Below are 111,064 nucleotides of genomic sequence, written 5' to 3' on the forward strand. Positions count from 1 at the left end.
CACCCGGCGATTGCCGCCTATGCGCTCTCACGCCTGCGCCTGGCCAGCGGCGACGGCGACCAGTTCGCCTGTCCGCTGGCCGTCAGCGCCCAGCTGCTCGACGACCACAGCGACGGCGCCTACGCCGTGCTGCAGCTCGCGGCCACCTGCCCGGCTGCGGTGACAACGCTGAACGTCGATTACCGGCTGCTGTTCGATATCGACCCCCAGCACAAAGGCTTGCTGCGCCTGGAACACCGCGCCGATGGCGCCGCCTCCACCACAAACAGCAGCACCAGCAGCACCAGCAGCACCAGCACCAGCACCGCCATCTTTACCCCCGACGCCAGCCGCCAGCGGCTTGCCGTCGCCGGGGCCTCGCGCTGGACCCAGTTCATCGATTACGTCCGCCATGGCATCTGGCACATCTGGATCGGCTTCGATCACATCCTGTTCCTGCTGTCGCTGCTGCTGCCGGCTGTGCTGCTGTTCGGTGTCAGCGGCAACATCCGCCGCGCGCGATGGCAGGGCGGCGCCAACTTTCGGGCCGCCTGTATCGATGTGCTGAAAATCGTCACCGCCTTCACGCTGGCCCATTCGATCACACTGAGCCTGGCCGTCCTGGGGGTGCTGTCGCTGCCTTCGCGCGTGGTGGAGTCGGCCATTGCGCTGTCGGTGGTGCTGGCCGCGCTCAATAACATCTGGCCCTTGTTCCCGCGCCGGCGCGCGCTCGCCGCGTTCGCGTTCGGCCTGATTCACGGCTTCGGCTTTGCCAGCGTGCTGCTCGACCTCGGCCTGCCGGCGGCCAGCCTGCTGCTGTCGCTGGTGGGCTTTAATGTGGGCGTCGAGCTGGGCCAGCTGACCATCGTGGCGATCTTCCTGCCGCTCGCTTACCTGGCCCGCGACAGCGCGTTCTATCGCAAGATTGTGCTGGTCGGCGGCTCGGCAGTGATTGCCGCCATTGCCCTGGTGTGGCTGATCGAGCGCGTGCTCGATTTGAAGATCATCACGCCATGATCAAGATCAGGCGCATGATTTGCCTCATGGGCGGCGAACGCGCCGGACGGTGTTTGCTGGCCGCCTTTTTTATGGCCGGCGGCGTCCTCCATTTTTTGCTGCCGGCCACCTATGCGAAGGTGATGCCGCCGTGGCTGCCGTGGCACGGCGCGCTGGTGGCAGTGAGCGGCGTGGCCGAAATCGCCGGTGGCGCTGGCGTGCTGCTGCCCGCCGTGCGGCGCGCCGCCGGCCGGGGCTTGATCGCCTTATCGGTCGCCGTTTTGCCGGCCAATGTGCAGATGCTGCAGGATGGCCTGGCGGCCGGCCGCCCTGACTGGCAGCTGGCCTTGCTGGTGCTGCGCCTGCCCCTGCAGGCGGCGCTGATCTGGTGGATCTGGCTGGTGGCGGCGCGCGTACATGCAACGCCCGAGGCCTGACGTTCTGACGTTCTGACGTTTATACTGAGCCGTTACCACCATCCGCGGGAGCAGCCCTTGTCTCACGAATCGAACCCGTCTGACGAATCGAAGCTGTCGCGCGAATCGAAGCCGTCGCCGCCATCGGTCCTGGCATCGATGTTCAAGCTGCGCCAACACGGCACCGACACCCGCACCGAGCTGGCGGCGGGTTTGACCACCTTCCTGACAATGGCTTACATCATTTTTGTCAACCCCGCCATCCTGCACGATGCCGGTATGCCGCGCGAGGCGGTGTTCGTCGCCACCTGCCTGGCGGCCGCAATCGGCAGCGCCATCATGGGGTTGTACGCCAATTACCCGATCGGCATGGCACCCGGCATGGGCCTGAACGCCTATTTCGCCTACACGGTGGTGCTCGGCACGGGCGTGGCGTGGCAGGCGGCGCTCGGTGCCGTGTTCCTGTCCGGCTGCCTGTTCGTGCTGGTGAGCGTGCTCGGTCTGCGCGGCATGATCGTGCGCGGCATCCCGCTCTCGCTGCGCACTGCCATTGGCGTTGGCATCGGCCTGTTCCTCGGCCTGATCGCCCTCAAAAGCGCGGGGCTGGTGGTGGCCCATCCTGCCACGCTGCTCAGCGCCGGTGACCTGCACAAGGCGCCAGCGCTGATGGCGGTGTTTGGCTTCCTATTGATCGTCACCTTGGACCACCTGCGCGTGCGCGGGGCCATCCTGATCGGCATCGCTGCCGTCACCGCGCTCAGCTTTGTTTTCGGCGATAACCAGTTCAAGGGAGTGTTCGCCGCCCCGCCTTCGCTGGCGCCCACCTTCATGCAGATGGACCTGCGCGGCGCCCTGTCGATGGGCGTGGTCAATGTGGTGCTGGTGTTTTTCCTGGTCGAGCTATTCGACGCCACCGGCACCCTGATGGGGGTGGCGGCACGCGCCGGCCTGCTGGCCGATGGCAAACTGACACGCCTGAACCGCGCCCTGCTGGCCGACAGCGCCGCCATCGTCGCCGGCGCCATGCTGGGCACCTCGAGCACCACCGCCTTCGTCGAGAGCGCGGCCGGCGTCCAGGCGGGCGGGCGCACCGGGCTGACCGCAGTGACGGTCGCCCTGCTGTTCCTGGCCTGCCTGTTCATTGCCCCGCTGGCCGCCGTGGTGCCGCCATACGCCACCGCGCCGGCGCTGCTGTTCGTCGCCTGCCTGATGCTGCGCGAACTGGACGACATCGAATGGGACGACAGCACCGAAGCGGTGCCGGCGGCGATCACCGCGCTCGCCATCCCGTTCACCTATTCGATCGCCGAAGGGATCGGCTTTGGCTTCATCACTTACGCTGTGCTCAAGCTGTGCAGCGGCCGCGCGCGCGCCGTGGCGCCGGTGGTGTGGATCATTGCGCTACTGTTTGCCGGCCGCTTTGCCTGGCTGGCCTGACCCGGTCAGGCGGCCGCTGCCAGTGCAGCCGCCACTGCACTGGTGTCAAGGGGCCGCACCACGCGCGCGACTTCGACGCCGTCATTGAGTACCACCACCGTCGGCCACAGCTTGACCTTGAAAGAGCGCCCCAGCTTGCGGCCGCTGCCATCTTCCACCTTGATATGGCGGGCGCCCGCCGCTGCCACTGCCGCCGCGATATGCGGCGCCGCCGCCTGGCAATGGCCGCACCAGTCGGTGCCAAAATCGAGCGCGACCAGCGCCGCCAGGGCGTCGATCTGACTGCGTTCGGGTTGCTCTGCCTGATAGTTGTTCAAGATATATACCTCTCCATGTGGCGTCCGATGAACCGGCCGATGTATCAACTGGTGTATCAACTGATGTAGCGACCGATGTATCGACGACGTTGACGATCATGTGTCGCCGGGCTTGCAATATGCCACACCACTGCATGTCTCGCGCCGGTGTCAGCGATCGCCATGGTGCACGCCGGTGCGCTCGGAAGTGACTTGCTGAAACTTCCCCACTTTACGGTGAAAGCGCTATTTTGCCATGCGGCATGTCAGGCGAGCGCATCGCCACGCTACCCCGCACACCATCGCCGTCGCCAGATGTACTTTGAAAGCACGATTAAATATATACTCGATCGCAGTTGACTCATTGGTGATCGAACCATGCGCGCACAAGCGGAAACTGCAGTGGGAACAGAGCTGGCAACGCCGCCGGGAACTGCGCACGCCGTCGTGGTGGCAGACGCGCAGGCACGCTTTTCTGCCGCCCTGCACAATACCAGCCGCGCCTGGCGGCAAGCCATCGATCACCGCCTCAAGGATTTGGGCGTGAGCCAGGCCGCATGGATGACCATCGCCATGGTGGCCAAGGCGGCCACGCCGCTGTCGCAAAAGCAGCTGGCCATGTTGTTGGGTGTAGAGGGGCCAACGATCGTCGCCATGGTCGACCGGCTGGTGGCGTCCAGCCTGGTGCAACGGCGGGCGTCGCCCCACGACCGCCGGGTCAAGTTGATCGAACTGACCGCCGATGGCCACACCATGTATGCCAAGGTCAAGCAGCGCGCCGACTTGTACCGTGCCGAGCTGCTGGCGCACAGCGATCCGGCCGCCCTGCTGGCCGCTACCAGCCTGCTGGAACAGCTGCAGCAATCGATTGCCGACGGCGCGACACTGCCCTGACCAACCCTCGCTGACGGCGTTTTCGGCTTACCCTGGCGGTGTGCTCAGGCGCTCATCCGATTCTCCGCCCGGATCGGCCGCACCACCGGCATCGCGCGCGAAACCGTAGTCGCGCTCAACCCGGCAAATACGCACGCGGTAAGCGCTGTACCAGCTGGAACGTCCGAGCTGTTGGGCCAGCTGATGTTCGCTGTCGCGCTTCCAGTTGCTGATTGCTTGCAGGCTGTCCCAGTAGGACACCGTGATACCGATCTCCTCGCGGGCTGACTCGACGCCCAGGAACCCTGGCTGGCGCGCGGCGCTGTCGAGCATCAGCGCTGCCATGGCGCCATAGCCGTCATCGCTGCCGCTCCGGGTGGCAGCGCGCGTCCCTGCATCGGCAACGGCATCGCTGCTGTCGGCAGCGCCAGTCTGCAGGTGCCGCAATGAAGTGAAGATGACGGCGTAATACGGCGGCACCGGCGTAGCGGCAATCGACATGCAGGCTCTCCATCATCAAAGGATGGCCATTCTTACTCATCTGTAAGAAGAAGGCAACGCCGCCAGCGTGCGTATGTCGACCAGCATGGTCTGCGCCTGCAAAAAAGCGGGGCTGTAAATTTCACGGACGTCGCCGTTCCTGTCGATCAGGTACATTTTGAGCAGGTGACTCAAGGACACCTGCGCCGGCGCGCCGTCGTCTGCATCTGCCTGCATGCCTGCCACATCGTTGACATCCTGACCAAAGCCAGCGAGCACGGCTGCCAGCTGGCCTGGCGACTGCGTGGTCAGAAAATACCAGCGCGGATGGGCATCGGCACGGGCGTCCATCCCGCCATAGCTGCGCATGACGTTGAAAGTATCGTGGCTGGGGTCGAAACTCATGCTGACGAAGCGTACCTGCCCGCGCAGCTGGCGGTCCTGCTCGATGGCCGCTTTGAGCTCATGCATGGTGGCCAGCGCCAGCGGACAGCCACGCTCGCCGCTGCAGGCTGTGTAGATCAACGCAAACAGCGTGACCTTGGCAGTGGTGAAGTCGGCCAGCGGATGGACGCTGCCGTCGCTGTCTTGCACCTGCGCTACAGGGGTGTGCATGATATGGTCGAGCACATAGCTGCCCGCAGCTGGCAGCAGCAGCGGTCGGATGACCGTGCTGGCAGCCGTGTGGCTCGATGGCGCAGTCCGTACCGGCAGCGACAGCGGCAGCGACAGCGGCAGCTCAGGGTCCGGCCGGTTTGCTGGCAAGCTGCTTGCTGCCAGCTGCGTCAGCGCCAGCAGTACGAGCGGCGCCAGCACCGGCACCAGCGCCGCCAACAGCACGGAAAGCCGCCCGGAACGCAGCGCGGGAAGCAGCCCGTGCGCCAGCGCTAAGGGACGCAGGCGCTGGAGTCGCATATCGGCCGCCTATTGCGCCTTCGTCAGCGCCGCGCTCGCTGCGCGAGTGGACGGCGCCTGTTTCGATGGCGCCCCGTGCAGCGCGGCTGCGCCCAGCTTCATGTGATGTGCCCGGCCCAGCCGCAACTGGTAGAAATCGACCTTCCAGGTTTGCGTGAGCTGTTTGCCATCCCAGGCGAACAGCTTGACGAACTGCTCGTCATCGGCGCCCTTCTTGTCCCATTTCGACAGCAAGGACGAGCTGATGTAGACGCGGCTGCCATCCCAGCTTTGCGACACCATATTCACTTGCGATCCCGTGTGCTTGACGTAGGTTTGTACGGGCGCTTCCGGTCGCGACAAATCGAAGCGCCGCGTATTGCCATCCATAAAAGTGTTGACCCATAGCGCCTTGCCATCGGCACTGATGGAAATATCGACTGGCAAAGGGGTCTGCGCCGGGTCGCCAATCACCCCCACCGATGTGGCTTGCCACAGGCCCTGGTCGTCTTTCTTGATCAGCCACAGGGTGGCAGTGAGGGCGCTGGCGGTGATGGCCCAGTCGTCACCGGCTTGCAGCGACCAGCGAATTTCCAGCGGTGCCCCGGGTACCTCGAAAATCTGCGCCGGCGCCATCGATTTCAGATTCCACAGCACCATGGTGGCGCCGAAGCGCTTGATGGCGGCGCCGTCTTTGATCACCTCGCCAAGATCGCGCATATAGTTTTGGTAACCGGTAAAACTGGAGGTGAGCATGGCGTTGCGCGCTGGGTTGATGGCGATATCGTAGCCATAACCATCGCCGCCATGGGCAGTGGGCATGGCGATGGTGCGCAGGAAGGTGCCATCGTTGCGGTACAGCGCCATGCCGGTGCGGCCGCCGTGATCGCGGCTGTTCGACAGCGCACCGATCAGCATGCGTCCCGGCAGCGCATAGAAGGTATGCGGCCCCACCAGGCCGGCGCGGCTGCTGAAGTCGGTGATGGTGCGCAGCAGACGCGGCCTGGCGGGGTCACTCTGCAGGTCGAACACATAGATGCGGCTGTCTTCGAGTCCGCCCGCCCACAGGAAGCGGCGGTCATCGGTAAAGCCCACGTGATGGGCTTCGCCGCGGCGCCCGACCGAGACCGAGGCAATTACCTGGCCGTAACGGCGCGAGGCCGGATTGACGTCAAGCGTAACGAGCTTGTCCCAACCGTCTCCCAGCCCGGCCACCCCCAGCGTCCACACATACAGATAATCTTCCTGCCCCTTGATCAGGTTCGACAGATACGGCGAATTGCAGGTTTCATCGGCGCGCACCGATGCCGCGCTGGCCAGCAAGGCCAGCAAGGCCAGCACCGGTGCGCAGGCATGCAGCCACCATTCCCACCCCCATCTCCATCTCCATATGACGCGCATCGGCAGCTCCATAAAGCGGTAAAAGACAGCGCCATCTCCCTGCTGTCCACTTTATCGCCGAACAAGCCACCGTCCGCTTGCCGCTTTCACTAAACCGCCAACATCTGACGCAAATCAAAGCATTTAGAGGTACCGCTTGCGCTTGCGTAAATGATAGGCACAGTCGGCCATGGCGGCGCCTAGCCGTGATCGATCTCGATCCAGGTCGGTACGTGATCGCTCGGCTTTTCCCGGCCGCGTACCTCATGATCGGTGCCCGCCGCCCGCAGCGCCGGCGCCAGCACCGGGCTGAGCAATAGATGGTCGATCCGCAGGCCGGCGTTGCGCCCGTAGGCGTTGCGAAAATAATCGTAAAACGTGTAGATGGTGGCGTCCGGGTGCATGGTGCGCACCGCATCGGTCCAGCCCTGCCCCATCAGGCGCTCGAAAGCGGCCCGTGTTTCCACCCGGAACAGGGCATCGTCGACCCAGCGCTCCGGTTTATAGACGTCGTGGCCGGTGGGAATGACATTAAAATCACCCGCCAGCAGCACCGGCTCGCCGCTTGCCAGCAGGCCGGCGGCGTGAATGATCAGGCGCTCCATCCAGGCCAGCTTGTAATCGTACTTGGGGCCAGGTGTGGGATTGCCGTTGGGCAGATACAGGCAGCACACGCGGATGCCATTCACGCGCGCTTCGAGGTAGCGACTTTGCTCGTCCGTGTCGTCGCCGGGCAGACCACGCATCAATTCCAGCGGCAACTGGCCGCGCGCCAGAATCGCCACGCCGTTCCACGCTTTCTGGCCCAGCCATACGGCCTGGTAGCCGGCCGCTGCCAGTTCGACGACCGGAAAGCGCTCGCCCGGGGCCTTCAGTTCTTGCAGGCAGGCGACGTCCGGTTGGGTGTCCTCGAGCCACTGCAGCAAGGCGGGCAAACGGCTGCCAATGCCGTTGACGTTGAAGGTGGCGATGCGCATGATGACTCCGGAAATCATTGTTCAAGCCGCCATTGTCGCCCGAATCGGCGCCCCCGTCACCCGCGCACGCCTCGCTCAGCGGCGAATCAGGCCGGTGAGGTGCGCCGCCATCAATGCCGCGCAGGCCGCGCCGTCGATGGGGCGGCTCAAATAATAGCCCTGGATTTCATCGACGCCGTTGGCCGCCAGCAGGTCGAGCTGGGCCGCCGTCTCGACCCCTTCGGCGATCACCGTCAAGCCCAGGCCGTGACCGACGGCAATGACGGCACGGGCGATCGATAGATCGTGCTGGTCGCTGGTGATATCGCGCACGAAAGACTGGTCCAGCTTGAGCTTGTCGAGCGGGAAGCGTTTCAGATAACTGAGATTCGAGTAACCGGTGCCGAAGTCGTCGATGGCCACTTTGACCCCCATGGCCTTGAGCTGGCGCAGGATATCGATGGTCTTTTCGGGATCTTCCATCGACGCGCTTTCGGTCAACTCGAGTTCGAGCAGGCGCCCCGCCAGTCCGGTCTCGGCGAGAATACGCTCGACCATCGCCACCACGTGTTCAGAAAACTGGCGGGCCGACAGGTTGACCGACACCGGCACCGGCGCCAGTCCCTGGCGCTGCCACGCCACCGCCTGCTCGCAGGCGCTGCGCAATACCCATTCGCCGATGCCGAGGATCATGCCATTTTCTTCGGCCAGCGGGATGAACAGGCCCGGCCCCAGCAAGCCCTGCTCCGGATGCTGCCAGCGCACCAGCGCCTCGGCGCCGATGATGGCGCCGCTGTGCACGCTTGCCTGCACCTGGTAGTGCAACACCAGTTCATGCCGTTCGACGGCGCCACGCAGGGCGTTTTCGAACTGGAAGCGCACCTGCACATCCTGGTTGAGCGACGGCCGGTAAAACTCGTAGCGCTCGTTCTTGCTGCTCATTGCACGCCGCATGGCGGCATCGGCGCCCTGGTAGATGGCGTCGTAATCGTCGCCATCGTTGGGATAGAGGGCGATACCGATGGCCGCGTCGAGGTGCAGTTCCTGACCGCCCAGCAAAAATGGCAGGCTCAGTTCGGCCAGCACCTGGCGCGCCATGCCGGCCACGTCATCGACCTGCCCCGTCATGGCAATGGCGAAGGTGCGTTCGCTGACGCGGCCGACGCAGACCTCATTGCGCTGGCGGTGGCCAAGCCGGGCCGCGGCCTGGCGCAGCATGGTTTGTTCGGCATCGAGGCCCAGGCTTTCGGCGATCACGCGCAGGCGCTCCGGCTTGATCAGCAGCAGTCCGACTTGCTGCTGGCCGGCCACCACCGCTTCGTGCTGCTGCAGCTGGCGCACGCGGTCGCGCATTTCAAGCCGGTTCGGCAAGCCGGTGAGGGCATCGAAGCGGCTCATGTAGCGCAGTTTTTCCTCGGCGCCGCGCAAGGCGGTGACGTCGACACCGGTGCAGACAAAATATTCGACGCTGCCATCGGGCCGGCACAGCCAGGTGGCCGACCAGATGATGGCGCGTACGGCGCCATCGCGGGCATGCCAGTGGCCGCTGAACTGGGTCGGCCCGCCATGCGCGGGCGGACTGTCGCACAGCCCCACCAGGCCGCCGTCCTTGGCGTCGTCATTGCGCAGCACCTCGCCGCAGTGGCGGCCGATGGCTTCGTGCGCGGTCCAGCCCAGCGCCGCCTCGCAGGCCGGATTGAACAGGCGGATGATGCCGTCGCCGTCGAGCATGCACACCAGCGCGCCGCTGGTATTGACCACCGCCGAGAGCAGCTTGCGTTCGCCCTGCCAGGCGGCGGTGCGTTCCTTGACCTGGGTTTCCATGCAGTCGTACAGGCGGGCCCGCTCAATTGCCACGGCAATCTGACTGCCCACCGTCGACAGCAGCTGCCACTGTTCGTCGCCCAGCCGGCTGTCGACCGTCATCAGGCACAGCACGCCGCGCGTCCCGGCACCGGACGACAGCGCGATGCAGGCATGCGGCCACGGCGTATGGGTGCAGGCCGCCATCAGGGCCGGACCGGTCACCGTGCCCGCCATCAGCAGCCGTTCGCAGTGCGCGCACGAGGCGGCGGCCGGCGGCGGCGCACTGCTGCGTCCCTCGACGCAGCGGGTGGCCAGATTGCGCAGCTGTCCGTCCAGATCGCACACCCGGATCGATGCCCCCAGCACACCGGGGAAATCGAGCAGGCGGTCGAGCGCCAGTTCACCCACCGCCGGCTCGGTCAGCACCGGATTGAGTGCCTCGGCGATGCGGTACAGTCCTTCGAGCGAGCGGTAACTGGTGCTGATGCGCAGCTGCTGGACCTTGAGCTGCTCGGTCATCTGGATCGCTTCTTCATAGGTGGCGATCAGCATGTCGAAAATCTGCTGGCGCTCAGCGGTGATGAAGTGGGTCTGACCGCCAAGATTGATGCTCATGCCCGACTGCACGCGCTCGCTGGCGCGCTGGGCGCGGTTGGCAAGAATATAGCGGATGCGGCCGATCAGGTAATGGCTGTCAAAAGGCTTGCGTAAAAAATTGGCGGCGCCGCAGTCGAGGCCGCGGATCACGTCGTACAGACTCGACAGGGAGGTCAGCAGGATCACCGGCACTTCGTGCAACTGCGGGTCTTGCTTGACTTCCTGGCACAGGGTGAAGCCGTCCATCTCCGGCATCGATATATCGCTGACGATCAGGGTCGGCGTGCTGGCGCGGGCAGCGGCCAGCCCTTCGCGGCCGTTGCCGGCAACGCGGACCCGAAAGCCCGCCTGTTGCAGGATTTGCGCCAGATAGCGGGCCTGGGTGGCGCTGTCTTCGACCACCAGGATGTCGGTCTCGTGCGGCGCGGCCAGCGCGGCGACCGTTGCACTGGCCGAGTATGCGGCGGTGGCGGCGGTGACCATCGGTGGCAGTGGTGCGCTCATGGCGCGCCGCCAGTGGCGGGCGCGGCCGCACCAAGGCGGTAGCGGCCGGCGGTAATCAGTTCAGCAAGTCTGTGAATATTTGCATGTGCCATGTATTCCCCGTGGCGACCGTGCGCTGGTATAAAAAGACGATGACGACTGCGCGACGACTACGCGATCACAGCGACCCCGCGGCGCCGCGACGACAAGTCCCCGCCGCTGTGAACCCAACTGTTAATTTATGCAGCTCGATTGATTGTTGGTAGGCACAATCCTACTCTACTTTGTACGCGCACGGTAACACGGCAGAACTAGCCCGACGGCATTGGCCGGCGCACTCCATGCGGGCAATATTTTCTGCTTACATTTGCGCCGACGACGCAGCACCCTTATGACGATCAAACTAGTTGACAAGCCCTGGCGTGCATGGCCACTATCAACGACATGAATCGTTGGTGGAGCGGGCATGGATACACTTTTTACCGATCGGCAAGCGGACCTGATGCAGGTGTTGTGGGACCGCGGGCCCTGCAGGGTGGCGCAGGTGCAGCAGTTATTGGACGACCGGCTGGCCTACAACGCCGTGCCGACGGCCCTGCGCACGCTCGAGGCCAGGCACGACGCCGGTGACCAGGCCGTTGGCCGCGGTCACCACGATCACGCGCTGATCGAACCGCAGCAGGCGCGCATGAGCGCGCTTCGCCACCTGACCGACAAGCTGTTCAAAGGCTCGACCGGGCTGTTGATGACGGACCTGGTCAGCGGGCAGGCACGAAGCGCGGCGCAAGCTGAGCGCCTGTGCGCGCTGCTGGACCAGCCTGACAAGGCGGCCGCCGCCGACAGTGTGCAGCAGCAGTATCAGCAACCGCCCCCAAAGGCGCAGCCATGAGCGCCGGATCGACCGCTTACGCTATCCTGGCGTGCCGACGGTGGCGGCACTGATCGCCGAACTGGGGACCCGGCTGGCACGGGCGCCCGCCCGGGTGCTGGCGCCGCTGCCGCTGCTGCTGCTGCCGCTGCTGCTGCTGGCGGCCGACATCAGCGCGGCCGCCGCCCGCATCACGGCGCCCGCAGGCGCGCCCGCCTCCAGCACACCCTCCGCCATGACGCTGCCAGCGGCCACGCGCGCCGCCATGGCCGGCTATTATCAGCTGGGCGCCAACCGCGTCGCCGTCGTTGCCGTTACCGCCACCGGTTTGTCCATGAAAATCAATATGGAGCCGGCACTGGCGCTGCTGGCCGAGTCCGATACGCGCTTTTTCGTCCCGGCCACCGATCTGCGCGTGCAGTTCGACCGGGCCAACGGCAGCATGACCCTCAGCCTGGCCGGCGCCGCCGCCGGACCGGCGCCGCGCACCGACGCCGCCGCAGTCGAACGGGCCGACGCCTATGTCGCCGCGCGCGTGGCCAGCGGCCAGCCACTGGCCGGCGGCGCCGCCATTGTGCAGCGCAACGTCGGCGCCCGCGAGCAATGGCAACTGCACGCGGCCGATTTCAGCCCGGCCCTGCTGCGCCAGGCGCAACAGCTGATGCCGCTACAGCGCCAGCGCAACGCCGCCTGGGGCGCAGTGCAGGCGGTCCGTTTCGACGGCGTCAATCGCTGGGGCTGGGACTGTTACCAGGTGCGTTACGCCAGCCGCACGGTGCGCTGGGGCATCTGGCTGGACGCCGACGGCCGGCTGGCCGCCGCCACCATCTTGCCGCCACCACGCTGATCACCCACCTGGTACCGACTGCCAGCGGCGTTGCAGCCGGGCCGGCGACGGCCCGGTTTGTCATTTTTTTGCGCCGAACACGAAAAGTGGTGACATCGGCACTGCGGTTTGGCTCAGACTTTGCTATCCTTCGGGCGCGCATCACCTTACAAAGGGGAAGTAATTATGAGCCAGAGCAATCCTCTGACACTGCACGTACCAGAGCCCACCGGCCGACCTGGTTGTCAAACTGATTTTTCGTACCTGCGTCTGAACCCTGCCGGTTCCGTGCGCAAGCCGCCGATCGATGTCGCCTATGGTGACACCGCCGATCTGGCCAACACCCTCATTCGCGTGCTCGACGACGATGGCAATGCTGTCGGCCCGTGGGCAGCGGACGCCGAGAGCGACACCGAGCTGCTGCGCTTCGGCCTGCGCACCATGATGAAAACGCGGATCTTCGACGCCCGCATGGTCATCGCCCAGCGCCAGAAGAAAATGTCGTTCTATATGACCTCGCTGGGCGAAGAAGCAATCGGCACCGCCCACGCGCTGGCCCTGCGCGCCGGCGACATGAATTTTCCGACCTATCGCCAGCAAAGCCTGTTGATGGCCAATGAAGTGTCGATGGTCGACATGATTTGCCAGCTGCTGTCGAACGAACGCGATCCCATGAAGGGGCGCCAGCTGCCGGTGATGTACTCGGTGCGCCAGGCGGGCTTCTTCACCATTTCCGGCAACCTGGCGACCCAGTTCGTCCAAGCCGTCGGCTGGGCCATGGCCTCGGCCATCAAGGGCGACACCAAAATCGCTTCGGCCTGGATCGGCGACGGCGCCACCGCCGAATCGGATTTCAATACCGCGCTGACCTTCGCCAACGTCTACAAGGCGCCGGTGATTCTCAACGTCGTCAACAACCAGTGGGCCATCTCCAGCTTTCAGGCCATCGCCGGCGGCGAGAGCGTCACCTTCGCCGCGCGCGGCGTCGGCAGCGGCATCGCTTCGCTGCGGGTCGACGGCAACGATTTCCTGGCCGTGTATGCCGCCTCGAAATGGGCCGCCGAACGGGCCCGCAGCAATCTGGGGCCGACCCTGATCGAATGGGTGACCTACCGCGCCGGCCCCCACTCGACCTCGGACGACCCTTCCAAGTACCGGCCGGCCGACGACTGGAGCCACTTCCCGCTGGGCGACCCGATCGTGCGCCTGCGTCGCCATTTGACCAAGCGTGGTCTGTGGTCGGACGACGAACACATTGACCTCGAAGCGAGCCTGGAAACGGACATCATCGCCGCCCAAAAAGAAGCCGAAACTTTCGGCACGCTGGCCAACGGCCGGGTGCCGAGCGCCGCATCGATGTTCGAGGACGTCTATAAAGAGATGCCCGAGCACCTGCGCCGTCAACGCCAAGAACTGGGAGTGTGAGCGTGAAGCGCAATAACGATACCGATAGCAACGATAGCAACACCGCGCCGATGACCATGATCCAGGCGCTGCGCTCGGCCATGGACGTCATGCTCGAACGCGACCCGAATGTGGTCATCTACGGCCAGGACGTCGGCTACTTCGGCGGCGTGTTCCGCTGCACCGATGGCTTGCAAGTAAAGTACGGCAAATCGCGCGTGTTCGACGCCCCCATTTCCGAAGGCGGCATCGTCGGCACCGCGGTCGGCATGGCCGCCTACGGCCTGCGCCCCGTGGTCGAAATCCAGTTTGCCGATTATTTTTATCCAGCCTCCGACCAGATCGTCTCCGAAGCGGCGCGCCTGCGCTACCGCTCGGCCGGCGAATTTACCGCCTCGATGGTCATCCGCATGCCCTGCGGCGGCGGCATCTACGGCGGCCAGACCCACAGCCAGAGCCCGGAAGCGATGTTCACCCACGTCTGCGGCCTGCGCACGGTGATGCCATCGAATCCCTACGATGCCAAGGGTCTGCTGATCGCCTCGATCGAAAACGACGACCCCGTCATTTTCCTCGAGCCCAAGCGTTTATATAACGGCCCGTTCGACGGCCACCACGACCAGCCGGTGGTGCCGTGGTCGAAGCACCCGATGGGTGAAGTGCCGCAAGGTTATTACACGGTGCCGCTGGATAAAGCCTCGATCTTCCGCGAAGGCAGTGCGCTCACCGTCATCACCTACGGCACCATGGTATTTGTCGCCGAAGCGGCCGCCAACGAAACTGGCATCGATGCCGAGATCATCGACCTGCGCTCGATCTGGCCGCTCGACCTCGACACCATCGTCAATTCAGTCAAGAAGACCGGCCGCTGCGTCGTCGTCCACGAAGCGACGCGCACCTCGGGCTTTGGCGCCGAACTGACGGCGCTCGTTCAGGAGCACTGCTTCTATGAACTCGAAGCACCCATCGAACGTGTCGCCGGTTGGGACACGCCCTATCCGCATGCCCAGGAATGGGCATATTTTCCTGGACCCGACCGGGTCGGGGCGGCATTTAAACGCGCGATGGGAGCATAACGATGGGCGTACATATTATTAAAATGCCCGACCTGGGCGAAGGCATCGCCGAAGTCGAAGTGGTGGCCTGGCGTGTCAAGGTGGGCGACACCATCGTCGAAGACCAGGTGCTGGCCGACGTCATGACGGACAAGGCGACCGTCGAAATTCCCTCGCCCGTGCATGGCACCGTCACCGCCCTCGGCGGCGCGCTGGGCCAGGCGCTGGCCGTGGGCGCAGAACTGATCCGCCTGGAAGTTGAAGGCGAAGGCAATGCGCACCTGTCGGCCAAGGCGCCGGCGCGTGCAGCTGCCGTCGCTGCTGCTGCCGTCCCTGCTGCCGCCACGCCGGTTCCCGCTGCTGCCGCAGCAGCCGTCGCCAAAGCGGCCGCGCCGGTGCAAGTGGCGGCAGCGACACCGGTCGTCAGGCAGCCATCGGCTGCCAGTGCGCCGCTGCGCGCCCACGGTGAAAAACCGCTGGCGCCGCCCGCCGTGCGCCAGCGCGCCTGGGACCTCGGTATCGAACTGCAGTTCGTCCATGGCAGCGGCCCGGCCGGGCGCATCACCCACGCTGACCTCGACGCCTATGCCGCCCAGCGCGGCAATGGTAGTGGCGGCGGCAGCGACCAGCGCTACGCCCAGCGTCATGGCGAACACGCAGTGCCGGTGATCGGCCTGCGCCGCAAAATCGCCGAGAAAATGCAGGACGCCAAGCGGCGCATCCCGCACTTTAGCTATGTCGAAGAAATCGACGTCACCGAAGTGGAAGCCCTGCGCGCCCAGCTCAACGCCAGACATGGCAAGGAGCGCGGCAAATTAACCCTGCTGCCGCTGCTGATGCGCGCGGTGGTGCTGGCGGCGCGCCGCTACCCCACCGTCAATGCCAGGTACGACGACGACGCCGGCATCGTCACCCGCTTCGATGCCATCCACATCGGCATCGCCACCCAGACCGAGCCCGGCCTGATGGTGCCGGTGGTGAAAAACGCCGAGGCGCGCGACCCGTGGTCGAACGCCGCCGAAGTGGCGCGGCTGGCCGACGCTGCGCGCAGCGGCAAGGCGCTGCGTGAAGAGCTCTCGGGCTCGACGATTACCATCACCAGCCTCGGTGCGTTGGGCGGCATCGTCACCACCCCCGTCATCAATGCGCCCGAAGTGGCCATCGTCGGCGTCAACAAGATGGTCGAGCGGCCGATGGTGCGCGATGGCCAGATTGCGATTCGCAAGATGATGAATCTGTCGTCTTCCTTCGATCACCGGGTCGTCGACGGCATGGTGGCGGCCCAGTTCATCCAGGCGATCCGCGGCTATCTCGAATGCCCGGCCACCCTGTTCGTGGAGTAAAGCATGCGCAATCAATCAACCACCCTGCTCATCATCGGCGGCGGTCCTGGCGGCTACGTCGCTGCCATCCGTGCCGGTCAACTGGGCATCCCCACCATCGTCGTCGAGGCTGAACGACTGGGCGGCACCTGCCTGAACGTTGGCTGCATTCCCTCCAAGGCGCTGATTCACGCCGCCGAGGAATTCGACAAGGTGCGCCAGTACGCCGGCGGTTCGGCCCTCGGCATCAGCGCCGAAGCACCCGCCATCGATATCGCCCGCACCGTCGCCTGGAAGGATGGCATCGTCAAGCGCTTGACTGGCGGCGTCGGCGCCTTGCTCAAGAAGCACGGCGTGCAAGTGATCAAAGGCTGGGCCACCATCATCGATGGCAAAACCGTCGACGTGATCGAAGATGGCGACGACGGCGACGACACGCCACTGCGGATCAGCTGCGAGCACCTGCTGCTGGCGACCGGTTCGAAAGCGCTCGAGCTGCCCTTCATGCCGTTTGGCGGTTCGGTGGTGTCGGCCACCGAAGCGCTCTCGCCGGCCACGCTGCCGCGCCGCATGGTAGTGGTCGGCGCAGGTTACATCGGCCTGGAACTGGGCACTGCCTACCGCAAGCTGGGGGTGGAGGTGACCGTGGTCGAGGCGCAGGACCGCGTACTGCCGGCCTACGACGCGGAACTGGTGCGGCCGGTGGCCACTGCGCTGGCCCATCTGGGTATCGAACTGCGCTTGAACACCAGCGTGCTGGGCCTGTCGCACGACGGCCAGGCCGTGCGGGTGCGCGACGCCGAGGGCGAAGAATCGGCGATCGACGCCGACCGCGTGCTGGTGGCGGTGGGGCGCAAGCCCAACACGGCCGGCTGGGGCCTGGCGTCGCTGCTGCTCGACATGAACGGCGGCGCGATCAAGATCGACGACCAGTGTCGCACCTCGATGCGCAATGTGTGGGCGATTGGCGACCTGGCGGGCGAGCCGATGCTGGCGCACCGCGCCATGGCGCAGGGCGAAATGGTGGCCGACATCATCGCCGGCAAAAAGCGCCACTTCATGCCGGCCGCGATGCCAGCGGTGTGCTTTACCGACCCCGAAGTGGTGGTGGTGGGCTTGACGCCGCCGCAAGCGCAGGCGGCCGGCCTCGATTGCATCGTCGCCAGCTTCCCGTTCGCCGCCAATGGCCGCGCCATGACCATCGAGAGTACCGATGGCTTTGTGCGGGTGGTGGCCAGAAAAGACAATCACCTGATTGTCGGCTGGCAAGCAGTGGGTCGCGGCGTATCGGAACTGTCGACGGCGTTTTCGCAATCGATCGAACTGGGCGCCCTGCTCGAAGACGTCGGCGGCACCATCCACGCCCATCCGACCCTCGGTGAAGCGGTGCAGGAAGCGGCGCTGCGCGCGCTGGGTCACGCGCTGCATATTTAAAAATGCGCCGGGGACTGGCATTGCAAGTGCCTGGCCCCGTTGCGATGCCTGGGCCCTTGCCTACTTCACCGGCTTTGCCGGCGCCTTGGTCTCGCCACTGTCGGCCCGCTGCTTGTTAACAATCCGCGCCGCCACCTCCTCTTCGCGTCCCGGATAGCGCCCTTCGCGCTTTAACTTCGCCTCGATCTCCTTGAACTCGCGTTCGCGCTTCTGGCTTGCTCCTGCTGGCATGGTGTGCTCCCTTCGGTGATGCATACGATCAAGGCACCAGCTTAACGCCGGTGGCGGCCATTTTGGGTGTGGCAACGCACACAGCTTCACGACCGGTCGATGTGCCCATTACGTATAATATTTACAAGAACTGTTGTACTCTGCAGTGGCCAGGAGTACCTTTAAGCTTTCTGCGGAGGCAACATGGATCAGGACATCAGCTTCACCTTACCGGCAGACTATGACCCCAACCATTTTATCGACCAGCTGGCCATGCGCCTGCGCGCCAAGAATGATGCTGCCCTGTGCCGCATGCTGGGCGTCGAGCCACCCCTGCTGAGCAAAATCCGCCACCGCCGGCTGGCAGTCGGCGCGCCGTTGCTGATCCGCGTGCATGAAGTGACCGGACTTGGCATCGGCGACCTGCGCCAGCTGCTGGGCGACCGCCGCCGCAAGTACCGCATCGGCGAAGCGCTGGCCGACCGCCCGCTCAAGCGCAGCAGCCCCGTCTGAGCCATTAGCTGGCAGGTGCGTCCAGCCAGCCGCCGCGAAAACCCGCCTGGCGCAGCCCGGCCTGCACGTACGGGCAGGCTCGCATCAATGTCCAGATCAAGCCGTTGCGGTGGTTGTCGATCATGACCACCGTGGGCCCCTCGTTGATGCCGAAGTGGTAGGGCGATACCCAGCCAATATCATCGCCGGCAGCATCGTGCCTGAAGGTAGCGGAAAACGAGGCCTTGAAGCCGTAAGGGTTCACTTCACGCAGGTGCAACTTGCAAAACGCTGCGATGGTCGGCATGACGATTTCCGGCGCGAACGGTAGCGAGGCCACCACCGCCCACGGCGCCAGCGTGCCATCGTCCGGCCCCCAGGGCACGCCGCGGGCGATGTAATCATAGAAGACCCGGCGCACGCCGGCGTGCGTCTGGCGCGCGGGGCCGGGGCCATCGCTGGCGGTGATGCCCCAGCAAAATTGGCCATAGCGGCCGAATTTGCGCGGGTTGTCGATGGCGTAGCGCTGCTGCACATGGGTGGCGCGGCGGCTGTTTTCAAAATAATCGATGCCGCGCGCAGCCATGTAGCGGTCCTGGATGCCGCGGAAATCGATCCACACGTGCGGCAACTGGTGAATGAACAGGGGCCCCGCATACAGGTAGTCGATGCCATACGCGCTTTCCCAGCGGTAGCCGTCCAGCCAGGCGCTGTAGCTGGCGGGAGCAATCGGATGCGTGGGCGAACCGAGCGCGAGGATATACAGGATCAACGCCTCGTCGTAACCCTTCCAGTGGTACTTCAAAAAGCCGCTGCGGGGCTTCCAGCCGTGACAGAGCAAGGCGCCGTCGTCGCTGTTTTGCGCCAGCATCCAGTGCCAGTCGACGCGCCGGTACAGCTGGTCGGCCAGCTGGCGGATTTCCCGTTCGGCCCCATCGTCGCCCGTAAAATAGGCCGCGGCGGTGAGCATGCCCGCCATCAGCAGCGCCGTATCGACGCTCGACAGTTCGCTGTCAAAGGCGCGCTCTCCCGTTTCCATGTCGAGGAAATGGTAATAGAAGCCCTGATAGCCCGTGTCTTTCAGTCCCCTGCCTTGGCAGCTGCCGGCAAAAAAACGCAGGGTGGTCAGGGTGCGCGCACGCGCATGCTCGCGCGCCATCATGCCGCGCTCAACGCCGATGGGGTAAATGGTCAGCGCCAGGCCGACGGCGGCAATGCTGGCCGGCCAGTCGGGCGCCGTTTTGTCACGCACCAGGCCGTTGGCCTCATTCGCCTCTACCAGGAAGTAGGCGAATGATTCCTGCTGCAGGCTGGTGAGCAATTCGTCGTGGCAGGTGTCAAAAGGCATGGCGTCCCCAGGGCAGCAGATGGCAGGTGGGCATCGCGGCGTTTATCTATGTTTGGTATATCAATGCTCCAACATAGCAAAGGCCGGTGGCCTCCACCGTTCGCCAGCGAACGGTGGAGGCCACCGGCCCCGGTGAAGATCGCGATCGCGATCAACCATTTAATCGCGAATGTCGAGCGCCCGATTCAGACTCAGTGCGCCCAGCGAACAGGCCGCGCCCGACAGCAGGTACAGGCCCACGTACACCAGTCCGAAGTGCGACGCCAGCCCCAGTGCCACCAGCGGTGCGAAACCGGCACCGACCAGCCACGACAGATCGGAGGTATAGGCAGCGCCCGAATAACGGAAGCGCGTGGGGAAATTCGAGGTGACCGCGCCGGCGGCCTGGCCATACGACAGACCGAGCAGCAAAAAGCCGATCAGCACGAAGGTGTTTTCACCGGAGTCGCCACCGCTCATCATCGATGGCACGAAGAAGCTGAAGACGGCGATCAGGACCGCCAGCGAACCGAGCGTGGTGCGCCGGCCGACCTTGTCGGCAATCAGTCCGGAGACCACGATACCCGCCGCGGCCAGGCCCGCACCCATCATCTGCACTTCGAGAAAGTCGGTGACCGAGCGGGGCGAAAACAGCCGGATCCACGACAGCGGGAACACCGTGACAACGTGGAACAGCGCATAGCTGGCCAGCGCGGCCAGGGCGCCAATGACGACGTTGCGACCCTGCGAGCGCGACAACTCGCCAAACTCGGTGGGCTGCAGCTCGCGCTCTTCCAGCAAGTGTGAATACTCATTGGTTGCAACCAGACGCAGGCGGGCAAACAGCGCCACCACGTTGATGGCAAACGCCGTGTAGAACGGATAACGCCAGCCCCAGTCGAGGAAGTCTTTCATGGCGATGTTGGACAACAGGTACCAGAACACGCCAGCGGCGATGACGAAGCCCACGGGCGCACCGAGCTGACCGAGCATGGCGTACCAGCCGCGCCGTTCAGGCGGCGCGTTCAACGCCAACAGCGACGGCAGGCCGTCCCACGAACCGCCCAGCGCCAGACCCTGGCCGACGCGCAACACGGCGAGCAGGAAAATGGCGGTGCTGCCCTGCTGCGCATAGGTTGGCAGCAGCGCGATACCGCAGGTGGACACGCCCAGCAGCAGCAGGGCGCCGGTCAGTTTGGCTTCGCGCCCCATGCGGCGCTGCACGGCCATCGAAATGGCGGTGCCGATCGGACGGGCAATAAATGCCAGCGCGAACACGGCAAACGCGTACAGGGTACCCTGGAGGGGATCGACGAACGGGAAAAACACGGCGGGAAACACCAGCACCGAGGCAATGGCGTAGACGAAAAAGTCAAAATACTCGGAGGCGCGGCCAATTACCACGCCGACGGCGATTTCGCCGGGGGAAATCAGGGAATGGTCATCGTGATCGTTGCGCTCGATCTGGTGCGGCACCGGATGGAGGGCAGTCACGGCACCCTGCGGGGTATTGATTGTGGACATCTTTTTGTCTCCTGAGGGCGTGTTTGGTTTGATTACTATACTTGTTAGGTTAAATACAGGATAGCGGATTCGGTGCGCGCGCAAGAAAATTAGGACAATTTGTCCTATCGCAAGGACAACCCAAAAAGGGTACAGTGGCAACTTCCGCTCACTCCCTTTAGCAACCACTCGCATGATTACAAGCTCGATACCACGCTCGATACCAAGACTCGCACGTCGCGCACTGTTGCTGCTGCCCGCCTTTTCGCTGGCCGCCTGCAACACCATCGTCATGAATCCGGCGGGTGACATCGCCAATCAACAGGCCAATTTGATTGTCGTGTCAGTCGCCCTGATGTTGCTGATCATCGTACCGGTGATTGCACTCATTGTTATTTTTGCATGGCGCTATCGCCAGGGCAACACCAGTGCACCGTACAAGCCGGAGTGGGACCATTCGACCCGGCTCGAGCTGGTGATCTGGGGCGCGCCGCTGCTAATCATCATCGCGCTCGGCTTGATCACCTGGATCAGTACCCACGTGCTCGACCCCTACCGGCCGCTGAGCCGGCTCGACGCCGCCCGCCCGATCACCGCCACTACCAAGGTGCTCGAAGTGGAAGTCGTCGCGCTCGACTGGAAATGGCTGTTCATCTACCCGGAGCTGGGCATCGCGACGGTCAATGAACTGGCCTTGCCAATCGACGTACCGGTGCGCTTCAAGATCTCGGCGTCGACCGTCATGAACTCGTTCTACATCCCCGCCATGGCCGGCCAGATCTATGCCATGCCGTCGATGCAGACCACCCTGCATGCGGTGATGAACAAGACCGGCGTCTACGACGGCTTCTCGGCCAACTACAGCGGCGCCGGTTTCTCCGACATGCGTTTCAAGCTGCACTCGCTGGACCAAGCCGGCTTTAACGCCTGGGCCGCCAAGGTCAAGGCAGGCGCCGGCACGCTCGACCGCACGGCCTACCTGGCGCTGGAGAAACCCACCACCAAGGCAGCCGTGCAGTATTACAACAGTGTAGAAACACATTTATTCGACGCAGTCGTCAACCGTTGTGTGGAGCCGGGCAGCATTTGCATGACCCAGCAAATGCACGCTGACGCCCACCGTCACCCTGGCGCCACCGCGGAACACCAGCTGGCCGTTGCCAGCAAAGCAGAAATTTGCACCACGCCAACTAACCCAGTGAAGACAAACTAATGCAACAACCTACCTCTCTGCTGCTGGGACGGCTTTCTTGGGATTCCATTCCCTTACACGAGCCGATCCTACTCGCCACCTTCGCCATGGTCGGCATCGGCGGCTTCGCCTTCCTTGCCCTGATGACCAAATTCCGTCTGTGGGGTCCCTTCTGGCGCGACTGGGTCACCAGTATCGACCACAAGAAAATCGGCATCATGTACATGGTGCTGGGCTTTATCATGCTGCTGCGCGGCTTTGCCGACGCCCTGATGATGCGTGCCCAACAAGCGATGTCGTTCGGCGACAACCCCGGCTTTTTGCCGCCGCACCACTACGACCAGGTCTTCACGGCCCACGGCGTGATCATGATTTTCTTCGTCGCCATGCCCTTCGTGACTGGCCTGATGAACTACATGGTGCCACTGCAAATCGGTGCCCGTGACGTCGCCTTCCCATTCCTGAACAATTTCTCGTTCTGGATGACCACGTTCGGTGGCGGCCTGACCATGGCCTCGCTGTTCATCGGTGAATTCGCCAAGACCGGCTGGCTCGCCTATCCGCCGCTGTCGGGCATCATCTCGAGTCCGGATGTGGGGGTCGACTATTACATATGGTCCCTGCAGATTGCCGGGGTCGGCACGCTGCTATCCGGGGTCAACCTGGTGGCCACCATCGTCAAGATGCGCGCGCCCGGCATGACCATGATGAAAATGCCGATCTTTACCTGGACCGCGCTGTGCACCAACGTGCTGATCATCTGCGCCTTCCCGGTGCTGACCGCCGTGCTGGCCATGCTGTCGATGGACCGCACCGTCGGTACCCACTTCTTCACCAACGACATGGGCGGCAATGCCATGATGTATGTGAACCTGATCTGGATCTGGGGCCACCCCGAGGTGTACATCCTGGTGCTGCCGGTGTTCGGCATTTTCTCGGAGATCGTCGCCACCTTCTCCAGCAAGCGCCTGTTCGGTTACACCTCGATGGTGTACGCCACCGTCGTCATCACCATCCTGTCGTACCTGGTATGGCTGCACCACTTCTTCACCATGGGCTCGGGAGCGTCGGTCAACTCGTTCTTCGGCATCACCACGATGATCATCTCGATCCCGACCGGGGCGAAGATTTTCAACTGGTTGTTCACCATGTACCACGGCCGTATTCGCTACGAGCTGCCGATGATGTGGACCATCGCCTTCATGATCACCTTCGTCATCGGTGGCATGACCGGCGTGATGCTGGCAGTGCCGGCGGCTGACTTCGTGCTGCACAATTCGCTGTTCCTGATCGCCCACTTCCACAACGTGATCATTGGCGGCGTGGTGTTCGGCGTGTTTGCCGGGGTCCAGTTCTGGTTCCCGAAAGCGTTTGGCTACAAGCTCGATGTGTTCTGGGGCAAGATGGCATTCTGGTTCTGGACCATCGGCTTCTACCTCGCCTTCATGCCGCTGTACGTGCTGGGCCTGATGGGTGTGACCCGCCGCATGAGCCACTTCGATGACAAATCGCTGCAAATCTGGTTCATCATCGCTGCCATCGGCGCCGTCTTTGTCGCCATCGGTGTCGCTTCGATGATCATGCAGTTCATTGTCAGCTACCTGCGCCGCGAGCAAAACCGTGACGTCACTGGCGACCCATGGAATGGCCGTACGCTGGAATGGTCGACGTCGTCGCCACCGCCAGACTACAACTTTGCGTTCACCCCGCGTGTCTACGACAATGACACTTGGGCTGACATGAAGGCGCTCGGCTACCAGCGTCCACGCGACGGTTTCGTCGACATCCACATGCCAAAGAACACCGGCGCCGGCTTTGTCATCGCCGCCCTGTCCTTCCTGGTCGGCTTTGCCATCGTCTGGCAAATCTGGTGGCTGGCGGCGGTTGGCCTGGTCGCGACCGTGCTGGCCATCATCATCCATACGTTCAACTACAAGCGTGATTACTACATCCCTGCTGCTGAAGTTTTGCGCACGGAAAACGCCCGTTCCCTTTTGATCGATAGCCATGCCTGATCTGACTACTTCCCCTGCCGCCGCTGGCGGCGACCAAAGCGCACGCTTTTACGTCACGCACCACCATCCGGAGAACAGCACGCTGCTGGGCTTCTGGATGTACCTGATGAGCGATTGCCTGATCTTCGCCTGTCTGTTCGCCGCCTACGCGGTGCTGGGCCGCAGCTATGCGGGCGGCCCCACTGGCGCCGAGCTGTTCGACCTGCCACTGGTGGCAGTGAACACCTCGCTGCTGCTGCTGTCGTCGATCACCTATGGCTTTGCCATGCTCGCCATGCAAAAGAGCAAGATCAAAGCGGTGATGGGCTGGCTCGCCATCACCGGCCTGCTCGGCGCCGGCTTCATCGGCCTCGAACTGTATGAGTTCATCCACCTGTTCCATGAAGGCGCCGGTCCCCAGCGCAGCGGTTTCCTGACTGCCTTCTTCTCGCTGGTCGCCACCCACGGTCTGCACGTGACCTTCGGTATCGTCTGGCTGATCACCCTGGTGCTGCAGTTGAACAAGCACGGCCTGACCCCGGAAAATATCCGCCGCCTGATGTGCCTGTCGATGTTCTGGCACTTCCTGGACGTCGTCTGGATCGGCGTCTTCACCTTTGTCTACCTGATGGGAGTGCTGCCATGAGCGCGCATAAAGACAACCACGACCATGGCCATGGCCATGGCCATGACGACCACGGCAGTGCCGTTCCGCACTCGACCCTGAACGGCTACATCACCGGCTTCGTGCTGGCGGTCATCCTCACTGCCATCCCGTTTTACCTGGTGATGGCCGGGGTCATCAAGAATTCCAGCACGCTGGGGCTGGTACTGCTCGGTCTGGCAGCGGTGCAGATCGTCGTTCACATGATTTACTTCCTGCACATGAACTCGAAGGTCGAACAGGGCTGGTCGATGCTGGCCATGCTGTTTACCGTGATGCTGGTTGGAATCATGCTGTCCGGCTCCATCTGGGTCATGCACAATATGAACCAGAACATGATGCCTGGCATGATGATGGCCGAGCCGACGTCTGACATGATGCAGACTGCGCCGATGAACGACATGAGCAAACACACTCCATGATGCACCCCGCGGGCGCCGTCAGCGCGCCCCGTTCCACCGTGCGTTCTCCGATGGTAAGGTGGCTCGCCGCCACCTTTGCCATCATCGTCTGCCTCGGCTTTTGCGCCCTCGGTACCTGGCAATTTTTGCGGCTGCAATGGAAACTCGATCTGATCGAACGGGTGGGACAGCGCGTGCACGCCCCTGCGGTGGCGGCGCCGCCGCCATCGGCGTGGGCGCAGGTGTCAAAGGCTGCCGATGAATACCGCCACGTGTCGGTACAGGGCCATTACCTGGTTGGCGCCGATGCGCTGGTGCAAGCCAATACCGATTACGGTAGCGGCTTCTGGCTGATGACACCATTTTGCACGACCGAGGGCGCCATTGTGCTGGTCAACCAGGGCTTTGTGGCGCCGTCGCGGCCACGGCCGCTGCGTGCGCCGGTGCCGGCGAGCCCCTGTTTGCCGGGCGCAACCCCGGTCACCACCGTGGTCGGCCTGCTGCGCCTGCCCGAAGTGGGTGGCGGGTATCTGCGCCACAACGACCCGGCCGGTGAACGCTGGTACTCGCGCGATGTTGCTGCAATTGCCAGCGCGCGCCAGTTGCCGCCCGTGGCACCGTATTTTATCGACCGTGAAGCGAGCCCGGCTGAACTGGCCGAGATTGCCGACGCTGTGCGTGTTGCGCAAATGACGGAATCGGGCACGCGCGCCACCGACCACCCGGTCGGTGGCCTGACCGTGCTGGCCTTTAATAACAACCACCTGGTCTACGCCTTGACCTGGTTTGCCCTGGCGCTGATGTCGGCCGGCGGCATCTGGTTGTTGCTGCGGCGCCCGCGGCCACAACCCCAGCCAGAGCGGCAGGATCACCCGTGAACGCCGGCGCGGCCGTTAGCGCGCCGGCACCGGAAACGGCGGCCGGCTACCGCAACATGCAACAGCTGATCCAGTTGCGCTGGATCGCGGTGATCGGCCAGATCACCACCATTGCCACGGCCACCCTGCTGCTCGGCATTAATTTGCCGGTGGCCGACATGCTGCGCGTGCTGGCCTGCCTGATCGGCTTTAATATTTTCAGTCACCTGCGCTGGCACGAACAGCGGGTGGTCGACAACAACCAGCTGTTCCTGGCCCTGCTGGTCGACGTCTTTAGCCTGACTGCCCAGTTGTACCTGTCGGGCGGCATGGCCAACCCTTTCGTCTTTCTGTACATGCTGCAGGTGATCCTGGCAGCGGTGCTGCTGCAACCGTGGTCGAGCTGGACCATCGTCGCCATCACCGGCGTCTGCGCGGTGATCCTGGCGGCCTTCGCCCAGCCGTTGACGCTACCGTTCGATTACGCCCAGGGCATGTCGAGCCTGTATGTCGAAGGCATCTTCATCAGCTTTATTGTCAACGCCGCCCTGCTGGTGGTGTTCATTACCCGCATCACCCAAAACGTCCGCACCGGTGACGCCGCTCTCGCCGACCTGCGCCAGCGCGCCGCCGAAGAAGAACATATCGTGCGCATGGGCCTGCTCGCCTCGGGCGCCGCCCATGAACTGGGCACGCCGCTGGCGACCCTGGCGGTGATCCTGGGCGACTGGCGGCGCATGCCGGAGTTTCGCGACAATCCCGAACTGTTTGCCGAAATCAGCGAAATGCAAGTGCAGATCCAGCGCTGCAAGACGATAGTCTCCGGCATCCTGATGTCGGCCGGCGAAGCGCGCGGCGAGTCGTCGGTGAAGACCACCATCAAGGTGTTTCTCGACGATATGGTGGCCGAATGGCGCGCCAGCCGCACCCTGCTCCATTTCGAGTACGATAACCAGATCGACGAAGATATAGCCGTGGTGTCGGACTCCACGCTCAAACAGATGATCGCCAACGTGCTCGACAATGCGCTCGAAGCCTCACCGCGCTGGCTGCGGCTGGTGGCCAGCCGCAGCGCGCAGGGAGACGCCGGCGACGAGCTGGTGCTCGAAGTGCTCGACGCCGGTCCCGGCTTCGCGCCCGCCATGCTGGTACAGTTTGGCAAACCGTACCAATCGACCAAGGGCCAGCCGGGCCGCGGCCTTGGCCTGTTTTTGGTCGTCAACGTGGCACGCACCCTGGGCGGCAGCGTGGCCGCCAGCAACCGCCCGACCGGCGGCGCCGCCGTCAAGCTGACCCTGCCCATGTCGGCCATTGCCCTGGAAGATCGCCATGCAAGTTGATCGCAGCCTGATCATTGTTGAAGATGACGCCGCCTTTGCCCGCACCCTCGGCAAATCGTTCGAGCGGCGCGGCTATTCGGTGGTGCACGCGGCCAGCTATGACGAGGCGAAAGAACGCCTGCTGCACTACCAGCCGCGCTTTGCCGTCGTCGATTTAAAGCTGGCCAGCCACTCGTCCGGCCTGGCGTGCGTACAGATGCTGCACGAACACGACCCCGACATGCTGATCGTCGTGCTGACCGGCTTTGCCAGCATCGGCACTGCCGTCGAGGCGATCAAGCTCGGTGCCTGCCAGTACCTGGCCAAGCCCTCCAACACCGATGACATCGAGGCCGCCTTCGGCCACCTGGCCGGCAATGTCGACCACCAGCTGGGCGAGCGCGCCACCTCGATCAAGACGCTCGAATGGGAAACCATTCACGGCGTGCTGGCGGAAACCGATTTTAATATTTCGGAAGCGGCCCGGCGGCTCGGCATGCACCGCCGCACGCTGGCGCGCAAGCTGGAGAAGCAGCGCGTCAAATAGGGCCAGGCTCAGGCGTGCGAATGGTGGGTGGCAGTGAGCCGCCGCATCAGCGGCAAGGCCGCCAGTGCAATACAGGTGCAGGCGATGGCGCCGAAACCCAGCTTGTTAAACAGGCTGGTATAAATCGGCAGCGTCAGCAGCGGGTCGACCATGTCGCGCGGCACGCTGGCATAGTTGGCCACCACCCCACCCAAGTACTGCGAAATGCCGACGGCGACAAAATACGCGCCCATCATGAAGCCACCCATGCGCGCCGGCACGTAGCGGGCGATCATCGCCAGTCCCAGTCCCGATACCAGCAATTCCCCCAGCGAATAGCAGCCGTAGCCGATGATCATCACCCACGACGAGGTCTTGCCGCCGATGGCAAACTGGCCGGCGATGCTATAGACAAAAAAGCCGACCGCGACCATTGCAAAGCCGAGTGCGAACTTGGCGGCGATCGACAGGTCGCTGCCGCTGCGGCCAGCGACGCTGTAGGCGGCCGCCAGGATGGGACTGAGCAGCATGATCCAGATCGCATTGAGGGCCTGGAACTGGCCCGGCGACCAGGTCCACAGGGCACTGCCGAGGACGACGAATTCAAGGTCGACATTGCGCAGGGCGAACAGCGACAGCGAGGTCGACATCTGCTGGTAGAAAATAAAGAAAAATACCGTTTGCAAGGTCAGCACCAGGGCGGCGATCAGGCCGGCGCGTTCGCTGGGCACGCTTTTGCGGATCAGGTGCATAAAAATGCCCAGCACCACCATGCCGGCAAGATACACAAAGGCCCGCGCCACGCTCTGGTATTGCAGAATGCCGGCGGCGGCCCCCACTGCCAGCACGCCACCGGCCAGCACCATCAGCAGCTTGTCCACGCGCACCGGCAACTGGTCGGGCACCGAACCGATATGGCCGATGGTGCGCCGAAACAGCGCCACATTGAGCAGGCCGATGACCAGGCCGACCGCGCAGACGGCGAATGCCGCATTCCAGCCGAGGCCGTCGCCATAACGGCCATTGACGGCATCCTTGATCATCGGCGTGGCCAGCATCGACACGGTCGAGCCCACATTGACGGCCATGTAATAGAGGGTAAAGGCGCTGTCGATCTTCGAGTCGTCGCCTTCATAGATCTTGCGCACCATGTTGGCGGTGTTCGGCTTGAACAGGCCATTGCCCACCACCACCACGCCGAGCGCCGAGAAAATGCACCAGGTGTTTTGCGTCGGCACCGCCATCAGCGCGTAGCCCAGCGCCAGGATGATGGCGCCGATGAACATGGTGCGGCGCGTGCCCAGCACCTTGTCGCCGATCCAGCCACCGATGGCGGGCGAGACATAAATCAGGGCGGCGCAGGCGCTCCACACCAGGTTGGCGCGGCTGTCGTCAAAGCCCAGCCGCTGCACCAGGAAATAGACGATCAGCGCCTGCATGCCGTAGTAGCCGAAGCGCTCCCACAGTTCGATCAGGGCGATGGTAGAAAATGCCCGCCGCTGGGTGACGGCGGCCGCCGCGGGGATGGTTGTGACGCTCTGGTGCATGAGGGACAGCCTTAAAAGTAAATTCCGCTAAGTACGGTTTTTACCATTATCCAGCATGCATAGCCGTGGCCGCAATCAACTCTCGACGATGATCTCTTCGATGACTTCGATCGAGGTTGGCTTGGTCAGGTGCCGATCGAAACCGGCGCTCCTGGCGCGCGCGCGGGTGGCGTCGTCGCGCCAGGCGGTCAGGGCGACGATGCGCACCGTTTCCAGGCCAGCGATCAGGCGCATGGCGCGCGCCACCTCGAAGCCATCCATGCCCGGCATGCCGAGGTCGAGGAACACCACATCGGGCTGCTGCCGTTCGGCGGCGCGCAGGCCGTCAGCGCCGTTATGGGCAGCGACGGCATCGTGACCGAGCAGGGAAAGGATCGCCACCAGGGTGTCGGCGGCATCGGCATTGTCGTCGATCACCAGCACGCGGCGGTTGGAAAGGCGGTTAGCAGGTGAGGAAACGGGCATATAAACTCTGCATCAGGTCGGCCAGGGGTTCGGCCAGGCGGGTCGATCGTCGAACGAAGGGCAGAGTTTTGGCCTGGACAGCAAGGTCCCGGAGGGGGCCTCGGCATTACCTACTCTACCATGAATTGCATCCAGGATATATTCTGGCCATCGCCACGCTGTTGCACCGCATCCATTGCACCGCTTTATGGACGGCACCCTCGCATGGCGATGTGTCGACCGTTCGAACTGGCTCTTGCACAAGTGACTATCGGCGATCGCAGGGGCGCCGTCTGTGCGTTGCCAAACCGATCAGATGGGATAGCCAGCAAAAACTGCATGCTCAGGGAAGCGGGCGCCAGGGCGCATAGTCGGGCCACTTGAGGGCCACCGGCCGCACATCGAGCCGCAGCCGGTACACCGAAAGCGCTTCCGAACTGGCCGAGACATAGCCACTGCTGGCGGCCGTGCGGCTGAAGCGAAATTCGAAGCCGGGGCCCGCCTCGCTGCCTGGCCCGGCGAAGGCCAGGCCGATCGCCACCGGCTGGTCGCTATCGATCAGGCGCGCCATCAGGTCGACCACGCTGGTGTTGCCGAGAATATCGGTCGAGAGCAGCGCACCGCGGTAGTCGGGAGCGGCAGGGTCGACCTTGCCGCCCGCCTTGTCGGCCGACGGCGTCAGCGCGCCCGAGGCCAGGTTGACGCGGTCGCCATGGTCGAGGTAGCTGATGGTGGCATTGCGGACATTCAAGGCGGGCGCCGTGCGATCGACTTCGGCGCCGTCCAGTTCGAGCATGATCACCCCCTTGTAGCCAATCACTTCGGCGTCGCGCCCGGGACCGACCACCAGCGCAGTGTTTTCGTCGACGCCAATGCCGCGCCGGTAGCCGCGCTCCAGCATCAGCGGCAACATGCGGGCAAAGCGGCCGCGCACCAGCAGATGCTGGTCGACAAACACCTGGTCGCCAATAAAACCCAGGCCGGGCGCCATCACGCCGCCGGCGACAACGCCGCGCTGCAGCACCGACAGCACCGAACCGGCATTATCGAACATGGTCGAACTCATGATGGCGGCGCCGGCGCTGGTGCCGGCGATGACGCCGCCGCGCCGGTACAGGCGCCAGATGGCATCGAGCACCGCCGAATTGGCGCCGTCGGCGTTGCGCAAGGTGGCGACGATGCGGGCCTGGTCGCCACCGAGAAAATACACGCCGCCCGCGCCATCGATCTGCGCCACCAGCGCTGCGTCGTTGGCCGCCTGACGTACGTCGCCCGGCAACTTGGGCGAGAGCGGCAGCAGGAAGCCAGCCGCACCATAACTGCCCAGGGTGCGCAGCAGGCGCGCGCCAGAACCGTTCGGATTGCCGGCCGCTGCGGGGATCACGGCAATGCGGGCGTCCGGCCCGCCGGCCAGGGTGACGATGCGCTGCCACACTTCGGCATTATCGGCGCGCAAGGCGCCACCGATGATAACCAGGCTGCCATCGGCCAGCGCCAGTGCGGCGCAGCTCCACAGGAGCACGGCCAGCGCCAGCCGGACCGGCCAGAAAAGTCGACGTTGCAGCGGCTGTTGAGGTGTCATGCGATCTGCCTTAGGTTTACTTAGATACATTCAATGAGGTGGAGGTGAAGGTGGCCGCCGCCTGCATGGCCGCCAGTTCGCCTTCGCTAAAGCCGGCGCGGCGGCGCGCTTCGAGATTAAATGGCCCGCGCAGCACCGGCGCAGCATATTGCACGGCGAGCGCCGCATAAGTCGCTGCCGGCTCCAGGCCGCGCTGCCCGCACAGATAGCCATACCAGCGGTTGCCGATTTCGACGTGGCCCACTTCATCGCGCAAAATCACGTCGAGAATGGCGGCGGCGGCCAGGTCGCCCGCCTGTGCCAGCTTGGCGCGCAGCGGCGGAATCGCATCGAGGCCGCGCGCTTCGAGGGTGCGCGGCACCAGCGCCATGCGCGCCATGACATCGCCACGGGTTTTATCGACCATTTCCCACAGGCTGTCGTGGGCGGCAAAGTCGCCATAGGCGTAGCCCTGCACCTGTAAATGGGCGACCAGCATCGCATAGTGAGCCGATTCTTCCAGCGCCACTGCCAGCCAGTCGTGGTAGTAGCGCAGCGGCATGCCGGCGAAGCGGGCGACGGCGTCGAGCGCCAGGTTCATGGCATTAAATTCGATATGGGCCAGCGCGTGCACCAGCATGGCACGGCCCTCGACAGTGACCATCGAGCGCCGTCCCACCAGACGCGGCGCCACCAGTTGCGGCCGGCGCGGCCGGCCGGGAATGGCGGCGGCCAGCGCACCGTCCATATCGATCACCGCATCGCTGTCGACCGCGGCGGCGGCGGCGGCCAGCCGGGCAACGGCGGCGACCTTGGCGGCGGGATCGGCTTCGAGCAGGCATTCCAGCGCGGCGCGGCGCAGCTCGAGGACATCGTTCATGGCGGGGCTTTCAGGTTGGATCGGCAGGCAAAGGCGGCAGTGTAACCCACGCCAGCGGCAACTGAAAACAGGGTGGACGCAGCGCTCGCCGACATCATAAGATAGAAGCATGAAGCATCTGCCATCCCAGCCTGCCCTGCCGATCCGCCTCCTGGTGGCCGACGACGGCGCCACCATCGCCGCCGTCGCCGCGTTGCTGCGCACGCTGGCGCTCGAATTCATCGTCGCCAACGTCGGCGCCGAACAAGCCTCCACTTTCCTGCGCGAAAACGACGCCGACGCCCTCGGCCGCCGTCTGGCCGACGGCTTTGTGTACCACGTCGCCGAGGACGATGGCGCCATTGCCGGCTTCATCGGCATGCGCGCGCAGCAGCATGTGTTTCACCTGTTTGTTGGCAGACCCTGGCAGCGGCGCGGCGTAGCGCGGCGCCTGTGGGAAGTGGCGCGCGCGCACGCCATCGCCGCCGGTGGCGCCGCCCCGTTCACCGTCAACGCGTCGAACTACGCGGTCGATGCCTATACGCGGCTGGGCTTTGTCAGGAGCGCGCCGATGAGGGAAAAAAACGGCATCGAATTTCATCCCATGCAGTGGTCAGAGCAAGCCAATTGATCGTTCGCGCGCCTCGAACGCCGCGCGCGCGCGCTCGACGGCAGCGCGGTTGGCCTCGGCCCACTGCCAGACGCCGCAAAACGCCTCACCGAGACTGGCGCCCAGCGGCGTGAGCGCATATTCGACGCGCGGCGGCACCACCGCGTAGACGGTGCGTTCAACCAGGCCGTCGGCTTGCATCTGGCGCAGCGTCTTGGTGAGCATTTTCTGGCTGATGCCGCCGATCAGTTCGCCCAAGCGGGTGAAGCGCACGCGGCCCTCCGCTTCGAGCACTTCGAGCGCCACCATCGTCCATTTGTCGGCAATGCGGGCAATCAGTTCGCGCACCAGTTGCTCGAGCGCGGGGTCGGGCCCGCCAGCGGGCAGGTTTGTGCCATGTTTCATGGTATCTCCGTGGTAAGTACCGCACTTTCAGGTGCCTGCTTCCCTTTGGTGCGTGTGCAGTCTACCATTGGCACATCGCTCCATCAACCACGGGAATCTTCATGAAACTGCAAGCAAACACCATTCTCATCACCGGCGGCGGCTCGGGCATCGGCCGCGCACTGGCGGTCGCTTTCCAGCAGGCGGGCAATCAAGTGATCATCGCCGGCCGCCGCCAGGACGCGCTCGACGCCGTCGTCGCCGACCATCCGGGCATGTACACGGCCGTGCTCGACATCGAAGACGGCGCCGCCATGGCGCCGTTCGCCGCCAGCCTGATCGCCCGCTTCCCGCACCTCAATGCGGTCATCCACAACGCCGGCATCATGCGGCCGGAAAACCTGCTGGCAGGCGGCCTCGACACGGCTGAGCACACCATCGCCACCAATCTGCTCGGACCGATCCGCCTGAACGACGCTTTACTCGGCCATTTCCTGGCGCAGCCGCACGCTACCATCATGACAGTGTCGTCGGGCCTGGCCTTCCTGCCGCTGGCGGCCACCCCCACCTATTCGGCCACCAAGGCGGCCATCCACGGCTACACCATGGCGCTGCGCGCGCAGCTCAAAGACACCCGGGTCGAGGTGCTGGAACTGGCGCCGCCGTATGTGCAGACCGGCTTGATGGGCGAGCAGCAGGCCAGCGACCCGCGCGCCATGCCGCTGGCCGACTTCATCAGCGAAGTGATGACCATCATCGGCACCGGCGCGCCACACGGCGAAATCCTGGTCGAGCGTGTCAAGCCGCTGCGCCACGCCGAAGCGAGCGGCGATTACCACGGCACCTTCGCCCGCTTCAATGCGGCGATGGCGCACTGAGCGGTTTTGAGGGCGCGCCATACACCAGCTTGCCGCCGACCACCGTCTGCACCACCCTGATGGCGGCAATGTCGTCCTCGGGGATCGTAAAATAATTGCGGTCGAGGACGATGAAGTCAGCCAGCTTGCCCACTTCGAGCGATCCGGTAGTCGCTTCCTGGCGCAGTGTGTAGGCGGCGCCCATGGTCGCTGCACGCAGCGCCGCCGCCCGCGACAGGCCCGGCTGATCGGTCAGGCGGCCGCCATAGCCGGGACCGGCATCCGGCGCCGCGCGGCGGGTCACCGCCACCTTCAGGGCGAACCACAGGTCGAGCGGATCGACCGGCCAGTCGCTGCCATAAGCGAGGCGGGCGCCGGCGGCCGCCAGCAGTGCCTGCGGCTCGACCACGGCGTAGCGCTGCGGGCCCAGATAATCGCGCAGTGCACCGACCGTGTCGGCAGCCGGCTTGGCCCACTGGAACGACAGCACCGCCGTCACCTCGAGCTGGGCGAAGCGGCCATAGTCGGCCGCGTCAACCATTTCGGCATGCGCCAGGGCCGGCCGCAGCGCCCGTCCGGTGCTGCTCTGGCGCACGCGGGCGATGGCGTCGAGCGAATCGCGCACGGCGCGGTCGCCATCGGCGTGCATGTGCGGGTCGATGCGGGCGGCGGCCAGCGCGGCCAGGGTGGCGTCAAGCGCCGCCGCCGGCAGGTAGCTGTCCGGTCCGCGGTTGCTGCCGGCCTGCCAGCGCGGCTGGCCGGGCGTTCCCGCGTCCACCAGATAGGGTGCCAGCATGGCCCCCGTAAAAGCGGGGGCGGCAATGACGCCATCCATGAACAGCTTGGCGTGGCGCAGCTGCATGGTGGGTGCCACCCGCGTCGGCCCCTGGTCGAAGCGGCGTTGCTGGCGCAGGATGTCGGCCACCGCAGCGTCGGCTGTGGCGCCCTTGTCGAGATCGATCAAGCCAGCGAAGTGGGCGCGTGCCGTCAGCTTGCCCTGGCGCTGCAGGGTGGCGAACGCGGTCAGGGTTTCCGGGTCGGTCCAGGCGTCAAGAAAGCTGGTGATGCCCTGCTCGCGCATGGCGGCCAGCGCCAGCTTCGACGCTGCCAGATTCTGCGCCACCGTCAGCGGCGGCAGCTGGTTCATCACCAGGTCCTGGGCGGCATCTTCGAGCAGGCCGCTGGCCTGGCCAGCGTGCTCACCGTCGATCTCGCGCACGATCTTGCCGCCAGCCGGATCGGGCGTCGCCGAGTCGATGCCGGCCAGGGCGATTGCCGCCGAATTGAGCAGCACCGAGTGGCCGAACGACGAGCGCACGATCACCGCGCGCGAGCTTGTCAGGGCATCGAGGGTGGCGCGGCTGGTGGCCACCCCGTCCGGCAGCATGCCTTGCTGGAACCAGTTAACCACCAGCAGCGGCCGCTTGCGATCGACCTGTTTGGCCTGGTCGCGGTCAAGACACTGCTGGATGCGCGCCTGCAGCTGCGCCACCGTCAAGCTCAGGTAGTCGAGGCTGCAGCTGAGCAGGCGGCTGCCGCCCGATTGCGGGTGCATATGGCCATCGATCAGACCAGGCATGAGCATGCGCCCGTGCAGGTCGATCACGCGGGTGCGCTTGCCGGTCAGGCGGGCGGCGCCGGCGTCATCGCCCACATAGACGATGCGCCCGCCCCGCACGGCCAGTGCCTGCACCACACGGTCGGCAGCGTCGACGGTGACCACGCTGCCATTGCGGTAGACCAGTTCGGCCACCGGTGCAGCCACTGCCGCCACGCTGGTACACCATGCCAGGGCCCACACGATGGCCTTGATCATGGCTGCCTCGCGCTGCTGGTGCCCGCCATTGCAGGCGCCGGCATGACCAGCGCGGCAGCGGCCAGCCGGCGCCACTGCCACCAGGCGACCAGCGCATGGACCCAGTAACAGGCATACAGCAGCGCCGTCAGGTAAAGGCCGCGGCTGGCGTACAGCGGCACTGCCAGCGAATTGACCAGTAACCAGAAGGCCCAGTTCTCGATGCGCCGCTTCATCAACAGCAGTTGCGCCAGCACGCTCAGCGCCAGCACCGCCGAATCGATGAAAGGAGCATAAGCGTCCGTAAAATGCAGCAGCAGGCCCGCATAGGCGGCCGCGACCAGCAGCGCCGCCGCCGTCGGCCATGCCAGGCTGGCAAAATCGGCCGCTGCGATGGGCCGCTCGACGCCACTCGAACGGCGCCGCCAGTACCACCAGCCGAGTGCGCTCGAACCGATAAAAAACAGCTGCAGCAGCACATCGGCGTACAGCCGGGACTGGTAAAACAGCAGGGCGAACAGGGCGCAACCGAGCATGCCGGTCCACCAGGTGTGGATGCTGTTGCGACCGGCGAGCCAGATGGCCAGGGTGGCGCCGACGTTGGCGCAAATTTCCAGTGCGCCCGTCATCGGGCTGCCACGGCCAGTAGTGAAACGGATTGCATGCGCTCGTCTTTCGCGGTCAGTGAACAGCCATTGTACGGGGGTGGCCGGCGGCCGGCAAAGCTGGCCCCCCCCTTCCCAGCAGTATGACAGCGCTTACCAGCAGGCAGTCGGTGGCCAGGCTCAGCCAATCTCCTCGATATCGAAGCGCGCCACTTTGCCCCCCTCAAAATGGAAGCGGTGGCCGACCAGCTTGTCATGCAAGCCATGGGTCTGGCCCTGCAAGGGGTGGCCCGTGAGGTCGCGCACGATCTGCCGCACCTGGACCAGCACGGCGCCATCGGCAGCCTCTTCGAAATGCAGCGGCGTCACCTGCGGACTGACCACGGCCCACTGCGCCGTCCAGTACTGCCGCACTGCCGCCAGGCCGTGCTCGTGGCCGCCGTCCATGCCATTGGCCCAGCTGACGTCGTCGGCAAGGGCGGCCAGCACAGCGCCGATCGCGCGCGCGTTAAAGCCGGCGTACATGTCCTTCAAGGTGGCGATGTTGGCGTTGCTGTCGTTGTGCCTGTGATTCATTGTTTTTATCCTGTGACTATGACCACGGTGGTGGGACGGCTTCCCATGGCGGCCAGCCGCTGCTAGACTGGCGCAACTATAAAACCAGATAGGCACCTATGCAAGTACCCGATTCGATACGCGACGTTTTATCAACGCCGGGACATTTGATCAGCCTGGTAGCGCGGGGCTTTGCGCGGCTGGCCGAAGCGCGCCTCAAGCCACTCGGCTTCGGCGTCGGCCATTTGCCGGTGCTGGTGGCGCTGCAGGACGGCCTGGCTGATTCGCAGCGCGACCTGGCGCGCTTTGCCCGCATCGAACAGTCGTCGATGGCGCAAATGCTTGCGCGCATGGAGCGCGACGGCCTGATCATCCGCACCCCCGCCCCGCTCGACCGTCGCAGCAGCCGGATCGCCCTGAGCGATAGCGCCAGCGCACGCCTGCCAGAAGCCTGCGCCGTGCTTTTTAAGGGCAACGACGACGCCCTGGCCGGCTTTACGGACGCCGAGGCGGCCCAGCTGACCAGCTTGCTTCAACGCCTGATCGTCAATCTCGACCACATCACTGGGGCCACAGCAGCCTGACGGCGAAGCGAGCCGATGTCGAAGGGAGATTTATCGTACAAAATAATATACTGTGCTAAGATAGTTTATATTTCATGAATATGTGATGCATCCCATGAGCCTGCCCATCCCCTTCGATCTGGCCGCCATGCGCGAGAGCGCGGCGAGCGCGTGCGCCCTGCTCAGGGTGCTGGGCAACCAAGATCGCCTGTTATTGTTGTGCCAGCTCACCACCGGTCCCTTGTGCGTCAGTGAGCTGCAAAGCGCGCTCGGCATCGCCCAGCCCACCCTGTCGCAACAGCTCGGCGTGCTGCGCGAAGAAGGCCTGGTCAGCACGCGCCGCAATGGCAAACAGATTTATTACAGCATCGCCAGCGCAGAAGCACTGGCCGTCATGGCAGTGCTCTACCAACATTATTGTCAACCGAAGGAGCAGGCAGCATGAACATCGATTGGGCGCATTTCACCCCATGGTCGGCGCTGGCCGGGGGCGTGCTGGTCGGCCTGGCGGCGGCGCTGCTGGTGCTGCTCAATGGCCGCATCGCCGGCATCAGCGGCATTCTCGGCGGCCTGCTGTCGTGGCCACGCACGCCCGGTGACCGCGCCTGGCGCCTGGCGTTTCTGGCCGGCCTCATCAGTGCGCCGCTGGTCTATTCGCTGCGCGCACCCTTGCCCATCGTCACCATCGAGGCGGGCCCGCTGACGCTGGTGGTGGCCGGCTTGCTGGTCGGCGTCGGCACGCGCTACGGCGCCGGCTGCACCAGCGGTCACGGCGTCTGCGGCCTGTCGCGCCTGTCACCGCGTTCACTGGTGGCCACCGTCGCCTTCATGGCCGCCGGCTTTGCCACCGTGTTCGTCGGCCGTCATCTTTTATAAGCGGGAATTGCCATGCCTGTCGTTACCGCGTTGCTGACCGGCCTGCTATTTGGCATCGGCTTGATCGTCGCCGGCATGACCGATCCTGCCAAGGTCCAGGGCTTTCTCGACCTGGCTGGCCGCTGGGATCCTTCGCTGGGGCTGGTGATGGCTGGCGCCATTGCGGTCGGCCTGGTCGCCTTCCGCATCGCCGCCGGCCACCGCCGCTCGTGGCTGGGACTGCCCATGCGGCTGCCCACCGCCACCGTCATCGACCGCCGCCTGGTGCTGGGCAGTGTCGCCTTCGGTGCCGGCTGGGGCCTGGCTGGCTATTGTCCCGGGCCCGCGCTGGCGGCACTGCTGTTTGGCGGCAAGCCCCTGCTGTTCGCTGGTGCCATGCTGGCCGGCATGCTGCTGTTTGATCGGCTGGAGCGCCGCGCGGCGCCGCCAAGCGCTGCTGACACTATCGTACAATGACGGCACCATGCCCATGCCAATGTTCCCGATCCAGCTGTTCGACGTCGAATCGTCCACCTTTACCTATTTGCTGGTGGCCGAGGATGGCCGCGCGGCGGCACTGATCGATGCGGTCGAACGCCACCTGCAGCGCGACCTGCTGCATCTTGAGCGCCTCGGCCTGCAACTGGCCTACGTGCTGGAAACCCATGCGCATGCCGACCATGTGACCTCGGCCGGCCAGTTGCGCAAGCTGACCGGTGCCAGGGCGGCAGTGCCGGCCGGTTGCGGCATCGCCGCGGCCGAACTGCAACTCGAAGATGGCGACATGATTCGCTTTGGCAGCGGCGAACAGATCGCCGTGCTGCACACGCCCGGCCACACGGCTGGCAGCGTCAGTTACCTGTGGCGCGGTAACCTGTTTAGCGGCGACACCCTGCTCATCAATGGTTGTGGCCGCACCGACTTCCAGGGCGGCAGCGCCGCCGCGCTCTACCACAGCGTGGTCGACAAACTGTTTACCCTGCCCGCCGCCACCCGCGTCTGGCCCGCCCATGATTACCATGGGCAGTCGGTGTCGACCATCGGCTGGGAGCGGGCGCACAATGCCCGCCTGGCCGCGCACAGCGAGGGTGATTTTGTCGCCCTGATGGCAGCGCTCGACTTGCCGAAGCCACGCTTGATCGATATCGCCGTGCCGGCCAACCGTTTGCTCGGTCTGCGACACGGGGTGTGATCGGCACTGTGATCGGGGGCGCGATCGCCACCGCCTTCACCATGCCAGCGCAGCGCCGCGATTGTTCTGTCTTACTGCGGGCCGACGGGCGTTTGTTGAATGGCAAGGCACCCCCGCTGCTGACGCTCACCCCAGCACCAGGCTGACCGCCTCGCGCAGCGCCTGCCGTGTAAACGGTTTGGTGAGCACCGCCTGCACCCCCATCAAACTGGCCGAGGCCAGATTAAATTCCGCCGAAATCGAGCGCCGTCCACCGGACATGGCGATGATCGGCGCCGCATTGCCCTGCTGTGACAGGGCAAGAATGGTTTCCACCCCATCCATATTGGGCATCAGGATATCGGTGATGATCAATTCGGGCGGCGCCTTGCCGATTTGCTGCAGGGCCAACACGCCGTCAGCGGCGGTGGCGACCCGGTGGCCATCTGCCGTCAGCATGGTCACCAGCAATTGCAGGAACTGGGTGTCGTCCTCGACGACCAGGATGTGCGCCATGAAAAGCCTACCTTTCTGTAATGGTCTCTGCCTGCTGCTGCGGCACATGCGCTTCTTTGAGCGGCAGGAAAATATGAAAACTGGTGCCGACGCCCACTTCGCTGTGGATCTGCATGTCGCCGCCCAGATCGGCGACGATGCCATACACCACCGACAAACCGAGGCCACTGCCCTTGCCCGGCTCCTTGGTGGTAAAAAACGGATCGAGCGCGCGCTGCTGGACCGCCGCCGTCATGCCACTGCCATCATCGGTGACGATGATGCAAATACGCCGCAGCACGGCGCCGTGCAGACCGATCTCCGGCGGCGCCGGCAGCACCTCAACCACCAGCGTGCCGTTGCCAGCCATCGCATCGGCCGCGTTCAGGCACAGGTTGATGATGATCTGCTCGATCTGCAGGGGATCGGCGAGGGTGTCGGCACGCGCAAACTGCGCGCGGAACACCACATCGATGCCAGCGCCCAGGCTGACCCGCATCATCGCGATGGCATCGTGGACGGCCTTGACGGCGTCGACCAGCACCGGCGCAATCGGGGTCTGGCGGGCGAACGCCAGCATGCGCACGATCAGGTCGCGCGCGCGCATGCTGGCGGCCAGGATTTCATGGGCATAGGCGTCGCTGATGGCGGCTTCCTCCAACTCTTCCTGCAACAGTTCGGCGTAGCCATTGATGACGCTGAGGATGGTGTTGAAATCATGGGCAATGCCAGCGGCCATGGTGCCGATCGCTTCGAGCCGGCCCGCCTGGGCGGCGCGCACGCGGAATGCTTCGCTCTGCTCGCGCTTGCGGCGCAGCGCCAGGCTGTAGACCATCAACAGTTCCATCAGCGGTGCCGTCAGGCTGCCAGCCACCTGCGCCAACGGCAGCGCCGGGTACTCGCGCGCCAGCCGGCGCACGGCGCCGTGGTGAACATCGATACAGTCTTCCGGCAGCATGCCCTGCCTGAAGAACTCGCGTCCGAGGTCGGCGGTGCCGGCCAGCGCCAATTCGGTGTCGCTGGCAAACAGGGTGTCGCACAGCAGCCGGTAATAGCGCGCCGCCTGCGTGCAGGATGCGGCCGGCCTCATCGCTGCGCCTTCGGTGCCGACAGGCTGATGGTCACCCGCGTCAGCCCCGGTTGCGATTCGATGACGAAGCTGTCGGTCAGCCGCCGCACCCCGGGCAAGCCGGCGCCCAGGCTGCCGCCGGTACTGAAATCGTCCTGCATGGCGCGTTCGATGCGGGCGATGCCGGGCCCCTGGTCTTCGACTACCACGCGCACGCAGCGGTAGGAGGCATCGGAGACGTCGTCGATCCAGCAGGCACCCACGCCGGCGAAATCGACGACGTTGCGCGCCAGTTCGGCGACGGCGGTGACCAGCCGGGTCTGATCGGCATTGCCAAAGCCCAGCGCAGCGCCCAGCTGGCGGGCCAGGCGGCGCGCCTGCACGATGTCGGCCGGGCCGGTGATCAGGACGCTGGCCGGGGTGGCGGGGGCGACGGGATGGTGGCGGTGCATGGGCGCTCCTGGCAGGCGGGGTGGGTAGGTGCGAAGGTGACGATCGATGTATCGATGGGTCGATGGCGCGCTCTAAAACAGTTCGAAGGCGGGCGGATCATCGGCGCCGGCCGCCGACGGCATGCAGTGGCGCTGCTCTTCATCGAGATAGTCGCGCGTGAGCAGCGCCAGCCGCGCCGGCAGGGTGGCGCCGTCGCCGTCGAGCTCGCGCTGCAGGGCGCGGCGCCGGGCCAGGGCGCGCTGGATGCGCTCGATGGTCTGGCGCACCACGTCCTGGTGCTGGATCTGGCCGAGGGCGGCGGAAATATCGCCGGCCAGGCCTTCGTTGTGCTTGCTGACGACGGCAAAGCGGGTCTTGTAGTACTGGCTCATGTCTTCGAAATTGTCTTTCAGTTTTTCGATCGAGGCGACCGCCCGGGTGACCTGCCCCATCTGCGCCGACGACTCGGCCAGACCGACCGCCATGCCGCCCTCGACGACCAGGCGGGCACGCGCCAGGCCGTCGTGGATGCGACTGGCCACCGCCTCCGAGTCGGCAGCGAGCGTGCGCATCTGCCGCGCCACCACGGCAAAGGTGACGCCGGCCGGACCGGCGCGGCTGGCCTCGATCGCCGCATTGATCGACAGCATGTGCGACTGCCGGCTGATCGCGTGCACGCCTTCGACCAGCGCACTCATGGCGCCGATCTCTTCGATCACCGAGGCGACGTTGCGCAAGTCGCGCTCGAGCTTGGGCGGCATGGCGCCAATAAAACCACCGATCTCGACCAGATAGCGCACGCTGTCATTGATTTCGCGCCCCAGTTGATCAGCCTGCATGCCCGAGCTGTCCAGGTAGCGCACCACTTTTTCGGCCGAGTCGTACAGCTGGCGGATGTTGCTGACGATGGCCAGCGCCGCGCGCTCGGTGTCGACATTGATGCCGTCGAGGCGCTCGCCGATGGCCAGGTCGAGCGCATCGTGGCCGGCCAGGATGGCGACCAGCGGCGCCGCGGCCGCGGCTGCTGGCGCCACGGCCAATGGCGCCGGCGCCGCCAGCACCAGCGCCCGCACGGCGCGCACGGCCGCCAGCACCAGCAGCAGCAGCGCCATCAACAGCAGGGTGCCACCAGGCCGACCGAGCAGCCGGTCGATGCCGCCCAGCCAGGCCGGTGGCAACAACAGACCGGCAATGAGCAGCAAGGGAGCGGCGATGGTGGCGATGGTAGCAGCGGTGGCAAAAGGCGCAATGGCAGCAGCGCCGGTGCGCATGGCGCGCAGACGCGCCAGCGGGCGTCGCAGCAGAGGTCGCAGCAAATCAATCGCCCTGCCCGTGCCCCCCTGGCGGCGCAGGCGCACGAGTACGGACATCAGCAGGGGCAGCGGCAGCGGCACGCTCATGCACCCGGCAAAACCTGCTTGATGATGCGCACCAGGTCGGCGCTGGCGACCGGCTTGACCAGCCAGCCGCTGGCGCCGAGCGCCTTGGCCTCATCGCGGCGCGCCTGCTGGCTCTCGGTGGTCAGCGCCAGGATGGGAATAAAGCGAAAGCCCGTCAGCGCCCGCACCTTGCCGATCAGCTCGATACCACCCATGTTCGGCATATTGATGTCGGTGATGATCAGGTCGGGCTTGGGTCCCGCGCCCAGTTGCGCCAGCGCCAGTGCGCCATCGGCGGCCGACAGCACCTGGAAGCCGGCAATTTCCAGGCTATTTCTTAAACTCATAAGCATGGTGACGGAATCGTCGACGATCATGATGGTCTTGGCCATATCAGCTTTCCACGGTGGGAGTAGGGGCGAGTGCGCAGCACAGCCAGCTGCGCAGGATGGCGTCACGGGGCCAGGCGAGGACAGCGACGGCGCCGGCCATCAATACCTGCAGGTCGGCCGCGTGCAGATGGGTGCATGCCGACAGGTCGGCGCGTCCGTGCGGATGCTCTTGCAGCCACTGCAGCAAGCCTTCGGCTTCTTCGACGCTGACGACGTCGTCGAATCGGGCCAGATCGTCGGTGTAGGTAATCGCCATCAGATCAACTCCTTCAAATTGAGCACCATCAGCACGGCGCCATCGCCCAGCAGGGCCGAACCGCTGTAACCGGGCAGGCTGCCCAGCACGCCGCCCAGCGGTTTGAGGATGATGCCGGCCACTTCGCGGAAGTCATCGATCACCAGGCCGACCGGCTCGCCATTGATGCGGACCACCAAGGTTGCCAGTTCGTCGTGGTCATTGGCGCGCGGCGGCGCCCCCAGCACCAGCAATTGGTCGAGGGTGCGCAGCGGCACGATGCGCTCGCGCAGCACGGCGGTGCTGGCATTTTTCAGGGTGTGGACGGCGCTGCGCGGCAGCCGCACGGTTTCCACCACGATGTCCATCGGCACGCCAAAAATCTGCCCGCCCGCTTCGATGATCATCACGTGCGACAGCGCCATCGACAGCGGCAGCGACAGCCGCAGGCGGGTGCCCTGCCCCACCGTGCTGTCGAGTTCGACGGTGCCATGGACCTGTTCGACGGCGCTGCGCACCACATCCATGCCAACCCCGCGACCGGACAGATCGGACACCACCTCGGCAGTCGAAAAGCCGGCGGCGAACACCAGGTTGAGCGCGTCACGCTCGCTCATGCGGGCGCACTGGGCGGCATCGATCAAGCCCCGTTCAAGCGCGCGCGCCTTGACGACCTCGGGGTCGATGCCCTTGCCATCGTCGCTGATATCGATGATCACGCGGCCCCCCTCCTGGGCGGCGCGGATCAGCAGGCGGCCGCTGGCATGCTTGCCGGCCGCCAGCCGCACGGCGGGCAGCTCGAGGCCGTGATCGAGGCTATTGCGCACGATGTGGATGAGCGGATCGGCCAGCGCTTCGATGATGTTCTTGTCGGCTTCGGTGTGTTCGCCTTCGAGCACCAGGTTCACTTCCTTGCCCAGCTTGCGCGACAGGTCGCGCACCAGCCGGGGAAAGCGCTGGAAGACGAAAGACACCGGCATCATGCGCACCTGCATGATGGCGTCCTGCATCTCTTCGGCAATGCGGTTGATGACCGCGTATTGGGACTTGATCTCGCGCGCCAGTTCGCGCACGCCAAAGACGTTTTCGGCGCGCGCCGCCAGGTAGGGCAGGCTGTTCTTGGCCACCACCATTTCGCCGATCAGGTTCATCAAGTGGTCGACCTTGGTCTGGTCGACCTTGAGCGTCTTGACGCCGTCATCCTGGCGCCGCTGGTGCGCGGGGGCGGCGTCGGTGTCGGGCTCGGCAGCGGGGGCCGCAGCAGCAGCAGCAGCAGCCTCAGTGGCAGCGGCCACTGGAACCACGGCAGCCACGGCAACCACGGCTGCGCCGGCCGCCGTCAATTCCTCCAGCAACCAGTCGTGCAGCGGTGCGCCGCTGTCGGCGGCCAGCGCGCTGGCGAGGGCGGCGTCGAGCGCTGGCAGGCGCGCGCGCCGCTCCATGCTGCGCAGGCAGCCGGCGATGGTGACGGCAGCCGCGCGCAGGCGCCCCGCCAGTCCGGCGCCAGTGTCGGGCGCGGCCAGCACCCCCAGCTGGGCGGCGCAGATGGCAGCGCCAATGGCGGCGCGGCTGGGCAGCGCGTCGGCGCCGTCGCCGGACGCAGCCGCTGCCGCCGGGGCCAGCGCAGGCAGCAGCAGTGCCAGCACGCTGACCTGCTCGGGCACGTACCTAAAATGCTCATCGAGGGCGGCGCGCGGGGCGTCGCTGACCACATCGAAACTTAGCGCGCACCGGTAAGCGTCGAGCTGGGCCAGCGGCGGCCAGGCGGCGGCGGCCCGCACCTGCTGCCACAGGATCTGCGGGCTTTGCAGGACGTGATAAAACGGGTCTTCACCCTTGAAAAAACATTCGGGCTCAGGGGTGTAGCTGAGCCACCAGAGGGGGGCGGCATCGGCCGGGCGCGCGCGCCAGGCCGCCAGCACGGACGGCGGCAGCGCCGCCAGCACGCTGTCAGCCAGCGTGTCTTGCGGCGGCGCGGCAGCGTCGGCGGCGGCGGCAGCGCTCGCGCCGAGCAGCGCGCGCAGCGATTGCGCCAGCGCTGCGGAAGTCGCTGCGTGGCGCGCACCGCCGCCTTCACCGCCCTCGCCCAATTCATCGAGCAGCAGGCTGACAAAATCCATCGCCGCCAGCAGGCGGTCGGCCAGCGCGACGTCAAAGCCGCGCGCGCCTTCGCGCACCGCCACCATCAAGTCTTCGGCCGCGTGCAGCACGCGCGAGACTTCCGGCAGCTCGAACAGGCCGGCATTGCCCTTCAGGGTGTGCACCAGCCGAAACAGTTCGTCCATCAGGGCGCTGTCAGCCGGCGCCGACTCGAGCTCGATGAGGCGCTCGCCGATGCCCTGCAGGCCATCGCGCGCTTCGCTCAAAAACTGTTGCAGCAGCGCTGTCACAAGTCGTCCCCGATCAGGCAGTTGACGTGACCGAGCAGCACATGCGGTTTGGTCGGCTTGACCAGGTACAGGTTGGCGCCGGCCTGGTAGGCCTTGTCGCGGTCGGATGTCTTCGACTCGGTCGACACCATCACCGCCGGCACCTGGGCGATCGACGGTTCGGCGCGCAGCGCCCGTACCAGGGCGTAGCCGTCCATCTTCGGCATGTTGACATCGACCAGGTAGAGGTCGTAGGCCACGCCGAGCGCCTTTTCCAGCGCCTCGAAGCCGTTGATCGCTTCATCGACCTGGTAACCGGCCGCTTCCAGTATGCCACGGTGATACATGCGCACGGTGGCGGCGTCGTCGACGATCAAGATATGCTTCATGGGGTCCCCCGGGGTTTCTGATAGACGATCGCGGCAGGAAACTTGCGAATCTTGTATAGCGATGAAATACGGCTCATCGACTCCGAATGGCCCAGGCAAATGAAGCCGCCTGGCACCAGAGCGTCATAAAAAGTCTCGGCCGCCTGCTTTCTCGACAGGTCGTCAAAATAAATCAGCAGGTTGCGGCAAAACACCACGTCGAAATTGCGGTAGGGCCGGGTATCGGCCGCATCCATCAGGTTGACGCGGGTAAATTCGACGGCGCTGCGCAAGTCTTCGCTCAGCTGGTAGCCGTCGGCGGTGCTCTTGAAGTGGCGCTGCAGATAGGCGCGCGGCACGTGCTTGATCGAGCGCTCGCTGTAGCAGCCGGCGCGCGCCTGCGACAGGATGCGCGTATCGATGTCGGACGAAATGATTTCGACGTCCCATTCTTCGATGCCGGGCCAGCGCTCGAGCAGGCACATGGCAATCGAATAGGCTTCTTCGCCGGACGACGACGGCAGCACCCAGATGCGGATCGGCGCGCGGTCGGTCTTGCGCGCCACCAGTTCGGGCAGGATGGAATTGATGAGGCAATCAAACTGGTATTCTTCGCGAAAAAAATAGGTCTCGTTGATGGTCATCAGGTTCACCAGCGCCTGCAACTCGGCGCCCGAGGCCTGGAAGCGCAGCATCGTAAAGTAACTGCGAAAGCCGTCGCAGCCATTCGCTTCGATGCGTTCGACCAGGCGCTTGTCGACAAAATAGCGCTTGGCGTTGTCGAACTGGATGCCGGTCTTGCGATAAAAATATTCCTGAAATTTCTGGAAATCGTCTTCGCTGATGGTCACTTTCGCCATGGCTACTCCTTGCCGATACGCTGTTGTGCCAGCCCGGCGGCGAACACGATATATGGCTCGTCGGCAAAGCGCGCCAGCAGCCGTTCGAGGGGCGCGCGGGACGCTTGCGTGCCCACCTCGCCCAGCAGGTCGACGGCGGCGCCGCAGACGTTGACCACGGCGTCGTGTTCGATCACGCCGATCAGCCATGCTTCTACCTGCGGGTGGCGCAGCGACTCGAGCACGTTGACAGCCATGATGCGCACGTCCGAATCGGCGTCGGCCAGCAGCGCGCCCATCACCGGCGCGACTTCCTCGGGCAGCGCCTTCATCGCTTCGATCGCCTCGTTGCGGCGCGCCGCTTCTTCGCTGCGCAGCGCCGCCACCAGCGCGGCGACGGCGTCACTGTCGCCGCGCCGGGTCAGACTGGTGAGGATGACGTCGCGCACGGCGACCTCCTCCTCGCAGGCCAGCCGCGCTGCCAGCACGGCCGAGGCGCCGGCGTGAAACTGCAGGTCGCGCGCGGCCCAGCGCCGCACACTGGCGTCAGCGTCGTCGAGTTGGCGCGCCAGCGCGGCGGTATCGTCGCCGACCTCGGGCGCTGCAGCAGGGGCGACCGGGGCTTGCCCGGCGGCGCTGCGCGTGGATGAAATAAAAGCCATGGGATTCCTTTGCTTAGCAGCCGAGCCAGGCGTTGACCTGGGCGGCGATTTTGTCTGCGGGCAAGATGACGGTGGCGCCGTCACGCTTGATCAATTCGGCCGGCATGCCGAACACCACCGCCGACGCTTCCGATTCGGCGATGGTGCGTCCGCCACGGCGGCGGATCTCCGTGAAGGCGGCCGCGCCATCCGATCCCATGCCAGTGAGCATGACGCCGATCAGATTGGCGGGCTCGAGCTGTTCGAGGGCGCTGCGGCCGAGCAGCTCGGCCGAGGGATGCCACATGTGCTCAGTGTTTTCCGGCTTGGCGATCAGGGTCAGGCGGCTGGCGCGACGCACGAGCACCATGTCGGCGCCGCCCTTGCCGATGTAGACAGTGCCCGCTTCGAGCGGCATCGGGCGGTTCGCTTCGACCACCCTGAGGGGACACAGGCCGTCGAGGCGCTGGGCGAACGAGGCGGTGAAACTGGCTGGCATGTGCTGCGCCACCAGCACCGGCCATGGCAGGCGGGCCGGCAGCAAGGGCAGAATCTGTTCGAGCGTGCTCGGCCCGCCGGTCGATACCCCTACCACCACCACCCCTTCGCGCGCCACCATGGCCGGCTTGAGCGTCGCCGGTGCACGCGCGGTGCTCACCTGCGGCAGCGCCGACAGCGTCGCCACGCCGGCGCGCGGCGCGCGCAGCCTGGCGCGCGCGGCGGTGCGGACTTTTTCGATGATGGTGGCGCGCACGCTGTCAATCGACAGCGAAATGGTGCCGCCCGGTTTGGCGACGAAATCGACGGCGCCCAGGTTGAGCGCCTCGAAGGTGATCAGGGCGCCCTTTTCCGTCAGCGACGAAATCATCACCACCGCCACCTGGCGCTCGGCCATGATCATCGCCAGCGCAGTCAGGCCGTCGAGCTCGGGCATATTGATGTCGAGCGTGATGACGTCCGGCTCGAAGCGACGGTTTTCCGCCACCGCTTCGACCCCGTTGCGCGCCAGCCGCACCACAAAATCAGGCAAGTCTTCGAACAGTGACGCCAGCTGGCGTCGCATCAGCGCCGAATCGTCGACGATGAGCAGCTTGATCTTGGCACCGGCACGCATGCGCTCTCCTAGGCCGCCATGCTGGCCAGCGCGGCGCGGCCGCCGGCGTCGACCAGGTATTCGGGATCAATCAGCTGCAGCAAGCGTTGCGCCTGTTCCAGGTTGGCCATGCGCGAGAGCAGCGCCGGTGGCGCCGCCGACAGCCGCGGCGCTGCCACGATGGCGCTCTTTGGCAGCATCAAGACTTCAACGACCGAGTCGACGATAAAACCGGTGCGGGCGCCATCGACCAGAAATACCATGATGCGCTGGCGGTCGCTGCGATCGATCGCCGCCAGCCCCAGCCGGCGACGCAAATCCATCACCGGCAACACCGCGCCGCGCAGGTTGATCACGCCTTCGACTTCGGGCGGCGCCTTCGGCACCCGCGTCAAGGTGTCGGCCACGCGCACGATCTCTTGCACGCTATCGATGGGCGCGGCAAATTCTTCCTCGCCCAGCAGGAACACCACCACCTGTTCTTCATCGTCGGCGCCAGCCTCGCCGGCGCCGGCGGCCTGCGCGTCGTCGCCGCCTGTCATGGCGTCGGCGCCGGCCAGCGCCGCGCGCACCGCCTGGTGGCGAAACAGATTGTCGACCGAGAGGATGGCAACGAGCCGCTTGCCGCCATCGAGGCGGCAAATTTGCGTGATGTCGGACATGGCATCATCAGCGGCCAGCAGGGCTGGCATGGCATCGACCTCGGCGCGCGCCACCCGCAGCACGGCGTTGACGCTGTCCATGACAATGCCAACGGCGGCGCCGCCCAGGGTGACGACGACGATGCGGCTGTGCTCATCGACGGCGCGCTCGGGCAAGCCAAACATGCAGCGCAGCGAAATGAGCGGCAGCAGACGCTGGCGCAGGGTGATCACGCCGAGCACATGGGCGCCGGCATTGGGCACCTTGACGATTTGCGCCGGCACCTGGACGATTTCCTGGACGTCATCGATGGCGATTGCATATTCCTGGCCGGCCACCTCGAAATTGACCAGGTGCAGCTCGTCGTTGCTGTGCTCCAGTTCGGCCGCTGCCACCGGCGCGCCGGCGCCCGCGCCAGCGCTGCTGCTGACGACGCCCTTGACGGCGGCGCTGCCGGCAAACTGGGCGGCGATGATGCGCTCGACATCGAGCACCATCACCATCGGGTAGCCGCTGACATTCTTGAGCAGGCCGGCGACCAGTTCGGTGTCGACGGCGGCGCGGATGGCGCCGGTATCCTCGATCTGCGCCACATCGACGCCGACCACGCTGACCACGCGGTCGACGACGAAGCCGAGCGGCTGGCCGAGATCGATCACCACGGCGCGGGTGGCGTCGTCATGGGCCCGATCGGCGAAACCAAACAGGCGGCGCAGGCTGACGATGGGCAGCACGCGGCCGCGCAGATTGGCCAGGCCATCGAGGGTGGGCGGCGCCAGCGGCACCCGCACCACGGCTGGCGCGCGGATGATTTCCTGCACCGGCGCCATGTCGACAGCGAACACTTCGTCGCCGACGATGAAGGTGACGAACTGGCGCTGGGTCGCACCGCTGACGGCGGTGGCGGCGGTGGCGGCACTATCGTGGACGCTGGTGCTCATGGCGTGCTCCTTTGACTGATGCGCGGGTGGGCGGCGGCGTCCATCAGGCGCTTTGCAATTCGTCGGCCAGCGAAGCGATCTCCTCGACCGCTGCCGACAGTTGCTCGGCCGCCTGCGACTGCTGGGCGGCAACGGTGGCCGCTTCGCTGGCGGCCTTGTCGGCCTGCTGGGCGGCCGACGAAATCTGGTCGACGCCGGTCTTGACCTGGGTGATGGCGACGGCGATTTCGTTGGCCGCATTCATGATTTCACTGGTGCCCTGGTCGACCGCGGCGATATCGGACTCGATCGTCACCAGGCTGCTGGTGATGGTCTTGGCCTTTTCGGCCGCACCGGACGCGGTGGCCATGATTTCTTCGAGGTCGCGGCCGACGATGCCGATCTGGTCTTGCACGGCGCGCACCAGGTCCTTGATGCGGTCAGCGTTTTCGGCCGAGTCGTGCGCCAGGTTGCGGATGTCGGTGGCGACCACCACGAAGCCCTTGCCAAATTCACCAGCGCGGGCCGCTTCGATCGAACCGTTGACGGCCAGCATATTGGTCTGAATCGACACGGTGGTGATGGCGTCGACGATCTTGTCGATGCGGCGCGACACCAGTTCGAGTTCCTTGATCTGCTTGAGGCTGCCCCGTGACGACTGCACCGACGACGAAATGCCGTCAATCAAACCGTCGATGCTGGTCTTGTTGGTGTCAAGCAGGGTCTTGATCGCCACCACCTTGGCGCCACTCGAACGGCCCCGTTGCTGGGCGATTTCGACCCCTTTTTCGATTTCGGAGACGGCGGCGGCGACCTGCTCGGTGCCGGACGACTGCACCTGGGCGCCCTTCTGGATCTGGTCGAGGGCGGCGGTAATTTGCGCGCCCGAGCGGTTAATCTGCTGCACTGCCGACGACAGTTGCTCGGCCGCCAGCGCCACTTCTTCGGCACTCTTGGCGACATCGGTCGAGTTTTTCAAGTCTTCGGCCAGCTCGGCCAAGGTCTGCGCCGTCTGTTCGCATTCGCCCAGCGCATCGGTCTGCTGCTGGACCGTCTTGGCCGATTCCTCGGCAGCGGCCGACTGCTGCTCGGCGGCGGCGGCGATTTCTTGCGAGCCCTTCAGCGACTGGCGCGCCGCATTGCTCGATTGCAGGGCGCCAGTGGCGATGTCGCGGACGCCGCCGACGATCTCGATGGCATCGATGCGGATCTGTTCGAGCTGGCTGGTGATGCGCTTGCCATTGTCGACCTCGGTGAGCACCCGTTCGACCGACACGCCCATGCCTTCGGCAATCAGTTTGACTTCCTGCTGGATCTGGCCGACCAGGTCCTGGATCTGCTTGGCGCTTTTTTCGCTGGTTTCGGCCAGCGTGCGCACCTCGTCGGCGACGACGGCAAAACCCTTGCCGTGCTGGCCCGCCCGGGCCGCTTCGATTGCCGCGTTCAGCGCCAGCAAATTGGTCTGGTCGGCGATGCGCGCCACCGCCTTGACGATGTCGCCGATGTTGGCCGCCTGCTTTTCCAGTTCGGCCACCATGGTCACCGAGGCGCCCTGGCGTTCGGCAGCCACGCCCACATTGGCGATCAGCGCGGTAACTTCACCGTTGATCTGCGCCACCAGCGTCTGCACCGCCTCGGCCTTGAGCTGGCTGATGTCGGCATTTTGCAATTGCCGGGCAATTGCCATTTCCACCTGCTGCAGCGCCGCCAGCGCCTCTTGCGCGGCGCCGGCGGCCTGCTCGGCGCCACTGGCGATCTGGTCGGATGAACGGCGCAGCAATTGCGCCGCTGACGATGCCTCGTTGATGCCCGACGACAGTTCCCCGGTGGCGGCGGCAACCCGCTCGGCCGCCTGCTGCTGCTTGGCCAGCGTGCGCGCTTTTTTGCGCTGCACTTCGGCGTCACGGGTGGTGACGGCAGAGACCCTGGCGCCGTCGCTGGAACGGACTGGCGCAGTGGAGGAAAACTTTTTAACTAGCGCCATGGAGCGCTCCTTTCGGGTCAAGTCGGTACCGGCAGCCAGGATTGGCAAGGCGGTGATGCGCGTCGTGTTGTCGAGCCGGGGAAGACACTGCAACATCACCACGACCGAACTGATCGTACTTCTAATTTCTCAAATGCAACATCTATTTGTGAATTTTGTGGAATTTATTACGCCACAGTTCACATATTTGTGAGATAGTCGGGCGGCGCCGTTGCGAGCCCAAAAATGGCGCAGGGTGTGGTAAAACGCAACAGCGAGCGACAGCCAGCGACAGCCGGATGGGCTGCCTGGGTGACAAATCATTAAATTCGTTTAAAAATCATGACGAGAATGTCCACAGCAGTCAGTCCCGGCGGGTGCGCTGTCCCGCGCAGGGTGCGGGCGACAGCGCGCGCCGCGGTCGAGCTCCGGGCGGCCGGGTGAGGTCGTACCGGCTGATCGATCCGGTCTATCTGCTGCGCGAACTCAATGGCGACGTGGCCGCCTTTCGCAACTTGTCGAGAATGTATTTGCGGATCACCCCGGCGATGCTGGCCAGTGTGCAATGTGCCGTCAGCGCGGCGGCCGACGCCGGCGCGCTGGCCCGTGCCAGCCACGCCCTGCGCGGCGCCACCAGCTTGATGGGCGCCACCGCGCTGACCGCGCTGCTGCTCGAGTTCGAACAACACGCCAGACACAACAGCGCCTGGCCTGACACGGCGGCAATGGACCAGCTGGCATGGCTGTTCACGGCGGTGGCCATCGAAATCGGCGAAAGCATTCTCCATTTCCACGGAGAACGAACGCCCGAATGTTCAACCGACCTAAACCAACTTAAATCAACGTAAATCAACTTCACCAGCAACGGTCCAACACGCCGCGCGCAGTACAGCGCCGGGTAGCGCCGGCGCGGACGGCGGGATCGGCTTTGGACTTTAATGCGGACTTTGCTGCGCACGTTGCTGCGTACTCTACTGCGCACGTTGCTGCGTACTCTGCTGCGTACTCTGCTGCGTACTCTGCTGCGGACTTTGCTGCGGACTTTACCGCGGACTTTACCGCGTACTCGAGTGCAGACTTTACTGCGGACTCTACCGAGTACCGTAGTGCGGACTTTACTGCGACCTTATAAATCGAAGCCAATACATGCACCGCAAACGCCCCACGCTTCTTTGCGCTCAATGGGGCTGGCGCTGCCAGGATTGAAGCCGCAGCTCCACACTGCCTGGCAGAGTTCAACGACGCCAATGCACTTCATGTCATGTCGGTGCGGAAAAACGCACAGCCGGGGAAACGGGGACTTCGGCTACCCGGACTCGCCGCCGTCCGGTGGCGCACATTGGTGTTGGTCGCCCACAAGGAGCGGCCGCTGACGGCATCACCGGGCCGGTAGATGACGACATTACCGTCCGTTTGTGCCAGCAGCCAGGCGCCCGGGTGCTTGTCCGTGTGCGAGGACCACAAGACCCTGCCATTGCCGGTGGTCAGTACCAGGTTACCATCGCCCTGCATGATGGCGGCGCAAGCCGAACCCTTGTTGTTGGTGTTGGTGGCCCACACCGCCTGGCGGCCATGATAGACCACCAGATTGCAGTCATGTTGCATCACAAAGCGCGTCTCACCGGCCACCAGTTCCTGGTCCGAACTTCCCACCAGGATCTGACCCGGCCTGAGAAAGCCCCGCAGCGGCGCTTGCGCGCTGGCGGATGAAGCCCACAGGGTGGCCATCAAAGCACAGCATACACAAAAGTATTTCATGGGATCGCCACCTCGTCTGCGAACAGGACATGTAAGGAAACGGCAACGCGCTACGACATCAACTATGCGTCCATGGTAGCGGAGCGCAGCGCGGATTCCTGTGGCGTTTTTGCCAATGTGGCATTAACAGCACGGCATGTTTGATCTGGCGCATGGAAAGCGCTTGAGTGGAGCGCGGGGGGGGGCTGGCGCGCATGCCTGTCGCATGTGTGAACCGAACGACAGGCGCATCCGGCCGAACGCCAGTTCAGACCCGCCCGCCATAACTGGTCACCAGCAGGCATAGCGCCGCCACCACTGTCAGCCGCAAACGCATCGGCACATACCACGGTGGCAACGCCACCTGCCGGGCCAGACGCCAGTCCTGCACAAAGTGAAAAGCAAAGCCGCACGCCATCAGGGCGCTGCCGGCGATGGGATCGAGCAGCAGGGCCAGCCAGGCCAGCAAGGCGGGCATCACGCTCCACGCAAAACTGAGCAGGCGCAGGCGCTCGCTCATGGCCAGCGTGCTCATGGCAAAACCCCAGTGCAGGGCGCCGACAAAACTCAGGATCACTGCCCCATAGTTGAGCGACAACTGTTGCCAGACCCCGCTGCGCGCCGTGTCCAGCAGGCTCGCTGCCATCAGCGCCAGAAATGGCAGCAGGCCGCCATAGGCCAGCGCGCTGACCAGCCGCGGTGGCGCCTTACTCATGCTCGCCAGCGGCCATGCACATCCTGTCCATCGTCAAGCAACTGCGTTTCATACTGTCTCCCTGTGCCTGGCGCCCGCCGCCATAATCGGGGAGTCGCCCTCATTAAAAACCGATCTTAGCTATACTGAACCTGTTCTGTCCAATCCTGCAACGGTTCATTCACGGTTCATTCGTGCCGTGACTTTGCCCGCAGCGCACTGCGCGCTTTTAAAAGAGACTCTCTGATGTCCAACTTCCCCCCTCCCGCTCGCTGTACCACCGTGTTTTTCGATGGTTCCTGTCCTTTGTGCCGACGGGAAATCGGCCTCTACCGGCGCCTGGTGCCCACCACCCCGATCGCCTGGGTCGACGTCAGCACTGGCGACGCCGCGCCGGTGGCGGGACGCAGCTGCGGGGAACTGATGGCACGCTTCCATGTGCGCACGGCCGATGGCAGGATGCTCAGCGGCGCCGCCGCCTTCGTCGCACTGTGGCTGCTGTTTCCCGGCTGGCGCTGGCTGGGCAAGCTCGGTTCGCTGCCCGCCATGCCGTTTTTGCTCGAACGCCTGTACCGCGGCTTTTTGTATGTGCGTCCAGTAATTCAGTGGCTGTTCAAAAAATTCACCAACGATAAACAATAGCGGCCCCACGATCACGGCACCAACTGCACATCAGCCTCGCTTCGCTATTGAGCCCAGGCAAGCCGCCAATCACCACGGTGAGCGCGCCCGTCACCGCCCGTCACCCGCGGTCCGTCAGGTGGCGCCGCACACGGCGTCGGGGTGAGCAGCCCGACAGCAGCCGGTCGACATTTTCACTGGCATCGACAAGCGAGACAGTGACAGTGACAGTGACAGTGAGGATGGTTTTCGTTGAAGCTGGCCGTCGCCCGCCTGTCGCTGTTTCGCGGAAATACAACAGCAAGTGGCCGCGCATGGACAACGCACACACAGGCCTCGTAAATAACGTTTGGTTACAATCAGATGATCGCGCGCGGCTGCACAAGCGCGCCACCTCGCGATATAAAAAAATCAATAGAGTTAATCTAAATAGCAATAAATACAGCGTACTTTCTGATTAACTCAGTTGGTAAAAAATGCTAAAAAAATAGAGGTTGGTGAATCGCGCCCCAGTTTTGGAAATGGTCAACGTTGCCAAATAGTATAATTTTTATAACTGCACCGATCGGCCTGGCCTCCGCTGCCGCAATCACATCTGCTCCCTGGCGGCGACAACTTCTCTGCGATCATTAGCACGGCTACATTGCTATCCATGCAGCATTGCAAGTAAGGCAGCAATGCATAGAGTTGCGCGCAGCGCCCCACTCTATGCAATCCGCATCGCCCTAAAAATTTCTCTCCAATATTCTTAATTTCTTTTATTCGACACAGAATATAATCGCAGTGTCATTGATTGTGCACACGGATTCACGCCGTATTGAGTAACCAATAGTATCGATTATCTTTTTTAAATTTCCGAATAACTTGATGGCGCTTGGCGGTGATGCGATGGCCTCGACCAGTGGCAACCGGCCCTTGCTGCATCATTGTTTACAAAATGGCTTTTAAAGACATGAACCAGTGCTCCATAAAACTGACGACTCTTAAACTGCTGGCAGCGGCGTGCATGACGCTGAGCGTGTGCGCCTGCGGCGGTGGCAGCACGGTGACGCCAGCCATGGCACCGACCACGACGCCGACCACACCAGGCACCACACCAGGCAAAACCCCGAGCACGCCCCCGACTGTCCCAAGTTCGACGCCGACCACCACGGCGCCGGTCACCGTGCCCGTGACAGTGCCGGTCAGCAACGCGGCATGGCGCCCGGCCGTGAGCGATACCTGGCAGTGGGAATTGACCGGCACCATCAATACCTCCTACTCCGCCAGCGTCTACGACATCGATTTGTTCGACGCCAGCGCCAGCACCATCGCCGAACTGCAAAAAGCTGGCCGGAAAGTGATCTGTTATTTTTCCGCCGGCAGTTCGGAAAACTGGCGGCCCGATTTTTCTGCCCTGCAGGCCGCGGACATGGGCAATCTACTCGACGGCTGGGAAGGTGAGCGCTGGCTCGACACCCGCTCGGCCAGTGTGCGCGCGCTGATGCGCCAGCGGCTCGACATGGCCAGCAGCAAAGGCTGCGACGGCGTCGAACCGGACAACGTCGACGGCTACAACAACAGCAGCGGCTTCGCCCTGAGCGCGACCAGCCAGCTCGACTTCAACCGCTTCCTGGCCAGCCAGGCCCATGCACGCGGCTTATTGATTGCCCTGAAAAACGATGTCGGCCAGTTGACCGAGCTGGCGGGAGATTTTGATTTCGCCGTCAACGAGCAATGCCACCAGTACGACGAATGCGGCGGGTACGCCGTCTTTGTCAGTGCCGGCAAACCGGTCTTCAACGCCGAATATGCGGCCATCTACCGCAGCGCCGGCAGCGCGCGCGACGCCCTGTGCGCTGACGCCAAAAAGCTCGGCCTGCGCACGCTGGTGTTATCGGTCAAGCTCGATGACAGTTACCGCTACAGCTGCGACCAATAACACCAAGATCGCCTGGCAATACCAACAGCACCAGGCGTGCCGGCGCAGACAGTACGACTGCGCGACAAGCGGGAAACGCAGTCGTGGCGCCGGTTCAGGCGCTGTGGGGCGGGCCGTCGAGCAGCTCGACGGTGATGCGCATGTCATGCGCCTCGAGCGCCGGGCCGAACTGGTTGAAGATCGCCACCTGGGCGGCGTCGTGGCCGTAGCCGAGCGTCACCCGGCCGCCGCGCGGGGCATCCTGGGTGGCATCGAAGCTGTACCAGCGGCCACCCACGTAGGCTTCAAACCAGGCGTGCAAGTCCATCGGCGTCAAGCCATGCAGATAACCGACCACCATGCGCGCCGGGATGCACAGGCTGCGGCACAAGGCAATGCCCAGGTGCGCCAAGTCGCGGCACACCCCTTCGCGGCGTTGATTGACTTCGCTGGCCGCCATGTGACTGTACACCGATGCGGGATTGAGACGGACCTCGCGGCCTATCCACTGGCAGATCGCCGCGACCTGGTCGTAACCGGGCGTGGCGCCGGCGGCGACGCTCCTGGCCATGTCGATAAACCGCTCGGAATCGCAGTAGCGGCTGGGTAACAGGTAAGTGAGCACGGCGTCGGGCAGATTCTGAACGTCGACGAAAGCAGCGCCGGGGGCGACATCGATGCCGTCGGCGGTGAGCACATCGGCCGCCGTGTGGATGGAAAATTCGCCGGGCGGCGCCACAAAGCGCTGGCACAGATTGCCATAGGCATCGGTAAATTCCTGCACCGGCACGCTGGGCGTGAGCGTATAGGTCTCGCGTGCCACCCACTGGTGGGCGCCGCTGCGCGGACGCAGCATCAGGATGAAGGGGGTGGGTTCAAGAACGGTAAAGCCGAGCTTGCAACCAGTACGCAGCCACATGGGTGCTCGCTTTCAAGGTCGGGATGGGCGCAGCAGGACGGCGCGCGGAAGGCGATCTTAGCATGCGCGCACAGGGCAGCATGCGCCTGTTAGACTGCACAGGGTGAATACTGCCCGGCTGGCATTGACCAGCGGTCACCGGCCGCAGTGCGACTGCCTTTTTGCTTGCGCCGGCAGGCCGATTACCCTATCGTTCGGGGCCCACAAGAAAGCAGGCGCACGCCCATGCCGAATTCTCTCCTGGCCCACGTTCCACTAGCCGATGGCCTGCTCGCCCACTACAGGGCGGCGCCGGACAGCTACGACGAAATGCTGGCCGACGGCCAGCCGCGGGCGCACTGGCGCGCCCTGCTGGCCAATCTGGCGGCCGAAACGCCCGACGCCATGCGCCAGCGCTTCGAGATGGTGCAGCGCCAGGTGCGCGAAAACGGCGTCACCTACAACGTCGCCGCCGATTCCGATGCGCGCCAGCGGCCGTGGGACTTGAACGTGCTGCCGCTGATCCTGCCCCATGACGAGTGGCACGCCATCGAGCAGGCGGTGATCCAGCGCGCCGGCCTGCTCAATACAATTCTCGGCGACGTCTATGGCCGCCAGCAGATGCTCGCCGATGGCCTGCTGCCGCCGGCGCTCATCGATGGCCACAGCCGCTTCCTGCGCCCCTGCCACAATCTGCGCCACCACGACGGGATTGGCCTGCACTTCTACGCGGTCGACCTGGCGCGCGCGGCGGACGGCCGCTGGTGGGTGATGGCCGACCGCAGCCAGGCGCCGGCCGGCGCCGGCTATGCACTGGAAAACCGCGCCATCATCTCGCCCACCTTTCCCGACCTGCTGCGCGCGCTGCAGGTGCAGCCCATCAGCCCGTTCTTCCGCACCATGCACGACAGCCTGATGCACTGGGGTCGCCGCTGCGCCGCCGGTGGCGACGCCCCGGCGCCCCTGCGCATGGGTGCCATGCCGCTGGCGGTGCTGCTGACGGCCGGCCCGCGCAGCGAAAGTTATTACGAGCAAGCTTACCTGGCGCGCAGCCTGGGCTTGCCGCTGGTCGAAGGCGGCGATCTGACAGTGCGCGACGGCGTCGTCTATCTGAAAACCCTGGCCGGCCTGCAGCGCGTCCACGTCATCATGCGCCGCGTCGACGACGACGCCTGCGATCCCCTCGAACTGAGCAGCTCGAAACTGGGGGTGGCCGGCCTGGTCCAGGCCGCGCGTCGCGGTAATGTGCTCATTGCCAACAGCCTGGGCGCCGGTCTGCTCGAATCGGGTGCCCTGCTGGGCTTTTTGCCGGCGCTGGCGCAACGCCTGCTGGGCGAGCCACTGAAGATGCCGTCGGTGGCCACCTGGTGGTGCGGCGAGCCGGCCGCGCTCGAAACCGTCATCGCCAACCTCGACCGGCTGGTCATCAAGCCCGCCTATGCCTTGCCACAGCAGCAGCAGGCCGTGTTCGGCCAGGACTTGCAGGGAGAAGCACGCAGCAGCTTGATCGCCAGCCTGCGCGCCCAGCCGCACCAGTACATCGCCCAGGAATTGCTGCCACTGTCGCAGGCGCCGGTCTGGCGCGACGGCGCCGGTCTGCAGGCGCGCGCGGTCGGCTTGCGGGTGTTCGCCTGCGCCACGCCAAACGGTTACGTGGTCATGCCAGGTGGCCTGACCCGGGTGGCCACCGGACCTGATGCGCGCGTGCTGACCATGCAGCTCGGTGGCGCCAGCAAGGATACCTGGGTGCAATCGCGCGGCCGGGTGGCCCTGCAGCCGCCGCCCACGCCGCGCATGCGCAGCGACGACCTGGTGCGCCAGGACACCAATTTGTCGAGCCGGGTGGCGGAAAACCTGCTGTGGTTCGGACGCCATGCCGAACGCTGCGACAATCTGGCACGCCTGCTGCGGGTCGCCCTGACGTTTCTGTTCAATGCCCGTTTTGACGATAGCGGCGCCGAATGGCCGGCCGTCAAGGCGCTGTGCGTCCGCTACCATGTGATTGCTGCACCCGCCGCCGAATCCAACGCCGTCATCGAGGCGGCGCTGCTGCTGGCGGTGGTGTCGCCGGCGGTGCCGGGGCTGGCGCGCCAGCAGCAGCAGTTGCACCGGGTCGCGGGCCAGCTGCACGAACGCTTCTCGGTGGACAACTGGCGCGCTCTGAACCGCATGGTGCGCTCGCCTTCCCACACCGGCGAGGCGCCCACGCAGTCGGAAGTGATGACCATCCTCGACGACGCCGCCGCCAGCCTGATGATGCTGTCCGGCTTTGCCCTCGATGGCATGACGCGCGACCTCGGCTGGCGTTTCATGTCGATAGGCCGCCGCCTTGAGCGCCTGCAATTTCAGAGCGTTGCGCTGCAGCTGGCACTGGCCATGGATGGCGACCTCGACTGGCTGCTCGAACTGTCCGACAGCATCATCACCTACCGCGCGCGCTACCGCACCCAGCCAGAGTGGCTGCCGGTGCTGGACCTGCTGCTGCGCGACGAGAGCAACCCCCGCTCGATCCTGTTCCAGATCGATGGCATCCTCGGCGCGCTCGGCAGAATCGCGCTGGTCCACGGCGCCTGCGGCGAAGCACTGCTCACGCCGCTGCGCGCACAACTGCTGGCGCTCGACCCCGCGCTCGACTTCAATTGCGCCAATGCCAGCGTATTGGCCCTGCTCAAGCGAATCGAACTGGCCAGCAGCGCCCTGTCGGAACAGATCAGCGTGCAATTTTTCAGTTACAGCGGCGGGGCCGGCCAGCAGCGGCGCCACCTGCCATGAGCGCGCCGTCGATCGCATCCATCGATGCCGCCGTATGCGCCCGCTACAGTGTGGTGCATGACACCCGCTACCGCTATCAAAGCAAGGTGACGCTGTCGCAGCAGCACCTGCACATGCGGCCGCGCTCGTTTGCTTTCCAGGACACCTGCTCGCACGCGCTGTGGCTCGACCCCGCCACCGACGAAGGCAGCGATGGCGTCGATTACTTTGGCAACCACACCCGCCACGTCGCCTTGACGGTACCGCACGATCATTTGCTGGTGCATGCCGAGTCGACCGTGGCGCTGCGCGCACGGCGCAACCTGGCGCAGATCGGCGGCTCGATGGCGTGGGACAGCGTGCGCGACCTGCTCGCCGTTGATCGCAGCGCCGCCTGCCTGGAAGCCTGCCGCTATTTGTATCCGTCGCCGCATGTGCGGCCGTTCGCCGCGCTCGAAGCGTATGCGCGGCGCAGTTTTGCGCCGGGCCGCCCGCAGCTGCAAGCGGCGCTCGAACTGACCCAGCGCATTTTCGACGACTTCGAATTCGACAGCCGCGCCACCGACATTTCAACGCCCCTGGAACAGGTGCTGCAGGGCCGGCGCGGGGTCTGCCAGGATTTTGCCCAGCTGATGATCGGCTGCCTGCGCTCGCTGGGCTTGCCCGCACGCTACCTGAGCGGCTATATCTTGACGCACCCGCGCGCCGGCCAGCCGCGCCTGATCGGCGCCGACGCCTCGCACGCCTGGGTGTCGGTGTTTTGTCCGCTGCTGGGCTGGGTCGACTTCGACCCCACCAACCGCGCCCTGGTCCAGCACGAACACATCACGCTGGGCTGGGGGCGCGACTTCAGCGACGTCACCCCGATGCGCGGCATCGTCCTCGGCGGCGGCCAGCAAACCCTTGACGTGCAGGTGACGGTGACGCCGCTGCCGCTGACGCAGCTCAGCTAGACTAATTCATTGAATAAACAGGCCAACAAGCGAAGGGGGCACTGGCGCCGCAGGTGCCTGAGCCAATTATTCACATAGAAACATTCTGGCAATCGAGCTTCAGCAATAAACTAGCCACGCGCAAACCGCACTTCCACCACCAGCCCGACAGCGCCCTCGCCGTCCCCCAGCGTCACGCTGGCGCCATGCACGTCAGCAATCCGCCGCACAATCGACAAGCCCAGTCCGCTGCCCGGACGGTTGGCATCGGCCAGCCGGAAAAACCGTTCAAACACTCGCTCGCGCAGCTCTGGCGCAATGCCAGGACCGCAATCGCTCACGCGCAGCCAGGCGCTGCCGCCGTCGTCACCGCAGGCCAGCGTCACCCTGCCGCCGTCCGGCGTGTAGCGCAAGGCATTGTCGAGCAGGTTGCGCACCAAAATGAGCAGCAGCTCGCCATCGATGGCGCACGGCGCCGGCGACAGCGCGCTCACCAAGGCATGCCGGCTGTGGCGTGCGCTGGCGTGCCAGCTTGCCAGCTGGGGGCTGAGCAAGGTCGCCAGATCGCCGCCCGCCAGCGGCACGCTGTGTTGCTGCGGATCGAGCTTGGCCAGCGTCATCAACTGGTCGACCAGCCGGCTGGCACGCTCGACGCTCACCCCCAGGCTGGCGATGCATTCAGCGCGCTCAGCATCATTTCGAGCACGCCCGATCACCTGCACATTGGTCTTGATGGCCGCCAGCGGGGTGCGCAACTCGTGCGCGGCGTCGGCCGTAAAGCGCTGCTCGTGCTCCATCGTGTGGCGCACGCGGCCAAACAGGCGGTTGATCGCCAGCAGCAGTGGCAGCAGCTCGTCGGGCGCGCCGTCGAGGCTGACGTCGGCCAGGTCGTTGGGGGTGCGCCGCGCCACTTCGTCGGCCGAGGCTTGCATCACCCGGAACACCTGGTTGACGCTCCACCAGATGGCGATGGCGGCAACGCTGACGGCCAGCAGGGCGTAGCCGAAAAATTTCCAGGCAAACCTGGTACTGATTTCCTTGCGGTGGGTGACCGGCTCGGCCAGCTGGATTTGCAGCCGGTGGCTGCTATTCCAGCTGGCGTACACGCGCCACTGCCGGCCCTCGCGCACCACCCAGGAAAAGCCGCTCACGCCGGGCGCGACGAAGGCCGATGCGGGCGCACCCGTGTGGCGGTACAGCAGGCGCTGGTCGCCACTCCAGATCTGAAACAGCAAATATTGCTGGTGGTCGCGGTTTTCCTGGGTCGCCATCACCAGTTGCGAACCGGCCGCGTGTTCCATCACTTCATGGTCAGCCAGCGACAGCAGCAAATGGGCCGTCTCGCTGAGCGATTGATCGAACAGTGCCTGGCTTTCGGTTTCCGCATCGAGGTAGACGATCAGCGCGCTGCTGCCCCACAGCAGCAGCGTCAAGCCCATCAACAGCGCCAGCAGGGTGCGCCGCAACGACCAGCGCCGGCCAGCGCTGATGAACAGCGGCGGTCTCATACGGCCCCCGGTTGACCGGTCCGGTCGATGCTATAGCCGACCGCGTGAATGGTGCGGATCAGCGATTTGCCCAACTTGCGGCGCAAATGGTGGATGTGCACCTGCACCGCATTGCTATCGATTTCTTCGCCCCAGCTATACACGCTTTCTTCCAGCCGCTGGCGGCTGATCACCTGGCCGCAATGTTCGACCAGCATCAGCAAAATGCTAAATTCCTTGCTGGTCAAGGCCACCGGGCGGCCGTGCTGCTGCACCTGGCGGGCGGCCACATCGATGGTGATGTCGCCATGCTGGAGCACGCTGCGCACGCGCCCATGGGCGCGCCGGCAGGCGCTGCGGATGCGCGCGGCCAGCTCGTCGATATCGAAGGGCTTGATCAAAAAATCGTCGGCGCCGCCATCGAGGCCGGCAATGCGGGCGGCAATCTGGTCGCGCGCCGTCACGATCAGTACGGCGCCGTCGTAGCCGCCGCGGCGCAAAGCGCTCAAGGCGGCCATGCCATCCTGCTGCGGCAGGCCGAGGTCGAGCAGCACGCAGGCGTAATGGTGCAGGCGCACCGCCGTGTGCGCACTTTCGGCCGATTGCACCCAGTCGACCGCATAGCCGGCCTGCTCCAGGCCGATCTGGGTGGCGCGGCCCAGTTGCGGGTCATCCTCGGTCAACAAGATACGCATGCGGTGTCCTCGGTACGGGTGAGCTGGCAATTCATGGCTGGCAATTCATGGTCGCCCATGATAGGCGCAGCTTGTTAAGAACTTCTTAATATCTTCGCAGCACCATGCGAGCCATCCTCCATCCAACAGAAATGACCCCATGCCGATCCACCGATCCAGGACAGCAACGCCGACGCGGCTGCGGTGTACTTTTGCCATCGCCCTCCTGCTGCCGGGCCAGGTCGCCCTGGCCCAGCCTGCCGCGTCGCTGGTGCGGATCAGCGACGCCGACATCGTCCGCGCCGGCATCAGCGTCACAGCCGCTGTGGCCAGCCTCGATGGTGAAGCCGCCAGCGGCGGGCCGCGCTATGCCGGCACCGTGGTGACGCCGCCGGCCTCGCTGGTGATGCTCAGCAGCGAACTCGGCGGGGTGGTGCAAACGCTGCACGTGGCCAGTCTGCAAGCGGTGCGCGCCGGTGCGCCGGTGGTGACCCTGTTCAGCCAGCCCTGGCTGATGCTGCAGGGCGCGTACGTGCAAGCGGCCACCCAGGCCAAGCTGGCGGCCGACAAGCTGGCCCGCGACGACGCCCTGTTTAATGACGGCATCATCGCGCGCGCCCGCCTCGACGACAGCCGCGCCGCCCTGCGGCTGGCATCGGTGGCCGCCGCCACCGAGCGCCAGGCCTTGCGCCGGGCCGGCCTGAGTGCAGCGCAGATCGGCGCCCTGGCCCGTGGTGGCAATCTGTCACCGCTGCTGGTGGTCAGGGCTGCAGTAGCCGGCAACATCCTCGAGCTGCCGGTGCAAGCCGGTCAGCTCCTTGAAGCGGGCGCCGCCATCGCCAAGATCGCCCGCCCCGCGCCGCTGTGGGTCGAACTGCAGGTTGCGCGCCAGCAGCCAATGTTACGCATCGGCGACCGCCTGCAGATTGCCAACTGCAGCGTGGTGCGGGTGATCGCCGTCTCGCCGCTGGTCAACAGCAGCAATCAAACGCTGCAAGTGCGCGCCCAGCAAGTCGATCAACACCCCTGTCTGAAGGTGAATGCCTACGTCGAGGCGCAGCTGGCCGCCGGCGCCGCCAACAAGGGCGGCGTGGCGGTGCCAGCGGCAGCGCTGGTACGGCGCGGTAAGGACGAGATTGTGTTCGTGCGCACGGCCGGCGGCTTTCGCGCCGTTGCCGTGCACAGCGAGGATGCCGGCGCCGCCATGCAATGGGTGCGCGGGGCGATTGCTGCCGGCGATCAGGTCGCCGTGCGCGGTACCGTCGCCCTCAAGGGGGCGTTGTCGGGTCTCGGCAACGAGGCCACCCCAGCCCCGGCGCCCGCAGGAGCCAACTAATGCTGGCACGACTGATCGCGCTGTCGCTGTCGCAGCGCCTGCTGGTACTGGTGCTGACACTGTTGCTGACGGCGGCGGGCATCGACGCCTTTCGGCAATTGCCGATCGACGCCTTTCCCGACGTCTCCAGCACCCAGGTCAAGCTGATCTTGAAGGCGCCCGGCATGACGCCGGAAGAAGTCGAGGCCCGCATCGTCGCCCCCATCGAACAGGAATTACTGGGCATTCCCCGCCAGGCGGTGTTGCGCTCGCAATCGAAGTATGCGATTGCCGACATCACCCTCGATTTCGTCGATGGCACCGATGTGTTCTGGGCCCGCCAGCAGGTCAGCGAGCGGCTGGCGGGCGTGATGAAAGAGTTACCGGCGTCGGTCTCCGGCGGCCTCGCGCCCGTCACCACACCGCTCGGCGAAATTTATATGTTCACCATCGAGGGTCCCCTCTCGCTGATGGACAAGCGCACCCTGCTCGAGTGGACCATCCGCCCGCAGCTGCGCAATATCGCTGGTGTGGCTGACGTCAATTCGCTGGGCGGCCAGGTGCGCAGCTATGAAGTGGTGCCCGATCTGGCGGCGCTGGCCGCGCGCGGCCTGTCGCTGGCGCAGTTGCAGGCCGCGCTGGAAGCGAATAACCGCAGCGATGGCGCCGGGCGGCTGGGCAGTGGCGAAGAATCACTGCTCATCCGCAGCGATGGCAGCATCAGCGATGCCGACGATGTGCGGGCAATCGCCGTCGGCACCGTGGCGGGCGTCGCCAGCACCGTCGGCCAGGTGGCCGAGGTGCGCTTTGGCGCGCTCACCCGCTATGGCGCCGTCACCCAGGATGGCAAAGGCGAAGCGGTCGAAGCGCTGGTGCTGGCGATGCGCGGCGCCAATGCCCAGCAGGTGCTGGGCCAGGTGCGCGAACGGCTGCGCGAAATCGCTAAAACCTTACCAAGCGGCACTACCATCAGCCCCTTCTATGACCGCGGCAACCTGGTCGAGCGCGCCGTCGCCACCGTCACCCGTGCACTGGGCGAAGCGACCGTGCTGGTGATCGTGCTGCTGCTGGTGTTTCTCGGTAATCTGCGCTCGGCCCTGGTGGTCGCCTGCATCCTGCCGCTGGCGGCGCTGGGGACATTTTTGCTGATGAACATCTTTGGGCTGTCCGCCAACCTGATGTCGCTCGGTGGCCTGGCCATTGCGATTGGCATGCTGGTCGATGCCGCCGTGGTGGTCGTCGAAAACATCGAAGCGCACGGCGCCGGGCGCCAGCCTGGCGTGTCGCGCCTGCACCTGATCTACCGGGCGGTGCTCGAGGTGGCAGTGCCGGTGAGCGCCGGCGTGCTGGTGATCATGATCGTGTTCCTGCCCCTGCTGACGCTGCAGGGGCTCGAAGGCAAGCTGTTCGCGCCGGTGGCGCTGACCATCATCTTTGCGCTGGCCGCGTCGCTGCTGCTCTCGCTCACCGTGATCCCGGTGCTCGCTTCCCTGCTGCTCAAGGACAGCCATGGCCCGGCGCCGCTTCTGGTGCAGCGCATGGAAGGGCTGTATGCGCGGCTGCTGGCGCGCGCGCTGAAGCGGCCGCGCCTGGTGGGCGCGCTGGCCGCCGCCGCCCTGCTGCTGGCGCTGGGCGTGTTCTTCGCGGTCGGCAAATCGTTCATGCCCACCCTCGACGAGGGCGACATCATCATGCAGATCGAAAAGCTGCCCTCGGTTAGCCTGCAGGAATCGGCGCGCCTCGATCTGGCCATCGAGCGCAGCATCATGGGCGCCGTGCCCGATGTCGAACGGATCGTCGCCCGCCTCGGGTCCGATGAGCTGGGGCTCGATCCGATGGGCCTCAATGAAACCGATGCCTTCCTGGTGCTCAAGGCGCCACAACAGCGCCACTACCGCGACAAGGAAGCGCTGCTGGGCGCCCTGCACAAAGCCAGCGCTGGCTTTCCAGGCGTGAACATCAGCTTTACGCAACCGATTGAAATGCGCACCGCCGAGATGCTCTCTGGCGTGCGCGGCGATCTGGCCATCAAGATCTACGGTCCCGACCAGCAGCAACTGGCAGCCCTGGCGACGCAGATCGCCGGCGTGCTGCAGGCAATCGCCGGCAGCGAAGACGTCATGACGGTCAAAAACGCCGGCGTGCAATATCTGCAGGTCGAGGTCGACCGGGTCGCCGCCGGCCGCCTGGGCCTGAGCATCGAGCAGGTGCAAAACGATTTGCGCATTCTGATCGAGGGGCGCGTGGCGGGGGTGGTGATCGAGGGCGGCAAGCGGCTGCCCCTGCTCATTCGCGGCACTGAAGCACTGCGCCTGTCGGCCCCGCTGTTCGCACAGTTGCAGCTGCCGCTGGCCGATGGCCGCACCATTGCCCTGGGCCAGATCGCCCGCCTGCGCAGCACCGATGGCCCGGTCAAGGTCGAGCGCGAAAATGGCACCCGCATGGTGGTGGTGCGCGCCAATGTGCGCGGGCGCGACCTGGTCGGCTTTGTCGATGAAGCCAAGGCTGCGGTGGCCCGTCAGACCACGCTGGCGCCCGGCTACCGCCTGTCGTGGGGTGGCCAGTTCGAAAACCAGCAGCGCGCCTCGAAGCGGCTGGCGCTGGTGGTGCCGGTGGCGCTGGCGGCGATCTTCCTGCTGCTGTTTGCCACCCTGGGCAGCATGCGCCAGGCGCTGCTGGTGCTGGTGAATATTCCCTTTGCCCTGATCGGCGGCGTGCTGGCGCTGGCGCTCACTGGCGAGTATCTGTCGGTACCGGCCTCGGTGGGTTTTATCGCGCTGATGGGGATCGCCGTCCTCAACGCCCTGGTGATGATCACCTGCTTTAACCAGCTGGTGGCGCGCGGCCTGCCGCTCGATCAAGTGGTGCTGCAGGGTGCACTGCGGCGCCTGCGCCCCGTCATGATGACAGCGGCGATCACCGGCCTGGGGCTGGTGCCGCTGCTGCTGGCGAGCGGACCGGGTGCCGAAATTCAAAAACCGCTGGCCATCGTCGTCATTGGCGGCCTGCTCAGCGCCACCTCGCTGACCCTGATCCTGCTGCCGATCCTGTTCCGCCGCTTTGGCGTTGCCCCCGCGCCTGCTGCCGCACGTCCCCCACCACCCGGAATCTCCCATGACTGAGCTGCCCCACTACAACGCCCTGCTGACCCTGGCCATCCCCACCGCACTCGAAGACGAGGTCCTCGACTTTTTGCAAAGCAACAGCGGCTGGGCCAGCGGCTTTAGCATCCTCAACGCGCAAGGCATGGGACAGGGTGCGCCCCTGCACTCCAGCATGGAGCGGGTACAGGGGCGCAGCAGCCGCCGACTGGTCATGGTTGCCGGTGTCGAAGCCGACTTGCGCGAACTGTTGCAGGCGCTGGCGCGCGCAGTGCGCAGCGCCGATGTGGCTTACTGGATCAGCCCCCTCGCCGGCTGTGGGAGACTGGCATGAAGCCGCGCCGGATCAGCGCTGCGCGCGCCGGTGTACCGGCCTGCACTCTCGCCTGGCTGTTGACGACCGCGCTGGCGCCCGCCAGCGCCGCCGCAGCCGAACAGCCGACCACGGGCAGCGCCCTGAGCGTGCTGCCGCCCGAAGCGAGCGTGCGGCGCGTGCTGGAGAATCTGCCGCAGTTCAGAATCGGCACGGCGATGATGGCATTGGCGAGCGCCGAACAGGCCAAATTGCAGGCCGGACCGTATGAGTGGACGCTGCGCAGCAGCCTCAATGCGCGCAGCGTGGCTGGCGGCGAGCGCTACGCCGAGCAGGATCTGGCGCTCGAACGGACACTGCGCTGGTTTGGTAAAGCCGAGCAGGACCGCGCGCTCGGCGACCAGGGCCGTGCAGTGGCGCGCGCGCGCCACGAAGACCTGTGGCACGAAGCCGGCCGCACCCTGATGAAAGACTGGTTCGATGCATTGCGCGATCTGGTGGCGCTCGAACGCTTGCGCGAGCAGATCACCGTGGCGCGGCAGCTGCGCTCTATCGCCGAGCGCCGCGTGCACGCCGGCGACGGCGCCGCCCTCGAACAGCAGCAGGCGGCCACCGAAGTGCTGCGCACCGAGACCCTGTTACTGCAGGCGCAGCAGCGCCAAGAACAGTCACTGGGCCTGCTGACGCAAAGCTATCCCGGCTTGCCGGCACCGCTGGCAAGCGACGGCCCGCTGGTTCTGCCCTTGCCGCAAGCCGACCTGCAGGGCGCCGAGTACTGGTACGCCAAAATCCTCAGCGATAATCATGAACTCGAGCTGGCGCAGGGCGAAGCCGACCTGCTGGCATTGCGCGCCAAACGGCTGGCGGCGGACCGCATGCCCGATCCCACCATCGCCTTGCGCGCCGCGCGCGAGCGGGCCGGCGAAGAACGGCTGATCGGCGTGACCGTGTCGATCCCGATCCCGGGTGCCGGCCGCAGCGCCGACGCCAGCGCGGCAGCAATCCGCGCGCGCGCCGCCGGCGAACAGTTGCTGCAGGCACGCACGCGGGTGCAATCGATGGCACGGCGCGCCGTCCTCGATTGCACCCGCAGCTATCAAATCTGGCACAGCCTGGCGCAGATCGACAGCCAGAGCGCACAACAGGCGCAACTGCTGCTGCGCGCCTATCAGGCCGGTGAAGGCACGCTGGCCGAGGCGCTGGCAGCGCGCCGCCGCGCGCTCGACGCCGCCATGCAAACGGAAAGCGCGCAGATCGATGCGCTGGCCGCGTTTGCCCGCGTGCGCCTCGATGCGCATGCGATCTGGTCGATCGACTGATAATAGCGTGCTCAGCTGATGCAGCCGTCCAGCAGCAACACTTCGCGCAGCGCAGCGCCCTCGCGCACCACAAACAACGCATCGATGGCGTAGCGGCGCGCCAGCGCCAGGCCGTTCTCTTCACCGGCAACTAACAGCGCCGTCGCCCAGGCATCGGCCAGCATGCACGCTGACGCCAGCACGCTGACGGCGGCCAGCGTATTGGCCAGCGGCTGTTGCAAGGCAGGGGCGATGGTGTGGGCGTACTGCCGGCCGCCGATGGTCACCGTGTGGCGATAGTCGCCCGAGGTGGCAATGGCGACGTCGCGCAAGGCCATCACACCGGCGACGCTGCGCACGCCCGCACGCGCTCGCTCGAGCGCCATTACCCAGGCGGCGCCATCGGGTTTGCCGCCGCCGCCGCGCATCTCGCCATCGATGCCAACGAGGTAGTTGTGCAAGCCGGGCCGCTCGAGGCAGGTCGCCAGCTGGTCGACGCCATAGCCCTTGGCGATCCCTGACAGGTCAATCGCAATCGGCGCGCGCTTGCGCAAGCGCGCGCCGGCCTGGTCGAAGTCGAGCCGCTCGGCGGCCGGCAGGTAGGGTGCGTCGAACGGCGCCGGCACACTGCGCAGATTGCGGGCGCCGGCGCCAAAGCCGCAGGCGTCGACCTGCGCACCGACGCCAATATCGAATGCGCCAGCCGATTGCACGCCGACCTGCAAGGCGGCCGCAAGCACTGCCGCCAGCTGGGCCGGGATGGCGATCCAGGCGTGCAGCGGGGCGTCATTGACCCGGCTCAGATCGGAAGCGCGATCCCAGCGCGACATCTGGCGGTCCACCTGCTCCACCGCGCACAACAAATCGGTGTTCAATGCCGCCACGTCCATTGCCGCTGGCGCGTAAAACACGGCGCGGTAGCGCGTGCCCATGGTGGCGCCATGGAGGCGGCGCCGCACCAGCGGCGCGGCCTCAGAACACATCTTCACGGTAGCGTCCCGCCGCGCGCAGCGCCTGCACGCTCTGGCCTGCCGGCGCCAGCAGCGCATCGAGCGCTTCGCGGACGCTGCCGGCCATGGCGCCGCTGCCGCACACCAGCACCTGGCCACCGTCGCCGATCAGCGCGCGCAGCTGCGCGCCATCGTCGAGCAACCGGCTTTGCACATGGCGGCCCTCGGCCACGCGCGAAAAGGCGGTGTGCAGCGCGGTCAGGCGGCGGTCGGCCAGATAGGTCTTCAACTCCGGCTCGTAGAGGAAATCAGAGGCGGGATCGCGCCCGCCCCAGTACAGATACATGGGATGCTTGCCCGTGTTGTTGCGAATGAATCCGGCCAGCGGCCCGATGCCGGTACCGGCGCCGATCAGGATCACCGGCGCGCGCCCCGACTGTGGCCGGAATTGCGGATTGGGCCGGATGAAGGCATCGATGACGTCGCCCGGCTTGAGTTGATGCAGGTAGGTCGAACACAGGCCGCCGGGCTGCTTGCGCACGCAAATTTCGACCATGCCGCTGTCGGCGCCGCTGGCCAGCGAATACAGGCGCGGCACCGGGCTGCCGGGCGCCATCACGCCGAGCAGATCGCCCGCTTCGAACGCTGCCAGCCCTGAGCTGCCAAACAGCCGTGCCAGCGCGCCGGGCGTTGCTGCGCTGCGAAAACGCAGCACCACCGTCGGTTCCTTTTGTTGCACGCCATAGTCGACCCGCTCGGCCAGCAGCAGCGCGAACGTCGGCGGATGCAGCGGCGTGTGGTGCAGCTGCAGGTCGAGCACCAGCAGCTTGGCGACGCCCTCCCCCCAGCGCAAAAATGCCTGGGTCGACTGGCGGTCGATGGTGCTCAGTTCCAGCGCACGCTGCCAGCCTTGGGCCGCCATGGCGCTGTCGACAACGCGGGCGAACTGGCAAAAGCGGGTGAACTGGCGGTCACCGAAACCGAGCACGGCAAAGGTGGTAGAGGCTGGCGCCGCGGTCTTTTTGAGGCGCGCCAGAAAATGGCTGGCGGAGGCTGGCGCATCGCCATCGCCGTAGGTGGCGGTCAGCACAAACAGCTGGCGCGCGGTCCGATAGCGGGCGGCCATGTCGTTCATGGCGGCCGTGTGCACGCTCTGCCCGGCCTGCTGCAAGCCGTCATGCAAGGCCCGTGCAAAGCCCCAGGTGCTGTTGTTTTCGCTGCCGACCAGGATCACCACGGTGGCCGCGCTGGCGCTGCTGTTGTGCTCGATGCGGGGACGCGCGGCGCGGCGCTGCCACCGGACAACGGCGCCGGTGCCGGCCAGCCAAGCGCCACCGAGCGCGCACACGCCGAGCAGCAACCCCAGCCACCACCAGCTTTTGCCGGTATGTAACTGCTTGACCAGTTCATCGGCCTGGCCCAGCCGGCTGTGCGCGCGGTAAGACAGCGCCGCGCCGCTGACCTGGTCGACATAGGCATCGGCGTGCGTCGTGCGCAAGGTATAGACGGCGCTGCGCTCGCCTGGCAGGGGGAACACCAGTTGGCGCAAGTCGGCCAGATCGACTGCAGCGAGCGCCGCCAGGCTGGCCACCGGCGCCGGCAGGCCCGCTGCAGTGGTGGCGGGAAAATCGGGCTCGGCCTGGGCCCCGTCGGCAATCACCCCAAAGTTGACGGCCGACATGTAGGTGCCGGTCAGCGCCGACAGCAACAGCCCGAGCACGGCCAGCCGGCCGACCTGGGCATGCCAGCGCTGGCTGCGGCTGCCGTGCAAGGGGCGCAGCAACTGGCGCCAGCCGCCGACGCGCTTGATCAACAGCAAGCTGCCGGTGATACACAACAGCAGCAGCGCCACTGCGCTGATGCCGGCAGCGGCCCGCCCTGGCGTACCGAGCAGCATCGAGCGGTGCAGCTGGCGCACCCAGCGCGAAAAGGGCGAGCGCACGTACGGCGCGATGGTGGCGCCGGTGTCGGCATCGACGCGGTCGGCGCCGGGCCCGGTGGCGGCGCGGTAATACACGATCAGCGTGCCGGCCGCACTGCGGTCGATCTGCTGGGCGGTGGGGTAGTGGCGCAGCACGCGGGCGGTCATGTCGGCCACGCTCACGCCCGCCGGCACGCTGGCGGCGAAACGCTCGAGGGCTGGATCGATCGACAGGCAGGCGCCGCTGATCCCCAGCAGCATGACGAACAGGGCGCCCAACAGGCCGGCCACAGAATGGAACTGACGCAACATGGCTCTGCCGCCTACATATCGTACGTAAACGACGTGACGATGCCGCGCCCGGCCACCGGCTTGCCGCTACCCTGCTTGCCCAAGGGTGCGCGCAATTCCTGCGGGGTGTCGCGGCCATCTTCGACGGCGCTGTCGATGCGGATGTCGTAGCCGGCATCGGTGAGGACGTCAGCCAGTTCGACGCTCACCTTGAGGGTCTTGCCGCTGCCGACGCTGGCGCCGCTGATGCCGTCAAACTGCGCCGGGCCAAGGCCGCTGCCGCGGGCCCAGTCGCTCAGGTGCCGGTAATACTTGACCTTGCTGCCGGCGACCCACACCGTCTTGCGGTAGTTGCCGGCGGCATCGGTGAGATACACGGCCAGATAGGCGCCGCTGCCGCCATAGTTTTGCAACTGCGCGGTCAGGATCACGGGGCGTGCCTGCACTATTGCAGGCAGCGCCAGGGTGCCTGCCAGGCAGGCCGTGCTGATGAGGTTTTTCATGGGGTATCCCGGTTGCGCGCAGGGACGGCGCCGGCCGGCGGCGGGACCAGATAATCGGTGGCATCGCCGCCACTGCCAAAGTCGATTTCGATGCTGCGCAGGCGCAGCGTCGCCGGTGAATACTTGGCCTTGATTTTATTGCCCTTGCGGTCGCGCCCGCGCAGCTCGTAGCAGCCATCGTCGACCTTGATGCGCTGCACGCTCCAGCCGTACTGCTCGACCTGGTGCTGCAAGGCGTCGCGCGGCTTCCAGCTGGCGATGGGATCGCTGCAATCGGTAGCGGCCAGCGCATTGGCGCCCGCTCCCAATAAAACGAAGAGGAAAGGGAATACGCGCAACTGGGGTCGCATGGTTTTTCCTTTGAAAATACAGCGGAGGCGGCAACAGCCGGCGGGGAGGATAGACGCACAAAGGAGGCAAAGCCGGCAACCAGGGGAGACTGCCACCCGCAGGGTGCCTGTCCCCCCCTGTTTGTCCCACTGATTGTCACTGCGAGAAACGATTTACTTGACTGTAAGGCTACAGAAGTAATAAAAATACAAGGTACATCAAACACCTCGCAGATGACGCACCCGCGCGTGCGCCGCCCACCGGCTCACAGCGGCAGCAGCCGCCGCATCCAGCCCAGCAGTGTGCTTTCCTGGTGAAACACCGGCAGGTACGGCGACTCGGGGTGGACCAGCGCGCCCGGGTAGTGTTCGTGCGCCAGGCACAAGCTGTCGTCGATGTCGAACACCTTGGCGGCGACCGCCGCTTCGATGCACCAGCGGCCGAAATAGCCGCCCTTCTCGAGCGGATGACGCAGCGGGTCGCCATACACATACCACCACAATTGCTGCTCCGCCGGGCGCGCCAGTTCGGCGTACCAGTGGTCAACGAACAGCGCCAGCGCCGCCCCTTTTTGCGCGCGCGGCGCGGCGATGGCGTGCATCAGCCGGGCGTACGGTTTCGGATGCAGCACGGTGCTGCCGATCTTGCGGCTGCGCTGGCGGCTGGCCAGCACCGTGTCGAGCACACGGTCGCGGCCCTCGTTGCCGATCAGGGTCACCAGGCGCACCCACTGCTCCTCGGGGACGTCGAGCAGCAGGCCCAGCCCCGCCACCCAGAAACACCAGTTGTAGTAATTGAGGTTGTGCAGCGATTGCAGCCACTCGCGGCTGTCGCGCTTGCCGCCGGCGCGCTGCCATTCGAGCGCGCGCAGGTTGGCATGGCTCCACGAATCGAGCAAATCCTGGAAAGAGTTGTGTAACAGGGCGTCGATATCGTCACCGCGCGAATAGCGCAGCATGATCAGGCGAAAACTGTAGCGGCTGTGGTGGAACCAGTACTGCGATTCGGTCCCCGGATTCTTTGAAGGAAAACCCATATTCGCCTTTTCGGTGTCGATCCGCTCGCGCAGCTTTCTGACCCGTCCATCCCAGTATGCTGGGTTGCCCAGCGGCGCCCTGTTCATTCACGTTCCTTCGGCTTTTGTTGTGCGATCTGTCTGCTAGCGGGCGACGGGGAAGGCTTTCGCCCCGTACATTGCTTGAAAACAAGCGCGAGTATAGCGTCAGGAAATTGCCGTTCGGCACGTAAATTGTGACCAGATGTATGCGCCGGCCACCAAGAAAAAGTGACCGCCAGTGTATTGATTGGGTATGGATGTCATCACCTTGCAATTTCAATTTTGCAATATTTATTTTCTTTTATTATCAACAGGAGAAGGTTTTGGCTGTTGAAAAGCACAGCAAACCGGATGCGCGTCGCCGCAATTGATTGAAAGCCGGCATGGGTTCTCTGCTCGTACCGGCCATGGGCAGCGACAAATCCGCCCGCGCCGCAGACGACGCCAACGACGCCGCCGCCGGCGGTCACCACCATTTCCAGCTTCGGCCTGGCCGTCTTGCCAGATACGCAGTTCTATTCGCGCTACGCCACCGAAGAAACCAACCGTCAGTTTGCCAAACGCTACGGCAGCACGCCCTTCCTGGCCCAGACTCAGTGACTGGCCGACAATGCCAAAGCCCTCAAGATTGCTTTCGTCATCCACCTGGGCGATATCGTCGACCAGGCCGGCAAGCCGCAGCAGTGGGAAGTGGCGGACAAGGCCATGCAGGTGCTGGAAGCGAAAGGCGTGCCCTATTCTGTTGTGGCAGGCAACCACGCTGTGCTGGTCGATATCGGCGACGAAAGCGATACGGTGGGCAGCGTCGGACGATGGCATTGCGTGGGCCCGCAAGGTGCTCAGGGACCATCCCACCCTGCCCGTCATCCTGGTCAACCACCAGCTCATCGCCATCGCCAACGATGGCGTCAGCCCGCTCGAAGTCGACTACGGCCTGACGCTGTGGGACACGCTGATCAAAGACAACGACCAGATCTTCATGACGGTCAACGGCCACCACCACGGCGCCGCGCACCTGAGCAAGATCAACAAGTTCGGCAATGCAGTCGAGGAAATGGTGGCCGATTACCAGATGGCTTACCAGGGCGGCAATGGCCTGATGCGCTTCTACGAATTCGACCTGAGCGCCAACCAGATCCGCGCCATTTCCTTCTCGCCGTGGGTCAAGCAAAAACCGAGCGCCACCCTGAACGAATTCGACCAGGTCATGCTCAACGCTGCCAATAATGCCGTCGTCATCAATATCGACTTTGCCAAGCGCTTCACCCGCTTCGCGCCCACCTTCAAGGCCGCCGCGCCCAGTGGCACTTCGCTCACGGCGGCGGCGACGACAGCGAATCGCACCTCGACAGTTGTGGCTTTTCCGCTGAATAAGTTATGTTGATGCCATCGCCGATGCGGACAAATGACCATGGCGGCGACAAGGCCAAGGACAACGCGCTGCGAGAGGGAAATCGGATTTCATGATCGTCGAAAAATGCAAGCGCCAGACGCCCATGCTGTCATGCTCAACACCATAGACGTTTTTTTGCTTTAGTACACGGACCGCTTCTGGCCGACAGGGGAACGCCCACCTCGGCCAGCGACGCAATGCCTGCGTCTCGGTTGGCGCAGCGATCGCAAGTCGAGCATCGACTTCGCTGCCGCGCTATCGTCGTTTACTTTCCAGCTTGTTAGCTCCCAAAAGTAGCTGAACCGCACGACGTTTCCGGGTTGTCCGACAAGTCAGCGTCGCGCCATTCGGCGTATCGTATTTGTGTCACAAGCAACGACAATCCGACACTGCCATTGGCAAACGAGACACTGACCGCGGTCGTGCTCCGGGATCGACGCTGCGCCTGCGCACGCACGGTGTAAGCCGGATGATATAGACAAGGAAGTGGTCGTCATCACGGCAACGATTAACGCCATTCGATCGAACGCTTACCGGCACCGGGAATGCTCGACGTGTGGGCCGCCATCGAAGGCGTGCGCTTTGTGTTTGTTCGCCACGGACGCACTGCCGGTTACAAAATTAGCAGCCGGAGCGGCGCCTCAGTAAATTGCGCATCGCATTGCTAAAACTTTCACTTTGCATAAATGTTATGTGGTAACGTACTTTTGGTCGCGCCCCCTCGAGCTTTATCAGCGACTCCTCCATTCATATATGTTTCTCATCATTTTTCTACAAGGGATTATCATGGATAACCTGGCAGCAGTGGTGGAAAAGGCGTCGAAGGACCAAGCGTATGCATTGGAACTGGCACAAAAGTTCATGCGGATCGGGCAAGACGGCGGGAACGTCCGCGGCCCCGACAAAGCGGAGGCTTGGCGCGATTTACTGCAGGATTTTGCCAGTACGCCGGAAGAGCTCGCGCGTTTGGTGAATGAGAGCACGAGCGAGATTGCCGGGCGGACCTGGACGACAACCACGACGGCAACGGCCACCTGCGCATTGCTCACCACTGCCGGTCCGTTGACCGTGACTTCGATTACGACGGTGACGATCACGCAAGAGGCGTGAACGTGGCCGACATCGCAGTCCTGGAACACTTCGGCACGTTGGACAAGGCATGGCTTGAGGCAGTCGATCGCTATCTGCCGGTGCGGCATCCGCCGTGGTGCTTCAATCGTGAAATCGGCGCCGACCTGCCGGGCCAAGGCTGGAAACTGCACGTCTCGGCGACGATCCTGACTGCCACAGAAGTGCTCGACCGCGTCGGGCAATGCCTCGCTGGCGAAAGCGTGTATTTCAAGGCGATCGAAACGCGTGACGAACTCCGCAAGCTCAATTGCGGCCTCTTTTACGGTTATTTTCAGATCGGCAAGTTCATGACCATCTATCCGACGGATGCCTCGGCCGTCGGCAGAATCGCGCACAAGGTGGCCACCGCCACAGCGGGCATGGCGGGTCCACCCGTTCCTTTCGAACTGCGTGTCGAGGCAGGCAGCCCGGTGTTCATGCGCTACGGCATGTTCCGTCCCGGCAGCGGGGATGGCGCAGCGTCCCTGATCAACCCGGACGGGTTGCCGGAGCCAGACAGACGCGACCGTAATCCCGACTGGGCAGCGCTACCTGTTGGCTTGCCGACGGCGCGGCCCGATCGCGTGGACGGGCCGCTAGCGCGCCGTTTTCGTGTCTACAAATGCCTGTCGCAGCGGGGCAAAGGTGGCGTCTACCAGGCCATCGATGTGGCCTGCGGCATGCGCCACTGCATCCTCAAAGAGGGGCGCCGACATGGCGAGGTAGACCTCGACGGCAGTGACGGCTGGAGCAGGCTTGATAGCGAATACCACGCGTTGTGTCGGCTTTCGCAGGCAGGTGTGCCGGTGCCCGCGCCGATCGCACGCTTTGAGCAGGCCGGACACGCGTATGTCGTCATGGAATGGCTGCATGGAGAGGTCCTGGGCAAGCTGCTGATGGACAGCGCAGATCTGCCGTCGACCGACATGGCGCGCGATCTTGCGCGGCGATCCGCCGGGCTGTTGAAGCAAATTCATGCGGCACGCTGGGCTTGGCGCGATCTCAAGTCGACCAACTTGATCATCGGCGTCGACGGGGCGTTGCGGCCCATCGATTTCGAAGGATCGGCCCGCTTCGGAACACCGCTGGACACCGTCTGGGGGTCACCCGGTCACATGCCGCACGATGTCCATTTGACACGCACGGCTGGGCCCGAGCAAGACCTGTTTGCTCTCGGGTCCCTGCTCTACCAGATCTTTACCGGCAAGTTCCTCGCGGACGCCCGCGGCGCACCGGCCAAGTGCGACGTGTCTGGCTTGCCAGAACCGATCATCCGTCTCATGAATGCCTTGTGGCACGCAGATCCGCGCTGCCGGCCCGCCGCCGCCGCTGTCTGCGAAGCCCTGGCTGTAATCTAACTGTCGATCGGAATGCGCGGATTGCTAGGAGTTTGCAGCGATGACAGATTTATTGCGGAACTATGGCGACGCCGTGAATTTAACATCCGCTGACATGCGGAAGATCCTTCAACCAAGGTCTGAACCTGCCCGGCAATCCCTGAATATCGGCAGCAAACGTTTTCGACCGGCCGCTGTCGACCCGCAAGGACGTTCAAGCGAACCAGGCATTGGCGGTTGCAACGGCCGTCAGTCACCGACTTGCATGCCGGCGTATCGATTCGTCGACCACAGCGCCCATATTTTTAACAATACCGTTGCCCAGCCACGCCATCAGCTCACGGTCCAATTTGAAATCTGGACCACATTGACTGGCAATGAAGCGGCGAAGGTTTTGCGTATTACTACCGGACTATTTCTCTTCCGGATGTTGAAGTTGTTGGATCTGCCACTGCAAGGCGAGGATTTGTTTTTGCATTGAATGCGTGACGATACCGACAAAGAAGAAACACATTGTCAGCCAAATGGAGAAATACTGCCAATTTCCCGGGATGACGGCACCGGTAACATATTGATAGACAAGAAACGCACAAAAAGCGAAAGGAATCCAATTTTGAACGAGCTTCATATTCAACATGATTTCTCCATCAATGAGTTCGACGTCAGCGACATTGGCAAGGCCTGCTTGCTGTCAAAACGTTGCCGAAATTAACATATAGTGATTAATAAAAGATTGGCCTATTACTCGCATCAAACACCAGCGGATTGACAGCGCCTGACCAAACCTGCAGGACAAGGCGCAACGTCGACGACAGTTCCCGCTACTGAGGTTCATACTGCGCACGCAGTCTCAAGTAAACTTTCTTGCAATGCTCGAAATATTCGCGCTCGTCATGCTTTCTTTTTTCTGCCTCTTTCCCAAGGACTGGAGCATCGGCGTTGATGGTATCGAACACCTCCACTGAAATGACATCGCCGATTTTTAAAGGTTTTTGTGACATCCAGGTAAGGTGCTCATCAGTGATGCCAGAAGCCCTTGCGGTGAGGCCTCCAACAGTAATGAACAGATCAGCCGATTCATCTTCCCGCAGTGGACGACTGCTCTTTCCGAGCATTCCCACACAGTTGACAGTCGCATGAAGAACGCCAAGATCATCTGCGCCAGCAATGATTGATGCTTCATCGTTGACTTGAACCTTCAGTGCATACATTTTTTTATCCTGTGAAATTGTCCCAGCGGCTGCTCTGATGTTAGCGACTGTCACGTGCCGTGGATGCCTAGTGGGGTGAATCAGAAATTCGTTGATGAATCAATGTGTCAAAATCGCTGCGATTCCCGGCATATTTATTCAACCAATTTCGGATTCACCACACCAGGGAAGCACTGATTGATTCTGGCGGATGGAATCGGTCACGAAAGCATATTTACGAAAAGGCAGCCCGGCGAGGCGCAATACCGCAGCCATGCCCGGGCATGGCGAGGATGTGCAACGCAGCTGGACACTTTTTTAGGGTGCCGAGTCCGCCAATATGAATGAATCAGCGCTTCCTTGGGCCGGGTGTCGGCCACAAGCAGCCGGTTCGAACAAGTAGTGTACGAGCTTATTGCTCTTACAGTAAATAAGGCGTGTTGTGCGATATTCTTAGTCCGCAGCCGCCACCACGCAATTTCTGCCGCTGCGTTTGGCTTCATACAGCGCGGCATCGGCGCGCCCGTAGGCCGACTCAAAACTGCTGCCAGCCGGATTCCAGCTCACCCCAAAGCTGGCGGTGACCTGGCGGTTCACCGGAGCGGCAAAGTCATGGCGGGCGATGGCCGCGCGCAGCTGCTGCGCCAGTGAGAACGCCGCCTGCGCTGACTGCCGCGGCAGCAGCACGGAAAACTCTTCACCACCGATGCGACCCACCACACCGTCGGCGCCAACCAGCAGCACCAAGGACGCGGCGACCGCCTCGATGACCGCATCGCCGGCCGGATGGCCAAAGTCGTCATTGACGTGCTTGAAATGGTCGATGTCGATGACGATCATGGCCATTGCCCCGCACTCGAGATACCGGGCGGCGCGCGTCACCACCGCGCTACGGTTGAGAGCGCCAGTCAGCGAATCGTGGGTGGCGCGGTATTCGAGCTGGCCGGTCAGCTCGTGCAACTGGCGGTTGAGTTTTTGCATCACGCTTTCGGCGCGGTCACTACGCAAGATCAGGCGCCGCGTTTCGCGCATCAGCCGCTCGTAATGGACGATCAGCTCGCCCAGCATGCGCCGGTGGCCGCCATCATCGATGGGCGAGGCATAGGCCGACTTGGCACTATCGAGCAGCGCATTTTCAGCATCAAACAGTCCCGGTCCCTGCACGCGTGGTCCTAGCTGCCGGCAACCGGATGGTCGCAAAATACCAGCGCGCCGAAGTCATCGTGCAGCTCCTGGCCAAATTCGAACATGGTGTCGTCGTCTTCATCATGAAACCAGTTCAGGCGCACCAGATTGTTTGCCAGGGCGGCCTGATTGAGCAAACCGAACAGGCTAAACAGCATCTTGGTGCTGGAACTATTAAAGTAGGCCAGCGACACATTGACGGTGATCGTCGCCATGCTGCAGCTGCTGACGTAAGCCTGCACGCGCTCGATCACCGGGCCGTAAAAGGCGGCCGCATTTTCCGGGTAAGACTCACCCTTGATCGACAAGGTATGCTCGCTGAACCGGCATTCGATCTCCGGCGAGGTGGGCGACGCATTGATGTAAAGATCTTCCATGGTCTTTCGTCATTCGCCTTCGTTAGATAATGGCTTTGATACAAAACAGGGTGACCTGGGGATCGCCCGCATCCTGCACGAATTCGAATTCGAGGGGGGCGCTGGCGTCGCGTGCCATGGTCAAAAAGCCGAGGCCGGCGCCACGGCTGTCTTCCGGCGTTTCTTCGCGCAGCGCTTTTTTGTAGGCATCGCGGATTTCGTCCATCGTCATGCAGTGCAGCTGTTCGAGCCGGCTGCGGATGGTGTCCATGTTTTTTTGCGCCACCGGATTGGTACACAGCAAAAAAAGCGCTCGCCCGCCAGGCCGATGCAAATCGAGCCGCGCCGCATCTGCTGCGCCGATTGCTCAGGCAGGGGCAGCGCATCGGCCGAATAGTGCATGACGTTTTGCGACATTTCGACAAACGAGGAAAAAATCTTGCGCCGCGTGGGGCCGGCGGCGCCTGCCGTGTCCAGGCGCACCTTGATGGCTTCGGCGATGGCACCGACTACATGCTGGGAAAAATAGCCGACATAGAAAAAAATGATGTGCCGCTTGTGCGCCGCATCCCAAAAGTCCTTGAATTCCTGAAACATCAGGGCCGAGCCTTGCGCCGCCGCACTCATGGCCGCACACACAGAAACGTCAGATCGTCGCGGCGCGGCTGGCCGCCCTGCCACTGCTGGAAATCGTCGAGCATGGCCGCGCTCAGAGCGACTGCCGTGGCGCTGCGGTGACGCAGCATGCTGTCGCGGATGCGCCGCCGGCCATAGGCAATTTCCTTGGGGCCGCCGATCTGGTCGACCAGACCATCGGTGCTCACCAACAGCAGGCTGCCCGCTGCGATCGGCACCGCGCGGTTGGTCCAGCAGTAATCAAAGGGCGAATCGACATAGCCAATGCCCATGCGCTCGCCATCAATGCTGTCGACCTCAGCAGCAGCAGGCGGCAGCAGCAGCAGCCCGTTGTTGGCTGCTGCAAAGGTCAGCACGCCGCTGGCATTATCGAACCACATGAACACGCCGTCCATGCCATCGTCGGAACCGCGCGATGGCTGGCGGCCGTCGGTCTGGCCCAGCATGGTCTTGATGCCGCGGTTCACTTCCGCCATCAGCGCGGCCGGGTCGCGCGGGCCGTGCTGTTCGATGGCGCCGGCCAGCGTCGAAGCGGCAATCAGGGTCATGAAGGCACCCGGCACGCCGTGCCCGGTGCAGTCGGCAATCGCCGCGAACCAACCATCGGCGTAGCGGCAAAAGTGGTGAAAGTCGCCGCCGACGATGTCACGCGGTTGCCACACCAGGTAGCCGTCGTCCAGCGTCTCGGCCAGCGCCTGCACCGACTTGTGCAGCATGGCGCGCTGGATCACGCTGGCGTACTCGATGCTATGCATGATGTGGCGATTTTTCTCGGCCTGCATATTGGCCACCACGTTCATCAGCTGCAAGCCAAAGCCGACCCCGGCGAGTTCGCCGTTGCGGGTGATAATGAAACCGTCAGCCAGCGCCTTTTCGCCCGCCTCGACGGCGCGAAAGGCCAGCGCTTCGATGCTCATGTCGACGTCGACCATCAACGGTTCCTTGTCCATGAAGGCGATGCAACTCTTCTTGCCATAGACTTCGTGATAAAACGGTTTCGACATCCGCGACATGAAGATGCTGCGGCTGATCAGGCCGATCGGCCGGTCCTGCTCGAGCACCGGCAAACTGACCAGCTCGCGATGCTCGGCGAACAGCGCCAGCACTGCCGCATTGCTGGCGTCGCAACTGATGGCAACGGTCTTGACGCACAGGTCAGCCACGGTGGGCTGCCGCACACGGGGCAAATGCAGGCGCGAAGCGCTGAACTCCATGGACATGGGACCTTTGTATTGATGGGGCGACGCTGCAGCCTCCCGTTTGAGGTTGCATGAATGTCAATGGGAATGGATGATAGTGAAAAATTATTGCAAGAGTATGACGGCCGCAGCCAGGCTGGCGCCACGTGCAACGACGGCCGATCATGGCAAAGTTGCCGTCGCCTTGCTGGTTGATGAAAGCGACCTGGTCTGCAGGGAAATCGAGATAGGGGGCACGATTTGACGGGCCGCCGGTTTTTTGCCACCTTTTCGACGCCGCGAAAGGCAAACAGCGCGGTGGCGATTTTCAGGCGCTGGTCGTGTTGGCTGAACTGGGGGCTGCATCCCGTGTACCCGCTCCACAAGCTGCGCCAGTGCGACTGCCTGGGCGTGCTGGCAGAGAGGAGACAGCCGCGGTCAGCTACGCGCCGGTTGCAGACGGAGGGTGCCGAGAATCGCAGCGATACTGCGTCTCAAATGCTCGACCGGCCTCGACCTGTCTGTACTTTGCTCCTCGTCTCGCAGCGATTTCGACAAATGTACTCATCAACGAATTTCTGATTCACCAGACTAGGCAAGCACTGATTTATTCTTGCGGATGGCATCGTTCACGAAAAAGGTGCTCAGCAAGGCGCAATACCGCAGCCATGCCGGGGTATGGCGAGGATGTGCAAGGCAGCCGGACGCTTGTTTAGGGTGGCGAGTGTGCCCGCGCATCGCTGGTGGAGCAATTAACTATTCGATTGCGAAGATGGCCTGTAAAACAATGTTGCATATATGCACCTACATGGCCGTTCCAGTCTCAGTTTACCTCAGTTTACATAAGGCAGCGACAGATACAGTTGCCCCAGCTCGCTAAGCTGCCCGCTCGCCCCCAGCAAGCTGGTGAAATGGGGGTCTGGTGACATGCGGCCGATGAACCAGGCATAACGAAACACATCGGCGCGCCCTTCGCACAGGGCCACCAATGCCGTCATCTGGGCCTTTTGTTTGGCCAGCGTATCGATTTGCGCGCCATCGTTCTGGCTGTGCCAGTTGGCCATCTCGGTGACCCAGAACGGTTTGCCGTATTTGAGCAGGCGGTCGAGCTGGCCAGCGAGGCCGTAGTCGTACCAGTGAAACGCCAGGTAATCGATCTGCGGTGCACGGCCGCCATTGGCCCCCTGATAGGCGGCAATGAACGCATCCATCCACACCACCGGATCGCTGTAATTGGCCAGCGTGCCCCAGGTGATGGCCGGCCCGACCAGCTTGACGCCGCTGGCCTTGGCAATCGCTTCATAGGCGGGCCACAGTGCCGCTGCAGCGGCCGGGCTCAGATTGGCCTGGTCGGTCAGGTTCGGCTCGTTCATCAACAGCAGGTACTTGATGCCGGGATTGGCCAGCAGGTAGCTGGTCATGGCGCTGGTGTTGCTGTTTTCGTCCCACAGCATGGGCAGGTAGTCCATCTGGTAGCTCGACTTGAGCGCATCGACCTTGGCGTCCACGCCCGGTTTGCTACCCCAGTTGTACCACCAGCTCACGCCGGCAGAGAGCGCGCCGAGGTCGGCCGTGCTGGCCAGGTCGTAGGCGACGCCGCGCTTGGCGCTCTTGGCGATGGCCGGGGTGACGGGCGCCGGCGCGGCCACCGGTGGCGTGCTCACCGGGGTGGTACTGACCGGCGTGCTCACCGGCGTGCTCACCGGGGTGCTGCCGACCGGGCTGGTGGCGGCAGTGCCGCCTCCACAGGCAGACAGGCCGGCCGAAGCGGCAAGCAAAGTGATCAGTTGGCGGCGGCGCTGAAAGGCATTCGTCATGGTCTCGGACACTGATAAAGTAAGAATCAATCCACGTGTTTGTATTGCCTGAAATTACGATTAGGTTTTTAAATGGTAACAGGCTAGTTGCCTCAAATAAATTTTAAAAGTAACCAAAAGTATATTTTCGTGACCGCGCCGCCGTGCTAGCGGCGCCCACGGTAGCGATGACAGTGCAGCAGGAAGCGTGCGATGTCGACCGTATAGCGGCGCGCCAGCCGGCGCGGCTCCTGGCATAGCCGGTACAGCCATTCGAGCCGCATGGCCTGCAGCAGCGCCGGCGCGCGCGCCCTGGCACCGGCCCAGAAGTCGAACAGCGCCCCCACCCCCATGACGATGGTGGCATCGAGCGCCGGCCGGTGGTTCAGTATCCATGCTTCCTGCATCGGGTTACCCAGTGCGACGAGCACCACATCGGCGGCGCTGCGATTGATGGCGTCAATGACGTCGTGCCGCTCGCGCAAACCGTCATAGCCGTCGCAGGTCCCCACCACCACTTGGCCCAGCTGATCGCGGGCATGGGCGGCAGCGCGGCGCAGCACGTCGGCGCTGCCACCGACCAGAAACACCCGCAGCGGCCGCGCGGCATGGGCGAACAGATAGGGCGTAAAGTCGGTGCCATTGAGGTTTTGCAGAAAGCGCGCACCGCGCAGCAGCACGGCGGCGATGTCCAGCCCGACACCGTCATTGACGATGATGACGCCGGCCTCTTGCATGCGCGGCAGTTGTGCGCGGCATTGCACGATGAAATTGGTGTTGGCAAAAAATACGGTCAGGCGGTCGCCAGCGCCGAGCGCGCCGTACAGGCGACGGGCCAGCGTGGCGGCATCGGTGCGGGTGACCGGATAGCCGGCAATGGCGATGGTGCCGGGCTGGGGGTTGGTGGGGAGTTCGATCAACATTTTCAACTTTCATCTCGACAACGCGCATTCAGCGCAGACGGCATACCTGGCACGATGCTGTGCCGGGCGCCGTCTGCCAGTCGGCCCTCCGGTAGCAACCGTTTAGCGGCGTCCGATGGCGACATACTCGATGCCGTGACTGCGCACATCGGCCGGCGGGTAGAGGTTGCGGCCGTCGAAAATCAGCGGCGTTTTCAACGCTGCCTTGATGGCATCGAAATCCGGCGCGCGAAATTCCTTCCACTCGGTGACGATGACGAGGGCATCGGCGCCAGCCAGGGCCGCCATCGGCGTCTCGGCAAAGCGCAGGCGGGCGTCATCGCCAAACACCCGGCGCGCCTCCGCCATCGCCACCGGATCGTAGGCGCAGACGGTGGCGCCCATCTGCCACAGACCGTCGATCACCACGCGGCTCGAAGCGGCCCGCATATCGTCGGTATTCGGTTTGAACGCCAGGCCCCACAGGGCAAAGCGCATGCCAGCCAGATCGCTGCCAAAACGCGTGCGGATCTTCTCGAGCAGCAGGTGTTTTTGCGCCTCGTTGGCTTCCTCGACCGCCTGCAGCACCTTCAGGCCGGCGCCATGGTCGGCAGCGGTACGCAGCAGGGCCTGCACATCTTTCGGGAAGCACGAGCCGCCGTAGCCGCAACCGGGGTAGAGAAAATCGAAACCGATACGCGGGTCCGATCCGATCCCCAGACGCACCTGTTCGATGTCGGCCTGCAGCTTGTCGGCCAGGTTGGCCAGTTCATTCATGAACGAGATGCGGGTGGCCAGCATGGCGTTGGCGGCGTACTTGGTCAGTTCGGCCGAGCGCACATCCATCACGATCACGCGGTCATGGTTACGGATGAACGGGGCGTACAGCGCGCGCATCAGCGCAATGGCGCGCTCGTCGTCGGCACCGATGACGATACGATCGGGCCGCATGAAATCGTCGATGGCCGCGCCTTCCTTGAGAAATTCCGGATTCGACACCACCGAAAATGGCAGCGTCAGGCCGCGTTCGGCCAGCCCGTCGCGCAGCACCTCGGCCACCTTGTCGCCGGTACCGACTGGCACGGTCGACTTGTCGACCACCACCTTGTATTCGGTCATATAGCGGGCGATACTGGCCGCCGCCGCCGTCACATACTGCAGGTCGGCCGAACCGTCTTCGTCGGCCGGGGTGCCCACCGCGATCAGTTGCAGCACGCCGAAGGCGACGCTGCTTTCGACATCGCTGGTAAAGCGCAGGCGGCCGGCGGCGACGTTACGGCTGATCAGCGCCGTCAGGCCCGGCTCGTGGATCGGCACGCGGCCGTCGTTGAGCATGGCGATCTTGTTTTCATCGAGGTCCAGGCACAACACATGGTTGCCCATTTCGGCCAGGCAGGTGCCGGTCACGAGGCCGACATAGCCGCTGCCAATTACGGTAATTTTCATAAGGTGCTTTCAGGTCAGGGTTTGCCATAATCGAGTGGCATAAATTGCAGGCGATCCCAGGGAAAGCCATTGAGGATGGCAGAGGCGCCGGTGCCCTTGAACAGGGCGGGATAGGGATCGGGCTGACCACGCGCGGTGGCCGACTTGGGGTTTTCCAGCCGCAGCGAGATAGCGCCCGCCTTGTCCCACACCACAAAGCCATAGATTTGCGCAGCGCGGGCGATGGTTTTGGCGACCGGGTGCAGCTTGAGCTGGTCGACGTCGACCGCCGGATCGAGGCGCAGGCGCAAGCCTTCGGGAATGCGGTGCGGCTGGTGCTGCGGGTTGTAGCCGTCGGAGCGGTGCGCCGGCCACGACTTGATGTTGAAATGCTCGGCATCGACCAGCGCGATGCCGATCGCGTGGCCGATCTCGCCCTTCTGTAATTCGGCGGCCGTGATCTGGCCGCCGATGAACGGCAGGCTGGTGGCGGTGGTGCCGTAATGTGCGGGGAACACGCCGTCGCTGCGCGAGACATGGCTCAAACGCCCGCCCCAGCAAGCCTGCCAGGCGCCATCGACCTTGCGCGCGCGCCAGAACTCCCACAGCGTGTCGGTGGACGGCTGGTAGACCGTCATCTCGGCGTCGCTGCCATCGGCCGCTTCGGCGTAGGCGGGAATCGGCACCGCCAGCCATTGCTGCGCCAGCAGCTTGTCCTTGAAGCGCTTGTTCTGGCAGTTCCACTCGGTGACGTCGCTGCCCGCCACGTCGGGGCCGACCACGTAGACCGGGCTGGCATATTTGCTCGTGTTGAGATTGACGTTGCCATAATAGGCTTTTTTCTGGCGCAGGAATTCCTGCACGAAGGCGTTTGAGTCGGGGTGCAGCGGGGCGTTGCGGGCAATCAGCGTGGTCCAGAAACTGTCGGCGGCGAAGATGGTGGGCGCCGACGGCCCGGCGGCGCTGGCGCCGTGCGCCGTCGGCGCCAGCAGCAGCGCGGTGAACAGCCGGCGCAGCGCGATGGTCGTGCTGGTCGTGCTGGTCGTGCTGGTCGTGCTGATAGTGCTGATAGTGCTGATAGTGCTGATAGTGCTGATAGTGCTGATCATACTGGTCATGCTGGTCATGCTGGTCATGGTGGAGGTCCTCGTAACATGGGCGGCGCTCTTCAATCGGGATCGCGCTCGGAGCGCACCCATTTCACCTGGCGGCGAAACAGGAAGGCGAGATACAGGGGAATTTTGATCAGCGCGTACAGTGGCGCAAACGCCAGTTCGCGCCCCCTGAGGATGGCGCGCCCGAAGCGCCACCAGGCCGCCAGCACCGCTGCGGCCAGCAGCAGCGGCGCCACCAGGCCCAGCGTCCATGGCAGGACGGCGCCGCTCCACGCCCAGGCCAGCAGGCCGACTGCGCAACTGGCCAGCGACAGCAGTAGCAGCAGCGCCAGTGGCGGCACGCACAGGTCGAGCGTCAGTGCGCACAGGGCGCCATTCCTGCGGCGCAGGGCTTGCCACAACAGGCCGGGGCCGGCGCGCAGCAGCATCGCCAGGTGGCCGTGTTCCCAGCGCGTGCGCTGTGACTTCAAGCCTTGCACGCTGGCGGGAAATTCGCTGGTGACCAGCGCCTCCGGACAAAACAGCGGCGCCTGGCCGCTGCGCGCAAAGTCCAGCCCGAGGCGCAAATCTTCCACCAGGTCGGCGCTGGCCAGCGCAGCGCTTTCGATCAGGGCCCAGGGAAAGGCCATGCCACTGCCCATCAGCTGGCACGGCAGGCCGGCGCGCGCCAGGCCCAGCGCGCGCGCCTGGTTTTTTACCGTCCAGGCAAATTCGGCGACGCGGGTTTTCAGACTGCTGCCGGCGGGCGCGCGCATCAGATACAGCGCCTGCACCGGCCGCCCCGACCGGCTGCAGCGGCGTGCCAGCCGTTCGAGCGCGTGCGGCGCCAGCAGGCAGTCAGCATCGATGACCACCACCAGCGCCGGCAGCGGCAACTGGCCGGCCAGATGGCGCACGCCGGCATCGAGCGCATAACCTTTGCCGCGCCGCTCGCTGTCTTGGCGCTCGAGCACCGCGGCACCGGCGCTGCGGGCACAGGCGGCGGTGTCGTCGCTGCAGTTATCGGCCACCACCAGCACGCGGTCGCCCGCCTGCAGCTGGGCGCAGACCGAGGCCAGTGTGGCGCCGATGCCGGCGCCCTCGTCGTGCGCCGGCACCAGCACCGTCAGCGCGCCGCGCGGACGGCTGCCAGCGGCAGCGCTGGCACCGGCACCGGCCCCGGCACTGCGCGCAAGCAGCGCAGCGCCGATTTCCAGCACGAACACGCACACCGGCACCGCCAGCAGCACCAGCAGCAGGATAAACAACGGCGCCAACAGCGCGCTCATGCCAGCGTCTCCACGGCCGCCGCGGTGGCCACAGGCTGGCCGCGCACACTGGCCGTAAACAGGCGCGCCAGCTTGGCTGCCTCGACGTCGATTGCGTGGCGCTCGAGCACCCGCACATGGGCCGCCTGCCCCATCGCTTCGAGGCTGGCCGACGGCGTGGCCAGCAGCGCCTCGAGTGCCACCACCAGGGCGTCGACATCGCCGGCGGCGCACAGCCAGCCGTCGCGGCCGGGCCGCACCAGCTCGGGGATGCCGGCCACATAGGTCGACACCACCGGCCGGCGCAGCGCCATCGCCTCCATGATCACCACCGGCAGCCCTTCGGCAAAACTGGGCAGCACCAGCGCGCGCGCTGCCAGCAGCTCGGCGCGCACAGTGTCGCTATCGATCCAGCCGGTAATGCGCACGCGCTCGCCCAGGCCATCCTGTGCGATCCGTGCTTCCAGTTCGGCGCGCATGTCGCCGTCGCCGGCCAGCACCAGTTCGACTTCGCTGCCCTGGCGCAGCAGGCGGCCAACGGCGCGCACCAGCAGCATCTGGCCCTTTTGTTCGCACAGCCGGCCCACGCACACCAGGCGCGGCGCGGCCGGCAGCGGCACCGCCGCGCCGGCGTGGAAGGCTGGTTCGATGCCGCAGTGGACCACCTGCACCTTGGGCCAGTCGCGCTGGCCGATCCAGCGGTACAACTGGCTGCGGCCATACGAGCTGATGGCGACGACAAAAGCGGCGCGGCGGATTTTTTCGGCCAGGTGCAGAAATTCGGGCTGGTCGAATTCTTCCGGCCCGTGCACGGTAAAGCTGTACGGCGGGCCACCGAGGGCGCGCACCAGCATGGCCACTTCGGCCGGGTTGGTGCCAAAGTGAGCGTGCAGGTGGCGCGCGCCAGAACGGCGCAGCCACCCCGCCATGCGGCAAGCTTCGGCCAGGTAGATCAGGTGCACGGGCCACGGCCGCGCCGCCCGCCGTCCCATGCGCAGCGCCAGCCCCAGCGCCTGCAGCAAGCGCAGCGGCGCGCTGAGCTGACCGAGCAGCGCCAGCAGCAGCGGCACCGCCCCCCCTTGCAGTACATAGCGGGTGTGCGCGCGCTCGTCGAGGTCTTGCGCATCGACCAGCGGTTCGGCCCAGCCGCGCAGGGCGATCCGTTCGACCTCGAAGCCCTGCCGTTCGAGCGCGAGAATTTCGCGACGAATAAAACTGTGACTGACCTTCGGATACTGGTTGATCAGGTAAGCGATCTTCATACGGTACGTCCTTGTAAGCGGGCGGCGGGCGTCTTCGCCGCGATGATGCGGGCGGGAGCGCCAACGGCAGTGGCGCCATCGGGCACGTCGCACAGGACCACCGCCAGCGCGCCGATCTTGCAGCCATGACCGATGCGGATGCCGCCGAGCAGCTGGGCATAGGCGCCCACCTCGACATCGTCACCGAGCAGCGGCACTGCCCCGCCCTCTTCCCGGTTGCCGATGGTGACGCCCTGGCGCAGCGTGCAGTTGGCACCGATGACAGTGTCAGGGTGCAGAAAAATGCCGCCAAAATGCCAGATGCGCAGGCCCGGGCCGATCTGCGCCGCCTTCGGCAGGCTCACGCCCACCGCCGTTTCGACCACCCGGAACAGCAGCCAGTAGCAGCGCGTGAGCAGGCGCCGCGCCAGTCCGGGCGGGCGGCGGTCGACGCGGCGGCCGAAGCGATAGGTCCAGACTGCCCACGCCGACTGTTCCTTGAGCAGGGGACGGGCGAGCCCATAGCGCTGTGCATCGGCATGCCAGTCGGGGTCATATGCCATCGTGTTCTCCGGTGGGTTGCGCTGGCGCCGGCAGCGAACAGCGCGCCGCCCAGCGGCGGCCCCGTTCGATGAACCAGCGCTCAAAATAATGGGTGGACCAGTAAGCCAGCACGAACAGCACCAGCAGCAATAGCGGGCGCTTGGCATATTTTTCGAGCAGGCCGCCGTCACCGAGCCACGATGCCGCCAGCAGCGGATGGATCACATACAGCGCATACGAGAGCAGCGCCAGCTGGCGCAGCCATGGCTGATCGAGGTTGCGCACCAGCGATTTGTGCGGCGCCGCCAGGGTGGCGCCCACCAGCAGGGCGGCCAGGTACGCCCGCACATAATTGAGCCAGCCGCCCACCGGCAGGCAGGAGCCGATCAACAGCGCCAGCAGCGGCCATTGCGGCAGGCGCGCCAGCAATGGCGCGGCGGTTCTGCCGTGCAGCGCCATTGCCAGCGTGCAGCCGGCGAGGATTTCATCGACCCGGTAGTAACTGATATCGGAGGCATAGATGCCATGGTGGGCGCGCAGCGCGGTAAACACCACGCACAACAACGGCAGCAGCCACAGGCCACGCACGCGCAGCAGCGCCACCAGCAGGGCGACCGCGGCATAGAACTGCATCTCCAGGCACAGGCTCCACAGGTGCAGTGTGAGCGGCAGCAGCTGGCGCGGCGGAAAATTGGCGTAAAACAGATAGTGCGACAGCCAGCTCAGCACCGGGGCGCTTGAGACGGTCAGGGCGATGGCGAAATACAGCCAGGCCAGCGGCACGATGCGGCAGCAGCGGCGGATCAGGAACGCGGGGACGTTCTGCTCGCGCAGCAGCGCGCGGGTGATCAAAAAGCCGGACAGGGTAAAAAACAGCGCCATGCCAAGAATGCCGGCGCTGTAATTGAGCTTCCACGGCTTCGGTCCCAGCGGCAGCAGGTGGGCAGCGAGCACCAGCAGGATGCTCAGCCCGCGCCAGCCGTCGAGCGCCGCCAGGTGCACGCCGCGGGTGGCGGCCGCCATCAACGACTCCCTTCTGGCGCGGCGCCGCGCTGGGCCAGCAGCGCGCAAGCGGCGCCGGCGACGAACCAGAAATACCAGTTGAACGCCAGGTAAGCGGCCATATTGTCGGACACCGAGACGGCCAGATATTGCAGCACCAGCGCGATCACGATGAAGCCGGCCAGGCGATCGACGCCCAGCAGACTTTTGAGCATCCCCAGCAGCCGGGCAAACAGCCACAGATAGGCCAGTAAACCAATTGCACCGAGCTCGAACAGCCACTGGATATAGACGTTGTGGGCACCGAAATGGGTCTTGCCCGCGAGCGGAAAGAAGGTCGGCGAATAATAGGCAAAGGCATCGACTCCATAGCCGAACAGGTAGTGGGACGGGCGCATCCAGGCCAGCCCCGATTCCCAGATATACAGGCGCCAGGCGAAGGAATTGAGCTTGGCATACTGGCGCACCTGATTGCCGCTACCGAGTTCGAGGACGCGCTCGCGCACCTCGGGGATCAACAGCGCCAGCACGGCAATGAGCAGGAGGTAGAGCAGATAACGGCGCTCGAACAGCAGGCCATAGACAAAGAACAGGCCAAAGCAGGCAATCCAGGCGCTGCGGGTCTGGGTCAGCGCCAGCATCACCAGCAGCAGCAGCAGATAGGCCGACAGGCCAACGCGCTGCCAGGCCGACAGCCTGTAGGTGGCGCTTTTAAGCACATAAAATCCCAGTGCCACCACCAGCGTCAAATAAAAGGCATAGATGTTTGGGTGGGCGAAGGTGCTTTGCAGGCGGGCGCCATTCGGACCGTGCACGCCGCCCTGGACGGCGATATCGACCACCCCGTACAGCAGCGGCAGCAGCGACGACAGCAGCACGATGCGCACGCAGCGCTTGAAGTCGTCCAATGTGCGCACGATATAAAAGGCGCTGACGAACACCGCGCAGTACGACACCTGCGCCAGGTACAGGCGCACGGCGTCACCAGGCGCAGGCGCGAGCAGCACGCCAGCCAAGCCGGCCAGCAGAAACGGCAGCCAGAGCAGCGCCACTTTCTTTGGCAGCAGGCGCGGTTGTTCGAGTACCAGCAGGATGGCGATGACGATCACGAACGCATTGATCAAGCCACCGACGCCGATCTGCACCGATCCGAGGGCGACCCGGGTGCTGTCAAAAAACACGTCGCCGGCGGCGCGCAGCAGCAGGATGGCGGTCAGCAGCAGCACCCGACTGTACAGCAGCAGCATGCCCAGCAACAGCAGCGCCGGCAGCGCCAGCGCGTGCGCCGGGCGGCCGTCGACGGCGCCGACAAAAGCGGGAATGGCCAGCCCGATGGCGATGGCCAACACGATCAGCAGGCAGGCGGCGCGCGACGACGCCGCCCAGCTGCCGGTCACACTGGCCGGATTGTCAGCCGATGTATTCGCCGGATTGCTGGCAATCGTCATCGCGCCCCCTGGCGCGCTGCCATCACCAGCGCCAGCTTGCGGCGGCCGGCGCGCAGCAGCAGGCGCGCGCACTGCAGCAGTTCAGCCGGGCGGGCGCCGCTGCGCAGGCGCGCCGCCGCCATGGCGACGGTATCGGCGACGCTGCCGCTGCTGGCAAACAGTGCCATGAACACGGCGTAAGCGCGGCGCCGCACCGGCGCCGGCAAGGCCGCATAGTCGGCGGCGAACTTGGCCAGGATGCGCCGGTGCCCCTGCACTACCGAACGGGGGTTGGTCGAAATGCGCACCTTGTCGGTGACACTTTGCAGGTAGCGCACCAGGTATTCGCGCTGGCAGTGCACCGAGCCCTGGCGGCACAGGCGGATGAACAGATCCCAGTCCTGGCAGCTGCGAAAAGCGACATCGAGCGCGCCGGCCGCCACCAGCAGCTCGCGCCGCACCACCAGGTTGGAAAATGAGCCGATGAAGTTCGAGACCAGGATCTGTTCAAAACAGAAGCCGTCGATGTCGGGATGGATGCGCATCGTTTCGACGCCGTCGTCGTCGACGCAGGTCAGCCAGGTGTAACTGAGCGCGCAGCGCGCGCCGGCGGCGCGCAGGCCGGCGATCTGTTTGGCCAGCTTGTCGGGCAGCCAGATGTCATCGCTGTCAAGAAAAGCGACGAATTCGCCGCGGGCGCGCCCGATGGCGGTATTGCGCGCCACCGCGCCACCCTGGTTGGACGCCAGCGCCACATAGCTGATGCGCGGGTCGCTCATCGCCGCCACCCGCGCGGCGGTGTCGTCGCTCGAGGCATCGTCGACGACGATGATTTCGAAGTCAGCCAGGGTTTGCGCCAGCACGCTGGCGATGCAGGCGGCGATGCAGTAGCCGCGGTTATAGGTAGGGATGACCACGCTCACCAGTGGCGCGACGCGCGCCTTCATTGGGCCAGCCCGTTTGGCGTCAGGCGCAGCAGCGCCTGTTTTTGCCAGCCGCGCAGCAGCCACGATCGCACTGTGCGCTGCTCGGCCGGCCGCACCCCGTAGCGCGCGGCGAACACGCCAAAGCGGCTGGCCATGGTGGCGCGGTCGCGGCGCGCCAGCACGCGGCGAAACGCCAGTTCGCGCTCGAGTTCAAGGCCGGCCGGCGCCAGCTGCTGCAACAGCGTTGCCAGCGCCTGGTAAGAGGCCGAGAAATCGCTCTGCCCTTCAATCTCGAAGAGCCGTTCGCCATGGTTGCAAAACGGCGCCGGGTCGGCATAGGCGGCGCCATGCACGATGGCGGCCGATTCGGCCAGCGAGCGCGAAATGTCGAGCGCCACCTGCATTTGCGCGTGGTGGCGGGTGGCGCCGACGTTGGCGCCGTGCCAGCGGTACTGGATCAACTTGCGCGACAGGTTGACGCACGGCGCCAGCAGCGCCAGCTGGCCAAACAAAAAATAGTCTTCCGCCAGCGCCGGCACCTGCAGGCGGCGCGCCGGCGCAAGCGCACCAATGAAATCGTCGCCATAGCGCACCGCCAGCCCGCTCGCCTGCCCCAGCCGCTGCAGCGCATCGAGCCGCAGGGCCGCAGCCGGATGGCAGACAGGGGTGCGAAACAGTGCGCTGGCAATCACCCCGTGCGGGCCGGTTGGCATGTCGATCTGGCCGATGGTCTTGCCGCCAGCGTCAATCACGTCGCCGAGCGAGCCGACCACCACCAGGGCAGGATCGGCTTCGAATGCGCGCGCCAGCACCGCCATCCGCTCCGGCAGCGAGACATCGTCGGCATCCTGGCGCAGCACGTATTTGCAGTCGCACAGATCGAGGCCGCAGTTGAGCAGTCCCGACAAGCCGCGCGCGGCGGGAAACGCCCGCACGATAATGCGCGCATCGCGCATCGCATAGTCGGCCGCCAGTTCCGCGCTGCCATCGGTGGAACCGTGATCGAGCACGATCAGGCGCCAGTCGCGGTAGGTCTGCGCGACGATGCTCTCGAGCGCCTCGGCGAGGAAGGCGATGCCGTCTTTGACTGGCAATAAAACGTCGAAGGTGGCCATGTTATGCCTCTGCTTTCTTGTGAAGACCGATAAGGGAGCGCAGGCTGAGCAGCTGCGGGCGCAGCAGCACCAGGCTGGCCGCGCCGTAGGCGATGACGCCGATGGCAATCTGCAGCAGCAGTGCCAGCAAGGCGCTGGAGGTGGCCGCAGTGGTCGCAGTGACCGCAGTGACCGCAGTGACCAGCGGCGCGCTGGCGCGCAATGCCAGCACCATGAAAACGGCGGCCGCCACGGCCGGCGCGATGGCCCGCAGCAGGGCGCCAAAGCCGATGCCGATCTGGCGTGCGCAAAAGTACAGCGCCGGCACGGCGTTGAGCAGGTTGGCGACCAGGTAGCCGGCCGCCACCCCTTCGACGCCCCAGCGCGCGCCGATTGCCACCGCGCCCACCTGCAGCACGGCGCCGACCAGGCCGAGACGCAGCATCAAGTCGGTGCAACCGCGCGCCATCAGCACGGTGCCGGTGCTGCTCACCAGCGACTGGATAAAACCGACCGGCGCCAGCCATGCCAGCAATACCACCGACGCTTGCCAGCGCTCGCCCAGCATCACCTGGACGAACGGTGCGCGCAGGGCGAACAGGCCGGCCATCAGCGGCGCGCTCAAAAAGGCGATGAAGCCGAGCGCGCGCAGGTACAGCGCAACGACTTCGGCGGTATCGCCCTGTTTGCGGCTCATCACGGGAAACAGCACGCGCGCCACCACGAAGGTCATGTTTTGCAGCGGGAATAGCATCAGGCGGTACGCCATCGCGTAGCCGCCCAGGGCGACGGTGCCGAGCATGCGGCCGACCACCATGCTGTCGGCGTTGCGCGAGATATACAGCACCACGTTAAACAGCGACAGGTTGCCGCTGAAGCGGGCGATGGCCTTGAACTCGGCCAGCTGCCAGTGACGGTCGGGGCGGAAGGTCGAACGCACGCTGATGATGGTGGTCGACACCACGGTCGATGCGATCATCTGTCCCACCAGGCTAAACACGCCGGCGCCGCGCCAGGCCAGCAGCAGGGCGACGCCGACGCCGACCAGGGCGGCTGCCACTTCGGCGCCAGCGACGACGGCAAATTTCGAATCGCGCTCCAACAGCGCCTGGTGCACCACGGCCGCACCGGTGATGGGAAATACCACGGCCAGCAGCAGCAGCACGGTGGCCAGCTGCGGCTCGCGAAACACCTGCGCCGTCAACGGCGCGCTGATGGCGATGGCCACGCCGATCAGCAGGCCCAGGGCGATATTGGTCCAGTGGACCGTGCTGGCCATTCGCGGCGACACCGTGGCGGCCTGGATCAGCGCCGCCCCCGTGCCCATGTCGCGAAACAGGTAAGCGAGGTTGGTGACGATCGCCGCCAGCGCCATCAAACCATAGGCGTCCGGCGCCAGCAGGCGTGCCAGCACCGTCATGCTGACCAGTTGCGAGACCACGCGGGCGCCTTGCGACAGCGCGACCCAGCGCGTATTGGAGAAATTCGACGCCATTTATGCTGGCCCCTTGCTGCGTGAGGTAATCCTGCGTAGCCGTCGCGCCAGGCGCGACAGGCGCGCCTTGAACGCCGCCGACGCGCTCATTTCGACGATCTGGCGGGCGCCCGGCAGGCGCCGCAGGGTGAGCAGATGGGCGCCGACTGCGCGGTAGTGCGGCCGTGTGCCACTCGCCTTGCACAAGGCCAGGTAGCCGGCCAGCAGCGCATAAAAGCGCCGCACCAGCTGCGGCGCGATCGGCGCCAGTAGCCGGCGCTGCTGGCGGAACTGCTGCGCCAGCGAGGCCAGCGTGTGCAGGTAGCCGTCCGCATGGCGCTGTGAGCGCGCCTGCGTCATGGTCGACCCGGGGCGCAGGCGGCGCTCAAAATACACCGTGTCGAGGCACACTGACAGGCCGGCGGCGCAGCTCAAGCGGGTGATGATTTCTTCGTCTTCGTGGACGATCGGCAGGAACAGCAAACCGCCCTGCCCCCACAGGCGGCGGCGCGACAGGTACAGGCAAGGGCTGGCGAAACAGCTCCCCGCCTGCAGCAGGGCGCCGGTGGCGGCGACGCCGCTGGCAAATTCCCTGTCGATGCCACGCCGGTAGTCTGGCAGCAGGTCGGCCTGGTAGTGGGGATCGAGGCCCTGGTCAACGAATGACTGCCCCGAAAAATACACGATATCGATGGCTGGCCGGCCGGCCAGCAGCGCCTGCATGGCGGCGACAAAATCGCGCCTGAGCAGATCGTCGGCATCGAAAAAATAAACGTAGTTGCCGGTGGCCATCCTCAGTGCCAGATTGCGCGCGCGGCCCTGGCCGCCATTGGCGGTGCGGACGATGCGCACCAAGGGGTGCGCCAGGTACTGCCCGAGCATGGCGGCGGTGCCGTCGGTGCTGCCATCGTCGACGATGAGGATTTCATGGAACGGCGCGCTCTGTCCCAGCAGGGAGGCCAGTGCCGCCTCAATATAACGTTCGACGTTGTAGGCGGGGACGATGGCGCTGATGTTGACCTGGCCGGTCATGGCGCCACGCCTGTCGCCGGCGCGCGGGGGCGCCGTCCCAGCAGCAGCCGCGACGCCAGCGGCGAGCTGCTAATGAGCACATGCGCCAGGTAGCACAGCAGCAGCGCAGCGAGAACGCGCGGCGCCGCCGCCATCACCCCGAGCTGCTTGGCCATGGTCAGCTGCACCAGCTGGTGCAGGAACATGATCGTCATCGAAGCGCCGCCCAGTGCGGCCAGTACGCGCCCGGCGACGCTGGCGTGGATGCGCGCCGCCAGCACCGCCAGCACGGCGACCACCGCCAGGGCGCTGGCCAGCGTCACCACCGGCACACCGAACTGCCCCGCTTTCAGGTCGAAGGTGTTGGCCACGCCGGCGACATTGAGCAGCAGCGCGGCGCCGGTCAGCAGCACGGAGACGGGCAGCCAGCGCGCCAGATCGACCTGGCGCGCTGCATAGCCGATCAGGTACAGCGGTGCGCTCACCAGCACCACCTGCGCACCCCACGGCAGCGCCAGCTCGGGCAGCAGCCACGCCAGCACCAGCATCAAGCCCCCAACTGCCGCGCACACCGGCAGCCGGGAGCGGCGCAGCAGCAGGTGGACCAGCTGCTGGGTAAGAAAATAGCAGGTGACGAACCAGAATACGCTGGCAAAGCCGGTCAGGCGCTGGCCACCGAACAGCAGCGGCGCGCCCAGCAAGGTCCAGGTCCAGCGGCCGCCGGCGCTGTGATCGGGCACCGCCAGCAGCAGTTCGAGTGGCCACAGGATCAGCAAAAAACAGCCATACGGCAGCAGCAGGCTGCGCGCTTTCGCCAGCAGATAGGCGCGCTGCGGGGTCGCCGGGTCATGCAGGGCACCGCCGACCAGGAAAAACAGCGGCATGTGAAACATGAAAATTTGCGCCACCAGCGCGCGGTTGAAACTGATATGACCGACCACCACGGCGACGATGCCGATGCCCTTGAGGACGTCGAGCGCCGGCTGGCGCCGATGCAATGGCGGCACTGGCGTGGGCATGGGCGCGCGGATCGGGATCATCCAGTTCACGATGGCTGCTCAATAGTCATTCAAAACGGCGCCCAGCACGGCGATGCCGGCCGCGCTCATCGTCGTTGCCAGTTGCGACACCGCCGCCAGATCACTGGCATCCTTGCGCGCCACCACCAGGGCAGCGCCGGCGCTGGCGGCGACACTGCGGGCGTCGACGCAGTCGAGCGCCGCGGGGGTGTCGATCAGTACGACATCGTAGTCGTGCGCCAGTTCGTCGAGCAGGCGGGCGAACGATGACCTGGCCAGCAATTCGGCAGGATTCGGTGGCGCGCTTCCCGAAGTGAGCAAGGACAGGCCGGGCAAGCCGCCCACCGGCACAATGGCAGACAGTCCGGCCCGCCCCGACAGCAGGGCCGACAGGCCCATGCCGTTCGGCAGGCCGAACAGGGTGTGCTGGCGCGGCTGGCGCAAATCGGCATCGATGAGCAGGGTGCGCTTGCCCAGCTGGGAAAACGCCACTGCCAGATTGGCGGCGAGAAAACTACGGCCATCCTGGGCCTCGGCACTGGTGATGGCCAGCGCATGGCGGCCACTGGCAACGCCGAACCAGCGCTGCAGCAGCTCGGTGCGCAGCAGGCGCAGCGCTTCGGCCTGGGCGCCGAACGGTTGATAGGCCAGCACCAGCTCATCGCTGAGCGCACTCTCGCCCTGCAGCAGATAGGGAAAATCGAACTGGCGCGCCAGTCCCATGTCGACATCAGCCGCGGTCAGTAAACCCATGCTGATGGCGGCCTGACCGAAGCTCTGGCCGTGTTCGCGCTGGCGGCGCAGGATCTGTTCGGTATCGCCTGCCGCCAGCCGGCCGGCGTCGACCAGGATGGCGCCAAGGGCGCGCTGGGCGGCGCCGGCGGGGGCGGCAGCGGCGGCGGCAGCGTCGCTGGAACGCACAGGAATGTCATTGGTGATCATGGGGGGTCCCTTCAAGGTGGAGCAGGCGGACGATGCACACTTAGCCCGCGATACGGTTGGCGGCGCTGCGGCCAAAGTCGGGCCAGCGCGCCAGGCGATGCGCGGCAGGCACGCGCTTGATGGTGCCCAGCACGGCCAGACCGGCAATGTCGAGGTCGTGCGCCGAGCGTACGCGGCGGTCGAACAGTTCGAGCATGATGGCGCCACCCAGGCCCAGCAGGGTGCCGGCGATCACGCCGATCGCCAGATTGAGCAGCACCTTTGGCCCCGACGGCTTCAGCGGCGCCAGCGCTGCAGTGAGCACAGCGACGTCCGACTGGTTGGCCTGCGCTTCGATATTGGTCAGGGTCAACCGCTGGGCGACCGTGTCATAGGCGCGCTGGGCACTGTCGACTTCCCTGCCCAGCACGTTTAATTCATCGCGCGTGCGGTTCAGTTGCAGCACCTTGTTTTTTTGCCCCTGCAGGGCGGCGGCGGCTTCGCCACGGCGCTGCTGCAAGATGGCGGCATTGGCGCTGACAGCGTTCGAGGTCACCCGCAGCTGGCGCTTCAGTTCAGAGCGCAGCTGGTCCACTTCCGCCTTGGCGCTCTGGTACAAGGGATGGCTCGTGCCCAGGCGCTGGGCGACGTCGGCGAACTTCGATTCGGCATTGCCCAGACCCAGCTTGAGGTTCTGGATCAGCGGATTGTTGGCCACATCGGGCGACTGCGCGCCGCCACTGCCCTGCGCCTGGCGCTGGCGGGCCGAGGCTTCCATCGCCTGGCCCTGCGCCACCACTGCCTGGCTCGACAGTTCATTCAGGCGCACCGATTCGACGTCGAGGCTCTTGTCGGTGCTGACAATGTCATTGTCCTGCTGGTACTTCGACAGGCGCTGCTGGGCCACTTCGAGCTTGTTGCGCAACAGCTTGACCTGCTCGTTGAAATACACCGAGGTGCGTTGCGACGGCTCCACTTTTAATTGCACACTGGTTTGCTGGTAAGCGCTGGCGAAGGCATTGGCCACCTGCGCGGCCATGCGCGGTTCGCGCCCCGTGTAGCTAATTTGCAGCACGCTGCTCTCGCGCGCCGGCACCACGTCGAGCTTGGACAGCAAGCCGGCAGCGACCCAGTCGCGCACATTGCCGGCGCCGTCGGTGGCGTCGAGAAAGCGCTGTTTGACCAGCGCGCCCTCGGCCAGCCTGAGCGCATCGACCACCTTCAGCGCCACGCTCATGCTGCCGACGATTTCGATTTGCGTGGCCATATAGCCGGGCAATAGCTGGGACGCCATCGCCTGGCCGGTGACCGGATCGCTGCCCTTGTAATTGAGCACCAGGGCGGTGGTGGCCTTGTAGGTTTTCGGGCTGAGCAGGGTGGCCACTAGCGCGGCGGCTACCGTCAGCAACAGCAGCAACAGTGCAATCCGGTAGCGCGCGCGCAAGATCAGCAGAAATTGGGCGGGCGTCAAAACAGGCTCTCCTTGACGTAAATGACGTCGTCGATCTGCACCAGGTCGCCCTGCTTGGCGCGCAGCTCGGTGATGTTGCCGGCGCTGTCGCGGCGCTTGATGCGCATGCCGCGCTCGGTGCCGCGGGGGGTCAGCCCGCCACCGAGCGACAACACCTGTTGCACCGTCATGTTCGATTCGAGCCGGTAAGCACCGGGCTTTTGTACTTCGCCATAGATGTAGAAGCGCGCAGCGCGCTCGACGTAGACGACGTCGCCGGTGACCAGATCGAGGTTCAGTTTGAGGTCGCCCGCCCGCATCATCTTGACCAGGTCGACGGTTTCCTTGGTGCTGCTGCCGTCGCGCTTGCGGATCAGATAGACAATGTCGCCGCCGTCAGGCAGCACGCCGCCGGCCAGCGCCAGGATGTCGATCAAGCCCTGCTTGCCATCGACGGGATAGCGGCCCGGCTTGTTGACCTGCCCCAGCACCGATACCAGCTGGCTTTGCGGCGCGGTGACCAGAATGTTGACCTGGGGCTTTTTGACGAAGCCACCGCTGACCAGCAGGCCAGCGAGCCTCGCCTCAGCCGCCGACACCGCCAGACCACCGACCTTGACCTGTCCCAGCAGCGGAAAGCTGATGGTGCCACTTTGGCTGACGCGGGTTTCCAGCGTCAGATCGGGGTTGCCATACACGGTAATTTTCACCACATCGCTGGGGCCCAGCAAGACCTCCTCGGCGTTGGCGAAGCTGAAGACTGCACTGAGCAACAGTGCAGTAAGTCCGATGACCATCTTGTTCATTGTTTCTCCTGGTTATGGGGCGCGCCGACCGAGACCAAGGGCGCCGTGGCTTGCTGCTGATTGAAGTAGGTGATCGTCGCCAGCTTGCGCAGGCGGGCAATTTCCGCTTCGCTGATGTGCTGGCGCTGCTTGTTGCGCAGGAAGGCGTCGATTTGCGGCACCGCCGCCGCTGCCGTCACCGGGCTGGGGCTGACGCCCTGCAGCGCATCGATCATGGTGTTCGGCCCGGCCTTGACGACGAACAGGGTCAACTCCCGCATGCCGTCGAGCTGGGCCAGCATTTCGGGCGCCAGTTCAGCGCTGCTGCGCGCCTGTTGGTCGCGCTGGTACGGCACCTTGCGGGCATCGAGCCAGCGCGCCACCTGCTCGATCGAGCGGACGCCTTCGACCAGGCGCTGCAGTTGCGGCGTAAAGTCTTTGCTGTCGAGCACCAGCTCCTTGATGTAAAAGAATTTGCGACCGCTGAACAGTTGCGGGTGGGCGCTAAAGTAAGCGGCGATTTCGGCGCTGGTCGGCGCCGCCGCTGCCGCCACCTTGCTTTGCAGCTGGGCCTTGGCGAGGATGTCGGTCTTGGCCCGTTCGATCGCCTGCAGCACCAGTGCATTGCGGTCGAGCTTGTTGCGGATGGCTTCTTCTTGCAGCAACTGCTTGTCGATCAAGGCTTCCAGCTGTGCCTGGTCGCCAGGCGCGCGGATGGCGTCGGCCGCCGCCAGCAGGCTGATGCGCACATCGTTGACGCTGGCCAGCGGCAACGAGCGGACGGCCTTGGCATCGGCGCTGGCGGACTGGCCGCACGCCGCCAGGACCAGCGCGGCCAGCGTGGCCGTCATGGCCAGCGTGGCCAGCGCGGCTGTGGCGGCGACCGCGCCGGGCCTGGCCAGCGCGCTAGCGACGGGTCGGCGCATGGTCGCTCCGTGCAAGCAGGCTGCGCGATGGCCGCAGGGAAAACCCGTGCTGGCGACTGCGCCCCAGATAGATCAGACAGCCCAGCAACAGCAGCAGCACCGGGCCAGAGGCCGGTAGCAGCGGCGCCGTCACCAGCGCGCCGTAGCGCGTGCGCGCCGAGAGCGGCATCAGGGCGGCGCCGCCGGCCGGCAACTGCCACATGGCGGCCGCTTCGGTGGCGAACGAACCGTCGCCCAGACGCTCGGTGGGGTCGGCAAGCGGCTGCAGGAGTGCAGCGGCAGCGGCAGGCGCTGTCGTGCTGGCGCCATCGGTGGCGCCTGCCTCTACCGGCGACGTCAGCCGGATCACCGCGACTGGCGTCTCGGCAGCGCCGGCGCGACTGGCAGTACCGGCGGCCAGCAGCAGCGCTGCCAGCGTGAAGGTGATGATGCGCATTGCTGCTCCCTGGCTAATATGCATTGTGTCGTCCCAGCACCACTTTTACGGTGCGCAAAATAATCCACAGGTCGAGCGACAGCGACCAGCTGCGCAGGTAGTCCAGGTCGAATTCGACCCGCGCCGCCATCTTGTCGAGGGTGTCGGTTTCGCCGCGCAGGCCGTTGACCTGGGCCCAGCCGGTAATGCCTGGCTTGACCTTGTGGCGCAGCATGTAGCCCTTGATCAGGCCGCGGTATTGCTCGTTGTGGGCGACCGCGTGGGGGCGCGGGCCGACGATGCTCATACTGCCCTCGAGCACGTTGATAAATTGTGGCAGCTCATCGAGCGAGGTGCGCCGCAGCACGGCACCCAGCCGGGTCACCCGTACATCGCCCTGGCGCGCCTGGGTGACGCGGTCGCCGTCTTCGCACACCGCCATCGAGCGGAATTTGTAGACCACGATGTCCTCGCCGTTCAGGCCATAGCGGCGCTGGCGGAAGATGACGGGGCCGGCGGAGGTCAACTTGACGGCGGCGGCAATGCCCAGCATCACCGGCGAGAGTAGCAGCAGCACCAGCGCGGCGATGACGATGTCGCTGGCGCGCTTGACCAGGCTGTTCACGCCGGAGAATGGGGTCTCGCAGATGGCCACCACCGGCATGCCACCGACCTCGTCGAAACGGGCTTGCATCAGGTTGAAGGTGACCATGTCGGGCAGGAAATAAATCGACGCGGTGGTGTCCTGCAGCTCGTCGAGCAACTGGCGCACGCGCGGCTGCGCGGACATCGGCTGGCTGATAAAGATGACATTGATGCCAGCCTCGCGCACGTAGGCGCCGATGTCGGCCATCTTGCCCAGCAAGGCGATCTGGGTCGGTGGCGCCAGTCGCACGCTGGCGCGGTCGTCGAAAAAGCCGCGCACTTCCATCATGCGGTCGGGGGAGTCGGCAATCCGCTTGGCCAGCTTCAGACCGGTCTGATTGGCGCCAACGATGACGACCGAGCGCAGCGGTCCGCCCCGATGCAGCTTGGCCGCATATCTGCGCAAGGCCAGGTGGGCCGCCACCAGGGCAAACGGGGTGACGATGAACCACCAGCCGATCACCGGCGCCGAATACTGGTAAGCAAACCCGGTGGCGTAGCCGATCAGCGCGATGATGGCCACAAAGACCGCCCAGCCGAAAAAAATATCACGGGCAAAGGCCAGCAGGCGGCCGCTGCGCCAGTGGCGGTGCGCACCGATCTGTTCATGCAAAAAAGCAGCGACGAAGAAGGCGATGATGGCCAGCACCAGGTAATGCCCGGAAAACGGCTCACGGTACAGGCTGGTGAGCAAAACCAGGGTGCCGAGGATCACCAGCGGATCGAGTACGCGCTTGAAGTAGGACAGCAAGGGAATGTCGCTGACGCTGGTGACGTGCATGCGTTCAGAACTCATAGCGCGTAGTGAAAAGTATGCCGGAGGTGGGATAGCTGTTGCCGGCCAGGGTCGAATGGCGCTCGGCGCGGTAGGCTTGCGCACTCAGGCGCAGGTGCGCGCTGGGCTGGTAGACCAGGGCGACGGTGGCGCGGCGCACGGTGTCGGACCGTTCGGCCAGCATGGCCGCCAATGCCGCGCTGCCGCTGTAATCGCTGGTCTCGCGCCTGAGCTGGCCGTCCAGGCGCAGCTTGTCGGTCAAGTCCCAGGTGGCGCCCACACTGGCGCCCTGGTTGAGCGTGTAGCTGGCAGTAATGTCATCGAGCGCGCCGATCTCGCGCCAGGCGGCCACCGCCACGCCCAGCTTGGCGCTGGTTTGCCAGTTGCCGTTCAGGCGCGCATTAAAACCGCGGTAATCGCGTAGGGGGAATTCGTCATGCTTGCGCTGCACCAGGCCGCCCAGAAACAGCAACTGGGTCTTGCCACTGATGAGCCAGTTGACCTTGGCTTTCAGCTCGTTCTGGTCGTAGCTGTTATCGACCGACAAGCTGCCGAACTGTTGCCGATTGGGGAACTGGCCGCGCGTGTGGCGCAGCTGGGTGCCGATGGTGCTGCCGCTGCGGGCCAGGTAGTCGAGGCCGGCTTCGCCGACGTTGTCGACCCGGTTGCCGGCCTGCTGCGTATCGAGCTCGTAGGCGAGCGTGTCGCGTGTGAAGCCGCCGCGCACGCGCCAGCTCGGGTGCAGCAGCCAGCCGCCGTCGACAAACTCGCGCCGTTCGACACGCAGGTTGCGCTCGCGGCCGTGGAAGTTGACGAACGGTGCCAGCGACTGCACATAGGTGGCACCGATATTGCCGTCGAGGCGATTGCCCACATGCCAGTTCCAGTTGAGCAGCAAGTCCTTGCCATCATTGTTCAGTTCCGGCAGTTGCGCATAGGTGGTGCGGTTAAAGCGCAGGGCGGCCGACAGCGCTTGCTGACTGATCCGTTTGTCGAACAGCACACCGGCCTCGGCACGGCGGGAAGACGATGACACCGAATCGCCCGTTGCGCCCGCACCGAGCACATTGTCGTCCTGGCCGAAGCCATAGCCGACGTAGGGGCGCAGCACCTGGCCGGGGGCGGCCAGCGCAGGTATACTCGCCAGCAATCCGAGTTGCAGGATGCCGCGCAGCAAGCGCGTGCTTGGGGGGAACGACGGCGGCCAACCGAGGGCGGCAACGAAAAAATCAAGCTTCATCAGCAAAGTCCCATTCTTGGGGGTGCACAAAGGCTGGCAGCGGGCCCAGCGTGCTAAAAAAGAATGCAACAACTGCTGCACATTCGCGGTTTGATTGGGCCCGGTGCACTGCACCCGGCAGCACTGTCAATCGTTCGAGGCGGTGAAAGCGCACCGGGGACCGGACGCCGACGCTCACTGCGGATGTAAGTACGGCTCTGTGGCTATATTGCGTACGCCGCGTGGACAAGGTCGTTGGATGTTTTCCAATCGACATGTAAATACTAGTCGAGAACCATTGTTGGCTATGTACGGGAACGCACGCCCAGGGAAAGTTTGGCGCTTTCACCGTCAAGTCCGGACAGCGCTGGCACTTCATTTTTAACATGCGGCGCCAAGTTGCTCGACCAGCGATCAGCAGAGGGATAGGGACGGCGCCGCCGTCGACCGGCTGTTGTGACGCCGGCGCAGGCTGGGGCTGCACGAGCGTGAGGAGGTGTGCCTGTCGATGGCCAGTCGATTTTTGGCGAGCGCACCTGCGCCCTGATCGTCTGGCCAATGACCTGGGTTGGCGCTGGGCCATTGACGGCAATCGGATCGACAGCGCCGATGGCTTCCTCAGAGCGGCGCTGGGGGTTTTCCGGAGTTAGCGGTGAACGCGCCGAAAGTCTCGAAAGTTTCGAAAGGCGGTTTTATATGGCAGCAAGTTTTATAATGTAGCAAGTTTTATATGACAACAAGTTTTATATTTCAGCAAAATGGTTGCCGCCAGCATCCTGGCGCGCCTGCCGGGCGCCGATGCCCTCATCAGCGGCACGCCCGGTAAAGCACCAGGCGCACGGCGCGGCAGATCGGAGGATCTACGGCTTGCCGAAATCTTTCGGCAAAAATTGCAGGCGATCCCATGGAAAGCCATTGAGTACCGCGTAGGCCGGCTGTCCGGCAAACAGCGCAACGTAGGGGTCGGGCTTGCCCAGTGCTGTGTACGACTTCGGGTTTTGCGCGCGGATCGACAAGGCGCCCGCCTTGTCCCAGACCACGAAGCCATATTTTTGCGCCGCCCTGGCGATGATCTTGCCCGCTGTACTCATCGACAGCGCCTCGACATCGATGGCGGGATCGAGGCGAAAGCGCAAGCCTTCCGGTATGCGGTTGGGCGCACCCTGTGGATTGTAGCCATCCGAGCGGCGCGCCGGCCACGACACCACCGAGGCGGTCTCGGTATCGACCAGCGAAATGCCGATGGCGTGGCGGATCTCACCGCGGCTGAGCTCTTCGGCAGTGATCTGTCCGCCAACGACGGGCAAGCCGGTCGCGGTTGTGCCGTACGGAAAGGGCCAGGTGCCATCGCTGTGACTGACATTGCTCATCTTTCCGCCCCAGCAAGCCTGCCAGCCGCCAGCCGTGGCACGCGTCACCCAAAATTCCCACATGGTATCGGTCGACGCCTGGTACACCGTCATTTCGGCGTCGGTGCCATCGGCGGGCAGGGCAAACGCCGGGATCGGTACTGCGCTCCACTGGGCTTCCAGCGCTGGCTCCGGATACGATTTATTCTGACAATTCGAAAACCCGACTTTGGCGGTCGGCGTGTCGGCAGCGGCAAAATAGACAGGGCTGGCGTAAGCCGAGGTATTGATATTGACAGTGCCGTAATAGGCCTTTTTCTGACGCAAAAACTCGGCAACAAATCCGCTGGAATTGGCGTGCAGCGGTGCATTGGCAGGGATGGCAGCGTACCAGAAACTGCTGGCGGCGAAGCTCACCTCGCTGACCGCGGTCGCCGGCGCCAGGGTGGCCGTGGTACTGGCTGGCGCCGCGGTTGCAACGGGCAGCGCCGGCGCCACAATCGCCGCGGCAAGCGTCGGCGCAACCAACGCTGCAGACACCGACGGCGCTGCTGCTGGCGTTACAACGGTGGCAACTTCGACAAGTGTACTGGGCTTGTAAGCGCTTGCAGCGACGTCGCCACCGCCACCGCCGCCACCACAGGCGGCAAGCGAGAGCAAACCGGCCAGGCCTGCCGGCACGGCCGCGCGACGGCGAAAATCGTTTGCAACGCGGCTGGCGGCGCAGCGTGCACTCAATAGGACAGACATAGATATTCCAAAAAAAATTTTCCGTGCGGCAATGTTATGCCAAAAGCGAAGGTAGAAATATTTTCTCATGGAAATATTGGTTGCAAGCGCAACAGATTGACGTCAATCCGCCATTTTCCGGCATTTACAGCGCGGCAATCGCAGTAAGACGCTGCCATTGCGACAACATCAGACAGCCGCCGTGGCGCCGGTGCCATTGATGAAGATGGCGGTATGGACTACCACCTCACGGGCAGCTCGCCAAGCCAGCGGCCGCCACGCTACAGCGGCAGTCGCCGACCTGCCACGCGCGATCCCTGAACGCCAGCGTGCCCGGCAGCCCCAGCTGATGGGTCACGCCATCCGGCTCTTGCAGCTGCGCCTGCCTTTGGCCAGCGACCTCGCTGCTCGGCCATTCGACGTCGCCGCTGGCCGTGCGCGCCGGGAACAGCCAGTAGTCGCCCGTACGAAATTGAGCCTCAGCGGCAGAGCCGATGCGCACGCCATCTTCGAGGACAAAGGTGGGCGGCGCCGAATGCCGGCATCGATGGCTGCCGGGCTGTATTGCTGGTCCGCCTGTGAATCGCTCTGAGTTTGATACTGATTAATAGCCCATTAGATATTTCTAAAAAAGCAAACTTGCATCATGTGCTAGCGCGCGGCGCTGCCTGACGCAGGGGGGGCACGCGCGGCAGCGCGCGGTGCCTGTCCCGTGTCGGCAGCCATGGCGGCGCCCCCCGCGCCAGCGCCCCTGCGGCAGGCAACAAGCAAGCCATTTAAGTGTTGCAATAAGGAACATTCGGTTGTCAGCGATCGCCCGCTGGTCTAGAATTGATAAGCCGGCGTTTGTTGCCGCCCAACCAAGTTGCAGGCGCTTGATCGGCCCGCTTCGACGCAGGTTTTATCCGCACTCACTGCCTCCCCATACCGAGGTTTCTTGCAAGCTGGTGCACCAACCCGGCCAGCGCGCTGCAACGCACCTTTCCGTGCGCCCACCCCGATAGGCAAGGAACGCCAATGTCCCAACTCATCGCGCGCCACCAGGTCACGGACATTGCCGGCCCCGGCCCCACCATCCTGTATGCGCACGGTTTTGGCTGCAACCAGGACATGTGGCGCCGCATCACCCCGGCCTTCGAAGGCCACTACCGCCAGGTGCTGTTCAACTACGCCGGCAGCGGTGCCGACGCCGCCCCCACCGACCGCGAGCGCTACAGCACCCTGGCCGGCTACGTCGACGATCTGCTGGCGGTGTGCGACGCCCTCGACTTGCACGAAGGCGTCCATTTTGTCGGCCACTCGGTCAGCTGCAGCATCGGCTGGCTGGCGTCGATCGCGCGGCCGCGCCTGTTCGAACAAATGATCCTGCTGGGGCCGTCGCCGTGCTTTTTGAATTACCCGCCCGCCTACCAGGGCGGCTTCGAGCGCGAAGACCTCAACGGTTTGCTCGAACTGATGGACCACAATTTTATTGGCTGGGCCAACTACCTGGCGCCGGTGATCGCCGGCGCGCCGCAGGCAGACAGCACCGGCCGCGAACTGGCCGCCAGTTTTTGTTCAACCGATCCGGATGCGGCGCGCCTGTTCGCCCGCGCCACCTTTTTTTCGGACAACCGCAGCGACCTGGTCAAGGTCAACGTGCCGTCGCTGATCCTGCAGCACCGCGAAGACACCTTAGCGCCCATGGCCGTGGGCGAATTTGTGCACCGCCAGCTGGCCGGCAGCCAGTTGCAGGTACTCGATGTCACCGGCCACTGCGCCCACATGAGCCACCCCGAGCAGGTGGTGGCGGCGATGCGCGGATTCTTGCCTGCCCCAGCCGTGGCGGCGCGCGCCGCGT

At 64.8% G+C, this 111,064-nt stretch carries 109 protein-coding genes and 2 pseudogenes (3 of these 111 running past the window's edge); 39 read left to right on the plus strand and 72 right to left on the minus strand.

Translation table 11 applies throughout. The features are described 5' to 3' along the window. The 3 genes from ACP7BZ_RS10540 to ACP7BZ_RS10550 form a co-directional block, all read left to right on the plus strand. A protein-coding gene (locus tag ACP7BZ_RS10540; protein ID WP_426112808.1) for a HupE/UreJ family protein crosses the window boundary here: on the plus strand, nt 1-996 show its 3' portion. The gene continues 228 nt to the left of window position 1, outside the view; only the last 996 of its 1,224 coding nucleotides appear in the window; its start codon lies off the left edge, out of view; the stop codon is at nt 994-996. Then, nucleotides 993-1,412 carry a DoxX family protein gene (locus ACP7BZ_RS10545; protein WP_426112810.1) on the plus strand — a complete coding sequence of 140 codons (420 nt, stop codon included), beginning with the start codon at nt 993-995 and terminating at the stop codon, nt 1,410-1,412. The genes ACP7BZ_RS10540 and ACP7BZ_RS10545 overlap by 4 nt, the downstream gene beginning before the upstream one ends. A 138-nt stretch (nt 1,413-1,550) precedes the next feature. Continuing rightward, nucleotides 1,551-2,828 (plus strand): NCS2 family permease, encoded by a 1,278-nt coding sequence (locus ACP7BZ_RS10550; protein ID WP_426113093.1) that lies wholly within the window; start codon nt 1,551-1,553, stop codon nt 2,826-2,828. A 5-nt stretch (nt 2,829-2,833) separates the two neighbouring features. On the opposite strand, the gene ACP7BZ_RS10555 is transcribed toward ACP7BZ_RS10550, so the two are convergent. Next, a complete protein-coding gene (locus tag ACP7BZ_RS10555; RefSeq protein ID WP_426113095.1) occupies nt 2,834-3,148 on the minus strand; it encodes a thioredoxin family protein in 315 nt (104 codons plus the stop codon). A gap of 354 nt (nt 3,149-3,502) precedes the next feature. Here ACP7BZ_RS10555 and ACP7BZ_RS10560 point away from each other — a divergent pair, with 354 nt between their 5' ends. Next, nucleotides 3,503-4,018 carry a MarR family winged helix-turn-helix transcriptional regulator gene (locus ACP7BZ_RS10560; RefSeq protein ID WP_426112812.1) on the plus strand — a complete coding sequence of 172 codons (516 nt, stop codon included), beginning with the start codon at nt 3,503-3,505 and terminating at the stop codon, nt 4,016-4,018. A gap of 27 nt (nt 4,019-4,045) precedes the next feature. Here ACP7BZ_RS10560 and ACP7BZ_RS10565 read toward each other — a convergent pair whose 3' ends face one another. The 5 genes from ACP7BZ_RS10565 to ACP7BZ_RS10585 all read right to left on the minus strand — a co-directional run bounded on the left by ACP7BZ_RS10565 (nt 4,046) and on the right by ACP7BZ_RS10585 (nt 10,614). Further along, nucleotides 4,046-4,498, minus strand: a complete 453-nt coding sequence (locus tag ACP7BZ_RS10565; RefSeq protein WP_426112814.1) for an antibiotic biosynthesis monooxygenase family protein — start codon at nt 4,496-4,498, stop codon at nt 4,046-4,048. Between the two features lie 36 nt (nt 4,499-4,534). Beyond that, nucleotides 4,535-5,392 (minus strand): SCO family protein, encoded by an 858-nt coding sequence (locus ACP7BZ_RS10570; RefSeq protein WP_426112816.1) that lies wholly within the window; start codon nt 5,390-5,392, stop codon nt 4,535-4,537. A gap of 9 nt (nt 5,393-5,401) precedes the next feature. Beyond that, nucleotides 5,402-6,772: a selenium-binding protein SBP56-related protein gene (locus ACP7BZ_RS10575; protein WP_426112818.1), complete on the minus strand. Its 1,371-nt coding sequence runs from the start codon at nt 6,770-6,772 to the stop codon at nt 5,402-5,404. 179 nt (nt 6,773-6,951) lie between these two features. Beyond that, nucleotides 6,952-7,728 carry an exodeoxyribonuclease III gene (xth, locus tag ACP7BZ_RS10580; RefSeq protein WP_426112820.1) on the minus strand — a complete coding sequence of 259 codons (777 nt, stop codon included), beginning with the start codon at nt 7,726-7,728 and terminating at the stop codon, nt 6,952-6,954. 75 nt (nt 7,729-7,803) lie between these two features. Further along, on the minus strand, nt 7,804-10,614 hold the full coding sequence (locus tag ACP7BZ_RS10585; protein ID WP_426112822.1) for a GGDEF/EAL domain-containing response regulator: 2,811 nt from the start codon (nt 10,612-10,614) through the stop codon (nt 7,804-7,806). Nucleotides 10,615-11,059: 445 nt separating this feature from the next. On the opposite strand from ACP7BZ_RS10585, the gene ACP7BZ_RS10590 reads away from it, so the two are divergent. The 6 genes from ACP7BZ_RS10590 (at nt 11,060) to lpdA (ending at nt 17,502) form a co-directional block, all read left to right on the plus strand. Continuing rightward, nucleotides 11,060-11,482: a BlaI/MecI/CopY family transcriptional regulator gene (locus ACP7BZ_RS10590; protein ID WP_426112824.1), complete on the plus strand. Its 423-nt coding sequence runs from the start codon at nt 11,060-11,062 to the stop codon at nt 11,480-11,482. Between the two features lie 40 nt (nt 11,483-11,522). Then, the gene (locus ACP7BZ_RS10595; protein ID WP_426112826.1) at nt 11,523-12,308 is read left to right on the plus strand and encodes a hypothetical protein; all 786 of its coding nucleotides are present in this window, start codon (nt 11,523-11,525) and stop codon (nt 12,306-12,308) included. Between the two features lie 165 nt (nt 12,309-12,473). Beyond that, a complete protein-coding gene (locus ACP7BZ_RS10600; protein WP_426112828.1) occupies nt 12,474-13,712 on the plus strand; it encodes a 3-methyl-2-oxobutanoate dehydrogenase (2-methylpropanoyl-transferring) subunit alpha in 1,239 nt (412 codons plus the stop codon). Nucleotides 13,713-13,762: 50 nt separating this feature from the next. Next, nucleotides 13,763-14,767: an alpha-ketoacid dehydrogenase subunit beta gene (locus ACP7BZ_RS10605; protein ID WP_426113096.1), complete on the plus strand. Its 1,005-nt coding sequence runs from the start codon at nt 13,763-13,765 to the stop codon at nt 14,765-14,767. Nucleotides 14,768-14,769: 2 nt separating this feature from the next. After that, entirely contained in the window at nt 14,770-16,089 is a 1,320-nt protein-coding gene (locus tag ACP7BZ_RS10610) for a dihydrolipoamide acetyltransferase family protein (protein ID WP_426112830.1), read from the plus strand. Between the two features lie 3 nt (nt 16,090-16,092). Further along, a complete protein-coding gene (gene lpdA / locus ACP7BZ_RS10615; protein ID WP_426112832.1) occupies nt 16,093-17,502 on the plus strand; it encodes a dihydrolipoyl dehydrogenase in 1,410 nt (469 codons plus the stop codon). A gap of 60 nt (nt 17,503-17,562) precedes the next feature. On the opposite strand, the gene ACP7BZ_RS10620 is transcribed toward lpdA, so the two are convergent. Beyond that, on the minus strand, nt 17,563-17,733 hold the full coding sequence (locus ACP7BZ_RS10620; RefSeq protein WP_426112834.1) for a hypothetical protein: 171 nt from the start codon (nt 17,731-17,733) through the stop codon (nt 17,563-17,565). Between the two features lie 183 nt (nt 17,734-17,916). Here ACP7BZ_RS10620 and ACP7BZ_RS10625 point away from each other — a divergent pair, with 183 nt between their 5' ends. Continuing rightward, entirely contained in the window at nt 17,917-18,225 is a 309-nt protein-coding gene (locus tag ACP7BZ_RS10625) for a hypothetical protein (RefSeq protein ID WP_426112836.1), read from the plus strand. Between the two features lie 4 nt (nt 18,226-18,229). Here ACP7BZ_RS10625 and ACP7BZ_RS10630 read toward each other — a convergent pair whose 3' ends face one another. Next, nucleotides 18,230-19,552 carry a glucoamylase family protein gene (locus ACP7BZ_RS10630; RefSeq protein WP_426112838.1) on the minus strand — a complete coding sequence of 441 codons (1,323 nt, stop codon included), beginning with the start codon at nt 19,550-19,552 and terminating at the stop codon, nt 18,230-18,232. Between the two features lie 159 nt (nt 19,553-19,711). Further along, nucleotides 19,712-21,055, minus strand: coding sequence for an MFS transporter (locus ACP7BZ_RS10635; RefSeq protein ID WP_426112840.1), 1,344 nt, complete (start codon nt 21,053-21,055; stop codon nt 19,712-19,714). 271 nt (nt 21,056-21,326) lie between these two features. On the opposite strand from ACP7BZ_RS10635, the gene cyoA reads away from it, so the two are divergent. The 7 genes from cyoA to ACP7BZ_RS10670 are packed head-to-tail and all read left to right on the plus strand — an operon-like array spanning nt 21,327 to nt 28,008. Further along, nucleotides 21,327-22,247 (plus strand): ubiquinol oxidase subunit II, encoded by a 921-nt coding sequence (gene cyoA, locus ACP7BZ_RS10640; RefSeq protein ID WP_426113098.1) that lies wholly within the window; start codon nt 21,327-21,329, stop codon nt 22,245-22,247. After that, nucleotides 22,247-24,241, plus strand: coding sequence for a cytochrome o ubiquinol oxidase subunit I (gene cyoB / locus ACP7BZ_RS10645; RefSeq protein WP_426112842.1), 1,995 nt, complete (start codon nt 22,247-22,249; stop codon nt 24,239-24,241). The genes cyoA and cyoB overlap by 1 nt, the downstream gene beginning before the upstream one ends. Beyond that, nucleotides 24,234-24,866: a cytochrome o ubiquinol oxidase subunit III gene (cyoC, locus tag ACP7BZ_RS10650; protein ID WP_426112844.1), complete on the plus strand. Its 633-nt coding sequence runs from the start codon at nt 24,234-24,236 to the stop codon at nt 24,864-24,866. The genes cyoB and cyoC overlap by 8 nt, the downstream gene beginning before the upstream one ends. Continuing rightward, complete coding sequence (gene cyoD / locus ACP7BZ_RS10655) at nt 24,863-25,306, plus strand: cytochrome o ubiquinol oxidase subunit IV (RefSeq protein ID WP_426112846.1); 444 nt, start codon at nt 24,863-24,865, stop codon at nt 25,304-25,306. The genes cyoC and cyoD overlap by 4 nt, the downstream gene beginning before the upstream one ends. Then, nucleotides 25,303-26,163 (plus strand): SURF1 family protein, encoded by an 861-nt coding sequence (locus ACP7BZ_RS10660; RefSeq protein ID WP_426112848.1) that lies wholly within the window; start codon nt 25,303-25,305, stop codon nt 26,161-26,163. Before cyoD ends, ACP7BZ_RS10660 begins: the two co-directional genes overlap by 4 nt. 56 nt (nt 26,164-26,219) lie before the next feature. Beyond that, on the plus strand, nt 26,220-27,482 hold the full coding sequence (locus ACP7BZ_RS10665; protein ID WP_426113100.1) for an ATP-binding protein: 1,263 nt from the start codon (nt 26,220-26,222) through the stop codon (nt 27,480-27,482). After that, nucleotides 27,472-28,008: a response regulator transcription factor gene (locus tag ACP7BZ_RS10670; protein ID WP_426112850.1), complete on the plus strand. Its 537-nt coding sequence runs from the start codon at nt 27,472-27,474 to the stop codon at nt 28,006-28,008. Before ACP7BZ_RS10665 ends, ACP7BZ_RS10670 begins: the two co-directional genes overlap by 11 nt. Nucleotides 28,009-28,016: 8 nt before the next feature. Here ACP7BZ_RS10670 and ACP7BZ_RS10675 read toward each other — a convergent pair whose 3' ends face one another. The 4 genes from ACP7BZ_RS10675 to ACP7BZ_RS10690 form a co-directional block, all read right to left on the minus strand. Beyond that, complete coding sequence (locus ACP7BZ_RS10675) at nt 28,017-29,534, minus strand: peptide MFS transporter (protein WP_426112852.1); 1,518 nt, start codon at nt 29,532-29,534, stop codon at nt 28,017-28,019. 75 nt (nt 29,535-29,609) lie between these two features. Continuing rightward, nucleotides 29,610-29,999 (minus strand): response regulator, encoded by a 390-nt coding sequence (locus ACP7BZ_RS10680; protein ID WP_426112854.1) that lies wholly within the window; start codon nt 29,997-29,999, stop codon nt 29,610-29,612. A 322-nt stretch (nt 30,000-30,321) separates the two neighbouring features. Next, on the minus strand, nt 30,322-31,560 hold the full coding sequence (locus tag ACP7BZ_RS10685) for a cyanophycinase (RefSeq protein WP_426112856.1): 1,239 nt from the start codon (nt 31,558-31,560) through the stop codon (nt 30,322-30,324). A gap of 16 nt (nt 31,561-31,576) precedes the next feature. Continuing rightward, nucleotides 31,577-32,419, minus strand: a complete 843-nt coding sequence (locus ACP7BZ_RS10690) for a ferritin-like domain-containing protein (RefSeq protein WP_426112858.1) — start codon at nt 32,417-32,419, stop codon at nt 31,577-31,579. Between the two features lie 109 nt (nt 32,420-32,528). Between ACP7BZ_RS10690 and ACP7BZ_RS10695 the strand changes: the two genes are divergently transcribed. After that, nucleotides 32,529-33,029, plus strand: coding sequence for a GNAT family N-acetyltransferase (locus ACP7BZ_RS10695; RefSeq protein WP_426112860.1), 501 nt, complete (start codon nt 32,529-32,531; stop codon nt 33,027-33,029). Here ACP7BZ_RS10695 and ACP7BZ_RS10700 read toward each other — a convergent pair. Beyond that, a complete protein-coding gene (locus tag ACP7BZ_RS10700) occupies nt 33,012-33,413 on the minus strand; it encodes a winged helix-turn-helix transcriptional regulator (protein WP_426112862.1) in 402 nt (133 codons plus the stop codon). The two genes, ACP7BZ_RS10695 and ACP7BZ_RS10700, sit on opposite strands and share 18 nt — an antisense overlap. Before the next feature lie 101 nt (nt 33,414-33,514). Here ACP7BZ_RS10700 and ACP7BZ_RS10705 point away from each other — a divergent pair, with 101 nt between their 5' ends. Continuing rightward, nucleotides 33,515-34,270 carry an SDR family oxidoreductase gene (locus ACP7BZ_RS10705; RefSeq protein ID WP_426112864.1) on the plus strand — a complete coding sequence of 252 codons (756 nt, stop codon included), beginning with the start codon at nt 33,515-33,517 and terminating at the stop codon, nt 34,268-34,270. Here the strand turns inward: ACP7BZ_RS10705 and ACP7BZ_RS10710 are convergent. The 3 genes from ACP7BZ_RS10710 to ACP7BZ_RS10720 all read right to left on the minus strand — a co-directional run bounded on the left by ACP7BZ_RS10710 (nt 34,248) and on the right by ACP7BZ_RS10720 (nt 37,225). Beyond that, nucleotides 34,248-36,065 (minus strand): amidohydrolase, encoded by a 1,818-nt coding sequence (locus ACP7BZ_RS10710; protein ID WP_426112866.1) that lies wholly within the window; start codon nt 36,063-36,065, stop codon nt 34,248-34,250. The two genes, ACP7BZ_RS10705 and ACP7BZ_RS10710, sit on opposite strands and share 23 nt — an antisense overlap. Further along, entirely contained in the window at nt 36,062-36,673 is a 612-nt protein-coding gene (pnuC, locus tag ACP7BZ_RS10715) for a nicotinamide riboside transporter PnuC (RefSeq protein ID WP_426112868.1), read from the minus strand. Before pnuC ends, ACP7BZ_RS10710 begins: the two co-directional genes overlap by 4 nt. A gap of 156 nt (nt 36,674-36,829) precedes the next feature. Beyond that, entirely contained in the window at nt 36,830-37,225 is a 396-nt protein-coding gene (locus ACP7BZ_RS10720) for a nuclear transport factor 2 family protein (RefSeq protein WP_426112870.1), read from the minus strand. 98 nt (nt 37,226-37,323) lie between these two features. Here ACP7BZ_RS10720 and ACP7BZ_RS10725 point away from each other — a divergent pair, with 98 nt between their 5' ends. From ACP7BZ_RS10725 to ACP7BZ_RS10745, 5 genes are all read left to right on the plus strand, one after another. After that, on the plus strand, nt 37,324-37,788 hold the full coding sequence (locus ACP7BZ_RS10725) for a MarR family winged helix-turn-helix transcriptional regulator (protein ID WP_426112872.1): 465 nt from the start codon (nt 37,324-37,326) through the stop codon (nt 37,786-37,788). A gap of 94 nt (nt 37,789-37,882) precedes the next feature. Further along, nucleotides 37,883-38,212, plus strand: coding sequence for an ArsR/SmtB family transcription factor (locus tag ACP7BZ_RS10730; protein ID WP_426112874.1), 330 nt, complete (start codon nt 37,883-37,885; stop codon nt 38,210-38,212). After that, a complete protein-coding gene (locus tag ACP7BZ_RS10735; RefSeq protein WP_426112876.1) occupies nt 38,209-38,643 on the plus strand; it encodes a YeeE/YedE family protein in 435 nt (144 codons plus the stop codon). The genes ACP7BZ_RS10730 and ACP7BZ_RS10735 overlap by 4 nt, the downstream gene beginning before the upstream one ends. A gap of 12 nt (nt 38,644-38,655) precedes the next feature. Next, entirely contained in the window at nt 38,656-39,099 is a 444-nt protein-coding gene (locus ACP7BZ_RS10740; RefSeq protein WP_426112878.1) for a YeeE/YedE family protein, read from the plus strand. Between the two features lie 13 nt (nt 39,100-39,112). Further along, nucleotides 39,113-39,814, plus strand: coding sequence for an MBL fold metallo-hydrolase (locus tag ACP7BZ_RS10745; RefSeq protein WP_426113102.1), 702 nt, complete (start codon nt 39,113-39,115; stop codon nt 39,812-39,814). A gap of 126 nt (nt 39,815-39,940) precedes the next feature. Here ACP7BZ_RS10745 and ACP7BZ_RS10750 read toward each other — a convergent pair whose 3' ends face one another. From ACP7BZ_RS10750 to ACP7BZ_RS10810, 13 genes are all read right to left on the minus strand, one after another. Next, nucleotides 39,941-40,309: a response regulator gene (locus ACP7BZ_RS10750; RefSeq protein WP_426112880.1), complete on the minus strand. Its 369-nt coding sequence runs from the start codon at nt 40,307-40,309 to the stop codon at nt 39,941-39,943. A gap of 7 nt (nt 40,310-40,316) precedes the next feature. Further along, nucleotides 40,317-41,378: a sensor histidine kinase gene (locus tag ACP7BZ_RS10755; RefSeq protein ID WP_426112882.1), complete on the minus strand. Its 1,062-nt coding sequence runs from the start codon at nt 41,376-41,378 to the stop codon at nt 40,317-40,319. Continuing rightward, on the minus strand, nt 41,375-41,809 hold the full coding sequence (locus ACP7BZ_RS10760; RefSeq protein WP_426112884.1) for an anti-sigma regulatory factor: 435 nt from the start codon (nt 41,807-41,809) through the stop codon (nt 41,375-41,377). Before ACP7BZ_RS10760 ends, ACP7BZ_RS10755 begins: the two co-directional genes overlap by 4 nt. Nucleotides 41,810-41,881: 72 nt before the next feature. After that, nucleotides 41,882-43,189 carry a methyl-accepting chemotaxis protein gene (locus ACP7BZ_RS10765; protein WP_426112886.1) on the minus strand — a complete coding sequence of 436 codons (1,308 nt, stop codon included), beginning with the start codon at nt 43,187-43,189 and terminating at the stop codon, nt 41,882-41,884. Continuing rightward, nucleotides 43,186-43,560 carry a response regulator gene (locus tag ACP7BZ_RS10770; protein WP_426112888.1) on the minus strand — a complete coding sequence of 125 codons (375 nt, stop codon included), beginning with the start codon at nt 43,558-43,560 and terminating at the stop codon, nt 43,186-43,188. Before ACP7BZ_RS10770 ends, ACP7BZ_RS10765 begins: the two co-directional genes overlap by 4 nt. A gap of 1 nt (nt 43,561) precedes the next feature. Beyond that, entirely contained in the window at nt 43,562-43,816 is a 255-nt protein-coding gene (locus ACP7BZ_RS10775) for a hypothetical protein (RefSeq protein WP_426112890.1), read from the minus strand. Further along, a complete protein-coding gene (locus ACP7BZ_RS10780) occupies nt 43,816-46,185 on the minus strand; it encodes an ATP-binding protein (RefSeq protein ID WP_426112892.1) in 2,370 nt (789 codons plus the stop codon). Before ACP7BZ_RS10780 ends, ACP7BZ_RS10775 begins: the two co-directional genes overlap by 1 nt. Beyond that, nucleotides 46,182-46,553 carry a response regulator gene (locus tag ACP7BZ_RS10785; RefSeq protein WP_426112894.1) on the minus strand — a complete coding sequence of 124 codons (372 nt, stop codon included), beginning with the start codon at nt 46,551-46,553 and terminating at the stop codon, nt 46,182-46,184. The genes ACP7BZ_RS10780 and ACP7BZ_RS10785 overlap by 4 nt, the downstream gene beginning before the upstream one ends. Next, nucleotides 46,550-47,392, minus strand: a complete 843-nt coding sequence (locus ACP7BZ_RS10790; RefSeq protein ID WP_426112896.1) for a CheR family methyltransferase — start codon at nt 47,390-47,392, stop codon at nt 46,550-46,552. The genes ACP7BZ_RS10785 and ACP7BZ_RS10790 overlap by 4 nt, the downstream gene beginning before the upstream one ends. Before the next feature lie 2 nt (nt 47,393-47,394). Beyond that, entirely contained in the window at nt 47,395-48,033 is a 639-nt protein-coding gene (locus ACP7BZ_RS10795; RefSeq protein WP_426112898.1) for a HEAT repeat domain-containing protein, read from the minus strand. 13 nt (nt 48,034-48,046) lie between these two features. Next, nucleotides 48,047-49,126: a chemotaxis-specific protein-glutamate methyltransferase CheB gene (gene cheB, locus ACP7BZ_RS10800; RefSeq protein ID WP_426112900.1), complete on the minus strand. Its 1,080-nt coding sequence runs from the start codon at nt 49,124-49,126 to the stop codon at nt 48,047-48,049. Nucleotides 49,127-49,134: 8 nt separating this feature from the next. Beyond that, the gene (locus ACP7BZ_RS10805; RefSeq protein WP_426112902.1) at nt 49,135-50,688 is read right to left on the minus strand and encodes a chemotaxis protein CheW; all 1,554 of its coding nucleotides are present in this window, start codon (nt 50,686-50,688) and stop codon (nt 49,135-49,137) included. Nucleotides 50,689-50,731: 43 nt separating this feature from the next. After that, nucleotides 50,732-52,651, minus strand: coding sequence for a methyl-accepting chemotaxis protein (locus ACP7BZ_RS10810; RefSeq protein WP_426112904.1), 1,920 nt, complete (start codon nt 52,649-52,651; stop codon nt 50,732-50,734). Nucleotides 52,652-52,806: 155 nt separating this feature from the next. Here ACP7BZ_RS10810 and ACP7BZ_RS10815 point away from each other — a divergent pair, with 155 nt between their 5' ends. Next, nucleotides 52,807-53,478, plus strand: coding sequence for an Hpt domain-containing protein (locus ACP7BZ_RS10815; RefSeq protein ID WP_426112906.1), 672 nt, complete (start codon nt 52,807-52,809; stop codon nt 53,476-53,478). Nucleotides 53,479-53,884: 406 nt separating this feature from the next. Here ACP7BZ_RS10815 and ACP7BZ_RS10820 read toward each other — a convergent pair whose 3' ends face one another. Together ACP7BZ_RS10820 and ACP7BZ_RS10825 are read right to left on the minus strand one after the other, a co-directional pair. Further along, complete coding sequence (locus ACP7BZ_RS10820) at nt 53,885-54,388, minus strand: hypothetical protein (RefSeq protein WP_426112908.1); 504 nt, start codon at nt 54,386-54,388, stop codon at nt 53,885-53,887. A gap of 247 nt (nt 54,389-54,635) precedes the next feature. Further along, complete coding sequence (locus ACP7BZ_RS10825) at nt 54,636-55,082, minus strand: DUF3429 domain-containing protein (RefSeq protein WP_426112910.1); 447 nt, start codon at nt 55,080-55,082, stop codon at nt 54,636-54,638. 225 nt (nt 55,083-55,307) lie between these two features. Between ACP7BZ_RS10825 and ACP7BZ_RS10830 the strand changes: the two genes are divergently transcribed. Then, entirely contained in the window at nt 55,308-55,703 is a 396-nt protein-coding gene (locus tag ACP7BZ_RS10830; protein ID WP_426112912.1) for a thiol-disulfide oxidoreductase DCC family protein, read from the plus strand. 909 nt (nt 55,704-56,612) lie between these two features. Here ACP7BZ_RS10830 and ACP7BZ_RS10835 read toward each other — a convergent pair. After that, nucleotides 56,613-56,930 (minus strand): hypothetical protein, encoded by a 318-nt coding sequence (locus tag ACP7BZ_RS10835; protein ID WP_426112914.1) that lies wholly within the window; start codon nt 56,928-56,930, stop codon nt 56,613-56,615. On the opposite strand from ACP7BZ_RS10835, the gene ACP7BZ_RS10840 reads away from it, so the two are divergent. Next, nucleotides 56,893-57,603, plus strand: a complete 711-nt coding sequence (locus ACP7BZ_RS10840; protein ID WP_426112916.1) for an endo alpha-1,4 polygalactosaminidase — start codon at nt 56,893-56,895, stop codon at nt 57,601-57,603. The two genes, ACP7BZ_RS10835 and ACP7BZ_RS10840, sit on opposite strands and share 38 nt — an antisense overlap. A gap of 94 nt (nt 57,604-57,697) precedes the next feature. Here the strand turns inward: ACP7BZ_RS10840 and ACP7BZ_RS10845 are convergent, their stop codons facing one another. Continuing rightward, nucleotides 57,698-58,501, minus strand: coding sequence for a transglutaminase domain-containing protein (locus tag ACP7BZ_RS10845; RefSeq protein WP_426112918.1), 804 nt, complete (start codon nt 58,499-58,501; stop codon nt 57,698-57,700). 225 nt (nt 58,502-58,726) lie between these two features. Between ACP7BZ_RS10845 and ACP7BZ_RS10850 the strand changes: the two genes are divergently transcribed. Next, entirely contained in the window at nt 58,727-61,252 is a 2,526-nt protein-coding gene (locus ACP7BZ_RS10850; RefSeq protein WP_426112920.1) for a circularly permuted type 2 ATP-grasp protein, read from the plus strand. After that, the gene (locus ACP7BZ_RS10855; RefSeq protein WP_426112922.1) at nt 61,249-62,184 is read left to right on the plus strand and encodes a transglutaminase family protein; all 936 of its coding nucleotides are present in this window, start codon (nt 61,249-61,251) and stop codon (nt 62,182-62,184) included. Before ACP7BZ_RS10850 ends, ACP7BZ_RS10855 begins: the two co-directional genes overlap by 4 nt. A 110-nt stretch (nt 62,185-62,294) precedes the next feature. Here the strand turns inward: ACP7BZ_RS10855 and ACP7BZ_RS10860 are convergent, their stop codons facing one another. Both ACP7BZ_RS10860 and ACP7BZ_RS10865 read right to left on the minus strand, forming a co-directional pair. Then, nucleotides 62,295-63,671 carry an ATP-binding protein gene (locus ACP7BZ_RS10860; protein ID WP_426112924.1) on the minus strand — a complete coding sequence of 459 codons (1,377 nt, stop codon included), beginning with the start codon at nt 63,669-63,671 and terminating at the stop codon, nt 62,295-62,297. Then, nucleotides 63,668-64,345 carry a response regulator gene (locus ACP7BZ_RS10865; RefSeq protein WP_426112926.1) on the minus strand — a complete coding sequence of 226 codons (678 nt, stop codon included), beginning with the start codon at nt 64,343-64,345 and terminating at the stop codon, nt 63,668-63,670. The genes ACP7BZ_RS10860 and ACP7BZ_RS10865 overlap by 4 nt, the downstream gene beginning before the upstream one ends. 139 nt (nt 64,346-64,484) lie before the next feature. On the opposite strand from ACP7BZ_RS10865, the gene ACP7BZ_RS10870 reads away from it, so the two are divergent. Genes ACP7BZ_RS10870 through ACP7BZ_RS10885 form a run of 4 tightly spaced genes read left to right on the plus strand, consistent with a single transcriptional unit; the run spans nt 64,485 to nt 70,372 of the window. Beyond that, entirely contained in the window at nt 64,485-65,660 is a 1,176-nt protein-coding gene (locus ACP7BZ_RS10870) for an efflux RND transporter periplasmic adaptor subunit (RefSeq protein ID WP_426112928.1), read from the plus strand. Continuing rightward, complete coding sequence (locus tag ACP7BZ_RS10875; protein WP_426112930.1) at nt 65,660-68,761, plus strand: efflux RND transporter permease subunit; 3,102 nt, start codon at nt 65,660-65,662, stop codon at nt 68,759-68,761. The genes ACP7BZ_RS10870 and ACP7BZ_RS10875 overlap by 1 nt, the downstream gene beginning before the upstream one ends. Then, nucleotides 68,754-69,074, plus strand: coding sequence for a DUF3240 family protein (locus ACP7BZ_RS10880; RefSeq protein ID WP_426112932.1), 321 nt, complete (start codon nt 68,754-68,756; stop codon nt 69,072-69,074). The genes ACP7BZ_RS10875 and ACP7BZ_RS10880 overlap by 8 nt, the downstream gene beginning before the upstream one ends. Beyond that, nucleotides 69,071-70,372, plus strand: a complete 1,302-nt coding sequence (locus ACP7BZ_RS10885; RefSeq protein ID WP_426112934.1) for a TolC family protein — start codon at nt 69,071-69,073, stop codon at nt 70,370-70,372. The genes ACP7BZ_RS10880 and ACP7BZ_RS10885 overlap by 4 nt, the downstream gene beginning before the upstream one ends. A gap of 11 nt (nt 70,373-70,383) precedes the next feature. Here the strand turns inward: ACP7BZ_RS10885 and ACP7BZ_RS10890 are convergent, their stop codons facing one another. The 6 genes from ACP7BZ_RS10890 to ACP7BZ_RS10915 all read right to left on the minus strand — a co-directional run bounded on the left by ACP7BZ_RS10890 (nt 70,384) and on the right by ACP7BZ_RS10915 (nt 76,222). After that, complete coding sequence (locus tag ACP7BZ_RS10890) at nt 70,384-71,334, minus strand: FAD:protein FMN transferase (RefSeq protein WP_426113104.1); 951 nt, start codon at nt 71,332-71,334, stop codon at nt 70,384-70,386. Continuing rightward, nucleotides 71,324-73,534 (minus strand): PepSY domain-containing protein, encoded by a 2,211-nt coding sequence (locus ACP7BZ_RS10895; RefSeq protein ID WP_426112936.1) that lies wholly within the window; start codon nt 73,532-73,534, stop codon nt 71,324-71,326. Before ACP7BZ_RS10895 ends, ACP7BZ_RS10890 begins: the two co-directional genes overlap by 11 nt. A gap of 11 nt (nt 73,535-73,545) precedes the next feature. Beyond that, nucleotides 73,546-74,016 (minus strand): DUF2271 domain-containing protein, encoded by a 471-nt coding sequence (locus ACP7BZ_RS10900; protein ID WP_426112938.1) that lies wholly within the window; start codon nt 74,014-74,016, stop codon nt 73,546-73,548. Then, nucleotides 74,013-74,366 carry a PepSY domain-containing protein gene (locus ACP7BZ_RS10905; RefSeq protein WP_426112940.1) on the minus strand — a complete coding sequence of 118 codons (354 nt, stop codon included), beginning with the start codon at nt 74,364-74,366 and terminating at the stop codon, nt 74,013-74,015. Before ACP7BZ_RS10905 ends, ACP7BZ_RS10900 begins: the two co-directional genes overlap by 4 nt. Nucleotides 74,367-74,611: 245 nt before the next feature. Further along, on the minus strand, nt 74,612-75,469 hold the full coding sequence (locus ACP7BZ_RS10910) for a PoNe immunity protein domain-containing protein (protein ID WP_426112942.1): 858 nt from the start codon (nt 75,467-75,469) through the stop codon (nt 74,612-74,614). 225 nt (nt 75,470-75,694) lie between these two features. Next, nucleotides 75,695-76,222: a hypothetical protein gene (locus ACP7BZ_RS10915; RefSeq protein ID WP_426112944.1), complete on the minus strand. Its 528-nt coding sequence runs from the start codon at nt 76,220-76,222 to the stop codon at nt 75,695-75,697. 16 nt (nt 76,223-76,238) lie between these two features. On the opposite strand from ACP7BZ_RS10915, the gene ACP7BZ_RS10920 reads away from it, so the two are divergent. From ACP7BZ_RS10920 to ACP7BZ_RS10930, 3 genes are all read left to right on the plus strand, one after another. Continuing rightward, on the plus strand, nt 76,239-76,787 hold the full coding sequence (locus ACP7BZ_RS10920) for a hypothetical protein (RefSeq protein WP_426112946.1): 549 nt from the start codon (nt 76,239-76,241) through the stop codon (nt 76,785-76,787). Between the two features lie 795 nt (nt 76,788-77,582). Then, nucleotides 77,583-77,906 carry a hypothetical protein gene (locus ACP7BZ_RS10925; RefSeq protein WP_426112948.1) on the plus strand — a complete coding sequence of 108 codons (324 nt, stop codon included), beginning with the start codon at nt 77,583-77,585 and terminating at the stop codon, nt 77,904-77,906. 2 nt (nt 77,907-77,908) lie between these two features. After that, nucleotides 77,909-79,264, plus strand: a complete 1,356-nt coding sequence (locus ACP7BZ_RS10930; RefSeq protein ID WP_426112950.1) for a protein kinase domain-containing protein — start codon at nt 77,909-77,911, stop codon at nt 79,262-79,264. A gap of 232 nt (nt 79,265-79,496) precedes the next feature. Here ACP7BZ_RS10930 and ACP7BZ_RS10935 read toward each other — a convergent pair. The 30 genes and pseudogenes from ACP7BZ_RS10935 to ACP7BZ_RS11080 all read right to left on the minus strand — a co-directional run. After that, a pseudogene (locus tag ACP7BZ_RS10935) lies at nt 79,497-79,637 on the minus strand (DUF6434 domain-containing protein); the annotation flags it as partial. Nucleotides 79,638-79,655: 18 nt separating this feature from the next. Continuing rightward, nucleotides 79,656-79,880: a hypothetical protein gene (locus tag ACP7BZ_RS10940; RefSeq protein ID WP_426112952.1), complete on the minus strand. Its 225-nt coding sequence runs from the start codon at nt 79,878-79,880 to the stop codon at nt 79,656-79,658. Between the two features lie 184 nt (nt 79,881-80,064). Continuing rightward, the gene (locus ACP7BZ_RS10945) at nt 80,065-80,454 is read right to left on the minus strand and encodes a hypothetical protein (protein ID WP_426112954.1); all 390 of its coding nucleotides are present in this window, start codon (nt 80,452-80,454) and stop codon (nt 80,065-80,067) included. A 432-nt stretch (nt 80,455-80,886) separates the two neighbouring features. After that, a complete protein-coding gene (locus ACP7BZ_RS10950) occupies nt 80,887-81,597 on the minus strand; it encodes a GGDEF domain-containing protein (RefSeq protein ID WP_426112956.1) in 711 nt (236 codons plus the stop codon). Between the two features lie 8 nt (nt 81,598-81,605). After that, nucleotides 81,606-81,995, minus strand: coding sequence for a DUF1987 domain-containing protein (locus ACP7BZ_RS10955; protein WP_426112958.1), 390 nt, complete (start codon nt 81,993-81,995; stop codon nt 81,606-81,608). 22 nt (nt 81,996-82,017) lie between these two features. Continuing rightward, nucleotides 82,018-82,571: pseudogene (locus ACP7BZ_RS10960) on the minus strand (SiaB family protein kinase). Nucleotides 82,572-82,597: 26 nt separating this feature from the next. Next, entirely contained in the window at nt 82,598-83,824 is a 1,227-nt protein-coding gene (locus ACP7BZ_RS10965) for a SpoIIE family protein phosphatase (protein WP_426113106.1), read from the minus strand. 797 nt (nt 83,825-84,621) lie between these two features. Further along, nucleotides 84,622-85,605 (minus strand): glycosyl hydrolase, encoded by a 984-nt coding sequence (locus ACP7BZ_RS10970; protein ID WP_426112960.1) that lies wholly within the window; start codon nt 85,603-85,605, stop codon nt 84,622-84,624. A 146-nt stretch (nt 85,606-85,751) separates the two neighbouring features. Then, nucleotides 85,752-86,507 (minus strand): WecB/TagA/CpsF family glycosyltransferase, encoded by a 756-nt coding sequence (locus ACP7BZ_RS10975; protein ID WP_426112962.1) that lies wholly within the window; start codon nt 86,505-86,507, stop codon nt 85,752-85,754. Nucleotides 86,508-86,609: 102 nt separating this feature from the next. Beyond that, nucleotides 86,610-87,932: a UDP-glucose dehydrogenase family protein gene (locus tag ACP7BZ_RS10980; protein ID WP_426112964.1), complete on the minus strand. Its 1,323-nt coding sequence runs from the start codon at nt 87,930-87,932 to the stop codon at nt 86,610-86,612. Between the two features lie 14 nt (nt 87,933-87,946). Further along, nucleotides 87,947-89,029 carry a DUF4124 domain-containing protein gene (locus ACP7BZ_RS10985; protein WP_426112966.1) on the minus strand — a complete coding sequence of 361 codons (1,083 nt, stop codon included), beginning with the start codon at nt 89,027-89,029 and terminating at the stop codon, nt 87,947-87,949. Nucleotides 89,030-89,079: 50 nt separating this feature from the next. Then, nucleotides 89,080-90,294, minus strand: coding sequence for a glycosyltransferase family 2 protein (locus tag ACP7BZ_RS10990; RefSeq protein ID WP_426112968.1), 1,215 nt, complete (start codon nt 90,292-90,294; stop codon nt 89,080-89,082). Continuing rightward, nucleotides 90,291-91,535, minus strand: coding sequence for a glycosyltransferase family 4 protein (locus ACP7BZ_RS10995; protein ID WP_426112970.1), 1,245 nt, complete (start codon nt 91,533-91,535; stop codon nt 90,291-90,293). Before ACP7BZ_RS10995 ends, ACP7BZ_RS10990 begins: the two co-directional genes overlap by 4 nt. Further along, nucleotides 91,532-92,077, minus strand: coding sequence for a serine O-acetyltransferase (locus ACP7BZ_RS11000; RefSeq protein ID WP_426112973.1), 546 nt, complete (start codon nt 92,075-92,077; stop codon nt 91,532-91,534). The genes ACP7BZ_RS10995 and ACP7BZ_RS11000 overlap by 4 nt, the downstream gene beginning before the upstream one ends. Beyond that, a complete protein-coding gene (locus ACP7BZ_RS11005; RefSeq protein WP_426112975.1) occupies nt 92,067-93,080 on the minus strand; it encodes an acyltransferase family protein in 1,014 nt (337 codons plus the stop codon). The genes ACP7BZ_RS11000 and ACP7BZ_RS11005 overlap by 11 nt, the downstream gene beginning before the upstream one ends. Next, a complete protein-coding gene (locus ACP7BZ_RS11010; RefSeq protein WP_426112977.1) occupies nt 93,080-94,507 on the minus strand; it encodes an O-antigen ligase family protein in 1,428 nt (475 codons plus the stop codon). The genes ACP7BZ_RS11005 and ACP7BZ_RS11010 overlap by 1 nt, the downstream gene beginning before the upstream one ends. After that, complete coding sequence (locus tag ACP7BZ_RS11015) at nt 94,504-95,433, minus strand: glycosyltransferase family 2 protein (protein ID WP_426112979.1); 930 nt, start codon at nt 95,431-95,433, stop codon at nt 94,504-94,506. The genes ACP7BZ_RS11010 and ACP7BZ_RS11015 overlap by 4 nt, the downstream gene beginning before the upstream one ends. Beyond that, nucleotides 95,430-96,527 (minus strand): glycosyltransferase family 2 protein, encoded by a 1,098-nt coding sequence (locus tag ACP7BZ_RS11020; protein ID WP_426112981.1) that lies wholly within the window; start codon nt 96,525-96,527, stop codon nt 95,430-95,432. Before ACP7BZ_RS11020 ends, ACP7BZ_RS11015 begins: the two co-directional genes overlap by 4 nt. Before the next feature lies 1 nt (nt 96,528). Beyond that, on the minus strand, nt 96,529-98,001 hold the full coding sequence (locus ACP7BZ_RS11025; RefSeq protein ID WP_426112983.1) for a lipopolysaccharide biosynthesis protein: 1,473 nt from the start codon (nt 97,999-98,001) through the stop codon (nt 96,529-96,531). After that, complete coding sequence (locus ACP7BZ_RS11030; protein WP_426112986.1) at nt 98,002-99,012, minus strand: glycosyltransferase family A protein; 1,011 nt, start codon at nt 99,010-99,012, stop codon at nt 98,002-98,004. It abuts the gene before it with no gap. Next, nucleotides 99,009-100,031 carry an acyltransferase family protein gene (locus ACP7BZ_RS11035; RefSeq protein ID WP_426113108.1) on the minus strand — a complete coding sequence of 341 codons (1,023 nt, stop codon included), beginning with the start codon at nt 100,029-100,031 and terminating at the stop codon, nt 99,009-99,011. Before ACP7BZ_RS11035 ends, ACP7BZ_RS11030 begins: the two co-directional genes overlap by 4 nt. Before the next feature lie 18 nt (nt 100,032-100,049). After that, complete coding sequence (gene epsG / locus ACP7BZ_RS11040; RefSeq protein WP_426112988.1) at nt 100,050-100,952, minus strand: chain length determinant protein tyrosine kinase EpsG; 903 nt, start codon at nt 100,950-100,952, stop codon at nt 100,050-100,052. Between the two features lie 40 nt (nt 100,953-100,992). Beyond that, nucleotides 100,993-102,402, minus strand: a complete 1,410-nt coding sequence (gene epsF, locus ACP7BZ_RS11045) for a chain length determinant protein EpsF (protein ID WP_426112990.1) — start codon at nt 102,400-102,402, stop codon at nt 100,993-100,995. Continuing rightward, nucleotides 102,399-103,187, minus strand: a complete 789-nt coding sequence (epsE, locus tag ACP7BZ_RS11050; RefSeq protein WP_426112992.1) for a polysaccharide export protein EpsE — start codon at nt 103,185-103,187, stop codon at nt 102,399-102,401. Before epsE ends, epsF begins: the two co-directional genes overlap by 4 nt. Beyond that, complete coding sequence (locus ACP7BZ_RS11055) at nt 103,184-104,092, minus strand: EpsD family peptidyl-prolyl cis-trans isomerase (protein WP_426112994.1); 909 nt, start codon at nt 104,090-104,092, stop codon at nt 103,184-103,186. Before ACP7BZ_RS11055 ends, epsE begins: the two co-directional genes overlap by 4 nt. Further along, nucleotides 104,073-104,528, minus strand: coding sequence for a hypothetical protein (locus ACP7BZ_RS11060; protein ID WP_426112996.1), 456 nt, complete (start codon nt 104,526-104,528; stop codon nt 104,073-104,075). Before ACP7BZ_RS11060 ends, ACP7BZ_RS11055 begins: the two co-directional genes overlap by 20 nt. Nucleotides 104,529-104,541: 13 nt before the next feature. Then, entirely contained in the window at nt 104,542-105,948 is a 1,407-nt protein-coding gene (locus ACP7BZ_RS11065; RefSeq protein ID WP_426112998.1) for an undecaprenyl-phosphate glucose phosphotransferase, read from the minus strand. Continuing rightward, on the minus strand, nt 105,938-107,167 hold the full coding sequence (epsL, locus tag ACP7BZ_RS11070) for an XrtB/PEP-CTERM-associated polysaccharide biosynthesis outer membrane protein EpsL (RefSeq protein WP_426113000.1): 1,230 nt from the start codon (nt 107,165-107,167) through the stop codon (nt 105,938-105,940). The genes ACP7BZ_RS11065 and epsL overlap by 11 nt, the downstream gene beginning before the upstream one ends. 839 nt (nt 107,168-108,006) lie before the next feature. Beyond that, the gene (locus ACP7BZ_RS11075; RefSeq protein ID WP_426113003.1) at nt 108,007-109,245 is read right to left on the minus strand and encodes a DUF4124 domain-containing protein; all 1,239 of its coding nucleotides are present in this window, start codon (nt 109,243-109,245) and stop codon (nt 108,007-108,009) included. 226 nt (nt 109,246-109,471) lie between these two features. Continuing rightward, the gene (locus ACP7BZ_RS11080) at nt 109,472-109,789 is read right to left on the minus strand and encodes a DUF6519 domain-containing protein (protein WP_426113110.1); all 318 of its coding nucleotides are present in this window, start codon (nt 109,787-109,789) and stop codon (nt 109,472-109,474) included. Nucleotides 109,790-110,241: 452 nt separating this feature from the next. Between ACP7BZ_RS11080 and ACP7BZ_RS11085 the strand changes: the two genes are divergently transcribed. Beyond that, nucleotides 110,242-111,064 carry the 5' portion of an alpha/beta fold hydrolase gene (locus ACP7BZ_RS11085; RefSeq protein WP_426113005.1) on the plus strand. Its footprint extends 2 nt past the window's final position, so 823 of the gene's 825 nt are visible here — the first part of the coding sequence; the start codon lies at nt 110,242-110,244; only part of the stop codon is in view: it crosses the right edge, with 1 base visible at nt 111,064. Beyond that, a protein-coding gene (locus ACP7BZ_RS11090; RefSeq protein ID WP_426113007.1) for a PAS domain-containing protein crosses the window boundary here: on the plus strand, nt 111,063-111,064 show a 2-nt sliver of it. It continues 772 nt past the right edge of the window; only 2 of the gene's 774 nt are visible here; only part of the start codon is in view: it crosses the right edge, with 2 bases visible at nt 111,063-111,064; its stop codon lies beyond the right edge, outside the window. The genes ACP7BZ_RS11085 and ACP7BZ_RS11090 overlap by 4 nt, the downstream gene beginning before the upstream one ends.

The sequence above is a fragment of the Massilia sp. PWRC2 genome, assembly GCF_049896725.1.
Taxonomy (GTDB): domain Bacteria; phylum Pseudomonadota; class Gammaproteobacteria; order Burkholderiales; family Burkholderiaceae_D; genus JAFCUW01.

What these genes read in the sequence shown, in the direction of transcription:
- ACP7BZ_RS10545 (WP_426112810.1), top strand. Translation starts at nt 993, where the DNA reads ATGATCAAGATCAGGCGCATGATTTGCCTCATGGGCGGCGAACGCGCC.
- ACP7BZ_RS10550 (WP_426113093.1), top strand. Translation starts at nt 1,551, where the DNA reads ATGTTCAAGCTGCGCCAACACGGCACCGACACCCGCACCGAGCTGGCG.
- ACP7BZ_RS10560 (WP_426112812.1), top strand. Translation starts at nt 3,503, where the DNA reads ATGCGCGCACAAGCGGAAACTGCAGTGGGAACAGAGCTGGCAACGCCG.
- ACP7BZ_RS10565 (WP_426112814.1), bottom strand. Translation starts at nt 4,498, where the DNA reads ATGTCGATTGCCGCTACGCCGGTGCCGCCGTATTACGCCGTCATCTTC.
- ACP7BZ_RS10570 (WP_426112816.1), bottom strand. Translation starts at nt 5,392, where the DNA reads ATGCGACTCCAGCGCCTGCGTCCCTTAGCGCTGGCGCACGGGCTGCTT.
- ACP7BZ_RS10575 (WP_426112818.1), bottom strand. Translation starts at nt 6,772, where the DNA reads ATGCGCGTCATATGGAGATGGAGATGGGGGTGGGAATGGTGGCTGCAT.
- xth (WP_426112820.1), bottom strand. Translation starts at nt 7,728, where the DNA reads ATGCGCATCGCCACCTTCAACGTCAACGGCATTGGCAGCCGTTTGCCC.
- ACP7BZ_RS10585 (WP_426112822.1), bottom strand. Translation starts at nt 10,614, where the DNA reads ATGAGCGCACCACTGCCACCGATGGTCACCGCCGCCACCGCCGCATAC.
- ACP7BZ_RS10590 (WP_426112824.1), top strand. Translation starts at nt 11,060, where the DNA reads ATGGATACACTTTTTACCGATCGGCAAGCGGACCTGATGCAGGTGTTG.
- ACP7BZ_RS10600 (WP_426112828.1), top strand. Translation starts at nt 12,474, where the DNA reads ATGAGCCAGAGCAATCCTCTGACACTGCACGTACCAGAGCCCACCGGC.
- ACP7BZ_RS10605 (WP_426113096.1), top strand. Translation starts at nt 13,763, where the DNA reads ATGACCATGATCCAGGCGCTGCGCTCGGCCATGGACGTCATGCTCGAA.
- ACP7BZ_RS10610 (WP_426112830.1), top strand. Translation starts at nt 14,770, where the DNA reads ATGGGCGTACATATTATTAAAATGCCCGACCTGGGCGAAGGCATCGCC.
- lpdA (WP_426112832.1), top strand. Translation starts at nt 16,093, where the DNA reads ATGCGCAATCAATCAACCACCCTGCTCATCATCGGCGGCGGTCCTGGC.
- ACP7BZ_RS10620 (WP_426112834.1), bottom strand. Translation starts at nt 17,733, where the DNA reads ATGCCAGCAGGAGCAAGCCAGAAGCGCGAACGCGAGTTCAAGGAGATC.
- ACP7BZ_RS10625 (WP_426112836.1), top strand. Translation starts at nt 17,917, where the DNA reads ATGGATCAGGACATCAGCTTCACCTTACCGGCAGACTATGACCCCAAC.
- ACP7BZ_RS10630 (WP_426112838.1), bottom strand. Translation starts at nt 19,552, where the DNA reads ATGCCTTTTGACACCTGCCACGACGAATTGCTCACCAGCCTGCAGCAG.
- ACP7BZ_RS10635 (WP_426112840.1), bottom strand. Translation starts at nt 21,055, where the DNA reads ATGTCCACAATCAATACCCCGCAGGGTGCCGTGACTGCCCTCCATCCG.
- cyoA (WP_426113098.1), top strand. Translation starts at nt 21,327, where the DNA reads ATGAATCCGGCGGGTGACATCGCCAATCAACAGGCCAATTTGATTGTC.
- cyoB (WP_426112842.1), top strand. Translation starts at nt 22,247, where the DNA reads ATGCAACAACCTACCTCTCTGCTGCTGGGACGGCTTTCTTGGGATTCC.
- cyoC (WP_426112844.1), top strand. Translation starts at nt 24,234, where the DNA reads ATGCCTGATCTGACTACTTCCCCTGCCGCCGCTGGCGGCGACCAAAGC.
- cyoD (WP_426112846.1), top strand. Translation starts at nt 24,863, where the DNA reads ATGAGCGCGCATAAAGACAACCACGACCATGGCCATGGCCATGGCCAT.
- ACP7BZ_RS10660 (WP_426112848.1), top strand. Translation starts at nt 25,303, where the DNA reads ATGATGCACCCCGCGGGCGCCGTCAGCGCGCCCCGTTCCACCGTGCGT.
- ACP7BZ_RS10665 (WP_426113100.1), top strand. Translation starts at nt 26,220, where the DNA reads ATGCAACAGCTGATCCAGTTGCGCTGGATCGCGGTGATCGGCCAGATC.
- ACP7BZ_RS10670 (WP_426112850.1), top strand. Translation starts at nt 27,472, where the DNA reads ATGCAAGTTGATCGCAGCCTGATCATTGTTGAAGATGACGCCGCCTTT.
- ACP7BZ_RS10675 (WP_426112852.1), bottom strand. Translation starts at nt 29,534, where the DNA reads ATGCACCAGAGCGTCACAACCATCCCCGCGGCGGCCGCCGTCACCCAG.
- ACP7BZ_RS10680 (WP_426112854.1), bottom strand. Translation starts at nt 29,999, where the DNA reads ATGCCCGTTTCCTCACCTGCTAACCGCCTTTCCAACCGCCGCGTGCTG.
- ACP7BZ_RS10685 (WP_426112856.1), bottom strand. Translation starts at nt 31,560, where the DNA reads ATGACACCTCAACAGCCGCTGCAACGTCGACTTTTCTGGCCGGTCCGG.
- ACP7BZ_RS10690 (WP_426112858.1), bottom strand. Translation starts at nt 32,419, where the DNA reads ATGAACGATGTCCTCGAGCTGCGCCGCGCCGCGCTGGAATGCCTGCTC.
- ACP7BZ_RS10695 (WP_426112860.1), top strand. Translation starts at nt 32,529, where the DNA reads ATGAAGCATCTGCCATCCCAGCCTGCCCTGCCGATCCGCCTCCTGGTG.
- ACP7BZ_RS10700 (WP_426112862.1), bottom strand. Translation starts at nt 33,413, where the DNA reads ATGAAACATGGCACAAACCTGCCCGCTGGCGGGCCCGACCCCGCGCTC.
- ACP7BZ_RS10705 (WP_426112864.1), top strand. Translation starts at nt 33,515, where the DNA reads ATGAAACTGCAAGCAAACACCATTCTCATCACCGGCGGCGGCTCGGGC.
- ACP7BZ_RS10710 (WP_426112866.1), bottom strand. Translation starts at nt 36,065, where the DNA reads ATGATCAAGGCCATCGTGTGGGCCCTGGCATGGTGTACCAGCGTGGCG.
- pnuC (WP_426112868.1), bottom strand. Translation starts at nt 36,673, where the DNA reads ATGACGGGCGCACTGGAAATTTGCGCCAACGTCGGCGCCACCCTGGCC.
- ACP7BZ_RS10720 (WP_426112870.1), bottom strand. Translation starts at nt 37,225, where the DNA reads ATGAATCACAGGCACAACGACAGCAACGCCAACATCGCCACCTTGAAG.
- ACP7BZ_RS10725 (WP_426112872.1), top strand. Translation starts at nt 37,324, where the DNA reads ATGCAAGTACCCGATTCGATACGCGACGTTTTATCAACGCCGGGACAT.
- ACP7BZ_RS10730 (WP_426112874.1), top strand. Translation starts at nt 37,883, where the DNA reads ATGAGCCTGCCCATCCCCTTCGATCTGGCCGCCATGCGCGAGAGCGCG.
- ACP7BZ_RS10735 (WP_426112876.1), top strand. Translation starts at nt 38,209, where the DNA reads ATGAACATCGATTGGGCGCATTTCACCCCATGGTCGGCGCTGGCCGGG.
- ACP7BZ_RS10740 (WP_426112878.1), top strand. Translation starts at nt 38,656, where the DNA reads ATGCCTGTCGTTACCGCGTTGCTGACCGGCCTGCTATTTGGCATCGGC.
- ACP7BZ_RS10745 (WP_426113102.1), top strand. Translation starts at nt 39,113, where the DNA reads ATGCCAATGTTCCCGATCCAGCTGTTCGACGTCGAATCGTCCACCTTT.
- ACP7BZ_RS10750 (WP_426112880.1), bottom strand. Translation starts at nt 40,309, where the DNA reads ATGGCGCACATCCTGGTCGTCGAGGACGACACCCAGTTCCTGCAATTG.
- ACP7BZ_RS10755 (WP_426112882.1), bottom strand. Translation starts at nt 41,378, where the DNA reads ATGAGGCCGGCCGCATCCTGCACGCAGGCGGCGCGCTATTACCGGCTG.
- ACP7BZ_RS10760 (WP_426112884.1), bottom strand. Translation starts at nt 41,809, where the DNA reads ATGCACCGCCACCATCCCGTCGCCCCCGCCACCCCGGCCAGCGTCCTG.
- ACP7BZ_RS10765 (WP_426112886.1), bottom strand. Translation starts at nt 43,189, where the DNA reads ATGAGCGTGCCGCTGCCGCTGCCCCTGCTGATGTCCGTACTCGTGCGC.
- ACP7BZ_RS10770 (WP_426112888.1), bottom strand. Translation starts at nt 43,560, where the DNA reads ATGGCCAAGACCATCATGATCGTCGACGATTCCGTCACCATGCTTATG.
- ACP7BZ_RS10775 (WP_426112890.1), bottom strand. Translation starts at nt 43,816, where the DNA reads ATGGCGATTACCTACACCGACGATCTGGCCCGATTCGACGACGTCGTC.
- ACP7BZ_RS10785 (WP_426112894.1), bottom strand. Translation starts at nt 46,553, where the DNA reads ATGAAGCATATCTTGATCGTCGACGACGCCGCCACCGTGCGCATGTAT.
- ACP7BZ_RS10790 (WP_426112896.1), bottom strand. Translation starts at nt 47,392, where the DNA reads ATGGCGAAAGTGACCATCAGCGAAGACGATTTCCAGAAATTTCAGGAA.
- ACP7BZ_RS10795 (WP_426112898.1), bottom strand. Translation starts at nt 48,033, where the DNA reads ATGGCTTTTATTTCATCCACGCGCAGCGCCGCCGGGCAAGCCCCGGTC.
- cheB (WP_426112900.1), bottom strand. Translation starts at nt 49,126, where the DNA reads ATGCGTGCCGGTGCCAAGATCAAGCTGCTCATCGTCGACGATTCGGCG.
- ACP7BZ_RS10805 (WP_426112902.1), bottom strand. Translation starts at nt 50,688, where the DNA reads ATGAGCACCAGCGTCCACGATAGTGCCGCCACCGCCGCCACCGCCGTC.
- ACP7BZ_RS10810 (WP_426112904.1), bottom strand. Translation starts at nt 52,651, where the DNA reads ATGGCGCTAGTTAAAAAGTTTTCCTCCACTGCGCCAGTCCGTTCCAGC.
- ACP7BZ_RS10820 (WP_426112908.1), bottom strand. Translation starts at nt 54,388, where the DNA reads ATGAAATACTTTTGTGTATGCTGTGCTTTGATGGCCACCCTGTGGGCT.
- ACP7BZ_RS10825 (WP_426112910.1), bottom strand. Translation starts at nt 55,082, where the DNA reads ATGAGTAAGGCGCCACCGCGGCTGGTCAGCGCGCTGGCCTATGGCGGC.
- ACP7BZ_RS10830 (WP_426112912.1), top strand. Translation starts at nt 55,308, where the DNA reads ATGTCCAACTTCCCCCCTCCCGCTCGCTGTACCACCGTGTTTTTCGAT.
- ACP7BZ_RS10835 (WP_426112914.1), bottom strand. Translation starts at nt 56,930, where the DNA reads ATGGTGCCGGTCAATTCCCACTGCCAGGTATCGCTCACGGCCGGGCGC.
- ACP7BZ_RS10845 (WP_426112918.1), bottom strand. Translation starts at nt 58,501, where the DNA reads ATGTGGCTGCGTACTGGTTGCAAGCTCGGCTTTACCGTTCTTGAACCC.
- ACP7BZ_RS10850 (WP_426112920.1), top strand. Translation starts at nt 58,727, where the DNA reads ATGCCGAATTCTCTCCTGGCCCACGTTCCACTAGCCGATGGCCTGCTC.
- ACP7BZ_RS10855 (WP_426112922.1), top strand. Translation starts at nt 61,249, where the DNA reads ATGAGCGCGCCGTCGATCGCATCCATCGATGCCGCCGTATGCGCCCGC.
- ACP7BZ_RS10860 (WP_426112924.1), bottom strand. Translation starts at nt 63,671, where the DNA reads ATGAGACCGCCGCTGTTCATCAGCGCTGGCCGGCGCTGGTCGTTGCGG.
- ACP7BZ_RS10865 (WP_426112926.1), bottom strand. Translation starts at nt 64,345, where the DNA reads ATGCGTATCTTGTTGACCGAGGATGACCCGCAACTGGGCCGCGCCACC.
- ACP7BZ_RS10870 (WP_426112928.1), top strand. Translation starts at nt 64,485, where the DNA reads ATGCCGATCCACCGATCCAGGACAGCAACGCCGACGCGGCTGCGGTGT.
- ACP7BZ_RS10875 (WP_426112930.1), top strand. Translation starts at nt 65,660, where the DNA reads ATGCTGGCACGACTGATCGCGCTGTCGCTGTCGCAGCGCCTGCTGGTA.
- ACP7BZ_RS10880 (WP_426112932.1), top strand. Translation starts at nt 68,754, where the DNA reads ATGACTGAGCTGCCCCACTACAACGCCCTGCTGACCCTGGCCATCCCC.
- ACP7BZ_RS10885 (WP_426112934.1), top strand. Translation starts at nt 69,071, where the DNA reads ATGAAGCCGCGCCGGATCAGCGCTGCGCGCGCCGGTGTACCGGCCTGC.
- ACP7BZ_RS10890 (WP_426113104.1), bottom strand. Translation starts at nt 71,334, where the DNA reads ATGTGTTCTGAGGCCGCGCCGCTGGTGCGGCGCCGCCTCCATGGCGCC.
- ACP7BZ_RS10895 (WP_426112936.1), bottom strand. Translation starts at nt 73,534, where the DNA reads ATGTTGCGTCAGTTCCATTCTGTGGCCGGCCTGTTGGGCGCCCTGTTC.
- ACP7BZ_RS10900 (WP_426112938.1), bottom strand. Translation starts at nt 74,016, where the DNA reads ATGAAAAACCTCATCAGCACGGCCTGCCTGGCAGGCACCCTGGCGCTG.
- ACP7BZ_RS10905 (WP_426112940.1), bottom strand. Translation starts at nt 74,366, where the DNA reads ATGCGACCCCAGTTGCGCGTATTCCCTTTCCTCTTCGTTTTATTGGGA.
- ACP7BZ_RS10910 (WP_426112942.1), bottom strand. Translation starts at nt 75,469, where the DNA reads ATGAACAGGGCGCCGCTGGGCAACCCAGCATACTGGGATGGACGGGTC.
- ACP7BZ_RS10915 (WP_426112944.1), bottom strand. Translation starts at nt 76,222, where the DNA reads ATGCCATCGTCCGACGCTGCCCACCGTATCGCTTTCGTCGCCGATATC.
- ACP7BZ_RS10925 (WP_426112948.1), top strand. Translation starts at nt 77,583, where the DNA reads ATGGATAACCTGGCAGCAGTGGTGGAAAAGGCGTCGAAGGACCAAGCG.
- ACP7BZ_RS10940 (WP_426112952.1), bottom strand. Translation starts at nt 79,880, where the DNA reads ATGTTGAATATGAAGCTCGTTCAAAATTGGATTCCTTTCGCTTTTTGT.
- ACP7BZ_RS10945 (WP_426112954.1), bottom strand. Translation starts at nt 80,454, where the DNA reads ATGTATGCACTGAAGGTTCAAGTCAACGATGAAGCATCAATCATTGCT.
- ACP7BZ_RS10955 (WP_426112958.1), bottom strand. Translation starts at nt 81,995, where the DNA reads ATGGAAGATCTTTACATCAATGCGTCGCCCACCTCGCCGGAGATCGAA.
- ACP7BZ_RS10965 (WP_426113106.1), bottom strand. Translation starts at nt 83,824, where the DNA reads ATGGAGTTCAGCGCTTCGCGCCTGCATTTGCCCCGTGTGCGGCAGCCC.
- ACP7BZ_RS10970 (WP_426112960.1), bottom strand. Translation starts at nt 85,605, where the DNA reads ATGACGAATGCCTTTCAGCGCCGCCGCCAACTGATCACTTTGCTTGCC.
- ACP7BZ_RS10975 (WP_426112962.1), bottom strand. Translation starts at nt 86,507, where the DNA reads ATGTTGATCGAACTCCCCACCAACCCCCAGCCCGGCACCATCGCCATT.
- ACP7BZ_RS10980 (WP_426112964.1), bottom strand. Translation starts at nt 87,932, where the DNA reads ATGAAAATTACCGTAATTGGCAGCGGCTATGTCGGCCTCGTGACCGGC.
- ACP7BZ_RS10985 (WP_426112966.1), bottom strand. Translation starts at nt 89,029, where the DNA reads ATGACCAGTATGATCAGCACTATCAGCACTATCAGCACTATCAGCACT.
- ACP7BZ_RS10990 (WP_426112968.1), bottom strand. Translation starts at nt 90,294, where the DNA reads ATGAGCGCGCTGTTGGCGCCGTTGTTTATCCTGCTGCTGGTGCTGCTG.
- ACP7BZ_RS10995 (WP_426112970.1), bottom strand. Translation starts at nt 91,535, where the DNA reads ATGAAGATCGCTTACCTGATCAACCAGTATCCGAAGGTCAGTCACAGT.
- ACP7BZ_RS11000 (WP_426112973.1), bottom strand. Translation starts at nt 92,077, where the DNA reads ATGGCATATGACCCCGACTGGCATGCCGATGCACAGCGCTATGGGCTC.
- ACP7BZ_RS11005 (WP_426112975.1), bottom strand. Translation starts at nt 93,080, where the DNA reads ATGGCGGCCGCCACCCGCGGCGTGCACCTGGCGGCGCTCGACGGCTGG.
- ACP7BZ_RS11010 (WP_426112977.1), bottom strand. Translation starts at nt 94,507, where the DNA reads ATGACGATTGCCAGCAATCCGGCGAATACATCGGCTGACAATCCGGCC.
- ACP7BZ_RS11015 (WP_426112979.1), bottom strand. Translation starts at nt 95,433, where the DNA reads ATGAAGGCGCGCGTCGCGCCACTGGTGAGCGTGGTCATCCCTACCTAT.
- ACP7BZ_RS11020 (WP_426112981.1), bottom strand. Translation starts at nt 96,527, where the DNA reads ATGGCCACCTTCGACGTTTTATTGCCAGTCAAAGACGGCATCGCCTTC.
- ACP7BZ_RS11025 (WP_426112983.1), bottom strand. Translation starts at nt 98,001, where the DNA reads ATGGCGTCGAATTTCTCCAATACGCGCTGGGTCGCGCTGTCGCAAGGC.
- ACP7BZ_RS11030 (WP_426112986.1), bottom strand. Translation starts at nt 99,012, where the DNA reads ATGACCGGCCAGGTCAACATCAGCGCCATCGTCCCCGCCTACAACGTC.
- ACP7BZ_RS11035 (WP_426113108.1), bottom strand. Translation starts at nt 100,031, where the DNA reads ATGATCCCGATCCGCGCGCCCATGCCCACGCCAGTGCCGCCATTGCAT.
- epsG (WP_426112988.1), bottom strand. Translation starts at nt 100,952, where the DNA reads ATGATCACCAATGACATTCCTGTGCGTTCCAGCGACGCTGCCGCCGCC.
- epsE (WP_426112992.1), bottom strand. Translation starts at nt 103,187, where the DNA reads ATGAACAAGATGGTCATCGGACTTACTGCACTGTTGCTCAGTGCAGTC.
- ACP7BZ_RS11055 (WP_426112994.1), bottom strand. Translation starts at nt 104,092, where the DNA reads ATGCGCCGACCCGTCGCTAGCGCGCTGGCCAGGCCCGGCGCGGTCGCC.
- ACP7BZ_RS11060 (WP_426112996.1), bottom strand. Translation starts at nt 104,528, where the DNA reads ATGCGCATCATCACCTTCACGCTGGCAGCGCTGCTGCTGGCCGCCGGT.
- ACP7BZ_RS11065 (WP_426112998.1), bottom strand. Translation starts at nt 105,948, where the DNA reads ATGAGTTCTGAACGCATGCACGTCACCAGCGTCAGCGACATTCCCTTG.
- epsL (WP_426113000.1), bottom strand. Translation starts at nt 107,167, where the DNA reads ATGAAGCTTGATTTTTTCGTTGCCGCCCTCGGTTGGCCGCCGTCGTTC.
- ACP7BZ_RS11075 (WP_426113003.1), bottom strand. Translation starts at nt 109,245, where the DNA reads ATGTCTGTCCTATTGAGTGCACGCTGCGCCGCCAGCCGCGTTGCAAAC.